This window comes from Plantactinospora sp. ZYX-F-223, assembly GCF_039649625.1.
Lineage (GTDB): Bacteria > Actinomycetota > Actinomycetes > Mycobacteriales > Micromonosporaceae > Plantactinospora.
In genome coordinates, this window is record NZ_JBDJAV010000003.1 from 57672 (window position 1) to 172293 (window position 114622).

Genomic DNA, 114622 nt, shown 5'->3' on the forward strand with positions numbered 1-114622 from the left:
CCGTGGCCCACTTGCCGTCGATCGCCGGGAACTCGTCGGCGAGGGTGCCGGCGAACCACGAGCCCGCGACGTACATCCCGACCTGGCCGTTGGCGAACGCCTGGCGGCCGTCGTACGAGTTGGAGTTGAGGTAGTCCTTGGGCGCGTACTTCGCCAGGTTGACGTAGTACTCGGCGGCCCGCTTCCCCTCGGCCTTGTTGAACAGCACCTCCTTGCCGTCGTCGGAGAGCAGCTTGCCGCCGTTCTGCCACAGCCAGGGGTACCAGTAGTACGCCGCCTCCGGGGAGCTGGCGAACATCGCGTGGCCGTAGGTCCGCTTCGCCGGGTCGGTGAGCGCCTTCGCCGCCGCCTCGTACTGCTCCCATGTGGTGGGCGGGCCGGTCAGGTTGGCGGCGGCGAACAGGTCGGTCCGGTAGAAGAGCGCGGTCGACTCGCCGTCGAAGGGCAGCCCGTACATGCTGCCCTCGTAGGTGGTGAAGGTCTTGAACGCCGGCACGTAGGCGTCGGCCTTCACGATCTCGCTGCGGCGCAGGTAGTTGTCGAGGTTGACCAGGGCCTTGCGCGAGGCGAAGTTGGCCGTGGTGCTGGCGTCGATGAAGGCCACGTCCGGCGGGTTGCCCCCGGCGACCTGCGCGGTCAGCTTCTCGTTCGCCTCCTCGGCGGGTACGTTCTGTAGTTCGATCTTGATGTTGGGATGCTCGGTCTGGAACTGCTGGACCAGCTTCTTCATCTCCGGCTGCTCGCCGACCCAGGAGGCGAACGAGATGGTGACCGGCGCGGTCGGCTCGGGGACGGGTCCCTCACCGGCACCGTGCTCGGTGGAGGACGAGCCGCCGGTGGAACAGCCGACCAGGGCCGAGGCGGCGGTGGTGGCCGCCGCGACCACCGCGAGGAATCTGCGGGGCGAGCGATGCTTCATCGGATCAGCTCCCTATGTCGTTGCCGCCAATGTCGTGGGGTCACGGCTGTACCTAGGTGCAAAACGTTTGGCATGCTGCGGCTAGGGTCATCCGCCCGGCCAGCGATGTCAAGAGATCTTGGGTAACAAACGCAACAGCCTGGTAATCAGCGGTTCACCTGGCCGCGGTCAGCCCGGCCCGGACGCCGCCGGCTCCTCAGGGGACGGATCCGGGGTACGACCGGCGGACGGCGCCGCGCCGAACCGCCGCCGGTACGCGCGCCCGAAGTGCGAGGGGCTGTTGAAGCCCGCCGCGTGGCAGATCTCGGTCACCCCGAGGCTCGTCGAGGCGAGCAGCGACCGGGCGAAGCGCAGCCGCCGGGCCTGGAGATAGCTCTGGAACGACGTGCCGACCACCTGGCCGAACCGCTCGCTGAAGTAGTTCGGGGACAGGTGCACGTACGCCGCCACCTCGGCCAGGGTCAGCGGCTCGCGAAACCGCCGCTCGATGTACTGCACCGCCCGCCGGATGTCGCCGCCGGCCGGATCCGCGCCGCCCCGTGGCCCGGCCGGCGCCTCCGTCCCCGCCGGGACCGGGTCCGCGCAGCGCCGGGCGAGTTCGATCAGGATGCAGCCGAGCACGGCATCGGCCAGCGCCGCCGCGCCGGGGCGCCGGCCGGACGACTCCCGCCAGAGCCGGTCGAAGTCGGGGCCGAAGGACGGGTCGTCGGTGAGCCAGGGCGGGCCGGCGACGCCGGGCGGGGCCGGCACGGCACGATCCAGCCACCGCTCCGCGACATCCGGCTCGACGACGACGTTGTAGCAGGTCAGCGGCGTCTCCGAGGTGACGTGTAGCTCGTGGAAGTCGGTCGGGGTGAGCAGGAAGACGCCGCCCGGCCGGAGTGGCCGGGGCAGCCCGTTGACAACGTGCCGGGCGGTGCCGTCCAGGACGTAGCCGAGCTCGTAGTAGTCGTGCCAGTGCGCCGGTACGTCCCGCAACTCGGGGCGCATCACCCGCACCCCGGAACCGCCCGCCACCAGCCCGTCGGCGACCAGCCCGTCGATCATGTACCGGTCGAGGAGTCGGGTCATCGGGTTCCTCCGTCCGGCCGCGCAGGAAAACGTTTTGCTACCGTACGGACCGACACCGCAGCGGTCAACGACGCGAGAGGGCGAGGTCGATGTCCGAGACACGCCCGCCGGCACCCGGGCCCGACGAGACCCGGGTGACCCTGGTGCAGGTGGCGAAGCTGGCCGGGGTGAGCCCGACCACCGTCTCCCACGTGCTCTCCGGAAAGCGCTGGGTCGCCGAGGCCACCCAGGAGACCGTCCGCGCGGTCATCCGGCAGCTCGGCTACCGCCCCAACAACGTGGCGCGCAGCCTGCGTACCCGGCGGTCCCGGATGGTCGCGGTGGTCGTACCGGACATCACCAACCCGTTCTACGCGGTGCTCACCCGGGGGCTCGCCGACGCGGTCGACGGGGCCGGCTACGGCAGCTACGTCTGCAACACCGACGGCGTACCGGAACGGGAGGACGCCTTCCTGGCCGACGTGCTCGACCGGGGGGTGGACGGGGTGGTGATGGCGGCCGGCGACGTCACCGCCGAGCTGCGGACCGGTCCGGCCGGCCTCGGCATCCCCGCCGTCTGCGTCGGCGGCGCCCTCGACGACGACCCGCACGTCGACCTGGTCACCCCGGACGACGGGGTCGGTTCGCACGCCGCCGTCAGCCACCTGATCCGGCGGGGCGCCCGCCGGATCGGCATGATCGAGGGGCCGGAGGCGACCGGCTCGGCGCGCGACGAGGGATACCGGCGGGCCCTGCGCGAGCACGGGCTCGCGGTCGAGCCGGAGCTGATGGTGCGGGGCGACTGGACCCGGCCGGGTGGCCGGGCCGCGATGCACCGGCTGCTGGCGCTGCCGCCCGAGCGCCGTCCGGACGCGGTGTTCTGCGCCAACGACCTGACCGCGATCGGCGCCATCGATGCCGCACACGAGCGGGACCTGGCGGTGCCGGACGACGTCGCCGTCGTCGGGTTCGACGACGTGGACGCGGCCACCATCGTCAACCCGCCGCTCACCACGGTGCGCAACCCGGCGTACCAGACCGGGCAGAGCGCCGGGGAACTGCTGCTCAGCCGGATGACCGGCGAGTACACCGGGGAGGGCCGCACCATCGTGCTGCCCTGCCCGCTGGTGGTCCGGCGCTCCGCCTGACGGTCAGTCGAAGGTCACCGTCGCCTTCGCGAAGCCCGGCGGCTTGTCCCGGGCGGCCCGGAAGGCGGCGTCCACCTCCGCCAGCGGAAACCGGTGCGTGACCAGGGTGCGCAGCGACACTGCCCCGGAGACCAGCAGCCGCATGCCGACGGTCATGCCGCGCATGATGGTGCCGACGTCCCGGTAGTGCGCGTTGACGATGCCGAAGGCCATCCAGTTCCAGTGCGCCAGGTTGATCTGGCGCGGCCGGCCCTGGTGGAAGCCGACCAGCACGATCCGGCCGCTCATCCGGGTCACCTCGCCGACCGCGTCCAGCGCCGCCTGCCCGCCGGTGCACTCGAACGTCAGGTCGGCGCCCCGCCCGCCGGTCAGTTCGCCGACCACCTCGGCCAGGGACTCGTGCCGGACGTCCACCACCCGGGTCGCGCCGAGCGCCCGGGCCCGGTCCAGCGCGTCCGGCCGGGTGTCGGCTACCACGAGCTGCCGGACCCCGCGCAGCCGGACCAGCGACTGCACCAGGTTGCCCATGAAGCCGGCACCGATCAGCACGACGTCGTCGCCGAGCCGCACGTCGGCCTCCTCCACCGCGTTGACCGCGCAGGCCAGCGGCTCGGCCAGCACCTCGTCCAGCGGTACGTCGCCGGCCGGTCGGCAGTGCGCGGCCTTGGCGGCCACGTACTCGGCGAAGCCGTGCGAGGTGACCCAGACCCCGACCGGGTCACCGACGGCGAACGAGTCGACCTCGGCGCCGACCGCGGCGACGGTGCCGCTCACCTCGTGGCCGAGGTGCCGGGGGTACTCGACCGCCGGGTCGCCGCCCCAGGCGGCGAGTTCCGACGCGCAGACCCCGCTGGCCGCGACCCGCACCAGCAGCTCGTCCGGGCCGATCTCCGGCGGCGGCACCTCGGCGATCTCGAACCGCTCCGGACCGGTCAGCACCGCTATCCGCATCCCCGCACCCCTCTCCTCAACCTGCTGCCCGGCCGGCCGTGAAGACCACGACGGCGTACGGGCCGAGCGCGTCGAGCCGCACCGCATGGAAGCCGCCGTCGACCCGTACGTCCAGCGCGGTGACCGTGCCGTCGCAGCCGTACGCGGTGGCCGCCGGCAGCCGTTCCGGCAGCCGTACCCGCAGGTCGAGGTCGATGACCGGGCGTACCCGGTCGTCGTCGGCCCGGTAGTCGTAGTTCACCAGGTGCACGGCGGCCGACCCGTCCGCCAGCCCGGCGATGTTCGCCGCGACCGTGGCCGTGCCGCCCGGCGCGCGAAGTTCGACCTGCCGGCCGTGCGGCAGCAGCGTCGCCAGGTCCGCCGGCCCGGACCCGGTCAGCCCCGGGTGGCCGAGCAGCGCCGACCGGTCGGCGTCGCCGAGGTTCTCGCCGAGCCCGCCGATCCGGACCAGCCGGCCGCCGCCGTCCAGATAGCCGCGCAGCGCCGCCACCTGGGCCGGGGTCAGGTGGGTGCAGGCCGGTAGCAGCACCGTGGGGTAGCGCCGCAGGTCGTCGGCGGTGATCCGGTCCGGCGCCGTGCGGTCGTCGGGGAAGAGCAGCACGTCGAAGGGTACGGCGGCGCCGGCCAGCGCCGAGGTCACCTCCCGGTACGGCACCCGTACGCTCTCGTCCCGGGCGTTGCGCAGGTTGTCGCCGATGTCCGCCCGGGCGACCAGGTCCCGGTTGCTCTCCACGCTGTAGACCACCGCCACCTCGTTGCGGCTGCGCCGGGCGAAGAGCCGCTCGTGGTCGGCGAGGAACCCCTGGATCTCGGCCGCCACCTCGTGCGGGGCGTAGAAGGAGTCCTCGATGGTGGCACCCATCCAGGAGCCGTACGGTACCGCCATGTTCACCCCGAACGCCGCCGCCTCGTAGCAGGACAGCCGCAGCAGGTCGTGCCCCCGGCCGTTCTTGAGCAGCTCGACCAGCTCGGGCACCACCCCGCCGTACGGGTTCTCCACCACGATGACGTCCTTGTCCCCGGCGAAGCCGGCGACGTAGCGGTACCACTCCGGCTGCCGGTGGGTGGTGTTGCGCATCTCGGTGACGATCACGTCGACGTCGTCGGCGAGTCCGAGGTACTGCGGGTCCATGTTGAAGAAGTTGCCGGAGACCAGCACCTCCCGCCCCTTGCTCGCCGCGTACTGCCGGGCGTGCGCGGCCAGCTCGGCGAAGTGCCGGCGGATCGCGTCGCACTGGTACCGGTAGTACGCCCCGAACAGCGGTGTCGCGTCGTGCCGGTCGGTGAAGTCGTAGCCGCGCTCCAGCAGCCAGTCGCCGTAGTGGAAGGTCGCCAGGTCGACCCCGTCGAGCAGCGGGTCGCGTTCCTCCGGCGGCAGCCCGGAGAGGTACGCCCGGAAGCCCTTCATGCAGTCCTTGCAGAAGCAGCCGCCGTACTGGAGCGAGCCGAGCGGCAGCTCCGTCTCGTCGAGCTGTACGCCGTCCACGCCCGCGTCGATCTGGATCCGGATGACCGCCTTGAGGTACTCCCGCCAGACCGGGTTGTTCCGGTCCATGTAGAAGCACTGGTGCTCGCGGTCCGGGCACTCGACCCAGCGGGCGTGCAGGGCGGTCTGCCGGATGTCCCGGGCGCAGCACTCCTCGATCAGGTCGGTGACCGGCTCGCCGTCGCTGTTGACCAGGCCGCCCGGGAAGTAGTGCTCGACCGGCTTCCAGAGCAACGGGTAGCGGTTCTGGCCGAACTCCCGCAGCCCGAGCCAGTCCCGGTGCCCGACCCCGCGCAGCTCGTTGAGGGCGAGCACCTCGTCCTCCTCGGCGGAGAGTTCGACCGGGAACTCCCAGCCCTGCGCCTCGAAGACGATCCCGAAGACCTTGATGCCCCGGGCCTGGGCGGCGGCGATGAACTCGCTGTCGTTGACGAAGCCGTAGAACCGGGCCCGGGCGTCGACCGGGCCGAACGCCTCCTGTTCCAGGTAGGGCAGCGAGATCGAGCCGCCGCCGAGGGAGGCCCAGACCAGGGTGGTGGCCCGGTAGTCGACCAGGTCGTCGATCATGCGGAGCCGCCGGGGCGGCAGGCTCGGGTGGTAGCAGTGCTGTCGGGGGAACCAGGCGTCGAAGTACACGCCACGTTGCATGCCTCGGGCTCCTTGCGCGGTGGGGGCGGTGGGGTGGGTGGATGGATACGGTCGGCGGGTCAGGCGACGAGCAGCGGGCCGAGGGTGCGTTCGGCGACCACCAGGCCCTGCCGGACCCGCTCCGGCGAGCCGGACCAGACCGGGTCCTCGTGCTCCACCGAGACGAAGCCTGGGTATCCACCCTCGTAGAGGACGTCGACCAGCCGGCGCCAGTCCACCTCGCCGAGGCCGGGGACCCGGTAGCGCCACCAGCCGCTGGTCCACGGCGACGGTTTCCCGACGAGCTGGCCGAAGACCCCGAACCGGTTCCGGGCGGCGGCGTCGACCTGCACGTCCTTCGCCTGTACGTGCCGGACCAGGTCGAGGTGCCCGGTCAGCGCCGCGACCGGGTCGATGCCCAGCCAGACCAGGTGGGACGGGTCGAAGTTGAGGAAGAGGCCGAGCCCGCCCAGCCAGTCCCACAGCTCCGGCGAGTACGCCAGGTTCGCCGGGTAGCCGTCCGGGTGCCAGCCCTCCATCGGGCAGTTCTCCACGACCAGCCGTACGCCCCGGTCCGCCGCGTACGCCACCAGGGGCGGCAGGATCTCCTCGCCGAGCCGCAGGTTCTCGGTCACCGTGCGGGTGACGTCCCGGCCGACGAAGGTGCCGACGTGTTCGCAGCCGAGCAGCGCGGCGGCGTCCACGCAGCGGCGCAGGTGCCGGTGGATCCGGTCCCGGGTGGCCGGGTCGGCGTGCAGGTTGTTCTCGTAGTAGGCCACCGCCGAGACGCTGAGCCGGTGCCCGGCCAGCAGGGCGCGGACCCGCTCCGCCTCGGCGGCGTCGAAGTGGTCGACGTCGAGGTGGCTCGCCTGCCACGGCCGGTCGGGCTCCCGCGGCCAGGCGGCCACCTCCAGCCCCTGGTAGCCGTGCCCGGCCGCCCACCCGGCGATCGCGTCGAGCGGTTCGCCGGGCAGGCAGGCGGTGAGCAGCCCGAGCTTCACCGCGGGTCCGGCTGGTAGCTGTTGCCGGCGCTGTCCCGGCCCCGGGCCAGCCAGATCTGCCAGCCCTCGTTCTCCGGCACCGGCAGCACCTTCACGGAGGCCGGGAAGTACCGCATGGTGTAGCCGGTCCGGCGGACGTCGCTGGTGTTCGGCCGGGCGCCGTGGATGATCCGGCCGTCGTGCAGCGAGCACTGCCCGCGCTCCAGCTCGAAGTAGACCGCCCGGCTCTCGTCCACCCCGGGGATCTCGGCGTGGAAGGTCTGCACCGTCTTGTCGGTCGGCGCGTACTCGGAGAAGCCGCCACCGTCGTGGCTGCCCGGGATGACCCGCATGCAGCCGTTCTCCCGGTTGCTCGGGCCGAGCGCGAGCCAGACGGTGACGATCCGGTCGTACTCGCTGAGCCGGCCGTTCCAGTAGGCGCTGTCCTCGTGCCAGGGCGTGGCCCGGCCGACCAGCGGGTCCTTGGAGATGAAGTGGCTGGTCCAGAGCGCGATGTCCGGCCCGACCAGCGGCTCGACCAGGTCGAGCACCTCGTCGGCGAGCAGGAAGTCCAGCAGTCGGGGGTCGCGGAAGTGTGGGGTGTCCAGCTCGTCGGAGAGCTTGTCGCCCTTGTCGGCGAGGTGCTCGGTGAAGATCTGTTCCAGCGCGTCCAGCTTCTCGGCGGAGAAGAGCTGGTCGCGGTTGAGGTAGTAGCCGTTCGTCCGGTAGAAGTCGACGTCCTGCGGGGTCAGCACCGCACACCTCCTGATAGCCGTGGCCGCCGCCGGCGGTGGCGACCGGTCCGGGGCCGCCGCCGTCGACGGTGATCTCGTCGGATCCGACGCTAGGCGAGCCGCCGGCGCCGGCGCGGCGACTATCCCCGGCGGGACTCGACCTATCTTCGGCTTCGCTTACGTCCGGGTGCCGGGCTGGGTCGCCATCACCCGGATCAGCTCGGCGAACAGCTCCAGATCCTCGACGAAGTCCTCCGGCCCGGTCTTCGGGTCAGCGCCCTTGGTGACGACCTCGTGGAAGTACTCCAGCTCGTGCGTGTAGGGGTCCTTCAGGTGCGGGCGCGACACCGACCGGTGCAGTCCGTCGCCCCGGGTCTCCTCCAGCACCAGGGTGGTGGGGAAATGCCGCACGTACGGGGTGTCGTACTGCACCCGCATACAGGCGTGCTCGCCGTACACCTCGATGTGCGCGTCGAACCGGAGCTGCTCGTCGACGCCGGTCTCGTAGGTGACCAGGAAGTCGTCGTACTCCAGCAGCGCGGCCAGGAACCGGCCGTCCCGCCACTGCCGGGCGGCGGCCACCCCGCGCGGCCGGCCGAGAAGTTCCCGCATCGCCGACAGGTCGTGGCTGCCCAGCCCGCAGAGCAGCCGGTATGCCCCGGCGAGCACGTCGGGCACCTCGCCCAGCGCGTCCGCGACCAGGGCCCGCCCCCTGGCCCAGCGCGCCTCGACGGCCGACCGGGGCACGTCGGTGGGCCGGTCCACCAGCACCGTCTGGTCGATGATCAGTTGGTTGCGCCCGATGATGTCGTGCACCCGGGCGTAGTTGATCGGGCCCAGCTCGCCGATCCGGCGGGTCGCCTCGACGAACGCGGGGGCGAACCGCCGCATGTAGCCCACCATCACCGTGGCGCCGGACCGGTCCCGGGCCGCGATGATCTGCTCGGCCTCGCGCGGGCTGAGGCACATCGGCTTCTCCACCAGCACGTGCACGCCCCGGTCGAGCGCCGCGACCACCGCCTCGGCGTGGTACTCGTCGCTGTTGAGCACGAGTACGCAGTCCAGCTCGTTGCGGTCGAGCATCTCGGTGACGTCGGCGTGCCGGTGCGGTACGCCGTATCCGCCGCCGACCCGGTCGAGCAGGCCGGGGGAGATGTCGCAGACGGCGGTGACGTCGTAGAGCTCGGGGAGCGAGCGCAGGACCGGGAGGTGGACGACCTGGGCCACCTCGCCCAGCCCGATCACCCCCAGGGAAAGCCGACTCACGCGGGACCCCTTCCGTCATGCAAAACGTTTGGCTACGGGCCGCGGGCAGCGTAACCGGTCCGAATCGAGCCGGGCAACAGCTCCGGGGCCGGTCTCTTGCCGCCGGTGCGGGCCGGTCGTAGGCTCCCTGCCACACGGCGAACAAATCGTTTTGCAACTCCCGTAGCACCGTCCCTGCGAGGAGGCAATCCCATGAACGACTCGCGCCTGTCCCGGCGATCCCTGATCCTCGGTGCGGCCGGAGCCGCCGGCCTGGCCAGTGCTGCCCTCGGGGTGGCCGGCCCGGCCACCGCCGGCCACAACCGCGCAGCCCGCCCGCCACTGTGGAAGCTCGCCAAGCCCAACGGCCTCGCCTTCGGCACCTCGCTGGCGACCTGGCACATGCCCGACACCGACTATCTGGATCTGGTCGGCCGGGAGGCGACCCTGCTCTTCACCGAGGACGACCTGCTCTGGTACCGGCTCAAGCCCACCCCGACCGCCGAACTCGACTTCAGCTACGCCGACCAGATCATCGGGTACGCCGAGAGCCAGCGGATGCGGGTCTTCGGCGCACACCTGGTCTGGGACGAGGGTTTCGGCGAGGGATGGACCTCCGACGACCTGTGGGGCATGGCCGAGCAGCAGGCCCGCGAACTGCTCTTCGGTACCGCCGAGGCGGTGGTCCGGCGCTACCGTGGCCGGGTCGACGCCTGGAGCGTGGCCAACGAGGTGACCAGCCCGGAGGGGCAGCGCGGATTCCGCACCGACGTGCCGTGGTGGGAGACGATCGGGCCGTCGTACGTCGCCGAGGCGTTCCAGGTGGCGCACGACGCCGACCCGTCGGCGGTACTGGTGCTCAACGAGTTCGGCTTCGAGACCGTCAACGAGTACGGCGACGAGCCCGGTCCCCGGCGCCGGGCCACGCTCCAGGTCATCGACAGGCTGCTCGCCGACGGCGTGCCGGTGCACGCGCTCGGGGTGCAGGCGCACCTGCTCGCCGACCGGTTCGCCGACCGGTTCGCGGCCAACGCCTACCTGAACTGGTTCTCCGAGGTCGCCGACCGGGGGCTGGAGATCCTGATCACCGAACTGGACGTACTCGACGACGGCCTGCCCGCCGACGTCGCCGTCCGGGACGCGGCCGTCGCCGACGTCTACCGGCGCTACCTCGACGCGGCACTCTCGCACCAGGCGGTGAAGGCGGTGATGGCGTTCGGGCTCACCGACCGGTACACCTGGCTGGAGGAGGACTATCCGCGCGAGGACGGCGCGCCGCGCCGGCCGCTCGCCTACGACGACGAACTCGCGGCCAAGCCGGCGTACCGGGCCATCGCCGACAAGCTGGCAGCCGCGCCCCGCCGCCAACCACTGTGGACGGTGCCGGCGTGACCGTCGACCGCCGCGCCCTGGTCGTCCGCGGCGGATGGGCGCCGGTCGAGGCCACCGACCGGTTCGTGCCGTTCCTGCGCGAGCAGGGCTTCGCCGTCGAGTGCAGCGACGACCTGGACGTCTACGCCGACACCGAACGGATGCGGCGGGTGGACCTCGTCGTGCAGTGCTGGACCATGGGCACCGCCACCGAGGAGCAGATCGCCGGGCTGGTCGCCGCCGTCGAAGCCGGCACCGGGTTCGCCGGCTGGCACGGCGGGATCGTCGACTCGTTCCGCTCCTCGACCCGCTATCGCCAGAACTCAACCGGCGGCGTCGACGACCTCGAAGTAGTGGTCGAGGACCGCCTGCGGGCGTACGTCGATGGCGACCTCGTGCGGGCCGGGCCCGGCAGCCCCGCCGTCCGTGCCGCGGAAGGTGGTGGTCCCGGCCGCCGGGCCGCCGTCGCGGGCGACGGTCACCTGACCCGGTGCGAAGGTGCACAGCGATGGTGCGAAGAGCGTGGCTGCGGCCAGTGGGTCGTGGAAGGTGACCTCCGGCCGCTCCGCGAACCAGGACGCGGCCATGTCGGCCACCGGCCGCAGCAGTGGGTTGGCGCAGCGCTCCAGGAACGCCCCGGCGTCCATCCGTACCCGGGTGGTGACGTCGAGGCCGACCGAGCGGTGCACCGCCACCGGCGTGGCGTAGACCCGGGCGGCGGCGTACGGGTCGCAGTGGATGTTCCACTCCGGGCCGGGTACGGAGGTGAAGGCGCCGCCCATCAGCACCAGCGAGCGCAGCAGCGCGGGGACCTGCGGATCGACCGCGAAGAGCAGGGCCACGTTCGTCAGCGGGCCGATCGCCAGCAGGGTCACCTCACCCGGATGGGCGCGGATCGTCTGCCGGAGGAACTCCACCGCCGCTCCGGTCGGAAACGTCGTCTCGTGCTCCCACCGGGCCAGCGCGGCGGCCTGCGGCGGCGGGCCCTGCACCGGCGGGCTGGCCAGCGGCTCGGCCGCTCCGGGGAGGATCGGCACGGTGCGCCCGGCCGCCCGGCACAGCACACTGGCCAGCGCCGCCCGGGACTCCGGCTCGGCGCTGACCGTGGTGATGCCGAGCAGGTCGCAGCGCGGCTGCGCCAGCAGGTACGCGAGGCAGACGGCATCGTCGATGTCGTTGCCGATGTCGGTGTCCAGCAGGACGAGGCTTCGTTCGGCCATGATCCATTATCCATCCCGTCGGGCCGTTACCGCAGGGTCGAGCCGGTGACGGCTGGGTTGCCCGGCCGGGGCAGCGCCGGGACCGGCGTGGTCGGGGCGGGCGGCGTGGCGGTGGGGTGACCGGGTGGCCGGAGCCGTCGGTGGCGGGGTCGCCGCACCGGTGCCGGCGGCTGCCGGAGCCATCGCGGGGTGGCCGGGCGCTCAGGGGATCCGGGCGACGGCGCCGTACATGCAGATGTCGACCGGCTCGGGTGGGGCGCTGCCGGGTTCCGGTCGCCAGTTCCCGATCGGCACGACCCCCGGGTCGACCAGGTCGAGCCCGCTGAAGAAGCGGGTGAACTCGTCCCGGCTACGCGGCCGGCTCAGACCGCCGGTGGCCGCGTTCGCCTCCTCCAGTTTGGCGACGGTCTCCGCCGGCAGCCCGTCGTAGGTGCCGTGCGACATCACCAGGTAACTGCCGGAGGGCAGCGCGGCGACGAGCCGGGCGACCACGCCGTACGGGTCCTCGAAGTCGCGGACGAAGTGCAGGATCGCCACCAGCGTCAACCCGACCGGCTGGCGCAGGTCGAGGGCGGCGTGCAGTTCCGGGGCGTCCAGGATCGACTCCGGCTCCCGCAGGTCCCGCTCGATGTAGGCGCTGCGGCCCTCCGGCGAGGAGGTCAGCAGGGCGCGGGCGTGCGACATCACCAGCGGGTCGTTGTCCACGTAGACGACCCGGGACTCGGGTGCGATCCGCTGGGCGACCTCGTGGGTGTTGTCGGCGGTCGGCAGCCCGGTGCCGATGTCGAGGAACTGCCGGATGCCGACCTCGCCGGCCAGGAACCCGACCGTGCGTCGCAGGAACCTGCGGTTCTCCTGCGCGGCCCGCTTGACCGTCGGGAAGACGGCGGCGACCTGGTCGCCGGAGATCCGGTCGGCGGCGAAGTTGTCCTTGCCGCCCAGCCAGTAGTTGTACCGGCGGGCGGGGTGCGCCACGTTGGTGTCCACCTTCGCGGCCGGACTGGTGTCGCTCACGGTACCTCCGAGGAGTCGGTTCACCGGTCGGGTCGGTTCGAGTGGCCGAGGCGGCCGACCCGGGGCCGGACGTGGTACCGGGGTACGGCACCGCACCGATTATGAGCCACGGCGCCTGTTCCGTCGATCTTGTCCCCCGTTGGTGTCCCCGGACGACCGGCTGCGGTTCAGGAGCCGACGGGTGCGGAGACCGGTGCCGCCCAACCGTCCGGTACGGGCAGCCCGGCCGCGCGGCGGGCCAGGATGGCGGCGCCGACCTGGGCGGCCTGGACACCGAAGGCGGACGGCACCACCTCGGGCGCGGTCCGCCAGGCCAGCGCCGCGCGCAGCGCCTCGCGTACTGGGTCGAAGAGTTGGGCACCGGCCTCGGCCAGACCACCGCCGAGCACGATCCGGGCCGGGTCCAGGGTCAGGGTCAGGGTGGCCAGCGCGATGCCCAGCGCGTGGGTCGCGGTGTCCCACACCGAGCCGGCCAGCGGATCGGTCGAGGCGGCCGCGGCGATGGCCCGGCTGTCCAGCCCCGGGGTGCCGCCGAGCCGGGCGTAGCGCCGGGCCAGGCCGCCGGCCGAGGCGTACACCTCCAGGCAGCCGCGCTGGCCACAGGGGCACGGCTCCCCGCCGGGGTGCACCGGCATGTGCCCGACCTCCCCGGCCGACCAGGCGGTGCCGGGTACCGGCTCGCCGTGCAGCACCACCGTGGCGGCGATGCCGGTGCCGAGCGGCAGCAGCACGAAGTTGGCCAACCCCCGGCCGGCCCCGGCCACCGCCTCGGCGACGCCGGCCGCCCGGGCGTCGTGCCCGATCGCCACCGGCAGCCCCAGGTCGTCGTGCACGAGCGCGCGCAGCGGTACGTCGCGGAACCGGATGTTCGAGGCGTACCGCACCAGGCCGGCGGCCTCGTCGACGATGCCCGGGGTGACCACTCCGATCCCGGCCGGTGTGGCGCCGCCGGCGAGGGCGGCGTCGCGCAACCGCCGGCAGAGGTCCCGGAGCGCGCCGACCGGGTCGCCGTCGGCCCGGGACGGCACCACGACCGAGTGCCGCAGCTGGCCGTCGGAGTCGAAGACGCCGCCCTTCATGGTCGTCCCGCCGACGTCGACCGCGAGGACGCAGCGACCGGCGGACGGGTCCCCGGGAGGCGAGGCGTCGGACCGGGCGCTGGCGACTGGCGGAATCACCGGGTCGCCACGGTGAGGTCCGCGGCGAAGTCGCGGTCCAGCGGAAACACCGGCCGGAGCAGGCGCTGGTACGGCAGCCGCTCGATGTCCTGGTCGACCCCGCCCGGGGTGAGCGCCAACAGCCAGTCGCCGGCCGCCGCGAAGAGTTCGGGTTCGAGGTAGCCGATCTTCACCACCACCAGGTCGACGTCGTCCACCGTCACGCCCAACCGGGCGTACGAGGCCAGTTGGCGGTACTGCATCCGCCGCGAGGTGACGAAGACGCTGAGGCCACCCACCCGCACGCTGACGCACCGCCCGCCGTCCGGGTCCTCGGCGACCGCCTCCAGCACGCCGTCGAGGCGTACCGGACCGGGGTCGCGGGTGTCGATCCGGCCGCCGACCGGGACGCTGACCGGGGTGCCGAGCGGCTGGTCGGCGACCTGGGCCACGGCGTCCGGGTCGACCAGCGAGGCGTACACCGCGCGGACCGCGCCGTCCCGGATCTGCGGGCGGGCCAGCATCCGGGCCAGCGCGTAGGTGACGTCGTCGGCGCCGCCGGCCCCCGGGTTGTCGCCGGAGTCGCTGACGAAGAAGGGGCGCCGGGTCGGGTCCCCGATCGCGACCAGTGCCGTGTCGAGGCACTCGTCCAGGCTGCCGGTCGGTGCGACGAAGGCGAACTCGTCGCGGGCCGCCCAGAAGTGCTCGCCGAGTTCCCGGGCCGCCCGGCTCGCCGCCTCGGCGTCGGTGCCGGTGACCACCACCGCGCCCCGGCAGCGGGGCTGGTCGGCCCAGGCGAAGCCGATCCAGATCGCGGCGTCGACGATCTCGTCCCGGGCCTCGATCTCGGGGATCCGGGCGTAGAGCCCGCGGGCCGGCTCGACCCGGGTACTGGTCATCTCGCCGGGGAGCAGGATCGGCACGTGCACCAGGGCCTTGTGCGGGCGCTGCCCCCGGCGCAGCGCCTCGACCAGGTTGCGGGCCGCCCGCTCGCGGGTTTCCCAGACGTCGACGTGCGGCGCGGTGCGGTAGCAGGTGAGCAGGTCGCAGCCGGTGAAGAGCACCGGCGAGACGTTGCCGTGCAGATCCATCGCGGCCGAGACGTACGGCTGCGGCCCGATCACCGACCGGATGGCGGTGACCAGGTCGCCCTCGGCGTCGGTCCGGCCGACCACGCTCATCGCGCCGTGGATGTCCAGCAGTACCCCGTCGACCGGGCCGAGCCGGGTGAGCCCGTCGACGATCTCGGCGGCCCAGGCGTCGTAGCTGGCCGCGTCGACCGCACCGCCGGGCAGCGCCCGGGCGTGCACCAGCGGCAGCCACTCGACGTCGGCGGCCCACGGCCGGGCCGGGGAGAGCCAGGCGTAGCGGGCCAGCAGCGCGTCGCCCCGAGTGACCTCGAAGTCGTCGGCGGTGCTCAGGTGCGGCGAGAAGGTGCTGGACTCGATGTGGATGCCGCCGATGGCGATCCGCAGGGGACGGTGCACGGGTGGAGCTCCTCAGGCGGGTCGGGCGTCGGCCACGGCGCGGACCAGATGCCCGAGGCCGACCAGGCCGGCATCCGGGCCGGCGACGCTGGCCTCGATGGACAGGGACTGGGTCATCGACGGCAGGCACCGCTCGTAGAGCATCCCCCGGGCCGCCGCGACGTAGACGTCCAGACTGGACAGGGCTCCGCCGATGACCACGGCGTCGGGGTTGAGGAAGTTGACCAGGCCGGAGAGGGCCACCCCGAGCAGCCCGCCGGCCCGCCGGACCAGCGTCACCGCGGCCGGTTCGGCGTTGACGACCGCGGCGATGACGTCCCGGGTGGTGGTGATCGGCTGGCCCTGCTCGGCGAGTTGGGCGGCGAGGGCGGCACCGCTGGCGACGGTCTCCAGACAGCCTCGGCTGCCGCAGGAGCACTGCCGCTCGCCGCTGTCGGCCACCCGTACGTGGGTGACGTCGCCGCTGAGTCCACGGCCGCCCCGGTAGATCTGGCCGCCGCTGACCAGGCAGCCGCCGATGCCGGTACCCGCTTTCACGTAGACCATGTCGCCGGTGTCCCGGCCCCGGGTGACGTACTCGCCGATCGCCGCCGCCTTGGCGTCGTTGTCGACCACCACCGGCACGCCGAAGCGCGCCCCGAGTTCGGCCTGGGCGTCGACGCCGCTCCAGCCCGGCATCCGGGCGGGCCCGACCAGCCGGCCCCGGGGGAACTCGACCGGGCCGGGCATGGCGGCCCCGATCCCGAGCAGGGCCTGTCCGGGGGCGGTCGCGGCGCGGATCCGGGTGAAGGCGTCCCCGACCACCTCGAAGACCTCGCCGGGGCCGGCGGCGATGTCGATGCCGATCTCCTCGGCCGCGAGTAGCCGGCCGTCCGGGGTGCAGAGGCCGACCCGGGCGTGCCGGGCGCCGAGCTCGGCGACGGCGAGGACCCCCTCGGGCCCTCGCAGCCGCAGGATCCGGGGCCGTCGCCCGCCGGTGGAGCGGCCGACGCCCTCCTCCAGGATGGCGCCCTCGTCGAGCAGCCGGCGCACCACCCCGGTGACGGTCGAGGGCGCCACCCGGAGCGCCTCGACGAGGTCGGCCCGGGAGGTGGCCTCGCCGCTGGCCAGCAGGCTGAGCGTCTGGTCGCGCAGGGTGGCGGAGATCGACGGGTCCGACATACCTCTCCTTCTTCCAGCCGGATCGTCCGGGTTCCCTTGCGGCTACCGGAGGTAGGGGACGGGGGATCACCGCGAAGGGTAGCGGACGGGCTTCGGCGGCTTTGATCCTAGCCTGACGGAAGTCCCCGAAGGAAGTAGATTAATTTCGTTGACGAGAAACTTAATCGCCTATACATTCTCCGCATTGATCGCTCGGGAAGCACCGGCCTGGACGCGACGCCCCTCGCGCCCGGCGACGCGGGGCACGCGCACATCGATCGAGGAGACTCATGAGGAGCAGATTCCACCGGGGCGCACTCCGCGGCACCGTGGCCGTGGCCAGCGCGCTCGCCCTCGGGTTGGGCCTCGCCGCCTGTAGCGGCGACAGCAGTTCGTCGGGGAAGGGCGGAAGTCAGGGCAAGGACACCGCCACCGTCGCGTTCCGGACCCCGAACTGGATCCTGCCCATCTCGGCCCCCGGCTTCACCCAGGGCGAGAACGCCATTTTCGGCAACGCCCAGTACCGCCCGCTCTACCAGTACAAGCTTGACGGCACGGCGAAGTACAACATCGACACCGAGCGGTCGCTGGCCAACCCGCCGGAGGTGAGCGACGGCGGCAAGACCCTGACGATCACGCTGAAGGACAACACCTGGTCCGACGGGAAGCCGATCACCACCCGGGACATCGACTTCTGGTGGAACGTCGTCACGGCGAACAAGGACAAGTGGGCGTCGTACCGCAAGGGCGGCTTCCCGGACAACATCGCCGCCTGGACGATCAAGGACGAGAAGACCTTCTCGGTCACCACCACCCAGGTCTACAACACCGCCTGGTTCGTCGGGAACCAGCTCAACCGGATCACCCCGATGCCGCAGCACGTCTGGGACAAGGATTCCGCCACCGCGAGCGTGAGCGACCTGGACAAGACCCCGGCAGGGGCGAAGAAGGTCTTCGACTTCCTGATGGCGGCGTCGAAGGACCCCAAGACGTACGCGAGCAACGACCTCTGGAAGGTCAACAGCGGCCCGTGGAAGCTGGAGAAGTACGTCCCGAACGGCGAGGTCGTGCTCGCCGCGCAGCCGAGCTACTCCGGTACCGACAAGCCGAAGCTGTCGAAGATCGTGCTGCGGCCGTTCACCAGCGACGACGCCGAGTTCAACGTGCTCCGGGCCGGTGAGATCGACTACGGCTACGTGCCGGCGGCCAACCTGTCCCAGAAGTCGTACCTGGAGTCCAAGGACTACACGATCGCACCCTGGTACGGCTGGTCCATCACCTACCTCCAGCTCAACTTCAACAACCCGAAGACGGGCGTGCTGTTCAAGCAGGACTACCTGCGCCAGGCGATGCAGATGCTGATCGACCAGCCGACCATCAACAAGGTCATCTGGTCCGGCATGGCCGAGCCCACCTGCGGTCCGGTACCGCCCAAGCCGGGCACCGCCGGCTCCGCCGAGAACGGCTGCGTCTACTCCTTCGACCCGAACAAAGCGAAGGAACTACTGGAGACCCACGGTTGGAAGGTGACGCCGGACGGGCAGACCACCTGCCAGAGCGCGGGCGCCGGGGCGAACCAGTGCGGCGCGGGCATCGCCGCCGGCACCCCGCTGGCCTTCACCGTCACCAGCCAGAGCGGGTTCGCCGCCACCACCAAGATGTTCGCCGAAATCAAGTCGCAGATGGCCAAGCTCGGCATCGAGCTGACCATCAAGGAGGTGCCGGACTCGGTCGCGGTCACCCCGGCCTGCAAGCCGACCGAGGCGACCTGCTCGTGGGACATGTCCTTCTTCGGCTCCCAGGGCAGCTGGTACTACCCGGCCTTCGCCAGCGGCGAGCGGCTCTTCGCCACCGACGCGCCGGTCAACCTGGGCAGCTACAGCAACCCCCAGGCCGACCAGCTCATCGAGGCCACCCAGTTCTCCGGCGACGACACCGCGCTGAAGGCGTACAACGAGTTCCTGGCCAAGGACCTGCCGGTGCTCTGGATGCCGAACCCGGTGTTCCAGATCTCGGCGTACAAGTCCGGGTTGCAGGGCGTCGAACCGCAGGACCCGATGAACAACATGTACTTCCAGGACTGGTCCTGGAAGTAGTCGGCAGAAACTGACCGTCCCGGCTCCGGCGGCGCCCTCGCGAGCGCCGCCGGAGCCCCCGATCGGGGAGGATCCGCCCGTGGTCCGGTACCTCGTCACGCGCCTGGGCCAGGCTCTCATCGTCGTCGTACTCGTCACTGTGATCGCGTTCGTTCTGCTGCACCTGCTCCCCGGCGGCGCCGCCCGGGCGACGCTGGGCAAGGAGGCGACGCTGGAGCAGTTGGCGGCCTTCAACCACGAGATGGGCTACGACCGGCCCTGGATCCAGCAGTACGGCATGTACGTACAGCGCCTGCTGCACGGCGACCTCGGCTACTCGTTCCAGCTCAACCAGTCGGTCACCGAGGCGGTCAGCCAGCGGCTGCCCAAGACCATGGTGCTGTCGCTGCTCTCCACCCTGCTGGCGATCGTGCTGGCCATCCCGCTCGGGGTGATCCAGGCGGTACGCCGCAACCGCTGGCCGGACTACACCATCACCTCGCTGTCGCTGCTGGCGTACGCCACCCCGATCTTCTTCATGGGCCTGATGCTGATCATCGGATTCTCGCAGCTCTGGCCGATCCTGCCGCCGGAGGCGCCGCAGGGCTTCACCGTCGGCGAGGTGCTGGCCGACCCGGCCGGGCTGGTGTTGCCCACCGTCACTTTGGCGATCGTCACCATCGCGGTCTACTCGCGCTACGTCCGCTCCTCGATGGTCGACAACCTCAACGAGAACTACGTCCGGACGGCCCGCAGCAAGGGTCTCTCCGAGCGGCGGGTGGTGCTGCGGCACACCCTGCGCAACGGACTCTTCCCGGTCATCACCCTGCTCGGCATGTACCTGCCGGCGCTGTTCAGCGGGGCCCTGGTGGTGGAGTCGCTGTTCAACTTCCCCGGCATGGGGCACCTGTTCTGGCAGGCGGCGCTCAAGCGTGACTTCCCGATCCTGCTCGGGGTCACCCTGATCATCTCGGTGGCGACGGTGCTCGGCGCGCTGATCGCCGACCTGCTCTACGCCGCGGTGGACCCGCGGGTACGACTCCGGGGGAGCACCTCGTGACCACCCTGACCGAGCTGTCCGCCACCGGCCCGGTACGCGCACCGCAACCGGCCGCCCCCGACGACGCCCCGGTACGCGGCCTGTGGCGGCAGGGAGTCGCGGTCTTCTGCGAGAACCGGCTGGCCCTGGTCGGCCTCGGCCTGTTCGTGCTGCTCGCCGGGGTCTGCTTCCTCGGGCCGCTCTTCTACCACACCGACCAGGTGCACACCGACCTCACGCAGGTACACCTGGCGCCCGGCGCCGGGCACCCGCTCGGCACCGACGGGGTCGGCTACGACCAACTCGGCCGGTTGATGCTCGGCGGCCAGACCTCGATCGTGGTCGGGCTGGCGGCGGGGATCCTCGCCACCTTCCTCGGCACGGTCTGGGGTGCGGTCGCCGGTTTCGCCGGCGGCTGGGTGGACGCCGCCATGATGCGGGTGGTCGACGCGATGATGTCGATCCCGTCGCTCTTCCTCTTCATGCTGCTGGCCGCGATCGTCACGCCGAGCGTGCCGATGCTGATCCTCATCATCGGCGCCTTCGCCTGGCTCGGCCCGGCCCGGCTGGTCCGGGGCGAGGCGCTGAGCCTGCGCTCCCGGGAGTACGTCCAGGCGATGCGGGCGATGGGCGGCACCGGCGGCCGTGCGGTACGCCGGCACATCGTGCCGAACGCCATCGGCACGGTGATCGTGAACGCGACCTTCCAGGTTGCCGACGCGATCCTCTACGTCGCCTACCTGTCCTTCCTCGGCCTCGGTGTCCCGCCGCCGGCCGCGAACTGGGGCGGGATGCTCTCCGACGGGCTCGCGGACACCTACAGCGGCCACTGGTGGCTGCTGTATCCGCCCGGAATCGCCATCATCCTCATCGTGCTCGCCTTCAACTTCATGGGCGACGGGCTGAGGGACGCCTTCGAGGTCCGCCTCCGGCGCCGGTAGGGGGAGTTGGGGAAATGAGCGCACCGATCAACTCGACCGCCGGGACCGGGCAGGTGTCCGGCCGGTCCGGATCGCTGCTGGAACTGCGGCACCTGCGTACCGACATCGCGCTGCGACGCGGCACGGTGCACGCCCTGGACGACGTCAGCCTGGAGGTCCGGCCGGGGGAGACCCTCGGCATCGTGGGCGAGTCGGGCAGCGGCAAGACGATGACCGCGCTGTCGGTGATGGGCCTGCTGCCGTCGGGTGGCGAGGTGGTCGGCGGAGAGATCCTCTTCGAGGGCCGCGACCTGCGGTCGCTGCCACCGGAGGAGGTACGCCGGATCCGTGGCGTCCGGATGGGCATGGTCTTCCAGGACCCGTTGACCTCGCTGAACCCGACGATGCGGATCGGCACCCAGGTCGCCGAACCGCTGCGGGTGCACCAGGGGGTCGGCAAGGCGCAGGCCCGGGAGCAGGCGATCGACATCCTCCGCCGGGTCGGGATGCCCCGCCCGGACAAGGTGGTCGACAACTATCCGCACGAACTCTCCGGCGGGATGCGGCAGCGGGTCGCCATCGCGATGGCGCTGGTCTGCTCGCCCCGGCTGCTGATCGCGGACGAGCCGACGACCGCGCTCGACGTGACCACCCAGCGGCAGATCCTCGAACTCATCGACGACCTGCGGGAAGAGTTCGGGATGGCGGTCGTGCTGGTCACCCACGACCTGGGCGTGATCGCCGGCCGGGCCGACCGGGTCGCGGTGATGTACGCCGGCCGGGTGGTCGAGACCGCCAGCACCGGCGAACTGTTCCGGTCGCCCCGGCACCGCTACACCGAGGCGCTGATGGAGGCGCTGCCGGAGTCGGCGACCCGGGAGCCGAACGGCCGGCTCTACAGCATCCCCGGGCTGCCGCCGGACCTGTCCCGGCCGCTGACCGGCTGCCGGTTCGCGCCCCGCTGCCGGTACGCGACCGACGACTGCCGGAGCAGCGAGGTCGCCCTGACCGCCGGGCCGCACCAGTACGCCTGCCTGCACCCGGTGACCGTGTCGTCAGCCCCGGCGCCCGGGTCGCCCGCTGCCGCCACCGCCGGGACGCCGACCGCCGTCAGCCCCGCGACGCCGCCGAACGCCGGCCCTGGCGAGGCGGGTACGTCGGCCGTGGCGGCCGAGCCCCGGACGGGTGCACCGGCACCGGCGCCGCGTCCGGCCGGGCCGGCCGGGACAACGGAGTCCCGGTCGGCAGCACCGGCACCGATCCTGTCGATCCGCGAGCTGGTCAAGGACTACCCGGCGAACGGTGGCGGGCTGTTCCGCCGCGCCGCCGGGCGGGTGAGCGCGGTCGCCGGGGTGTCACTGGACGTCCAGCCGGGCGAGACGTTCGGGCTGGTCGGCGAGTCCGGGTGCGGCAAGTCGACCGTGGGCCGCCTGGTGGTCGGGCTGGAGCGGCCGACCGCCGGGCAGGTCGTGCTGGACGGTACCGACATCGCGAGCCTGGACCGGCGGGAACGCCGCCGGATGCACCGGCAGGTCCAGTTGATGTTCCAGGACAGCTACGCGGCGATGAACCCGCGGATGCGGGTCGACGCCATCCTCGCCGAGCCGCTGGAGATCCAGCAGGTGGGCGACGGGGCGGCCCGGCGGGCCCGGATCGCCACCCTGCTCGACCAGGTGGGGCTCTCCCGACGGGTGCTGGAACGCTATCCGCACGAGTTCTCCGGTGGCCAGTTGCAGCGGATCGGGCTGGCCCGGTCGCTGGCCCTGCAACCCCGGCTGATCGTCGGGGACGAGCCGGTCAGCGCGCTGGACGTGTCGATCCAGGCGCAGGTGCTCAACCTGATGCGGGACCTGCAACGCGAACTCGGCCTGGCGTACGTCTTCATCAGCCATGACCTCTCCGTCGTCGACTACATGTCGGACCGGATCGGGGTGATGTACCTGGGCAAGCTGGTCGAGGTCGGTCCGGCGCACAGCGTGGTCCGGTCCGCCCGGCACCCGTACACCCAGGCGCTGATCGACGCGGTCCCGTCCGCCAGCCCCGATGCCGCCGCGGACCGGGGGAGCATGAGGATCCAGGGTGAGCTGCCGAGCGCGGTCAACCCGCCCACCGGATGCCGGTTCCGCACCCGCTGCCCGATCGCGGCCGAGATCTGCCGGACGGAACCGCCGTTGACCGGCGGCGTTCACCAGGTGGCGTGCCACTTCCCGCTGCGCCCGGAGTCGAGCGCGGCGACCGCCGGGGCGGGCGCGGCCGGATAGCGAGCCACCCCGAGCTGGTCGGCGTGGCCGGGTCGGCGGTGCCCGGACCGCCGGACTCCGACCCGGACCCGGTCACCCGTGGCCGGGTCGGGGCGGCCGGACCGCCCGGCGGTCGGTCAGGCGGTCGGGAAGCCGTACCGGGCGGCGTGCTCGGGGTCGGCGGGGTCGATCTGCCGGATCCCCTCGTCGGCGAGTCGCTTGTTGACCTCGTCGAGGTGGTCCCGCACCAACCGCGCCTCCTCCTCGGTGACCCGGCCCCGGTGCGGCTTGCCGGCGTGCTCCCGGGTGGCGTAGTCGACCCGTTCCCGGCTCGCCTTTGCCGGGCGTACCCGTTCGGCGGTCCGCAGCAGTTGGGCCATTGGCACGTCGGTGGCGAGCGCGTCGAACTCGCTGGCGGTGAGCACGACCCGGCGGGGAGCGTCACCCGGCTGACCGTCGTGGATCTCCACCACCGCGACGTCGAGCGCCGCGTCGTCGATGCTCTCGACCTCGGTCGGCTCGGCTTCCAACTGCACCGGCCCGGCGACCAGGTCGGGGTGGTCCAGCACCACGATCCGGACCACCTCGTCGGCGGACTGGACCACCTTGCCACTCAAGTCGGAGACGTGAACCGTCCGCTTACCCATGCCTGCGATATCTCCTGTCCGGGCGGGGCCGCCTGACGCCAGCTCCTCGGCGGGCGACGGCCAGCAACAGAAATTACCCGACAGGTGTGCGAACCGCCCGGTGGGGGCCAGGGTGTGTCCCGGTACCTACATCTCCTGACTGTCCCGCTTCATCCCCTCCCGTCGCAACCGGCACCACCACCGCCCGCGCTGCCTGCCCAAGGCCGGTGCGGACGGTCCGTCGTCGCCCGCGCCCGGCCTCGCGGGAATATCCGTACTCCGTACGGTGTACAATGTAAGGAGTTAGTTCGACCGTCCGGGAGCCGCTCGTGAAAATCACCTCCTCCGCCGTCTCGCTGAACGTGGCGGACGTCGCCGCCTCCAGCAGTTTCCTCGTCACGCACTTCGGGTTCCGCGAGGCGATGGCCGCTGACGGCTTCGCGTCGCTGACCAGGGACGACGCCGGGATGAACGTCATCTTCCTGCGCCAGGGCCTGCCGTCGCTGCCGGCCGACCAGCGCGACGACCACGCGCGTGGCCTGATCCTGGCCTTCGTCGTCGACGACCTGGAGGGCGAACTCGCCCGCCTCCAGGCCGAGGGCGTGACCATCACCATGCCGCTCACCGTCGAGGAGTGGGGCGAGCGGGCCTTCCAGGTGCGCGACCCCAACGGCGTCATCGTCCAGTTGGTCGACTGGAACGGACCCAGCCAGTAGACCCGAGCCGCCCCGCCGTGGCCCGCCGACAGGTGCCGGCGGGCCACCGCGTCCTCGGCGGCTCGCCCGTCGGATCGACGGTCAGCTTCCGGTTCCGCCTCGGCTGCGGCCGGCGGGGACGAGACGCGAGCTGTACAGGCCGGCACTGGTGACGCCGTAGAACGGAGGCAGGATGATGAAGATCACTAGCCCGGCCAGCGGTGTGACCAGGCCACCGAGGAGACCACCCACGGCGTACAGCAGCACCCCGATCAGCGCCCGAAGTCGTTCGCTGGGGAAGAACCGCTCGTCGACCCCGTCGACCAGTAGGTCCCGGTGCCTGGCCAGGTAGTGGAAGAACGCCAGCCAACTCGCGCAGAGCAGCGCGCCGACCAGCGCGTAGAGGGCGGTGGCGACGCGCTGGTCGGCGACGTCGTGTTCCTGTAGCGCCCGGGAGAGCACGGCGGTCGGAAACGGCAGCAGTGCGGTGCTGAACAGGACGAGCAGGTTCATCCAGTGCAGTCCCCGGTCAGCCTGCCGGATCCGGCTGAACGTGGCCTTGTGGTTCAACCAGACGACGGCGATGTACAGGTACGACGCCACGTACGCCGCATAGCTGGGCCACTGGTCCAGCAGCCCGGACAGCAGTTGGCCCGGCTCGACCTCCGGCACCCGCAGGTCCAGCACCAGCAGGGTGATGACGATCGCGAGGACGGCATCGCTGAAGCCCTCGGCACGGACGGTGTCCGTCCGTGCCACGATGTCGTCGGTTGGCCCACCCACGGCGATCGGCTACCCAGGAGCGGTATCGGTAATCGCCGCCGCAGCACCTCGTCCGTCCCGGCATCCCGGGCCGGCTCGGGTTGAACCGGCGGAGATGGACTTCGGGTGCCCTGCCCGGCGGCCGGTCCGGGCGGGACCGGCCGCCGACCCCGAGGCGCGTCAGTTGAGACCGCGCGGGATCCGCCAGAAGGCGAATCCGGCCAACAGCGCGGCGAGCGCCAGGTACATTCCCAGCTCCAGCCACTGGAAGGTCCAGTACCGGTCGGCGGGTTGGTACGACAGGACCATGTGGAAGTTCTTCGACTCGACGCACGCCATGTGCACCTCCGGCGAGGTGTGCGGGCAGTTCTCGAACTGCTCCTGGCTCGCCGGCTTGCCGGAGGCGTCGAACAGCTGCGGGTTGCCGGTCAGCACCCAGGCGCCCGGTACGGCGTACCCCTCGGTCCGGACAGCGCCCGACGGGTTGAGGCTCAGGCCCCTGGCGCCGGCGGCGGTCCAGGCGACCGTCTCGGTGACGGCCGGTTGCAGGTGCGGGCGGACCAGGGTGGGCATCAGGATCTGCAGCAGGACGAACCCGGCGAGCAGGATGGCCATCGCGGGGAGGGTCCGGCGGATCAGCAACCCGACGGTGATCCCGGCGACGACCGCGAACGCGGCGTAGCCGAGCGGGGCGATGTTGCGGGTGGGGAAGTACAGGGGGTCGAACCGGCCCTCGAACAGCTTGTCGTACGGGCTGGCCGCCCAGGTCAGCAACAGGCTCAGCACGCCGGTGACGACCACTCCGGCCAGGGTGACGAGACCGAGTTTGACGGCCAGCCAGCGGGTGCGGGTGACGCTCTGGTTCCACACCAGCCGGTGGGTGCCGGTCTCGAACTCCCGGGCGAGCAGCGGCGCACCCCAGAATGCCCCGAGGATGCCGGGGATCAGCACGACCAGAAAGCCGGTCAGCAGCAGGGGCGTGAAGTAGGCGTTCTCGAAGAGGTCCTTGGCCGTCTCGGCGTTGCACCCGGCGCAGTCGACGTTCGCCTCGTAGGCGTTGCGGATGCGCAACCCGAGCACGACCAGGTAGGTCGCGAGCGCGGCCAGTACCGCGACGGCGACCACCGCCTGGCCGCGGAACTGACGCCAGGTCAGCCAGATCATCGGGAGACCTCCAGGGGCTGCACGGTGTTGGGGGTGCCGGCGGGTTCGGTGGCCCGGCCCAGGTAGGCGAGGACCATCTCCTCCAGGTCGAGGTGCTCCGCGGCGGGCAGGCGGTCGGGCAAGGTACCGGTGGCGTCGCGGACGATCAGCGTGGTCTGCCGGGCGGTGTGGGTCGCCTGGACGACCTCGACCCCCGGGGGTGGCGGATCGAGGTCGCCGCGCGCCGCGACCAGCCGGTAGTGGGTGGCGAGCAACTCCTCCACGTCGCCGACGAGCTGGACCCGGGAGGCAGCCAGCACGACCAGGTGGTCGCAGACCCGTTCCAGGTCACCGAGCAGGTGTGAGGAGAGCAGGACGCTGACCTCCAGTTCGGCGACGAACTCCATCAGGCTCTGCAGGAACGCCCGCCGGGCGAGCGGGTCGAGGGCGGCCACCGGCTCGTCGAAGATCATCAATTGCGGCCGTTTGGCGGCGGCGAGCGTCAGGGCGAGTTGGGCGCGCTGGCCGCCGGAGAGCCGCCCGGCCTTCTGCGTCGGGTCGAGGCCGACCTGGCTGACCCGCTGCTGTGCCAGCCGGTCGTCCCAGCCCGGGTTCAGCCGGGCGCCCAGCCGCAGGTGGTCACCGACGGTCAGGCCAGGGTAGACGGGGGTGTCCTGGGCGACGAAACCGACCTTGGCCAGTTGCGCCGCGTTCGCGGCGGGCCGGGAGCCGAGCACCTGGATGGTGCCGGCCGTCGGCGCGATCATGCCCGAGGCGAGGTTGAGCAGTGTGGACTTGCCGGCGCCGTTGGGGCCGACCAGGCCGACCACCCGCCCGGCGGGGATGCTCAGGGTCACGTCCGTGAGTGCCTGGCGCCGGCCGTAGCGCTTGCCGAGTGCGTCGGTCCGCAGGACCGGGGTCATGGGGTCACCTCTGTTGCCTTCCGGAATGTGGTCATGAAGAGGGCTTCGATGCTGTCCGCGTCCAGGCCCGCGCGCTGCGCCCTGGACAGCCACGCGACCAGCTCCGCGCGGAGCGATTCGTGCGCGGCGAGGGAGTCGTCGGTCAGCGTCCGGGTCACGAACGTCCCCACCCCCGGGCGGGGTGAGACCAGACCCTGGTGCTCCAGCTCCCGGTAGGCCTTCAGGACCGTGTTCGGGTTGATCGCCAACCGCGCCACGACCTCCTTGACCGTCGGGAGCTGGTCACCGGCGGAGAGCAGGCCGAGCCGCAGCGCCTGCTGGACCTGCTGGACCAGCTGGAGATACGGAGCGAGGCCCGAGCGGGTGTCCAGGTGGAAGTCGATCACTGCTACCTCTATTTATCTAGTCTCCTAGCACTATAGAGGTACAGCACTGACAGTTGTCAAGGACGGTCGACCGGGTCGGCGCGGCGCCGGGCCGGTGGTCGGGCGTACGTCCGGAAACCGCCGTTGGTCCGATAGGCACATCAACCGACGCTGATCTAAGTTCTACGGCAGTTGGCCGCCGCACCCGGATCGTCCTGCGCGCGGCGGCGGTGGACGGACGGCGGGGGGCGCTCGTGCGGATTCAGCTGCTCGGTCCGGTGCGGGCCTGGCGCGACGGCGAACCGCTCGACCTGGGGCCCGCCGCCCGCCGGGTGGTGCTGGGCCTGCTGGCGCTGGCCGGCGGCAAGCCGCTGCTGCGCGGCGAACTCATGAGCGGGCTCTGGTACGACCGGGAACCGCCGACCAGCGCGGCGAACGTCATCCAGACCCACGTCAAGCACCTGCGCCGGCTGCTGGAGCCGGAGCGGCGCCCCCGGGACCAGGGCACCGTGTTGCGGCTGGTCGGCGACGGCTACGCGCTGCACCTGCCCGACGCCGGGCTGGACGTCACGCGGTTCCGGCATCGGATCGACGCGGCCGCGACCGCGCAGCGGCGCGGGCAGCTCGACGCGGCGGCGGAACTGCTCGGCGAGGCACTGGCGCTGTGGCACGGTCCACCGCTGGCTGACATCCCCACCCTGGCGAGCCACCCGAAGGTGGTCGCGCTCGCCGGCGAGCGGCAGGCGGCACTCGGCCGGTACGGCGAGGTGATGATCGCCGCCGGTCGGGCCGCCGAGGGGTTGCCGATCCTGGCGGAGGCGGCGGTGGCCGCGCCGCTGGACGAGGCGGCGCACGCCCGGCTGATCCGGGCGTACCACGCGGCCGGGCGGCGGGGGCAGGCGTTCGCCGCGTACCACGAGGTGCGCCGGCGGCTCGCCGACGACCTCGGCGTGGCCCCCGGGCCGGCGCTGGCGGCCGCACACACCGCGTTGCTGCACGACGAGGAGCCGACCGCCCGCCCGACCGGACCGGAGACCGTGACCGTCGGGGCGGCCCGGGGCGCGCCCAAGCCGGCGCAGCTTCCGGCGGACCTGGCGGAGTTCACCGGCCGGACGGCCGAGCTGTCCCGGCTCGACGGGCTGCTGGACCGGGCGACCCGGCCGCCCGGACCGGCGGCGACCGTGATCGCCGTGGTCTCCGGCACGGCCGGCGTCGGCAAGACCAGCCTGGCGGTGCACTGGGCGCACCAGGTGGCGCACCGGTTTCCCGACGGCCAGCTCTACGTCAACCTGCGCGGCTTCGACCCGGCCGGCCCGGCGGTGGACCCGGCCGAGGCGGTGCGGCAGTTCCTCGACGCGCTCGGAGTGCCCGCCGAGCGGATCCCGACCGACCTCGACGCGCAGGCCGCGCTCTACCGAAGCCAGATGTTCCACCGGCGGATGCTGGTACTGCTGGACAATGCCCGGGACGCCGCCCAGCTTCGCCCGCTGCTGCCCGGCGGCCCCGGCTGCCTGGTCGTGATCACCAGCCGGGCCCGGCTGGCGGACCTGGTGGCGATCGAGGGTGCCGGGCCGGTGCCGGTGGACCCGCTGCCGGCCCGGGAGGCCCGGGAACTGCTGCTGCGGCGGATCGGCGGGCACCGGGCCGGCGACGAGCCGCAGGCGGTGGCCGACATCCTGGCCCGGTGTGCCGGGCTGCCGCTGGCGCTGGCGATCGTGGCCGCCCGGCTCGCCACCAGCCGGGACCTCGCCCTGACCGACCTGGCCGGCCAGCTACGCCGGGGCGCCGACCGGCTCGACGCGTTGAGCACCGGCGACCCGACCACCGACCTGCGGGCGGTCTTCTCCTGGTCGTACCGGTCGCTCAGTCCCGCCGCGGCGCGACTGTTCCGGCTGCTCGGCCTGCATCCCGGGCCGGACCTCTCGGCCGCCGCCGCAGCCAGTCTCGCCGGCCGGCCGCCGGCCGAGACCCGGGAGACGCTGGCCGAGCTGACCCGCGCGAACCTGGTCGGGCAGCGGTCGGCCGGCCGGTACGCCCCGCACGACCTGCTGCGGGCGTACGCGGCAGAAGTGGCCGAGCGGTTCGACTCGGAGCGGCGGCGGTGGGCCGCCGTCGACCGGCTACTCGACCACTACGTGTACAGCGCGGACGCCGCCGACGGGCTGTTGCGGACCGAGCCGAGCCCTCTTCCGCTCGGCCGGTCGCGCCCCGGAGTCACCCCGGAGCGTCCCGCCGACCACCAGCGGGCGCTGGACTGGTTCGCCGCCGAACGCGTCGTGCTGCTGGCCCTCCTCGAACACGCCGCCAGCACCGGACGCGACATGCAGACGTGGCAGCTCGGCTGGGCGCTGGGCACCTACCTGGACCGAAGCAGCCACTGGTACGACCTGGTCGGTACCCAGCGCGCCGCGGTGGCCGCCGCCCGCCGGCTGGCCGAACCGGCAGCCCAGGCGGTCGCGCACCGGTTCCTCGCCCGCGCCTACACCCGGCTGGCCCGTCTCGACGACGCGGACGCCCAGCTCCGCAACGCCCTGGAGCTGTACGGCCGCTCCGGTGACCGGGTAGGGCAGGGCCACACGCACCTGAACCTGTCGCTGATGTGGGAGCGGCGGGGCCAGCTCCCCGAGGCGCTCGACCACGCCCGGCGGGCGCTCGGGCTGTTCCAGGCCGCCGGTAACCGGCACGGGGAGGCGCGGGCGCGCAACGCGGTCGGCTGGTACCACACCCTGCTGGAGGACCACGTCTCGGCGCTGGCCTACTGCGAGCAGGCCCTCGTCCAGCTCCAGGAACTCGACGACCGCAACGGCCAGGCCAACACCTGGGAGAGTCTGGGGCGGGCGCACCACCATCTCGGCCACCGGTCGCGGTCGCTGCGCTGCTACGACCACGCGCTGCGGCTCTACCGGGCGCTCGGCGACCGCCACCTGGAGGGCATCACGCTGTCGCACGTCGGCGACACCCATCACGCCTTCGGAGACCTGCGCGCCGCCGGGGACGTCTGGCGGGAGGCGTTGGAGGTGCTTGGCGAGGTCGACCACATCGAGGCGGGGAAGGTGCGTACCAAGCTCGCCGCGCTCGACCACCCGGGCCAGGTGGTCGGGACCGGGGTCGGCGCCGACGGCTCCGCGTCCCGCCGGTGGTGAGGGAGGGTCGGGTCAGAAGCTGGCCGGCAGCCCGAACGCCGCGAACAGGTGCGCGTCGAACGCGGTGATCTCGGCGATGAGCTGGTCCGGCACCCGCAGCACGAGAGGCCGGAGGGCGGGGCCGACAATCGACCGACCCGGCCCTCGGCCGGTCCCGCTACTCCTCCGGTCAGCGCGGCGCCGGCAGCGTCGTCGTCCATAGTGCACGGCCGTCCTGGTCCCGCAGGTGTACGGTCAGCGCCCCGGTCGGGCCGTCGATCGCCGCCTCGCCGAAGTGCTGGAATCCCTCGGCCGGCGAGGTGTTCGCCCGGGGCGGGGCGTGCACGAAGACCGCCCGGGGCCCGAACGTGCCGTCCAGGGTGTTCGGCCCGAACGCGCCGCGGACCCGGCGGGCCCCGCGCAGGTCGGGACGGCGGCCGACCTCAAGGTGCAGCCGTCCGGCCCGGTCCGCCCGGGTCCACACCACGGCGGAGTGCGCGGTCGCGTCGCCGCTCTGCACCCCGTGGGTCAGCACCGGGCGTCCGCCGGGCCGCCAGCCGGGCGCGCCGGACCGCGCCGCCCGGTCGGGGGCGGCGGTCGCGGCGGCGCCGCCGAGCAGCGCGCCGCTGGCGAGTCCGGCTCCGGCGGTCAGGCCGGCGCGGAGCAGGGTACGCCGATCAAGTGCGGTCATCGGTCCTCCGAATCTGGGTGGAAACTCCGATCGGACCGAGGTCTACCGACCGGATGTTGCCTGACCACCCGGCTTCGGTGACCAGCGCCTCAACCGCACGCGAACGGCTGCCCCGGCGGCCGGACCCGCACGGCGGGGGCGCGGGGGTTTCCGGTGCCGGCGGCCGGGTAGGGAACTGCGGCTCTGCCGCCCGCGCGACCAGCGCCTTCCGGCGGTGGCACAGTGCCCGGCGCACCCGTGGCGGGCAGGATCCGGGCAAGGAGGACCCGTGGCGTCGAAGGAGTACCGCAAGGACCCGGAGGCCGTTTCCCGGCTGTCCCAGCAGCAGTACCACGTCACCCAGGAGAGCGGGACGGAACCGCCGTTCCGGAACGCCTACTGGGACACCAAGGAGCCCGGCATCTACGTCGACGTCGTCTCCGGCGAGCCGCTGTTCGCCTCGATCGACAAGTACGACAGCGGTACCGGGTGGCCGAGCTTCACCGCGCCGATCGAACCGGCGAACGTGGTGGCGATCGACGACACGAGTCTCGGGATGGTCCGTACCGAGGTGCGGTCGGCGCACGGGGACAGCCACCTCGGCCACCTCTTCGACGACGGCCCACGGGAGCGGGGCGGGATGCGGTACTGCATGAACTCCGCCGCGCTGCGCTTCGTCCCGCTGGCCGACCTCGAACGCGAGGGCTACGGCGAGTACCGCCGACTCTTCGAGGGCGCGGACGGAAGCTGACCTGCCGTGGTCAGCGGGTCGTCGGCTGAGCCTGTCGTCGGGAGAGGGCGAGCCTGCGTCGCTCTCGGTCGACTTCGATGACGACGACCGTGACCTCGTCGCCGACCTGGACGACATCCGACGGGGCTTCCACGGGCGTCCACGCGAGTTCCGGGATGGGAACCAGTCCCTCGATTCCGTCGGCGACCTCGACGAAGGCGCCGATCGGGACCAGCTTGGTGACCCGTCCATGCAGTTTCCGGCCCACCACAGTGCCGTCGGCGAATATCTGGAAGGGGTCCGGTTGCGTCGCCCGCAAGGACAGTCTGGCCTCCAGATTCCATGTGTCGAACTGGAGGAACTCACCCGAGACGCGCTGTCCGACCTGCACGACTTCGGAGGCTGACCGGAAGGGCCGCCAGGACAACTCGGCGAACGAGATGAACCCGACGCCGGGGAAGACGGGGTGGTCGGGGCCGTCGTCCAGCGCCACGAACACGCCGAACCGCTCGATCGCTGCGACGGTGCCGGACGGGAGCTCGCCGCGGTGCAGTGATTCCAGGAACGACCAGAGTTCGGGGTTCTCAGCCGGCCCGTCCATACTGCCCAGCCTGTCACGCCAACCCGCGAACCTGTTCGCGGCAGCACTATCGACCTTGGCGGGACGGCCGGCGGCGGGCCCGCCAGATGGCGAATCCGCCGACCGCCACCAGGACCAGCAGCGTCACCGCCACCGCACCGACGAAGGCGCCGGTGACGTCCTGGCTCGATTCCGCTGCCCGGTCCCGATCGAATGGCCTGTTGTCGGGAGTGGCGTGGGTGCTGGGCGAGGGGGAGGGCGTCGGCTCCCGATCCGCGCTCGGATAGCGCAACAGCACCGGGTCGGCGGCGGACTCGCCGTCCGCCTTCTCCGAGAGCGTCAGCAGTGCCGTCCCGTCCGGGGCGTACGTGACCGTCTCACCCTGTGGCTCGTCGGGCAGCGGTACGACCCGGGGCGTCCCCCCGGTGACGGCGCGGACCACGTCGCCGTCGGTGACGTCGAACTCCAGGGCGTCGGCGTAGGTGCGCAGGACCACCCGGCGGCCGTCTGGGGCGACCGCGCCGCCGGTGACGAGTTGCCGCCCGAAGATCGAGAACGGATTGCTGGTGCTGCTCCTCGGCAGGGTGAACTGGCCGGCCTTGCGCAGCGGAGTGGTCTGCCCGGCCCGTAGCGCCCGGGCCGGGGTGTAGAGACCGGGCGTACCGGAGTCCTTGGTGACGATGATCGGGGTGCCGTCGCCGGAGAGCAGCAGCGCCTCCGCGTCGTGTGCGCCGTCCGGATAGCTGACCCGGTGCAGCACCGGCGACTGGGCACCCGGGGCCAGTTTCCAGAGCGCGACGGTCTCGCGTACCCGGTCGTTGTCGCCGATGTCGCCGATCCAGATGGTGCCGTCCGGGGCCCGGGTCAGGTCCTCGGTGTCCCGGGGTGGGGACGGATAGCGGACGGAGCGGGTGACCGCGCAGTCCCGGTCGAGGAAGAAAATCCGCCGCCGGTTCTCCACATCGGAGCTGTCGTTGACCACCACGTAGCCGTCCTCGGTGGCGGCCAGCCCGGAGACCTCGGGTAGCCGCTTGTCGTCGACGGTGCAGACCGGGGTGCCGGCGGCGGCGCGGATGCCGGCCGCCACCTGCCCGGGTGGTGGCCCGGCAGCGGCGGGCCGGCCGGCCGCGCCACCGACCGGAAGGACCAGCACCGCCGCCGCCACGAGGGTCACCAGGCGCCGCATCCGGCAAGTGTGGCACGGGGTTTCACGTTTCGAGCCGGGTACCCGGCGGGGTCAGCCCATCGCGGTACCGTCGCCTGTCATGTCGCCTCCTGCGGTACCGGAGCCGCCCTCTCCGGTGGTACCGGAAGCGGGTCTTCCTGCGATGCCGGACGCACCTCGCCGGTGCCGCGCAGCGGGCGCCCGCCGGCAGGGCCGGTGACTGTCGCGCCGTTCCGGGCCCCACCAGGGGCCGTGGTGATGGCGGTGCCACGGCGGGGCCGGGCGTGCGGCCCGGTCCCGGTCCCGGACTCGCGGACGAAGTCGACCGCCCGGCGTACGACCTCGGGGTCGGCCAGGATGCGTCCGTGCCCGAGCCCGTGGGTGCGGTGCAGCCGGCCCGGCCAGGCGGTGGCCATGGTGGCGCCGTCGGCCGGGTACACCTCCCGGTCGCTGCGGTCCTGCACGACCAGCAGCGGCGGCAGCTCGCCGGCCCGGTCGGCTCGTGTTCCCAGGTCGTAGTCGGTGATCGGCCGGCCGACCAGCGACTCCATCGCCGCGATGAGCCGGTCACCGACCACCGGGCCGATGCCGAGGGTCCGCCGGAACGCCTGGATGTAGGGGAGGGGGTCGGCCATCGGGGCGATCATCACCAGCCGGCGCACCGGCAGCCCGTCGAGGACGGCGAGCCCGGTCGCGCTGGCGCCGAGCGAGTGGGCGATCACGGCGTGCGCCGGGCCGTGGGCCCGGACGACCGCCGTCAGCGCGTCGGCGAACTCGCTGAGCGTGGCGCGGTGCGGGCCGAGCACGCCCGGTCCGGACCGGCCGTGACTGAGCGCGTCCCAGGCGACCACCCGGTAGCCGGCCGCCACCAGCGTGGGGACGAATCCATGCAGTTGGCTGGCGGAGCCGCCCCAGCCGTGCGCCAGGTAGACGAAGGGGCCGCTGCCCCAGGCCCGACCGGTGACCGTACCGCCGTTGACCTCGACGGTGAACGGGGCGCCGTCGTACGGGCCGGTGAAGGTCGTGGCGCCGCTCGGCCCGGCCGGCACGGTGGGTGCGGCGGTGCGCCGGCGGGGCGGGGTGCACCAGAGTCGCAACGCGAGCCGGCCGCCGGCCGCCGGCGCCAGGTGTTCGAGGGTACGGAAGACGACTCGCAACCCGCCGGTCGTGGCGGCGCGGCGAATGGAACGAACGATCGTGCTTTTTTTGCGCCGGACGTGTGGACTGGTCATGACGGCTCCTCGGGTTGTGGTGCGCTCAGTCGGACTTCGGTCGTGCCGCGTCCAGCAGGGCCTCGAAGGCCTGCCGGGTCCAGGTCTCGGTGCGCGGATCGTTCAACAGGCGGCGCGCGTGGAAGGCGCCGAGCATGACGCTGTGCAGGTCGTGGGCGAACCGCTCGGGATCGGCGGCCTCGTCGAACTGGCCCTCGGCGATCCCGGTCCGGAAGATCTGCGCGATGACGTCGGAAAGGTCCCTGTGGTCGGCGACCAGTTGGTCCCGGACCGGGCCCGGCTGGTCGTCGAACTCGGTGGAGGCCGAGACGAAGAGGCAGGCGGCGGCGACGTTGACGCTCTCCACCCAGTTCTCGAAGAGGGCTCGCATCCGGGCCTCGCCCCGGGGGGCGCGCAGTGCCGGGCGTACCACCTCGGCGGTGAAGGCGTCCTTGGCGTAGCCGAGCACCTGGAGGTGCAGCGCCTCCTTGGAACGGAAGTGTGCGAACAGGCCGCTCTTGGACATGTCCAGCCGGGCGGCGAGTGAGCCGATCGTGAGGCCGCCGAGACCGAGCCGGCTGGCGACCTCGGTCGCCTCCGCCAGCACCGCCTGCCGGGTGGCCGCACCCTTGCTCACCCGGCATTGATAGCACGGTCGTTCGCATCCTGCCAAGGGTGCGCGCCGGTACGGTGCACCGGCACCGCGCCGGGGAGTTCGGCGAGGAGGTCACTGTCGTAGTGGGCGGCCACTCCGACGGTGGAGAAGTCGGAGGTCACCAACTGTCGCCGGCCTCTCCGGCCGGCCGGACCGCCGTCGTCCACCGACCTCATATAGCTGAAACCCCATCGACTTAGTGGGTTGTTGTCGAGGCTCCGTCACCGCCGGCATCGCGGATGTGAACTAGCCATTTAGCTGCTGTTACGCGGGAAGATGAACGGCGACGGCCGATGTGTTGTGCCCGCCGTGTGCCTCGTAGGCGGCTCCGTACCGGCTACTTCTCATAGTCTGGAACGGCGTTGACCGGGTCCGAGCGGCCCCGCAGGATGGATCACATGCAGCGGCGATACGTACTCCTCCTCATCAGCCGCCTGCACATCGATCTGGCGCGTCACGCCAGCGCAGGCTGTCCCCGCTGACCTCGACCGTCCCGGCCCTCCGCCGGCCGCGTCGGTTCGCGCTCGGCTACGCCGCGACCTTCGCCCCGCGGGGGCGGGCGCTCGCCGCCCGCTGAACCCGCCACACGTCATCCCGCCGCACACCGTCGTGCGGGCGACCTCGCCTTCCTGATCCATTCCACCGAGACCGGCGCTCCCTCCTCCGTGACGGGCCGCGCCGGCGATGGTCGCTGCCCACCTGCCGTCGAACGGCGGCAGCTTCCGGCCGGTTAGGAGAGACGTCATGACCGTCACCGATGTCACCTCGCTCGACACCCCGATCGACGCGCCGCGGTTCCGGGCGCTGCTGCGCCGGCAGGCCGCTTCGGTGACCGTGGTGACCGCTGCCGGGGAACCGCCGGTCGGCTTCACCGCGACCTCGTTCACCTCGGTCTCGCTGCACCCGCCGCTGGTCTCCTTCTGCCTGGCCCGGACGTCGTCGAGTTGGCCGACCGTGGCCCGCACCGGGCACGTCGCCGTACACCTGCTCGCGCAGGGGCAGCACGAGGTGGCCCGTACGTTCGCGACCAGCGGCATCGACCGGTTCGCCCAGCACCCCGGGTGGCGACCCGGCCCGTACGGGGTGCCACTGCTGGACGGGCCGGTGGCCTGGCTGGTGTGCCGGGTCGTCGAACGCGTCGTCGCCGGTGACCACGCGATCGTGCTGGCCGAGCCGCTCGCCGGTGAACACACCGAGGACGGCGAGGCGCCGCTGCTCTACCACATGGGTCGGTACGCCTCGCTCGCCGCCTGAACACTGAACCTTTTTCAACTTCCCCTTGCGGTCCGTCGGACCGCAGCGTCGGACGCGGTGCGTGCGCGCCGCGCGGTTCAGGTTGAAAAAGGTTCACTCCGTCACTTCCCTCCGATCCAGTCCGCCGGCCCCCTTCGGGGCCCGTCGCGCAGGAGTCCGCCATGTCACCTCCGCCCCATCCCGCCTCTGCCCGCTCCGGGCCGCCGGTGCTCCGTCGGCGTACCCTCCTCGGCGCCGCCCTCGGGGTGGCAGCGGCCGGACTCGCCGGCTGTGCCGGCGACGACGCACCCACGGTCCGGCTGGCCTTCGACGCGCCACTGCCGGCCGAGGTACCAGGCGGCACGGTGCTGCGGGTCGGCGACAAGGAGATCCAGAAGGCGATCGAATTCTCCGGCGAGGCGGAGCGGTTCAGCTTCGAGGTCTCCTGGGCGAACATCAGCGGCGGTCCGGAGACCCTGGAGGCGTTCCGCGCCGGCGCGCTCGACCTCGGCTCGGTCGCCGACATCCCACCGATCCACGCCGCCTGGACCGGTCTGCCCACCCGGATCGTCGCCGCCAAATTCCGGCAGGACCCGGTCAACCACCCGATCTACCAGCTCGGCATCGCCCCCGGTGCCGGCGTCGGCGGCCTCGCCGACCTGCGCGGCAAGCGGATCGCCTACAGCCCCGGGCAGGCGCAGGGTGCGCTGGTGCTGCGGGTGCTGCACCGGGCCGGACTGGCCAAGGACGACGTCAAGCTGGTGGAACTGGCCAGCACCGGTGACGTGTACCCGACCGCGCTGGCCAGCCGCCAGGTCGACGTGGCGCCGATCGGCGGCATCAACATCAAGCGCTACCTGGCCAAGTACGCCCACGACGGCGGCACCACCATCTCGCACGGTCTGCGCGACGACCCCGGCCACCTCTACGCGCCCGACCGGGTCCTCCAGGATCCCGCGAAGGCGGCGGCGATCCGCGAGTACGTGCAGCGCTGGGCGCGGGCCTGGGTGTGGATCGAGCAGAACCCGGACGAGTGGATCGAGCGGTACTACGTCAAGGACCAGGGTCTGTCCCGTGCGGACGGCCGGTGGTTGGTCGACAACGCCGGAGTGCCGGACATCCCGGCCGACTGGTCCGAGGTGATCGCCCGGCACCAGCAGACCATCGACCTGCTCGCCAAGGAGACCGGCAACAAGCCGCTAGACGCGGCCGACCTCTACGACCGGCGGTACGAGCCGCTCGGCGCGGCCGCGTTCCGGGAGGGAGTGAAGTGACGACCCAGGTTGATCCGCTGACCGCCCGGCCGACCCCGGTGCCGGCTCGGGAGCCGGTGACCCCCGCCGTACGGCATCGGGACGCCCGCCGTCGACGCCGGCTCGGCCCGGGCCGGCCGATCCCGTTCGGCGCGGCGGTCGGGCCGCTGCTGCTGCTCGCGGCCTGGACGCTCGGCTCGCTGACCGGCCTGCTCGACGAGCGGACCCTGTCGGCGCCGTGGACGGTGGTGACCACCACCGGCGACCTGATCGTCAGCGGGCGACTCCAGGAGAGCCTGCTGATCTCCACGCAGCGGGCCGGGCTCGGCCTGGCCTTCGGGGTGCTGATCGGCACCGTGCTGGCCCTGGCCGCCGGGCTGAGCCGGTGGGGCGAGGCGGTCATCGACGGGCCGGTGCAGATCAAGCGGGCGATCCCCGCGCTGGCGCTGCTGCCGCTGCTCATCCTCTGGCTCGGCATCGACGAGCGGATGAAGGTCGTCACCATCGTGCTCGGCGTCTTCGTGCCGGTCTACATCCACACCCACAACGGGCTGCGCAGCATCGATCAGCGCTACGTGGAACTGGCCGAGTCGCTGCGGCTGAGTCCCGTCCAGTTCGTCCGCCGGGTGGTGCTGCCGGGCGCGCTGCCCGGCTTCCTGCTCGGCCTGCGGTTCGCGGTGGTCTCCGCCTGGCTCGCCCTGGTGGTGGTCGAGCAGATCAACTCGACCAGCGGGATCGGCTACCTGATGGAGCTGGCCCGGCAGTACGGCCAGACCGATGTCATCATCGTCGGCCTGGTGCTCTACGGCATCCTCGGACTGCTCTCCGACGGCGCCGTCCGGCTCGTGCAGAGGAGGGCACTGTCATGGCGACGCACCCTGGCGGACTGACCGTCGACACCGCCGCCGAGGCCGGCACCGGGCCGGTGGTCCGGGTGCGGGGCCTGACCCGGCGCTTCGGCGGGCGTACCGTGCTCGACGGGCTCGACCTGGAGATCGGCGAGAACGAGTTCGTCGCCCTGCTCGGCCGCAGCGGCTCGGGCAAGAGCACCCTGCTGCGGGCGCTGGCCGGGCTCGACCCGGACGTGGCCGGGGAGGGGCTGGTCGACGTACCGGGGAACTCCTCGGTGATCTTCCAGGACGCCCGGCTGCTGCCCTGGCAGCGGGTACTGGCCAACGTCGTACTCGGGTCGACCGGTGCGGCGGCGTACCGGCGCGGCCAGGAGCGGCTCGCCGAGGTCGGGCTGGCCGGTCGGGAGCGGGCCTGGCCCAACCAGCTCTCCGGCGGCGAGCAGCAGCGGGTCGCGCTGGCCCGGGCACTGGTGGGCGAGCCGAGACTGCTGCTCGCCGACGAGCCGTTCGGCGCGCTGGACGCGCTGACCCGGATCCGGATGCACGGCCTGCTCCGCGAGCTGTGCGAGCGGCACCGGCCGGCGGTACTGCTGGTCACCCACGACGTGGACGAGGCGGTCGCGCTCGCCGACCGGGTGCTGGTGTTGGAGGAGGGCCGGATCACCGTGGACACCCCGATCGAACTGCCGGCGCCGCGCCAGCACCGGCATCCGGGCTTCCTGGAACACCGTGAGCGGCTGCTCGCCGCGCTCGGCGTCAGGCAGACCGAGGAGGCCCCACGATGAGCCGGCGACCGGGCACCCTGCACCTGAACGCGTTCCTGATGGGGGTCGGGCACCACGAGGCGGCCTGGCGGCTGCCGGAGAGTGATCCGTTCGCGCACACCGACGTCCGGCACTTCCAGGAACTGGCCCGGATCGCCGAGCGCGGCACGCTCGACTCGCTCTTCCTGGCCGACAGCCCGGTGCTCTGGAACGACGTCGGCCGCCGGCCGTCCGGGGCGCTGGAGCCGACCGTGCTGCTCACCGCGCTGGCCGGGGTGACCGAGCACATCGGACTGATCGCCACCGCGTCCACGACCTACAACGAGCCGTTCAACCTGGCCCGGCGGTTCGCCTCGGTGGACCACGTCAGCGGCGGCCGGGCCGGCTGGAACATCGTCACCACCGCCGGCGCGGACGCGGCCCGCAACTTCAACCTCGACGAACTACCCGCCCACCGCGAGCGGTACGAGCGGGCCGCCGAGTTCATCGAGGTGTCGCGCAAGCTCTGGGACAGCTGGGCCGACGACGCGGCGCTCGGCGACAAGGCGGCCGGGGTCTGGGGCGACCAGGACCGGATCTTCCCGCCCCGGCACGCCGGGCGCTTCTTCAAGGTGGCCGGGGCGCTCAACGTGCCGCGTCCGCCGCAGGGCTACCCGCTGCTGGTGCAGGCCGGGTCCTCCACCGACGGTAAGGAGCTGGCCGCCCGGTATGCGGAGGCGGTCTTCACCGCCCAGCAGACCCTGACCGAGGCCCAGGCGTTCTACACCGACCTGAAGGCCCGGACCCGGGCGCTGGGCCGGGACCCGGACGGGATCAGGATCCTGCCCGGCATCGTGCCGGTGCTCGGCGGCACCGAGGCGGAGGCGCACGCCCTCGCCGACGAGCTGGACCGGCTGATCGTCCCGGAGTACGCCAAGCGGCAGCTCGGCATCATGCTCGGCATCTCCCCGGACGACCTGCACCTGGACCGGGAGCTGCCGGCCGACCTGCCCGACGAGGAGCAGATCGAGGGGGCGAAGAGCCGGCGTACCCTGATCGTCGCGCTGGCCCGGCGGGAGCGGCTGACCGTACGCCAGCTCATCGGCCGGCTCGGCGGCGGTCGCGGGCACCGCACCTTTGCCGGTACGCCGGAGCAGGTCGCCGAGGCGATCGAGGACTGGTGGGACAACGGGGCCGCCGACGGCTTCAACGTGATGCCGCCGGTGCTCCCCTCCGGGCTGGCCGCCTTCGTCGAGGAGGTGGTGCCGATCCTGCGACGGCGCGGGCTGTTCCGCACCGAGTACACCGGTCGTACTCTGCGGGACAACTACGGCCTGCCCCGCCCGGCCAACCAGTTCCGCGCCGACGCCCTCGCGACGTCCGCCTCCTAGGAGTGACATGGTCGACTACCGGCCCTTCGGCCGCACCGGAGTCCTGGTCAGCCCGCTGACCCTCGGCGCGATGAACTTCGGCAGCCGGGGCAACCCGGACCACGACGACAGCATCCGGATCATCCACCGCGCCCTGGCCGAGGGCATCAACGTGATCGACACCGCCGACGTCTACTCGCAGGGCGAGTCGGAGGAGATCGTCGGCAAGGCGCTCGCCGACGGCCGCCGCGACGAGGTCTTCCTGGCTACCAAGTTCCACGGCCAGATCGGCGCCAGCCCGCACCATCGGGGCAACTCCCGGCGGTGGATCGTCCGGGAGGTGGAGCAGAGCCTGCGCCGGCTGCGTACCGACTGGATAGACCTCTACCAGGTGCACCGGCCGGAGCCGGAGACCGACTTCGACGAGACCCTCGGCGCGCTCAGCGACCTCGTGCACCAGGGCAAGGTGCGTTACCTCGGCACGTCCACCTTCGAGCCGTCGGCGATCGTCGAGGGGCAGTGGATCGCGCAGCGCCGGGGACGGGAGCGGGTGGTCAGCGAGCAGCCGCCGTACTCGATCCTGGCCCGCGGGATCGAGCGTGAGGTGCTGCCGGTGGCCCAGCGGTACGGCCTGGCGGTGATCCCGTGGAGTCCGCTGGCCGGCGGCTGGCTCGCCGGCCGGTACCACCGGGGACTGACCGAGCCGATCTCGCGGCGGGCCGAGAGGTTTCCGGCCCGGTTCGACCCCCGGCTGCCGGCGAACGCGCGCAAGCTCGACGCGGTCGAGGCGCTCGGCACTCTCGCCGCCGAGGCGGGGCTCTCCCTGATCCACCTCGCCATCGCCTTCGTGCTGGAGCATCCGGCGGTCAGCTCCGCGATCATCGGCCCCCGGACGCTGGAGCACCTGGAGTCGCAGCTCGGTGCCGCGAAGGTGACGCTGTCCCGGGACGTGCTCGACCGGATCGACGAGATCGTGCCGCCCGGCACCACGTTGAACCCGGCCGACGCCGGGTACCAGCCGCCCGCGCTGACCGATCCCTCGGCCCGCCGCCGCTCGGCCGGCTGATCCGCCCGCACCGACGATCCGGGCCGCCCCGGACCTCGGGCCGGATGGTCGTCACCGGCCCGCCCGGCCCGCGGTCATACCGGGATGCCGGGAGCCGGCTACGAGCGGCGACCGCGCATCCGGGGGCGGGGCGGCCCGGCCGGCGCGGCGTGGCCGGGTCGGCCGGCCGGGGCGTGCCAGTCCGGCACCACCGCGCCGGCCACGGTGAACGAGCTGAAGTCGGTGGTCCGCCGGAATGCGGGCAGGGTGTAGAGGTCCCGGGCGTACGCCCACAGGTGCGGGTACGCCGCCAGGCCGGGGCAGATCGTCCGGGCGGCGTTGGCGCCAACGTCGAAGCGGACCAGGGTCACCCAGAGTCGGATGTCCGCCTCGGTCAGGGTCGGGCCGATCAGGTAGCGCCGGGTCGCCAGCCGGGCGTCGAGGGCGGCGAAGGCGTCGAGCAGCGCGACCCGGGCGGCGGCACCCTCCGCACCCGGCCGGGCGGCCGCGGGCGCACCGTGGTTGACCGCCGGGCCAAGCCAGGCGTCGAGCTCCTCGATCTCGTCGCGGTGCTCCTGCGGGTACGTGTCGACGACCGGGGTGGCGTGCCGGCGGAACCGGGTGGCGAGGTCGATGCCGATCGTCCGGTAGTCGTTGCTGACCACCGCGGCGGTGGCCCGGTCCCACAGCATCGGCACCGAGACGTGACCGTCGAAGCCCTCCTCGGTCGCCTCGTACGCCTGGCGCAGCAGCGTGAAGCCGTTCACCGGGTCCGGCCCGTACTGCTCGCGGAACGCCCAGCCGCGCCCGTCCCGGGCGTTGTCCACGTAGGAGACGCTGACCACGTCGGCGAGCCCGGCGAGCGCCCGGGTGATGGTGACCCGGTGCGACCAGGGGCAGAACCAGCCGGCGTAGAGGTGGTAGCGGCCGACCCGGGGCGTGAACCCGGCCGGACTCTCCTCGGCGATGCGTCCGGTGAAGCGGTAGCGCGGGCGGGGATCGTCGGGCCGCTGGGCGATCCGGTATTCGCCGTAGGTGACGGTGTCGACCGGGCTGGCCAGCCGACTGAAGCGCGACAGTCTCGGCATCGGAGACCTCCGGAGGACGCTAGCCGGACTAATCCTATCTGTTATATAGGATTTCCGTCCACTCTCGCCGGACGGCCGAGCCGATCCGGCCCGGCGCGGCGGCATAATGCGAAGGGTGCGAGCTGACCTAGACGCGCGACGGATCCGGCCTCCGGCGGGCGTCGGGACGCCGCGCCGACCGCGGCGGTTCCCGGTGCGGCGTACGGCGCCGGTGGTCGCCGCGCTGGTGGCCGGCCTGGTCGCCGCGGCCGGCAGCCCGGCAGCGGCCACCCCGTCGATCCGGTACGCGGCCGCGCGCTGCGGCCCGGCCGTCACCGATCCGCTCTCCGCTGCCCCATGGCCGCTGACCCGGCTCCGCCCCGACCTGGCCTGGCCGTTGAGCACCGGGGTGGGAGTCAGGGTCGCGGTCGTCGACTCCGGCGTCTCCGCCGATCACCCCACCCTGGCCGGCAAGGTGCTCCCCGGCCGGGACCTGCTGTCCTCATCCGACGGTGGCGACGGCCGGTGCGACGAGAACGGGCACGGCACCCTGATCGCCGGGATCATCGCCGGCCGGGAGGCGGTCAGCGCCGGCTTCCGGTTCTACGGCGTCGCGCCCGGAGCCGAGATCGTGCCGGTACGCGTGCTCCGCGACCAGCGCAGATCGGAGGAGGCGGACCTCTCCGGGCGGATCGCCGAGGCGATCCGCTGGGCGGTCGACGAGGCCGACGCCGACGTGGTCAACCTGTCGCTGACCACCCCGCCGACCCGGCAGTTGCAGTCGGCCGTCGCGCACGCCGTCGCGCGGCGGGTCGTGGTGGTCGCCGCCGCCGGCAACACCGGTGAGTCGGGTGTGGAGGCCGGGGAGCCGACCTTTCCGGCGGCCTATCCAGGGGTGATCGCGGTCGCCGGGGTCAACGCCGCCGACGCGCACGTGCAGACGTCGACCAGCGGCGACTTCGTGGACGTGGCGGCACCGGGCGAGCGGATCGCCGGGCCGGCGGCAGCCGGCGGCGGCTACCTGTTCACCGCCGAGGGGGGCACCAGCTTTGCCACCGGGTACGTCTCGGGGCTGGCCGCGCTGGTCCGGTCGTACGACCCGACGCTCTCGCCCGACCAGGTGGCCGACCGGATCACCCAGACCGCCGACCACCCCGACGGGCTGTGGAACTCCCAGGTCGGCCACGGGGTGATCAACCCGGTACGGGCGGTCGGCGCCCTCCGCCCGGCCGGCGTACCGGAACCCGGGGCCGCCGTCAGCGTGCCACGCCCGGCCGCCCGCCCGTCCCCGCTGCGCGCCGTGAGCGCCGCCTCGGGGGTGATCGCCGTGGTCGGCGTCGCCCTGGCACTGCTCCTGCTCGCCTCGGTACCGGTCGTCCGGCGGGGCCGCCGGCGCGGCTGGCGTACGGCACGCAGGTGACGGTCGCCCGCGCGACGACCGTCCACACCCGATCGACGGGCCGCCGGAAGATCCGACCGGCCTCCCCTGTGCACCTCCCCGAGGCACCGTCGCGGTGATAATGTCCCGGCATCGTTGACACGGAGGTTGAGGCGTGGCCAGTGGGTTCAGCCGGGTCACGGTGGTAGCTCCACGCAGTCGTGTCGATCTCGCCCTACCCGCCGACGTACCCCTGGCGGACCTGCTGCCCACGGTGCTCAGCTACGCGGGCGACGCCCTGGCCGACGATCCGGCGGCGCGCAACGGCTGGACGCTGTCCCGGATGGGCGGTGCGGCGCTGGACAGCTCGCGCAGCCCCGCCCAGCTCGAGGTACGCGACGGCGAACTGCTCTACCTGCGACCCCGGGGTGAGGAGGCGCCGCTGCCGGTCTTCGACGACGTGGTGGACGCGGTCGCCACCGCCGCCCGGGAACGCACCGGCCGGTGGAGCCCGGCCGCCACCCGGGTGCTCGGCCTCACGCTCGGGGCGGTGGCCCTGCTCGGTGGCGCGGTGGCGGTGCTGCTCGCCGGCCCGCCGCAGCTGCCCGGCGGCCTGGTCGGGCTCGGCCTCGCCGCCGCACTGCTGCTCGGCGCGGTGGTGCTGGCCCGGGCCGTGGGCGACACGCGGAGCGCCGTCGTCTTCGCGCTGGTGGCGCTCTGCTACGCGGCCGTCGGCGGGCTGCTGGTGCTCGCCGGCGACCGGACCGTCGGCCAGCTCGCCCCGCCGCACGTGCTCGTCGCCGCGACCGCGGTGCTGTTGGTGGCGGCGGCCGCCGCGATCGGCGTCGGCGACGCCGGGCCGGTCTTCCTGTGCGGTGCCGCCTGCGCGGTGGCGCTGCTCGTCGCCGCCGCTGTCCGGGTGCTCTTCGGGGTGGGTACCCCGGCCGCGGCCGCGATCACCGTGACACTGGTGTTCGGCACGCTTCCGCTGCTGCCGATGCTCGCCTACCGGCTCGGTCGGCTGCCCGACCCGTCGGTGCCGACCGACCCGGAGCAGCTTCGGCAGGACACCCACGCGGTCGACGGCCTCCAGACGTTCGCCCGCTCCGACCGGGCCGACGCCTTCCTGGCCGGCATGCTCGGCGCGCTGGCCGTGATCGGTGCGGCGGCCGCCGTCGCGCTGGCCGCCGACGGGATTCCCGGGCTGGCTCTCTGCGTCGTGCTCGGGTTGACGATGATGGCCCGGGCTCGCTGGTTCCTCGGTCGGGCGCAGCGGCTGCCGCTGCTGGGCGCCGGCGCCGTGGCCCTGGCCGCCGCCGTGGTCGCCGCCTACGACGATCTCGGCCTGGCGTGGCGGCTGACGCTGCTGCTCGGGTCGCTGCTGGTGGTCGCCGCGATCAGCGTCGGCTTCGCGCTGGCCGGCGGGCGCCGGCCGAGTTCACCGGTCTGGGGGCGCACCCTGGACATCCTCGAGGTGGTCCTGATCCTCGCCATCTTCCCGCTGGCGGTCTGGGTCAGCGGCCTGCTCGGCTGGATCCGCGCCATCCGCGGCTGATCCTGCCGTCTCCATGCCGACTCGGGGAACCCCGCCACCCCGCCACGCGCCGACGAGGATCAGCCGAAGAGTTGGTGCTCGACCCGGGTCGGGGTGAGCCAGACGTACCGGGCGGAGCCGCCGCCGAAGGCGGCGACCATCTCGTTGCCCATCGTGGTGACCGCCGACCAGACCGGCCGGGGCAGGGCGAGCGCCGAGCCGACCAGCGCCGCCTCCGGCTGCGTCAGCCGCTGCACCAGCACCACGTCGGCGCCGGCCAGCACGGGTACGCCGGCCGGGGTCAGCCGGGGCAGCACGGTCAGCTGCGTCTCCCAGGCCCGGGTCGGTGGCCGCCGTTCCGGCCCGTGCACGCCGACGTCGCGCAGCCGCAACAGGGGTCGGGTCGGGTCGGCCGGCTCGTCGCCGCCGGGATAGGCCGAGCGCCACACCCGGTCACCGGCACCCCCGGCGGCCCGATCCAGCGCGAGCCAGTGCGCCAGCGTGGCGATGGTGCCGGCCGCCGCCGGGACGACCGCGTCCACGGCGTCGACCGCGACCCGCGCGCCGTGGCCGAGACAACGGAACACCAGCACCTGGGCGGTCCACCAGTCGCCGACGAACGCCACGGTGAGCGGTTCGGGGCGGAACAGGCGCAGCAGTACCGGCTGGTTGGTGCCGTCCCGGCCCAGCACCACCCCGATGGCGTCGACATCGAGGGTGAGCCGGCCGAGCAGGTCGCCGGCGAGCCGGCGTTCCGGCGCGGCGGTCTTCGGGTCACCGGTCGGCATCGCTCGCTCCCGTCTGCGCATCGCCGGGCCGGGCCGGTCCGCGGGTCGCGTTCACCGGGCGACCAGTCCCAGGGTGGCGCCGGTCGGCGCGGTCGCGTACACCCCGGTGGCGTGCTCGCCGTTGAGCCGGACCAGTCGCACCCCGGCACCGGCCGCGCTGGCCAGTAGTTGACGTACGCAGGCGTCGACCGCGTCCGGGGTGGTGGCGACCCGGACCAGGGTCCGCGCGGTGGCCCTGCCCCCCGGGGCGCCGGAGCCGTCCCGCCGGCCGAACACCACCGCGACGCTCACGTCGAGCGCGGACGGGACCTGCGTGAGCGCCCGGAGCGGGTCCACGGTGGGCCTCGCCGGCCAGGACCGCACCGCGAAACAGACCTGCACCCGCCACTGGCCCTGCCAGCGTGACCACCGCTCCGGCCCGGGGCCGGGCGCCGCCACCCCGTCGACACCGCACGAGTACGCCAGCGCCTGGCGCAGGCCGTCCCCGTCCAGCACGGTGTGCTCGACGTCGAGGTTGGCCAACCCGGTGCCGACCCGGGTGATCGCCGCGCTGAGCGCCCGGTGTACGCCGGCCAGCCCGCCGCCCCGGTCCGCCGCCACCGTCGCCGCGTCCCGGGCCGAGAGCCGGGCGGCGATCCAGACGTCGTGGTGCACTGGCACCGCCAGCATCCGGCACAGCTCCCGGTACGACTGGGTGGCCGCGGAGCCCGGGTCGACGGCGGCGATCGGCAGCGACGAGTGCCGCAGCACGATCTGCACCGTGCTGGCCGGCAGTGCCGGATCGGCCGCCAGGTCGGCGAGCCAGTCCAGCCGCAGCGCCGTGCCGGAGCCGCCGGAGAGCCCGTCGGGATGCCGCACCGAGATCGCCGCGAACCAGCCCAGCGCGTCCTGTCCGACCCCGATCGTGCCGGAGCGGTCGGTGACGGTGGTCGTACTCGGACCGGGCGAGACCACCGCCAGCAACGGGTCGTACCCGCCGGAGCGGCGCAGCTCGCGCCGGCTGTCCCGATGCCGCCGGGCCAGCCGCAGCCGGGCACCGAGGACCTCGTACCACCAGCGGCCGCCCGAGCGGCCGAACGTGGCGACCAGCAGCACACCGGCGGCGGCTCCGGCCAGCGCACCCGGCACGGGGGAGAGTGCGTAGACGGCGGCACCGGTCGCGAACAGCGCCAGCTCGACGGCGACGAGTTGCACCGTGCCGAACCGCCCGGTGGGTCGGCCGACAGCCATCAACTCCGGCATGGCCCACACCCTACGTGCCGACTGTATGATGTCGCATCGGCCGAAGGCGGGGTGGGGATGCGCAGCCGTCGGGAACAGGTGCAGGCATACCGGTTCCTCATCCGGCGGATCGTCTCCGCGCTGCTGGCCGGCGAGCCCGAGACCAACGAACTGCCGATGCGGAGGTTCGCCCTCGCGATGCTCGGCGGCCTGCTGGCCGCGGTGCTGCTCCTCGCCGGGTTCGGCGTCTACGGGCTGCTGCGGCCGGGCGGGCGCCAGCCGGTGGAGAACGCGATCATCGTGGAGCGGGACACCGGTGCGAAGTTCATCTACACGCAGGGCCGGCTGCACCCGGTACTCAACTGGACGTCGGCGCTGCTCATCCTCGGCCAGCCGGAGCCGGTGGTGCGGACCATGTCGGAGAGTTCGCTGCGGGCCGTGCCGCGCGGACTGCCGATCGGGATCCCCGGCGCGCCCGACTCGCTGCCGTCCCGGTCGGCGCTGCTCGGCCTGCCGATCAGCGTGTGCAGCGCACCCCGCTCGCTGACCTCGGTCGCCCGGGCCACGCACCTGCTGGTCGGCTGGGCCCCGTCCGGCGGTACAACGGTCGGCCGGCAGGGCCTGCTGGTCAGTGTGGACGGTGGCGACCGCTATCTGCTGTGGAGCGAGCACCGGCTGCGGATCCGGGGCAACGCCGTGCTCGCCGCCCTCGGCTGGGCCGGGATTCCGCCGGTCGCGGTCGGCGAGGCGTTCCTCAACTCCGTCCCACCGGGGCCGGACCTGGTGCCGCTGGCCCTGCCCGGCGCCGGCTCACCCGCCGAGCCGACGATCGCCGGCCAGCAGACCCGGATCGGGCAGTTGTTCCGGGCGGCGGGCAAGTCGTACGTGATGCTTCCCGACGGGCTCGCCCCGGTCGGCGCGGTCACCGCCCGGCTGCTTGAGGCGGCCGGGCGTGCGGTCAACGAGATCTCCGCCCAGCAGGCCGGCCGGCTGATCGTGGACAGGGTGGCCGAGCCGCCCGGGTTTCCCGACGCGGTGCCCGAGGTGCGGGGCGCGCAGACCCCCGCTCCGATGGTCTGCGCGAGCTACCGCGACGACGGCGGCGCGGCGGAGCACCCGGTCACCATCGAGACCTTCGGCGTCGTGCCGGGCGAGGTCCCGCCGATCGACGGGGCGCCGGTCGCGGCCCGGGCCGGGGCGGACGGGGTACGGCCGGCGGACCGGGTCGCGCTGCCGGGCGGGCACGCCGCCCTGGTCCGCGCCGCCAACCCGATCGGCGCGAACGCGGCCGGCAACGTCTATCTCGTCACCGATCAGGGGCTGAAGTTTCCGCTGTCCCGGCCGGAGCTGGAGAAGGCGCAGAGTTCGCTCGGCTATGCGGGCGTCCGGCCGGTGCAGGTGCCGGCGAGCATCCTGGCGCTGGTGCCGACCGGGGTGGCGCTCGATCCGGCGGCCGCGTTGCGGCTCTCGCCGCTGCCGACGGTCGCCCCGGTCGGCCCCGCCGGCTCCGGCGGCCAGGCGCGGGAGCCCACCCCCGGCCCGAGCTGACCCGTCCGGGACCAGGTCGGAGGGGCCGGCTACGCCCCTGGTCGCCGGGGTCCCGGGGTACGCCGGAGCAGCCGATCGCACTCGGCCACCTCGGGCGGGGTGAGTTCCCCGGCCGCCTGCTCGTACGCCGCGCGGGCCCGCTGCTGGGTGGCCTGGAGTACCCGGGTGACCACCTCGCCGAGCTTGACGTGGTGGTACTGCTGCAACGCCCCGCCGCGCAGCCGGACCTCGGTGACCGTGCCGGCGCCGGTCACCCGGACGCTGACCCGGCCGTCCCGGCTGTGCCCCTCGACCTGCGCGGCGGCCAGCCGGCCCAGTTCACCGTCCATGTTGTCCAGTGCGGCGAGTGCCCGCCGGGCCAGCTCCTCGTAGCCCGCCTCGTCGTGCGGGGAGTACACCAGCGGCTCGACGTCGTCCGGGTCGTCGCGTCCGGTCACCGGTCATCCCTTCCCAGTACTCCGCCGCTCGGTTCCGGCCCGTCGGCGGGCTCCGTGGCACGCCAGCCGTCCGCGCCGGTACGCTCCCCGACCGCTCCCGGGACCGGCGGCACCACCTCTGCGGCGACCTCCGCGAGCGCGTCGCCGAGACGCTGCTGGGCGGCGGCGACCGAGGCCAGGACCGCCTCCTCGACCACCGACGGGTCGTGCCGGGCGATCGTCTTCGCGAACGTCACCCTGAGTACGACACCCTGGCCGTCGACCACCGAGGTGACGAGCCGGGCCGGGTCGGTGCCCTGGTAGGTGTCGGCCAGCAGCCGCTGCCAGCGCGCCTCCGTCCGGGCGATCGACGCCTCCAGCACGGCCAGGTCGGCCGGGGTGGTGGTCGGGTCGGACAACTCGTCCGTCGGCATCGGCACCTCCGCGGCATTGGGACTCGACCCGGCAGGCACTATATTTTACGAAGACCGACTCGATGTTCCTCCATGCCAGGCAGAAGCGACAAACTGGGAGGATGGCGTTGAGCATTCCGAACGGTTCCACGTCCGCTGGCGCACCGGAGTTCCAGGCGCAACTGCCGGAGATGCGGGCGGCGGCCAACCAGATCGCGAGCCTGGCCGAGGACTACCGCAATTCGTTCACGCCGATCACCGGCGCGGTCGAGGGCACGGTGGCGGGCAACGCGGGTCTGCCCAGCTTCGCCACGATGGCGCAGTTCTTCACCGTCGCCGTCTCGGCGGCGATCAAGACGGTCGCGGACGAGCTCGACACCCAGGCGGTGCAGGTCCGGCAGGCGGCGCAGCACTTCGAGGAGGTCGACCTGCAACAGCGGCAGCGCGCCGCGACGCTGCACTTCGACGACCGGATGCCGCCGGGCACGGGGGTGGCGTGATGGGCACGGTCAGCTTCATGGGCCTGAAACTGTCCGACCCGGCGGTGGTGCAGGCTCTGCTCGGCCCGGTCGTGCAGGCCTTCGTCAACAACATGACGAACACCGGCACCAACTTCGGCGCCGCCGCAACCCTGCCGAACCTGGTCGGCGCGACCGGCACCGCCCAGCAGGATCGGCGGAGCATCGCGCTGAACGCACTGCAACAGGTGACCGGCACGGTCGCGCAGGCGATGTCGACCACCAGCACCGGCAGCACCCAGTTGCAGGCCACCAAGACCCAGCTCGACGCGATCGTCGCCAGCGCCACCGCCGGTGGCTACCAGGTGCTGCCGACCGGGCAGGTGACGCCGAGCGCCGCGCAGCGGGCGTACTGCAAGGCGACCTGGTCACACGGCGGCGCCGCCAGGTGGGCGATGTACGAGATGCGGGCGGCGCAGTACACGGCGCAGATCGCCGCCACCACCACCCAGGCGTCGACGCTGGACGCCCAGCTCACCGCGGCACTGGTGAAACTCGCCACCGACTATCTCAGCAGCCTGTTCACCAAACAGTCCGACGCGGCCACCACCTCGCTGCCCGACCTCCCGGAGGTGCCGCCGCCGCCACCGCTGCCGACACCGGGCATCCCGACGCCGGTCGACGGCGCCCCGATCGGCCCGACTCCCACACCATTGCCCGTGGGCAGCGGGCCGGATCTCGGTGCTGGGCTCGACGACCTGCCGGGCGGGACCGCCCTGGCCGGCGCGGGCGGTGCCGGAGGTCCGCTCGGCGGTGCGGGCGCCCTCGGAGTCGGCGGCGCCGGGCTGGGCCTGAGCGGAGTGCCGGCCGGCAACGCCCCGGCCACCCTGCAGGGCGGCGTCGCCGGTGTCGGCATGGCCGGGATCGGTACTGCCGCCGGCGCGGGTTCGGCGGCCGGAGCCGGCCGGGCGGTAGCCGGCACGTCCATGCTGGGCGTCGGTGGCTTCGCCGGCCATGGCGGTGCGGCGGGCGACTCCGGCGAGCACGAGGCCGCGAACTGGCTGGTCGAGGAGGGCGAGGCGTGGACCTCCGGCGACGCGCCGGACGGGGTGATCGGCTGACGGTGGCCGACCGGCCCCGAGGCGGCGACGCGTCAGCGGCCGGGATCGCCGTCCACAGGGAAGTAGCCGGGAGGTGACGTGCTCCCGGCTACTTCCGTCGAACAGTCGGCCGGATCGCCGAGTCGGTTGCGCGGCCGGCTCTCAGCGGCCGCTCTGGCCCATCACCGCCGCCGCCCGGCGGTCGGCCTCCTTGAGGGACTCGCTCGCGTCCGCGACGACCGTGCCGGCCTTCAATACCACCTGGTGGAACTCGTTCCACAGCTGTTCCATCTGGCCCTTCCAGACCTCGAACTCGGCCCGGGCGTCGCTGTCCCACGGAATCTTCGCGATGTCGGCGACAAAGTTCTTGGTGGTGACCTCGATGTTGATGCCGTGCTTCTTGAGCTTCGCGGCCGCGGCCTCTGCCTCGCCGTGGACCATCCGGATCTGGTTGCTCATGGGTTCCTCCGCGTGGACCGGTCGGTCAGGGCTAGCGGGTGATGTTGTAGACGTTGATCGTGTTCACCGAGGAGGACATCGTCTCGTTCACGTCGGTGTAGGTCCGGTCCACGTCCTCCAGGCCGACCCGCATCTCGTCCATCTTGGCCTGCAGGCGGCGGGCTCCGTCGACCATCTCGGTGGCGACGGCGTAGAACTTGGTCGCCGCCTCACCCTCCCAGCCCCGTGACCTGAGCTGGTGCACCGCGAGTTCGATGTTCTTGATCTGGAAGTTGATGACGCCACGGGCATGATCGACGAGCTGCGCAGCGCGCTGGGCGTTACCCTCTTCGTGGGTGAATGTCTGTGCCACGCTACCCTCCGGAGACTAGGCAGAGGCGGGACGCCAGACTCATCGGCGTCTCTATCCGGCCAGGGTAGCCGATGGTCGCCTCCCACCACACCGCTCGCGGGTCGGCTGCCGGACCGGTGGCACTTCGGCCCTCCGTCCGGCCACGCCGCCCGGACCGCCCCTGTTCACTGAACCTTTTCAACCTCCCCTCGCGGTCCGGCGGACCGCAAGGTCGGACGCGGTGCGTGAGCGCCGCGCGGTCCAGGTGGGAAAAGGTTCACTGTGGATCGAGCCACGCCGTCTGCACCAGGTTCACCCCGTCGCTGCGCCGGATCAGGGTGCCCCGGCCGGGCGGCTGCGGGCTGGGCCGGACGTGCCCGAGTACCGCGCCCTCGTCGGGGTTGCCGGACATCAGCAGCCCCGGCGTGTTCAGGTCGGTGAGCTGTTGCAGCACCGGCTCGTACAGCGCCCGCCCGACACCGCCGCACCGGCGGGCCAGGACCAGGTGCAGCCCGATGTCCCGGGCCGGCGACAGCAGATCCACCAGCCCGTCCAGCGGGTTTCCGCTGCTGGTCGCGACCATGTCGTAGTCGTCGACCAGGAGGTAGATCTCCGGCCCCTGCCACCAGGAACGGTTGCGGAGCTGATCGGTCGTCACGTCCGGGCCGGGCAACCGGGCCGTCATCGCCTGCGCGATCCCGCCGACCATCGCCGTCGCGGTCTGTGCGGACGGCGTGTAGTCGAGCAGGTGCTCGCCCTCGACCGCGCCGAGCAGGGTACGCCGGTAGTCGACGATGACCAGTTTCGCCTCGCCCGGCGGGTGTCGCGCCACGATGGTCTGGGCGATCAGCCGGAGCAGGTTCGTCTTGCCACACTGCGCGTCGCCCAGGACGATCAGGTGTGGCTCGGTGTCGAAGGCCAGGTGCACCGGGGCCAGGTAGGTCTCGTTCAGGCCGATCGGGATGCCCGGCCCCGCGACGTCGCGCAGTTGGGCCGCAGGCAGCATCCGGGGCAGCAGCCGTACCTTCGGCGCCGGCTCGTGCCGCCAGCCGGCCCGGACCCGCGCCACCAGTTCGGCGGCGCCGGTCTGCAGCTCGTCGGCGCCGGCGCGCCCGTCGATCCGGGGCACCGCGGCCAGGAACTGGAGCTTGTCGCGGGTGACACCCCGACCGGGGGTGTTCTCGGGTACGTTCGCGGCGGCCCGCCGGTCGATCTCGGAGTCGCTCGGGTCACCCAGCCGCAGTTCGAGCCGGGTGCCGAAGAGTTCCCGGACGTTGTAGCGGATCTCCGACCAGCGGGTGGCGGTGAGCACCACGTGGATGCCGAACCCGAGACAGCGGGCGGCGAGCCGGGTGATGATCTCCTCCTGCTGCTCGAACTCCTCCCGTACGGTGCCCCAGCCGTCGACGACCAGGAAGACGTCCCCGAACGGGTCGTCGGTGATCTCACCGCTGGCCCGCAACGCCCGGTACGCGTCGATCGACTCGACGCCGAGCTCGGCGAAGCGCGCCTCCCGCTCGTCCAGCAGGACGCTCACCTCGGCCACGGTGCGGCGGATCGCCTCGTGGTTGCGGCGTACCGCCACCCCGGACAGGTGCGGCAGCCCCTCCAGGGAGCGCAGCGTGCCGCCGCCGAAGTCGAGGCAGAGGAACTGCACCTCGCGCGGGCTGTGCGTGAGCGCCAGCGCGCAGAGCATCGAGCGCAGCAGGGTGCTCTTGCCGGTCCGTGGCCCGCCGACGATCACCACATTGCCGCCGGCCCCGGCGAGATCCACCAGGAACGGGTCGCGGCGCTGCTCGTACGGGCGGTCCTCGATGCCGACCGGCACGACCAGCCGCCCGACGCCGGGCCAGGTGGCGGTGACCAGGCCACGGTGCTCGTCCACGACCGGTTCGCCGAGCAGCGCGTCCAGGCTCGGCGCCACGTCCAGCGGGGGCAGCCACACCTGGTGCGCCGGTGGGCCCTGGCGCAGCCGGTCCACGATCACGTCGAGCATGGTGGTCTGCCGGCCGGCGTCGGCCGGGCTCCCGGCCGGCTCGGCCGGCTCGTCGGGCACCGCCGGCAGCTCGGGCGGGACGGGCACGTGCACGGTGCCGTACGGCATGATCCGGCGGCGTACCAGGGCCTGGGGCACCGGGCCGGTCGCGGTCGCCGTCCGGTACGGCCCGGAGACGTACGCGGCCCGGAAGCGCAGCATGGTCAACGTGCCGGCCTTCAGGTAGCCGTGCCCGGGCGCGTTCGGCAGCTCGTACGCGTCCGGCACGCCGAGCACCACCCGGCTCTCCATCGCCGAGAAGGTGCGCAGCCCGATCCGGTACGACAGGTGGGTGTCCAGCCCGCGCAGCCGCCCCTCCTCCAGCCGCTGGCTGGCGAGCAGCAGGTGCACGCCGAGCGAGCGGCCGAGCCGGCCGATCGTCACGAAGAGGTCGATGAAGTCCGGCTTGGCGGCCAGCAGCTCGCTGAACTCGTCGCAGATGATCAGCAGGCTGGGCAGCGGGGCGAGCGGTTCGCCGGCCCGGCGCGCCTTCTCGTACTCGTACCGGGAGACGTAGTTGCCGGCGGCCCGCAGCAGCTCCTGCCGGCGGACCAGCTCGCCCGCGACGGCGTCCTCCATCCGGTCCACCATGGACAGCTCGTCGGCCAGGTTGGTGATCACCGCACTGGTGTGCGGCAGCACGTCCAGCGAGGCGAAGGTGGCGCCGCCCTTGAAGTCCACCAGGACGAGGTTGAGCTCCTCGGAGGAGTGCGTGACGGCGAGCGAGACCACGATGGTGCGCAGCAGCTCGCTCTTGCCCGAGCCGGTGGCACCGATGATCAGTCCATGCGGGCCCATGCCGTCCTGTGCGGCCTCCTTGAAGTCCAGCTCCACCACCGAGCCGTCCGCGCCGATCCCGAGCGGGATCCGCAGCCGGTCCCGGTCCGGGCGGGGCCGCCAGCTCCGCGCCGGGTCGACCGCGCCGGCGTCGCCGAAGCCGAGCAGTTCGGGCAGCTCGGTGACCCGGGCCGTCGCCTCCTCGGTCTCGACGTGCTGGGAGAGCCGGTGCGGGGCGAGCTGCCGGGCCAGCCCGGTGGCCTGCTCGACGCTGAGCCGGTCCGGTACGCCCAGTGTCATGCTCCGGTCGCCCCGGTCGGCCGAGAGCGTGTCGGGGGTGACGTCGAGGCAGAGCAGCCAGCGGCCGGCGTCCCGGGGCACCATGCCGGACAGGTCCAGCACGGTGCTGCCGAGTACGCCGGCACCGTGTAGCTGGGAGGTCGCCGGCACCTCGCCGCCGTCGAGTACGACCAGCAGGTGCGCGGCCGTGGTCAGCGGCCGGGCGTCCGGCGAGTGTCGCGGCCGGACGGTGAACTCGTCGCGGAACGCCTCCTCCAGCGCGGTCGCCGACTCGAAGACCAGCCTGGTCGCACCGGCGCCGTCGGTGACCCGGTCGTCCTGGGCGTGCGGCAGCCACTTGACCCAGTCCCAGTCCGGCCGCCGTTCCGGCGCGATCACCACGGCGATCCGGACGTCGTCCGGCGAGTGGAAGGTGGCGAGCTGGCAGAGCAGCGCCCGGGCCAGGCCGAGCACCGGATCGCGGTCGCCGCGCAGCACCAGCCGGCTGAACGAGCGGAGCTGGATCGCCAGTGGCAGGTCCGGGACGACGGACTGGGCCCGGACGAAGCGGCGCAGTGCGATCGCGGTCAGCGGTTCCAGGTCCTCGACCGGCCTGGTGTCGGGCGGCTTGATCGTCACCGACAGCTTCTGGGTCCCGGTCGCCACCCGTATCTCGGCGAAGTCGTCGTCGGTGCTGCGCCGCTCCCACATCCGCCGGGAGGCGCAGACCGACCAGAGCGCGCTCGGGGCCGGATGCCGCCACAGCAGCGCGGTCCGCTGCTGCGCGGCCGCGTTGCGCGCCTTGCGCCGGGCCTGGGTCAGGTAGCGCAGGTAGTCGCGGCGCTGCGCGTCCACCTCGGCCCGGCTGTTGCCGTGTCCGCCGCCCATCGAGGTGGCCGCCATGCCCAGCATGGAGAGTCCGAACAGGCCGCCGACGACGTAGGTGAGCACCCCGCCGCCGCGTCCGGAGTAGAGGATGGCCATCGCGGCGACCCCGGCCACCATGGGGACCAGCATCATCACCTGGAGGAGGCTGCGGGGCAGCGGCTCCGACAGCTCCGGCGGCGACTCCAGGGCGAGTTCCCCCCGGGGCAGCGGCGGTGACGGCTGGCGGGGCGGTCGGCGGAACAGGACGGTGCCGGCGACGCCCTCGCGGGCGCGCGGAAGGCGAGACTGGGCCTCGGTGACCTCCACGAACCGGGATACTATCCGTCAGAGCTGCCCGGCACCCTACGCATCGTTGGCTACACTTGCCGTCACCCCGTCTCGGCGCTTGGAAGGTTGCGATGGCCGCCGATGAGTTCGCCGTCAATCTCCTGTCGCTGCAAGACTTCCAGCGCAGCCTCCAGCCTCGTATCGAGGCGGCGTTCGCCGCGCTGACCGCGCTCACCACCGCGCCGGGCAGTGACCGGCCGGCGCTGGGCGGGTTCCACGACGCACAGAAGACCGCCGACCGGCACCAGGACCTGCACGACGAGTACGTCGACCGGCTGCGCCGCCTGGTCACCGCGTTGACGGTGGCGCAGGCGGCCACCGCCCGGATCATCGAGAGCTACCGGACCGTCGACGAGCTCAGCGGCACGAACGCCCGACAGATCGCAGGCGCCCTCGGCGCGGTGAGTGAGGCTCTGCATGGTGGCCGACGCGATGGTTGACGAGTACCACGAGCGCTACCGGCAGCAGACCCACGAGGAGCTCTACCGGCTGCTGATGGCCGGCCTGCCGGCGCAGGTGGACAGCATCGCCGACACCTGGCACACCGTCGAGGGGACGGTCGGGTCGATCGCGACCGGGCTGCACGAGGACCTCACCCGGATGCTGCCCACCTGGACGGGGCCGGGCAGTCGGGAGTTCCAGTACCGGTTGGGCCTGATCATCAGTTTCGCCGGGAAGTTGGCCGAGGAGGCGGCGGCGATGCGCAGCGGGCTCACCGTGATGTCCGGCTCGCTCGCCGAGGCGCAGCGCCAGGCGGAGGCGGATCGGCCAGAGCTGGCCCAGGCGCGCTACGACGGGTTCGCCCCGGTGCTCGGCCACACGCTCTCCGAGGAGGAGCGCGCCAAAGCCCGGGAACGGGTCTCGGCCCAGGTGGCCCGGCTGGCCGCCGAGTATGCGGTCACCGATCACCGGAGCTGGCCGGCGACGATCCCGGTCGAACCGAGCGACCTGCCGGTGGTCGGCGGACTCGTCGGCGACCTCGACCTGCCGGCGGCGATCACGATCCCCGAACCGCCGCCGCTCGCGCCGGAGCCGCCGGCCACCACCGGGCTCGCCGGTGCCGGTGCGTTCGGTGACGCGACAGGGATGGGCGCGCTGGCCGCCGCGCCGCCGTCGGCGCCGTCCCCGGCCCAGCCGACCAGTTCGCTGAGCGGGGCCGGGCCGGCCCTGGCAGGGCTCGGCAACCATCTGATCAGTCGGGCGGCCGGTGTCGAGGGGCGTCCCGGCTCGGGCGGCGCGAGCCCGGCCGCGGCCACCAGCGCGGCGGCGGGGGCGGGAGCGGTGCCGATGATGGGTGCGGCCGGTGCCGGCGGCCTCGCCGGGCGGCCCGCCGACGGCTACCCGATCACGGATCCGCGGCTGGCCGGCGACGGCACCGCGTGGTCCGCCGACGGAACGCTGGACTGGAGCGACGAGGCCGACGCACCGCCGTCCATCCTCGGCCAGGACGACTGAGGCGGGTGCGGCTCCACGGGCCGCCGGTTGCTCAGCTCACCGCCTTCTGCACGAGTACGCCGATCCGCGCCTCCTCGGCGGCGGTCAACCCGGTCAGCGCGAAGGCGGCCGGCCACCTGACGCCGTCGTCGAGGTTCGCCTCCTCGTGGAAGCCGAACGTCGCGTACCGCCGCCGCTCCTTCGTCACTCGGGGTGAAGCGACGGTAGCGGCGGGACCGGAGTGCTGGGCGGATTGCCCGCTTCCCGGCTCCGGCGCAGGTCGCGGCGGTGAGATCCGTCATCCCGGTTAGGTGCGGCGAATGACGGATCGTAAGGTTAGCCGAACCTAATCCGAGGAGTACGGGAAAGATCGTGACGACGGTAGCGGCCGGGGTGACCGGGCCCGGCACCCGGCCGAGCCGCCGGGGCGGCCGGCGCGTCGCGGTGACCGCCGCGGTGGCGGTACTGCTGGTGCTGACGGTGCTGGCCAGTCTCGCACTCGGCAGCAAGCCGCTCGCGCCCACCCAGGTCTGGCACGCGCTGGTCGCGCCGGACGGTGCCGAGGCGAGCACCATCGTCCGGGAACTGCGGGTGCCGCGTACCCTGCTCGGGCTCGTTGTCGGGCCGGCGCTGGCGCTGGCCGGGGTACTGCTCCAGGCGCTGACCCGCAACCCGCTGGCCGAGCCCCGGATCCTCGGGGTCAGCGCCGGTGCCTCCCTGGGCGTGGTCCTCGCGATCGCGGTCTTCGGGATCGGCACGCTGGCCGGGTACGTCTGGTTCGGCGTCGTCGGCGCCCTCCTCGCCGGCCTGCTCGTCTTCGGCATCGCCAACCGGGCCCGCGAGGGCGCCAGTCCGGTGACCCTGGCACTGGTCGGCGTCGCCCTGGACGCGAGCCTCGGCGCGACGGTCATCGCCCTGCTCACCATCGACACCCGCACCTTCGAGGAGTACCGGTTCTGGGTGGTCGGCGGCCTGACCGGCCGGGACGCCGCGGTCGCCGCCCAGGTCGCGCCCTTCGTGCTGGCCGGCCTCCTGCTGGCCGGCTTCGCCGCCCGCGGCCTGGACGCGCTCGCCCTCGGCGACGACGTAGCGCGCGGCCTGGGCCACCGGATCGGGCTGGTCCGGCTCGCCGGGGGAGCGGGCGCGGTGCTGCTCATCGGGGCGGCGGTCGCGGCGGCCGGGCCGATCGCGTTCATCGGGCTCGCCGTGCCGCACCTGGCCCGCGCCCTGGTCGGCGCCGACCACCGCTGGACCCTCGCGGTGGCGGCGCTGCTCGGCCCGGCGCTGCTGCTCGCCGCCGACATCATCGGCCGGCTGGTGGCGCCGCCCGGCGAGGTGCCGGCCGGCATCGTCACCGCGCTGCTCGGGGCGCCGCTGCTGGTCCTGCTGATCCGTCGCGCCCGGGTGGTGACCGCGTGACCGGCCGGAGCGAGGTGATGGCGGCGGTGCCGGCGGGCCGCAGCGTGGTCCGGCTCGGCCCCACCCGGCTGGTGGTGCGGCACCGGCCGCTGCTGGTCGGCGGGGTACTGGTCGTGCTGCTCGCCGCCGCCGTGGTGCTGGCCCTGTCGCTGGGCACCCCGTACGTCGCCCCGCAGGACGTGCTCGCGTCGCTGCTCGGCGCCGGCACCCGGTACGACCTCGTCGTACTCGAACTGCGGCTGCCCCGGGTGGTGCTGGCGGTGGCGGTCGGGGCGGTCTTCGGCATCGCCGGCACCCTGATCCAGAGCGTCGCCCGCAACCCGCTGGCCAGTCCCGACGTGGTCGGCGTCAGCCAGGGGGCGGGACTCGCCGCCACGGTGGCGCTGACCAGCGGGGCGAGCGCCGTGCTGATCGCCCCGGCCGCGCTCGCCGGTGGCCTGCTCGCGGCGGTCGCGGTGCTGCTGCTCGGCCTGCGGCACGGCCTGGCCGCACAGCGGTTCGTGCTGGCCGGGGTCGCCGTCGCGGTGGCGCTGCGGGCGCTGACCGAGGTGGTGATGCTGTCGGCGGACCCGATCGACGGGATCCGGGCGCAGCTCTGGCTGGTCGGCACGCTGGCCGGCAAGGGCTGGCGGGAGACGGCGTACCTCGGGGTGACCCTGCTGGTGCTGCTGCCGGTGCTGCTCTGGGCCGGCTGGGCGCTGAACGGCAGCGCGCTGGACGACGACACCGCACGGGGGGTCGGGCTGCGTCCGGTCGCCCGCCGGGTCGGCCTGGCCACCACCGGGGTACTGGCCGCCGCGATGGTCACCGCGCAGGTCGGTGCGGTGGACTTCGTCGCCCTCGCCGCCCCGCAGATGGCCCGGCGGCTGGTCCGGGCCGAACGGCCACCGCTGTTCTGCGCCGCCCTGGTCGGGGCCCTGCTGGTGGTCCTCGCCGACCTCGCCGGCCGCCGGCTGTTCGCACCCACCCAGCTTCCGGCCGGGGTACTGACCGCCGCCCTCGGCGGGCCGTACCTGATCTATCTGCTGCTCCGCGGCCGACGGAAGGTCTCCTAGATGCTCTCCACGCGCGATCTCGCGGTCGGGTACGAGGACCGGACGGTCATCGACGGTCTCGACCTGGAACTGCCGTCCGACGCGTTCACGGTCATCGTCGGGCCGAACGCCTGCGGCAAGTCGACCCTGCTGCGGACCATGGCCCGGCTGCTCACCCCGCGCCGGGGCACCGTGCTGCTCGACGGGGAGGCGATCCGGGACCTGCCGACCCGCGCGGTCGCCCGCCGGCTGGGCGTACTGCCGCAGAGTCCGCTGGTGCCCGAGGGGGTGACCGTGGCCGACCTGGTCGGTCGGGGGCGGCAGCCGTACCAGCGGTGGTGGCGGCAGTGGTCGCCGGAGGACGAGGAGGCGGTCCGCGAGGCGATGCTGCTGGCCGACGTCGCGGCGCTGGCCGAGCGGCCCGTCGACACCCTCTCCGGCGGGCAGCGGCAGCGGGTCTGGATCGCCATGACGCTGGCCCAGGACACCGAGGCGCTGCTGCTCGACGAGCCGACCACCTTCCTCGACCTGGCCCACCAGGTGGAGGTGCTCGACCTGCTGCACCGGCTGCGTACCGAACGCGGCCGTACCGTCGTCGCCGTCCTGCACGACCTCAACCAGGCCGCCCGGTACGCCGACCACCTGATCGCGATGCGGGACGGCGCGGTGGTCGCGGCCGGACCGCCCCGACAGATTCTCACCGCGGACCTGGTCCGCGACGTGTTCGGGCTCGATTGCGTCGTCGTGCCCTGCCCGGTGACCGGGGCGCCACTGGTCGTCCCGGCCCTCGGCACGCTGTCCCTGCAGAAAGGTTCCTCATGCGCCGCACAGTCATAACCCTGCTCGCCGTCGCCGCCCTCGGCACCGGCCTGGCCGGCTGCACCAGCAGCGATCCGGTGGTCGGGGAGGAGGCCGGGGGAGGCACCCGGACCATCACCCACGCGATGGGCAGCACCGAGGTGCCGGCGCAGCCGAAGCGGGTGGTCGTACTCGACTCCGACAAGATCGACACCGCCCTCTCGCTCGGTGTGGTGCCCATCGGCGCCGCGCAGGCCGGCGAGGTGGCTGGCTGGCCGTCGTACTTCGGCGCGGAGAAGGTCGCCGGGATCAAGCAGGTCGGCCTGCTCACCGAGCCGGACCTGGAGGCGATCACCGCGTTGCAGCCGGACCTGATCCTGGGCAGCAAGTTCCGCCAGGAGAAGTTCTACGACGAGCTGTCCGCCATCGCCCCGACCGTCTTCACCGAGCGGGTCGGCATCACCTGGAAGGAGAACTTCCTCCTCGACGGGCAGGCGCTCGGCAAGGAGCAGGAGGCCAAGGACCTGCTGGCCGCGTACGAGAAGCGGGCCAAGGACCTTGGCGTCAAACTCGGCGACGCCGCCGCCCGGAAGATCTCGATCGTCCGCTTCCGGCCCACCGAGATCCGGGTGTACGGTCCGGAGTCCTTCTCCGGCCTGGTGCTCGGCGACGTCGGGCTGGGCCGGCCGGAGCGCCAACTGCTGGCGAACAAGGAGGACAAGCGGTTCGACAAGGTGAGCCCGGAGCGGATCTCCGAGGTCGACGGTGACATCATCTTCGTCACCGCGTTCGGCGAGAAGGCCGCCGCCGAGCAGGCCAGGGTGACCGGCGGCAGCCTCTGGAAGAACCTCACCGCGGTCAAGGCCGGCAAGGCGTACGTGGTCGCCGACGAGACCTGGATGACCGGGATCGGTGTCACCGCGGCCGGCAAGATCCTCGACGACCTGGAGAAGTACGTGCCGGCCGCCTGACCCGTCCGGCCCGGCCGGCAGCGGCTCCGCTGCCCAGGCGCGCTCGCGATCGGCGGGTCGCCTGGGCAGCCCGCTGCCCCGGGGCTCGGCGGGTTCAGCAGTTGCGCAGCGGCAGGTTGCTGAGCATGTCGTTGCGGACCCAGCCGAGCTTGCCGGTGGTGTGGTCGAAGATGTGCGACCAGCCGGCCTTCTGGCAGTCCAGCCGCACCAGGTGGTTGGGGTAGCCGAGCCCGACCGAGGTGCAGTCGGTACTGGGGCCGGTGCGGATGTTGACCCCGGAGGCGGCGAAGAGATAGCCGGTGCCGCCGTCCCGGATGCTCCAACCGTTGTCGGGGCAGGTCGCGGCGGGGGCCGCCAGCGCGGGCGTACCCGGGACGACGGCCGCGACCAGCGACGCGGCGCCGAGGGCGAGTGCGGCGACGGTGGACTCGATGCGCATGCGGTTTCCTCTCGTCGACGATCCGTTCCGGAGCGGCTGCCACACCGAACCACTCCGCTGCTTCAGCACGGCTTCATCCGACCCACGGCGGCGAACGCCGGGCGTCCCGACCCGGGTCCGGGAGGTGGACCACACCGGCGTCACCCGCGCCGACCTGGTCCACGTCGCCCGGCGACAACCGGACTAGCCTGGTCACCGCACGGCTCGCAATCAGGAGGCGCGGGGGGTAGATGAGCGAGGTCGATCCGCACATCCACGTCGATCGGCGGGTGGTGCAGGCGAGCGCCGGAGCCCGCGACGTGCTGGCGTCGGCGTTCGGTCTGATCACCGACGCACCCGCTGTCGTCAGCACCGGTTGCGGGCTCGAGGTGCCGTACGCGATGACCTCTCCTCGTCCGGAGAGTGTCACCTGCCTCCCCTGCCGCGAACATGCCCACCGGGAGCACCTGCGCTTCGCCGACCAGATCGAGCGGCTGGGCCGGATGGCCGGCAGCACCATCACCGGCGACCAGGCGAGCCAGGTCGCGCAGCGGCACCGGGGCCTGGCGGAGCGGTTCTCGACTGAGGCATGACGGGGGCAGCACCGATTCGGGTGGGGCGCTGCGCGTGTGGCCAGCCGGCCGCCCCGGGCCGGATGATGGCTCATGGCCGTGCCCGACCCGATCCCGATCAGCCGCCGTCCCGCCGACCCGGTAACCGGCCTCGACCCGGTCTGGTACGCCGCGTACGGGTCGAATCTGGATGCCGACCGGTTCGGCTGCTATCTGGGTGGCGGCCGGCCGGTGGGCGGGCACCGAGACCATCCCGGTTGCCGGGACAGCAGCCCGCCCCGGGACGACCGTCCGGTCCTGCTCTCCGGCGGTCTCTACTTCGCGCTCGAATCACGGACCTGGTCCGGCGGGATGGCGTTCTACGACCCGGGGCTGCCCGGTGTGGTCGCGGCGCGGGCGTACCTCCTCTCCGCCGAGCAGTTCGCGGACGTCGCCGCGCAGGAGATGCACCGTTCGCCGAGCGGTCCGCTGGACCTGATCGCCGCCGCGGTCGCCGCCGGCCGGGCGAGTACCGGCCCGGGCCGGTACGAGACGGTGGTCTGCGCCGGGATCCTCGACGGGTATCCGGTGCTCACCCTCACCGCACCCTGGCGGGCCGGGGATGTGCGACCGAACCCGCCAGCACCGGCGTACCTCGCCACCATCGCCCGTGGCCTGCGGGCTAGCCACGGCTGGACCGACGAGCAGATCGCCGCCTACCTGGCCGGCTGGACCCTGGCGGCGCGGCAGTGAACCTGGTACGACCTGGACAGCGCGCGGAACGCGCCACCGATCGCCCGTGGCCACGACGGTCTGCAGTGGGAGGTCGAGCAGGGATCGGTGCGCACCGGGACGTCAGCCTGGGTCGGGGCCAGCGGCCACCGGCGGCCGTCGTGACCGCTGGTTGTGCCAACGTACCCGGCCTCGCCCGTGACCGGCCCGTCCGCCGCTCGCCGGCGACCGGCTCAGCCAGGGGCCGACGTAGGTTCAGCGGTGCCACCAGCTCACCCGTACCGGGACGCCGGGGGATGCGTGCACCAGGGGATCATCGGTCTGCGCCGGCAGTCCGGCTCCGGTGAGCAGGTTCTGGTCCAGCCGCCGCAGCTCGGCCCGGTGCAGCGGCCACGGTGGATGTTCGACCTCGGCGGTGACGAGTCGGCCGGCGACGACTGTGAACAACCGGTAGCGGGCGGTCAGGAACTGGGCCACCTCGTCGTCGGGACGGTCCAGCGGCGGGCCCAACCGGACCTCCGCGTCGGCGCGCAGTCCGGCCGGACCTGGCCAGCGGCGCCGGCACCGGTAGCTGACGAGGGCGTCGTCGACCTGTACCCGCATGTCGGACCAGTAGTAGGGCAGCGCGTAACCGGCCCTGGCGGCCAGCACGGCCGGCAGCCTTGCGGCGTCGAGCGAGAAGAACCAGATTCCCTCGCGTCCGCGCCGGTCTTGGACGTAGGTGCGGACGTTGGTCTCGGGGAACTCGGAGAGCCAGGGCACCGCCGGGACTCCGGGCGCCCGGACACCCTGCATGAGGAACGGGGTCAGTCCGACCCACGCCGCCCCGTCCCGGGTCTGCACGCTGAGCCCGGCCGGAAGTTTCGGCTGGATGACCTCCGGGGAGTACCGCCAGTGGATGAAGGTGATCCAGTTCCACCGGTGGTACATCACCGGCCGGGACACCCGGGGCGGCGGTGGGATCGTCATCGTCGGCTCCCTCCGCCTCCGGCGCCCGCATGCCCGGCGGGAACGGTCGTTCGCCGACCTCACCGCCGGCCTCGACGCGGGGGCGACCTCCGTGAACGTAGCCCTGTCCCTTCCCCGCCCCGTCGCTCCGAAACCTCTGGTTCGGCGTCGGAGTGAAGCCTCGCCGGTTGCGGCCGGAAAGCGCCCGGAAGGTCCGTCCAAGTGGTTTCCGCCGCTCCCGCTCACCGAGGGCGTGCGCGGCTACCAGATGTTCGAGAAGAAGCAGGACGGCTGCCTCCGATCCGTGTTGCACCCGCCCTGACCGACCCACCCGCTCACCGACGGTCATGCCGGTTCGGCGGCGCGCGGGCCGGCGGTGGCGGCGAGGTACCGCCGGTCAGCGCCCGCGCTCCGCCCGGCCGGAGCGCCGGGTGCACCGGGACAGGCGGACCGCCGGACGGGTGCCGGGGCAGACTGGTCGGTGGTGACCGGTGGGCCGGGAGGAGTTTCGGCATGTGGAACAACGAGGCGGAACTCGACGCGGCGCAGCGCCGGGTGGACGCCTGGCAGGCCGCCTTCGCCGACCGTGCGGAGCGGGTCGCCGCGCTGTCCCGCCGGCTGGCCGGGATGCGGGTGACGACGCGTGCCGGCGACGGACTGGTGGAGGTGACGCTGGACACCTCCGGGATGCTCGTCGACCTCTGGTTGGACGAGCGGACCCGGCAGCAGCCGGCCGCCCAGGTAGCCGTGGAGATCCTGGCCACCGTCCGGACGGCCCGGACAGAACTGCTGCACCGGATGACCGAGGCGGCGGTGGAGTCGCTGGGCGCCGACGACCCGGCCGGTCAGGCGCTGGTCGACTCGTACGCCAGCCGGCTGGCGGCGCCGGAGACCGAAGCGACCGGCCGGCTGGCGGCGCCGGAGACCGAAGCGACCGGCCGGGCGGCGGCGTTGGAGACCGAAGCGTCCGGCCGGGCGGCGGGCTCGGCCGACGCCGCCGGGTGATGGCGTCGGGGTGCGACCTGCCAGGGCGGCGATCGGCGGTGACCGGCCCGCGCCACCAGCGCCGGGTCAGGGAGCCAGGTCCGGCCGGGCCCGGGCCGCCGCGACCAGGATGGCCCGGCGTTGCTCGGCGGTGTGCCGGCCGGCCGCCAGCCACTCGTCCGAGACGTCCCGGACGGTACGGAGGAAGTCGCCGTGCCGGGGGAACGGTGCCGACGCCCAGACCCGGTCGAGGAAGGTCTCGCCGTCAGCGTCGCGCAGCGCGTCGTTGGGTACGCCGGTCCGGACCGACCCGAACACCACCTCCGGCTCGACCCGCCGGAGGTACGGGTGGTAGGCGTTGAACTCCCCGGGCACCGGGTCGGAGATGTAGTACGGGGCCAGCAGGTAGCCGTGGGTGGTGAAGTGCATCGGCGTCCCGGTGGGCTGGATGGCCCTGCCGAGGTCGCCGTCCAGCTTGACGGCGGGGAAGAAGGTGAACTCGCGGTAGCTGGGGGTGGCGTCCCGGACGACCATCAGGGTCGGGCCGTACATGATCGACTGCACCGACCTGTCGTCGAGAGCCTTCTCCACCCGGAAGCGCAGCGGCATCGAGATGTCGATCCGGTCACCCTCCCGCCACCGCCGGTCCAGGATCAGGTAGCTGCCGGGCGCTGCCTTGACCCGCTGCCGGACCCCGTTGACCCGTACCGTGTAGTCGGGGCCGGCCCAGGACGGCACCCGCAGCTTGACCCGCAGCCGGCCGTGTCCACGATCGAACCGGAGCGTGCTGGCGCCCTCGGCCGGATAGGCCGTCTCCTGGCTGATCACGAAGCCCCGCTCCGACCAGGTCAGCACCGAGGCGATGAAGAGGTTGACGTAGAGGGTCGAGTCGTCGGCCGAACGGAAGTAGATCGACTCCTGGTATTTGGTGTGGCTCTCCAGGCCGGTGCCGTTGCAGCAACTCCCGTTGCCGCCGTACCGGCTGTATTCCACGACGTTGCCGATCCGGCGAGATCGGCCGGGCCACATGTTCTGGTGGTACGTCACCTCGGTGCTGGTGACGCTGTCCACGTCCCGCCGGGAGCTGAGGATCTGGTTGTGCAGCGCCTTCTCGTAGTAGTCCAGGTACGCCGGGTCGGGGTCGTGGAAGAAGAGGTTCCGGGTCAGCCGGAGCATGTTGTACGCGCAGCAGGTCTCGGCGTGCCGGGGGTCGTTGGCGGAGCTGAACCCGGAGGTGATGATGCCGCGGGCCCGGAAGTGCTCACTCTGCCCGGCGCCGCCGTTGCTGAAGATGCGGTGCGGCACCACCATCGCCCAGAAGTTCCGGGCCGCCCGGTGGTAGTCCCGCTCGCCGGTCCGTTCGAAGATCCGCAGATAGCCGATGTTCGGCGCCATGTACTGGTTGGCGTGCCGGCCGCTGAGTTCGTCCCGTTCGGCCAGTGACGCGGCGAAGAGGGTACTGAAGGTGAATGCCTTCGCCGTGTCGAGGTACCGCCTGCGCCGGTCGCGGTCGGGGGCGAGGGCGGAGAGTTCGGCCATCACCTCGTTCATCGAGCCGGTCTCACCGGCACTGTAGATGTCCCACATCCGGTCCAGGTCGGCCCGGCTGAGCCGGCTGAGCCGGCTGTGCGCCCAGTCGCCCATCCGGAAGACGATCTCCAGCGCCTCCTCGTTGCCGGCCAGGTGGTACGCGTTGAGCAGGCCGCGCATGATCTTGTGACAGGTGTACCAGACCGCCCAGACGGCGTTCGGCCCGCTGTTCGGCTGGAAGGTCGGCGGTTCGAGGCGGCTGAACTGGCCCTCCGGAAACGCGGCCAGGAAACCGGGGTGGGCGGTGCCGACGATGGTGGCGGCGTGCCCGTTGCCGGAGTGGTCGACCGCGGTCTCGCCGTCCTCCTCGAACCGGTACCAGGCCAGTGGGGTGGGCGCGGCCGAGGTGGCCGGCGACCGGTCCGGGGCGGCGAGCGCGCGGACCTCCTCGGCGCTCAGCGCCCGGTCGTAGATCTGTAGGTCGTCCACAGTGGCGCCCAGCAGCGGGTCGTTGTTGGCGGGGGAGCGGCCGATCCAGTTGGCTGTGGTCCGGCCGAGACTGGCCGGGCCGAGCGTCACGGTGCCGGCCCCGGCCTCGATGCCGTCGAGGTAGATCCGGGCGGTGGCATCGCCGGTGGAGAGGGTGACCGCCAGGTGCGTCCACTCGCCGACCGGGACGGGCACCCCGGCGTCGACCCGCTGCTCACCGCCGCTGCCGCCGGTCGTGATCGCGAACCTCGGACCGGCGCCGGCCGCGATCCGGGCGGTCAGCGACAGGTAGGACTGCCCTCCGGAGCCGAAACTGAAGATCCGGGCGCCGGTCTGGGCGCTCGCCAGGTTCACCCAGGTGGCGACCGTGAGGTCCGTGACGCCGTCGAGGATGCCGGCCGGCATCAGCACGTACTGGTTGGGGTGCGGGTCGCCGAGCCGGACGGCCCGCCCGGACCGGCCGGTGACCCGGCCGGGGTTGCGCCGGTCCAGTTCGCGCTGGCACGTGCCCAGCTCGGTCACCAGGTAGTCGAGCTTCTGCCGGAAGATCTCCTCGCCGGTGTCGGCGTAGCACTGCGCCAGCATCGTCAGGTAGTGCCCGGTGAAGTGGCCCCGGAGCAGGTGGTTCGGGGTGTCCCAGCCGCCGGGCCAGGTGCCGGGGGCGGGCAGCCCGGCGTTGGCCCGGAACAGGTGGAGCATCCGGTCGGGGCCGTCCAGGACACCGCCGGTGCCCGGGTAGTTCCGCGCGTAGTTGAGCATCCGGTCCCGCTTCTGCTGGAAGATCCCGTCGCGCAGTGCCACCTGGTTGAGCGCGAACGGCTTGACCAGCCAGTTGTCCGCGACCCAGCCGGGCCGGGGGACCGGGCCGGGGCGACCGGTACCGCTGCCGGCCGGCGACGCCGCCGCGGCCCCGGCCGGGACGACCGCCGTAGCGGCGGGTGCGGTGGCCGCCAGCGCGCCGAGGCGCAGGGCGTCCCGTCGGGAGAGGTGGTTGCTCACGGTGGCCTCCTCTTTGCTGCCGATCGTCACGGTCGCGCCCGGGGGCGGGTGGCCGGGCACTTCTAATCCCTTGCGGACGGTGGGGCCGGGCGGACTCCGCCGCGATCCGACCGATCGGGTACGCCTGGTCAGGGGACGGGCGCCGCCGTGCGTCGAGCGGCGGCGCGTCGGATCGAGCTGCCGTAGCGGAACGCCGGAAGATCCGGCGATGCCGAGCATGTTAGCGCTCACAGACCGCGTCGGGTCAAGAGCCGGAAGCGGGACGGGGGTTCAGTTCGCCGGTCGGTAGTGGCCGGTGAGCCGGCCGAGTTTCAAGGCCAGGTGCAGGCAGAGCCGTTCGTTGCCGTCCTTCAGGTCGGTCTCGGCGAGTTGCTCCACCCGGTGCAGCCGGTAGTAGAGCGTGGTCCGGTGCAGCCGTAGCTGCTCGGCCGTGGCGTGCGCGTTCCCGGCCAGGTCGAGGTACGCCTCCAGCGTCTCCAGCAGCACCTGGTGGGAGTCGTCGCGCAGCAGCCGTTCCAGCCCCGGGTGCACGCCCGCGACGTCGAGGTGCTGGCCGTTCATCCGGGACAGCATCCGGTAGATGCCCAGGTTCGACCAGGCGATGATCGGGCCGAGCGCGGAGAGCTGCCCGCCCACCCGGGCCGACTGGAGCGCCTCGTCGTAGGCGTGCACCACGTCCGTGAGCCGGGGGCGGGGCTCGCCGATCCCGACCACCACCCGGGCCACCGTGGGGAGGCTCCGGGTCGCCTTGTGCAGCGCCTCACTCAGGTGCTTGGCGGTCGCCTCGGCGGTCGGCCGGCCGGCGCCCTGACCGCCACAGATCAGCAGTACGCCCTGGTCGTGCCGGATCAGGTGCAGTGCCTCGCGTACCCCGACCCAGCGGCGGGTCGCCACCAGCACCTGTTCCAGGGCGATCCGGGCCACCTCGTCGAGTACCTGCCCCCGGGCCGGTACGAGCTGCGCCACCACCGCGTTGGCCGGCCCGTCGGCGGCGACCACACCCTCGGCGAGCAGCGAACGGACCGCCTCGGTGCGGATCTCCGGACTGTCCACCAGCAGCGCCCGGGCCGCCTCCGCCTCCCGCTGCGAGGCCAGCTCGCCGAGCAGGTTCTCCCGGTAGAGCGCGAGGGAGAGGTCGGACATCGCCCGGGTCACGGTCTCGATGTCGGCATCGGTCATGCCGCCGTCGGCGTCGATGAACCAGACGAAGCCGAGCAGCAGGTCGTGGTGGGTGATCGGCACGCAGAGTCGGGGCAGCAGGTCCAGCTCCGGGCAGGCGGGCGTGCGGACCGGGGTACGGGCCTTCATGATGCCGACGTCGTGGAACCAGGAGATGACCTCGGGCGTGGTGTGCCGGCGCAGGATGGAGGTCCGGCGTACGTCGTCCATCAGCCCGGTGTGCTCGCTGTAGACGACCACCCGCTGCCGGCGGTCCTCGATCAGCGCCGGCCGGCCCACCCGGGCCGCCACCGCGTCGACGATGCGTTGCAGCTCCGTGTGCATGCCTTCGCTGATCCTCCTCGTGGCCGGCGGGCGGCCCGCCCCGCCGGTGCACCGACGTGGACCGCCGGTCCTTACCCTCCGACGGCACCGGCCCGGTACGCAAGTGCTTCGGGGCGTACGGCACAAGTCCCGACAGAAGTCCTGATCCGCCCAGCGGGCTTCCTGCATCTGTCCGAAGACCCGGAAACGTCGATGTCCTTACCGTGCTTGCGACATCCGGGGCTTGCGACATCCGGGGCTTGCGACATCCCGGTACCGTCGCGCGACATCCCGCGCCCCGACCCGACCGACCACCAGCCGGAGCACCGAGCCGAGTACCCCGACCCGAAGGAGATGCGTTGCGCCGCGCTACCCGCACAGACCAACTCCGCAGGGCGTTCACCGCGGTCGTCGCGGTCGTCGCCGCGACCGCCCTGCTGCCCGGACCCGGGATCGGACCGGCCCAGGCCGGGCCGGGCACCAGAGCCGCGCCACTGGATCCGGTCGACCCGCAGACCTGGCAGGACCAGGAGACGATGACCTGGGACGACTACCGGCCGGTGCCCGGCGCCAACTGGGCCGATCCGAGCCGGCAGCCGAGCCAGCGCAAGCTCCGGATCGCCCTGGTCGCCGCCGACTATCCCGACCAGTCGTTTGTGATCACTCAGAACCGGGGGTCGGACCCGTTCCGCAACCCGCAGGTCGCCCCGGTCGCCCGGGCCGACGTGGCCCGGTTCTACGCCGACTTCTGGGGCACCCCGAGCGCACTCAACCACGGCCACACGGTGCACGAGTACTGGATGGAGCAGACCAACGGGCGGATCGGGGTGGAGTTCACCCCGTTCGGCCCCTACCGGCTGCCCCGCAAGCAGTTCGAGTACGGGCTCAACGACATCGGGCAGAACGGTGCCGGCTGCCCGGCCGGGTCCACCTGCAACGGCAACCTGGACGCGGACGTGGACGCGCTCTGGCGGGCCGCCGAGGGCTCCGACGTGCGCGACCGGTTCGACCTGGTGCTGCGGGTCTACGCCGGCTACGACGAGACGTCGGTCTGGCAGGAGTTCGGCGAGATGATGTTCCAGACCAGGGAGGACGTGCCGGATGCCTGGGGCCCACCGGACCCGAACCTGCCGAACTGGGTGCGGTCCCGCTACGTCGACTGGACCTCCTGGAAGGCCGGCTCCCAGCTCTGGGGCTCGTCCAGCATGCGGCAGGGCGAGAGCTCCGGCACCATCACGCACGAGATCGTGCACACCTTCGGGATCGCCGACAACAACAACAATCCGTACGTGTCGCCGTACCGGCGGGTCGGGTCGGGGACCTGGGACGTGATGGACCGCGGCTCGTTCAACGGGCCCGGCGGCCCGCACAACCGGTGGGTGGTGCCGGCGGCCCAGGGCGCGGCGATGCCGGCCGGGCAGACGCTGCGGAGCAAGCTCAAGCTCGGGCACATCGACGAGGCGCAGGTGCTGCGGCTCTCCCGGGAGGCGCTGCGCACCACCGGCGTCGCGGTGGTCACCGTGAAGGCGCGCACGGCGGTGCCGGCGGCCCGGGACATCCAGGGGGTCCGGATCGGCATGGACCGGGACCTGACCCCGGCTTGTGACATCAACGCCGACCCGCTCTGCCCGGGCAGCCCGGTCTACAACTGGTACAGCCTGGAGACGGTGCAGCGGATCGGGGCGGACTCGTTCACCCCGGACAACGGGGTACTGCTGGCCAAGAACAAGGACGCCGAGACGAACACCTGCGGCTACACCTGCTTCACCTGGGTGGTCGACGCGAACCCGCAGGACATCGACATGGTCGACTACTACAAGCCGGACGGCACCCCGGTGAAGCGGACGGTCGCCGACTACCGGCAGCTCAACGACGCGCTCTTCCACGCCGGCACCCGCTCCGGCAGCGAGTACGAGTACGTCGACACCGCCAACCGGCTGCACTTCTACGTCCTCGACCGGTCGGTCGGCGCGGACGGGGTGCTGTCGTACACCCTGGGGGTCCGGCACCTGGACGGGGCCGGCAACTCGGTGCGCGGTGTCGGGGTCGCCGCCGCGGGCAGCCCCACCGGCAGCCCGACCGGAGGCGGCGCGACCTGCACCTTCGCCGTCACCAACACCGGCCGGTACGTCGCCGGCGGGCAGGCGCACCCGGAGGACGCCTCGGCGTACCTGCGCGCCGACGTCTACCGGCTCTCCGCCACGGTCAACGGGGCGGGTTGGACGGTCACCCTGCCCAACGCCTTGACCACGGCCGGGTTCGGCCGGACCGTGAACGTCAAGGTGGTGGCCACCGCGACCGCCGGCGCGACCCAGGTCGGCCGGGTCACCCTGACCGCCCGCTCGGAGAGCGATCCGAGCCGGACGGCGACGGCCACCTGCCGGGTGAACCGGTAGCGGAACGGACCGCTGGACCGCCTCCCGCGCCCCGACCGGTGCGCGGAGGCGGTCCGGCCGGCTACGGAGGGAAGGGCATGGCGGGCAGCTTCGACGTGGTGGTGGTCGGCGCCGGTATCGTCGGCGCGGCCTGCGCGTACGCCTGTGCCCGGCGGGGGCTGACGGTCGCCGTACTGGAGCGGGCCGGCCTGGTCGCCGGGGCCACCGGTTCGGGCGAGGGCAACCTGCTGGTCTCGGACAAGCTGCCCGGCCCCGAGCTGGAGTTGGCGCTGTTCAGCAACGGTCTCTGGCGGCGCTGGGCGGCCGAACTCGGCGACCGGTACGGCGACATCGAGCTGGAGGCCAAGGGCGGCCTGGTGGTCACCGGGGTCGGCCCGGGCGCCGACGGCGCGGCCGGGCTGGCCGGGCTGCGGGAGACGGCCCGGGCGCAGGCGGCGGCGGGCGTGCTGGTCGAGTTGCTGGATCCGGCCGGGGTGCGCGAGCGCGAGCCGGCGATCACCCCGGAACTGGCCGGTGGCCTGTGCTACCCGCAGGACATGCAGGTCATGCCGGCGAAGGCCGCCGCCGCGCTGCTGGCCGCCGCCCGCGACCGCGGCGCCGAGGTACGGCTGCGTGCCGAGGTCACCGAGATGCTCCGGGACGCCGCCGGTCGGGTGGTCGGGGTGCGGACCGGCACCGGTCCGGTGGCCGCCGGACACGTGGTGAACGCGGCCGGGGCCTGGGCCGGCCGGCTCGCCGGGCTGGCCGGCGCGGACGCCCCGGTCGCGCCGCGCCGGGGCTTCATCCTGGTCACCGAGCCGGTCCCGCCGCTGGTGCGGCACAAGGTCTACTCGGCCGACTACCTGGCGAACGTGGCCAGCGGCGACGCCGGGTTGCAGACCTCGACGGTCGTCGAGGGCACCCCGGCCGGCACCATCCTGATCGGCGCCAGCCGGGAACTGGTCGGCTTCGACCGCCGCTACAACGCCGAGGCGGTCCGCCGGCTGGCACAGGGCGCCGTACGGCTGTTCCCGCCGCTGGCGGCGGTCCGGGTGATGCGGGTCTACCACGGTTTCCGGCCGTTCTCCCCGGACCACCTGCCGGTGATCGGCGCCGACCCGCGCATCCCCGGCCTGGTGCACGCGCACGGGCACGAGGGTGCCGGCATCGGGCTGGCGCCGGCCACCGCGCACCTGGTCGCCCAGGTGGTGACCGGTGAGCGGCCCGACCTGGCGCTGGACCCGTTCGACCCGGCCCGGTTCTCGTCCGAAGTGGAGACCGCAGGTGCGACCACCTGAGCCGGTTGACGGCCGAGCCGGCGTACCGGCCGGGTTCACCATCGTCGTCGACGGCGAACCCGTACCGGTGCGCGCCGGCCAGACGCTGGCGGCGGCGCTGCTGGCCGCCGGCCGCCGGACGACCCGGCGGACCCGGTTCGCCGGCCGGCCGCGCGGCGTCTTCTGCGGCATCGGGATCTGCTTCGACTGCCTGGTCGTCTGCAACGGCGAGCCGGGTGTGCGGGCCTGCCTGCGCCCGGCCGCGCCCGGCGACGTCGTGGGGACCGGTGGCGGGCCCGGCCCGGAGCCGGGGGACGTGCTCGGGCCCGGCGCCGGGGAGGACGCCCGATGAGCGGCGGCGGAAGCGGTCGGCTGGCCGTGGTCGGCGCCGGGCCGGCCGGACTCGCCGCCGCGCTCGCGGCGGCGGACGCCGGTGCCGAGGTCACCGTGCTCGACCTGGGCCAGCGGCCCGGCGGGCAGTACCTGCGCCAACCCACCGTGGCCGGCGTCCGGCCGGCGCCGCACCCCGCCCGCTTCGCCGACCTGCTGCGGCAGGCGGACACCCACCCCCGGATCACCGTCCACTCCGGACAGCAGGTCTGGTCGGCCGAACCCGCCGACGGTGCCGCCGGTGGGGCGACGCTGCGGCTGTCCGGCCCGGCCGGTCCGACCACGCTGACGGCCCCCGTCGTGCTGCTGGCCCCCGGCGGGTACGACCGGGTGGTGCCGTTCCCCGGCTGGGACCTGCCCGGCGTGGTGACCGCCGGGGCGGCACAAGCGCTCGCCAAGGGGCAGGGCGTGCTGGTGGGCCGGCGGGTGCTGGTCGCCGGTACCGGCCCGTTCCTGCTCGTCGCCGCCACCGGGCTGGCCTCGGCCGGTGCCGAGGTCGCCGGGGTGGTCGAGGCGGCGCCGCTGCGCCGCTGGTGCCGGCACCCGCTGGCGGTCGCCGGGGCACCGGGCAAGCTCGCCGAGGCGGCCCGGCACTTCACCGCGCTGCGCCGGCACCGGATACCGCTCTGGCGCGGCCAGGCGGTGACCGAGGTGGTCGAGGACGGCGCCGGGCTGCGCGCCACCGTGCGGCGGGTGGACGGCGGCTGGCGGCCCGGCGAGGTGACCCGGAGCGTGCCGGTCGACGCGGTCTGCGTCGGATACGGCTTCACGCCGTCGGTCGACCTCGCCGTCGCGCTCGGCTGCGCCACCCGGACCGACCCGGCCGACGGCAGCCTGGTGGTCACCGTGGACGAGTGGGGCCGCAGCAGCGTACCGGGGGTGCTGGTGGCCGGCGAGGCGACCGGGGTCGGGGGTGCGGACCTGGCCGTCGCGGAGGGCCGGCTGGCCGGGCTCGCCGCCGCACACCGGCTGGGCCTGCTCGACGACGCCGGGCTGGCCCGGACTACCGCGCCGGTCGTACGCCGCACCGCCCGGCAGCGCCGCTTCGCCGCCGCCATGCACCGGGTGCACCGGGTGCCGGACGGCTGGACGGACTGGCTGCGCGACGAGACCGTGGTCTGCCGGTGCGAGGAGGTCACCGCCGGGCGGCTCCGCGCCGACGTGGCCAGGTACGGCCTCGACGACATCCGTGCGCTGAAACTCGTCACCCGGGTCGGGATGGGGCTGTGCCAGGGTCGGGTGTGCGGCCGGGCCGCCGCCTGCCTGCTCGCCGCCGCCTCCGGCCGGGACCAGCCGCTGGAAGACTTCGCCAAGCGTCAGATCGTCATGCCGGTACCGCTGGGTGCCGTTGCCGAGGAAGGACCAGTTCAGTGAACCCTTTTCAACCTGAACCGCGCGGCGCAAGCGCCCCGACTTCCACCCGCGGCCACGACGGACCGCAAGGGGAGGTTGAGAAGGGTTCAGTGACAGCTCGCGAACCCTGGCAGGGTGTCGTCGTCGCCATCCCCACGCCGTTCCGGGACGACCTCTCCGTCGACGTCGACCGGCTCCAGGAGCATGTCCGGTGGCTGGCCGACGAGGGCTGCCACGGCGTGACCCCGTGCGGTTCGCTGGGGGAGTACCAGAACCTCTCCGACGCCGAACGGGCCGACGTGGTACGGGCGACCGTCGAAGCGGCCCCGGACGGGTTCTCGGTGGTCCCCGGCGTCGGCGGGTACGGCAGCCGGCAGTCCCGGCACTGGGCCGAGCAGGCACAGGCGGCCGGCGCGCACGCCGTACTGGCGCTGCCGCCGAACACCTACGCGGCCCGGGACGTCGACGTGCTCGCGCACTACCGGGAGGTGGCCGCGGTCGGGCTGCCGGTGGTGGCGTACAACAACCCGTTCGACACCAAGGTGGACCTCACCCCGGAACTGCTGGCGGCGGTCGCCGAGACCGACGGGGTGGTGGCGGTGAAGGAGTTCAGCGGGGACGTACGCCGGCTGCACCGCATCCGCGACCTCGCCCCGCACCTCGACGTGCTGGCCGGTGCCGACGACGTACTGCTGGAGCTGGTGGTCTGCGGGGCCACCGGCTGGATCGCCGGCTTCCCGAACGCGCTGCCCCGGCTCTCCGTACGCCTCTACGAGCTGTGCCGGGCCGGCGACCTGGCGGCGGCACTGCCGCTCTACACCGAGCTGCACCCGATCTTCGGCTGGGATTCCAAGCCGGAGTTCGTCCAGGCCATCAAGCTCGGCATGGAGCTGGCCGGCCGGTACGGCGGCCCGTGCCGGCCGCCCCGGGGCGCCCTCGCGGAGCCGGCCCGGATCCAGGTGACCAAGGACATGGAGCGGGCGTTGAAGGCCGACGCCGATGCGTAGCCGGTTGGTGCTTTCCGCCGTCGACTCGCACACCGAGGGGATGCCGACCCGGGTGATCACCGGTGGCGTCGGGGTGCTGCCCGGCGACACCATGCTGGAGCGCAAGCGGCTCTTCGAGCGGGACCGGGACGGGCTGCGCCGGCTGCTGATGTTCGAGCCGCGCGGCCACTCCGCGATGTCCGGGGCGATCCTCCAGCCGCCGACCCGGCCGGACGCCGACGTCGGGGTGCTGTTCATCGAGGTCTCCGGCTGCCTGCCGATGTGCGGGCACGGCACCATCGGGGTGGCCACGGTGCTGGTCGAGACCGGGATGGTGCCGGTGGTCGAGCCGGTCACCACCATCCGGCTGGACACCCCGGCCGGGCTGGTCAGCGTGGACGTCGCGGTCCGGGACGGCCGGGCGACCGGGGTGACGCTGCGCAACGTGCCGTCGTTCCTGCTCGCCGCCGACCGCAAGGTGGAGGTGGGTGGGGAGATCGGCACCATTCGCTACGACATGGCGTTCGGCGGCAACTTCTACACCATTGTGGAGGCGGCGGACCTGGGGCTGCCGGTCGAGCCGGCGGCGGTGCCGGAGCTGATCCGGCGCGGGCTGCGCGTGATGGACGCGATCAACGAGCAGGCGCCGCCCCGGCACCCGACGATCCCGGCGATCGACGACTGCCGGCACGTCCAGGTGGTGCAGGACGGCACCGACGGCGCGGATGCCCGCAACGCGGTGGTGATCCACCCCGGCTGGGTGGACCGGTCGCCGTGCGGCACCGGCACGTCGGCCCGGATGGCCCAGCGGCACGCCCGGGGCCTGCTCGACCTGGACACGCCGTTCGTCAACGAGTCGGTTATCGGGACCCGGTTCACCGGCCGGCTGGTCGGGACCACCATGGTCGGCGAGCTGCCGGCGGTGGTGCCGACGGTGACCGGCCGGGCCTGGATCACCGGGACCGCGCAGTACCTGCTCGACCCCGAGGATCCGTTCCCCGAGGGCTTCCAGATCTGACGGTTCGGGCCGGACCGTCCGATCCGGGCGGTCGATGGCTCGTCCGGTTCGGCCGGGCCGGTCCGGGCGGCTTCGGCAGGTGTCGGAACCGGTCGGGGCACCCGGCGACATCTGTAGGGTGACGCCGCCGGTCGGGCCGCATAGATTCGCGTCGGCGTGATCATGATGACGGGCCGGAGGTGTCGGGACGGGGCCGCCGACTGGCCGGACGGTCACGGAGCGTCCCGCACGCCGCAGTGGAGCGCCGCCGGCGCCCCCGAGGGAGAACGAGAGGTGACTGGATGCACCTACTGTCCAGCAGAGGCATGGCGTGGCGGTCGGCGCTGGCCGCGACGCTCGCGGCGGCACTCGTCGTCGGCGTCGCCACGACGCCGGCCTCCGGCGCTCCGGGCAACCCGGCCGGCGGCACCGGCCCGTTCGACGTACTCGACCCGCAGTCCTGGGAGAACCCGGACGGGATGACCTGGGACGACTACGTCACGCCGCCGAACACCAACTGGGCCGACCCGACGGTGGCCGGCTCGGTCCGCAACTTCAAGATCGCTCTGGTCACCCTCGACTACCCGGACCAGCCGTTCGTGGTCACCCAGCGGGCCCGGTCGACGGTCTTCGGCAACCCCCAGTCGACGGCGGCGAACATCCCGCGCGACCAGGTGGCGGCCTTCTACACCGATTTCCTCAACAAGCCCAACGAGCTGAACAAGGGCCACACCCTGCACGAGTACTGGATGCAGGACTCGGGCGGCCGGTACGGGGTGGACCTGACCGGCTTCGGCCCGTACGAACTGCCGGCGAAGTCCTACCAGTACGGCATCGACAACGGGACGATGAACCCGGGCGCCTGCCCGAGCGGCGAGCAGTGTGCCAAGAACATCCGGACCGACGGGCTGGGCGCCTGGCGGGCGGCGGTCGGTGACGAGGTGGCCGACTCGTTCGAGCTGGTCTTCATCCTCTCCGCCGGCCAGGACGAGTCGTCCACCTGGCAGGAGTTCGGCCAGATGATGTTCCAGACCAAGGAGGACGTGCCGGACGCCTGGGGCCCGCCGGACGCCAACCTGCCGAACTACGCGCGTACCCGGTACGTCGAGTGGACCTCCTGGAAGGCGGCGTCGACCATCTGGCCCAACGCCGGTGGCGGCTCCTCCACCCAGGCCGAGAGCTCCGGCATGGGCGTGTACGCGCACGAACTGAGCCACCTGCTCAGCATCGGCGACAACTACAACAACCCGTACGGCACGCCGTTGCGGCGGGCGTACACCGGCATCTGGAGCATGATGTCGCGCGGCTCGTTCAACGGGCCCGGCGGTCCGCACACCCGGTGGCAGATCCCACCGGTCAACGGCGGCTCGATGGGTTCGCTGCACACCGTCCGGGACAAGATCAAGATCGGTCTGCTCGGTGAGGAACACCTGCTGCGGCTGAGCCGGGAGGCGCTGGCCACCTCCGGCATGGTGGTGGCGACGGTGACCGCCCGGGCGGTGGACGCCGGTCCGAAGGGGCTCACCGGGATCAACATCGCGATGAACCGGGACCGGTCGCCGGACTGTGACCCCAACACGGATCCGCTCTGCGACGACGGCAACTTCAACAACTACACCGTCGAGGTCGTGGACCGGATGGGTGCGGACTCGTTCACCCCGGACAGCGGCGTGCTGCTGTCCAAGACGAAGAACGCCGACAACGCCCCCTTCGTCTGGGTGATCGACGCCAACCCGCAGGACATCGACATGATCGACTTCTACCGGCCGGACGGTACCCCGCAGAAGATCACCATGGGGGACTACCGGCAGCTCTCCGACGCGCTGTTCCACGCCGGCACCCGGTCGGGCAGCGAGTACGAGTACGTGGACGAGGCCAACCGGCTGCACTTCTACGTACTCGACCTGAAGCGCGACGCCGACGGCGTGCTGTCGTACACGGTAGCGGTGCGCTCGCTCGACGGCGCCGGACCGAGCAGTCACGGCGTGGCCCTGTCAGGCGGCGAGGTGACCACCGCGACCCGGCCGTCCAACCGGGGCGTGACCTGCTCGTTCACCCTGACCAACACCGGCGCGTACGCGGCCGGCGGCCAGGCGCACCCGGAGAACGCGACGGCCTACCTCACGTCGGACGTCTACCGGCTCTCCGCCTCGGTGGGCGGCAAGGGCTGGCGGGTGGAGCTGCCGAACGCACTCGCCGCCGCCGGGTTCGGCAAGTCCAGTACGGTCCGGGTCTCGGTCGGGGCGACCCCGTCGGCCACCCAGACCGGCGTCGTCAGGCTCACCGCCACCTCGGAGAGCGACCCGACGAAGACCGTGACCAAGCAGTGCCGCGTCCAGAAGTCCTGACCCGCCCGGCGGGACGCCCGGGAGGTGGCGCGCACGGCGCCGCCTCCCGGGCACCTCGCTCCGACCATGCCGGAGGGAAGATGCGGCGGGTCCGCTACCGCCACCTGCTGGCGGCACTGCCACTGCTGCTGCTCGCCCCGCTGGCCGGCTGCGGCGACGACGAGGAGCCGCGCGCCGCGATGACCGTCCGGGTGCTGGTCCGGGACATCAACCTCCGGCCCGAGGGCGTCGAGTGCGCCGGTACCGGGCCGTACACCCACTTCCACAACCGGGCGGCGTACCGGGTGGTGGACGGCGACGGCGAGACGCTGGCCGAGGGCGAACTGCCGCCCGGCAAGTCGGTCCGGACCTTCGCCGAGGACCTGGAGGTGCCGCGCGTCCCGACGTTCTGCGAGTTCGCCGTCCCGGTCTCGGTGGCCGACCGGGACGCGTACCGGCTGGTCGTGGACGACCGCCGGCCGATCGCGCTGACCAGGGACGACAGCGAGGGGCCCGCGCTGGTCGCGGTGGTGCCCTCGTGACCGGGCCGGTCCCGCCCACCCTGCCGGGGCACGGACGGACGCGGTGGTTCGGTGCGATGCGCCGGCCCCGCCTCGCCGCCCTGCTCGGGGTCGCCGCGACGGTCGGGGTGCTCGCGGCCGGCTGCACCGGAGACGGCGGCGCGGACCCCGAACCGGCCCCGCCGGTGGCCGGCGGCGCCGCCGCACTGCCCGGCCCGGTGCCGGGTGACCTGGCGCTGCGACCGGCGCCGACCGACCTGCCGGCCGCACCGAAGGTCACCGGTACGCTGACCGACGGCAGCCCGCTGGCGGTGCCGGACCTGTGGGCCGACCGTCCGGTGGTGCTGACCTTCTTCAGCTCCTGGTGCAACACCTGTGCGTCTCGGCAGGACGCCCTCAGCGAGCTGGCCCGTGCCCACCGTGACAGGGTGGTCTTCGTCGGGGTGGCCGGCGCGGACGAGCCGGACGCCCTACAGGAATACCTGCGCCGGCACCGGGTGGAATATCCGGTACTGGTGGACGGAGACCAGCGCATCGGTCGGGCGTACGCGGTCCGGGAACCACCGGCGGTGGTCGTCGTCGCCAAGGGCGGCACGCTGCTGCGCGGCTGGCCCGGCGGAGTGGACGCGCCCACCCTGGACAGTATGTTGCGGAAACTGGTATTCGCCCCGTGAACCCGACTGGACCGACGGAGACTGGCATGGACCTGGACCAGCCGATGAACCCCTACACCGGCGCACCGACCGGTCATCCGGTGCCACACACCGGTACCGACGGACTGGACGCGGTCTGCCGGCTGGCGGCCGCCGCCGCCCCGGCGTACGCGGCACTGCCGCTGACCACCCGCGCGGACCTGCTCCGCCGGATCGGTGCCGCGCTGGAGGGGGCCCGGGACGAGATCGTCGCGCTCGGCGACGCCGAGACCGGCCTCGGTACGGCCCGGCTGCACACCGAGCTGACCCGGACCCGGGTGCAGTTGGAGATGTTCGCCGACGCCGTGGCAGAAGGGTCGTTTCTGGAGGCGGTGATCGACCTGCCCGACCCCGACGCGCTGCCGGCGCCCCGACCGGACCTGCGCCGGATGCTGCTCCCGGTCGGTCCGGTCGCGGTCTACGCGGCGTCGAACTTCCCGCTCGCCTTCTCGGTGCCCGGCGGCGACACGGCCAGCGCGCTGGCCGCCGGCTGCCCGGTGGTGGTGAAGGCGCATCCCGGTCACCCCGGACTCTCCGACCTGTGCGGCGCGCTGGTCGCCAACGCGCTCGCCGAGGGCGGCGCCCCGGTCGGCACGTTCGCCGTGGTTCGGGGCATGGAGGCCGGCCGGGCCCTGATCACCCATCCGGCGATCACGGCCGGCGCCTTCACCGGCTCCGCCACCGGTGGGCGGGCGCTCGCCGACCTCGCCGCCGGCCGACCCGACCCGATCCCGTTCTATGGCGAACTCGGCTCGCTGAACCCGACCGTGGTCACCCCGACGGCGCTGGCCGCCCGGGGCAACGCCATCGCCGAGGCGTTCGTCGGCTCGGTCACCCTCGGCGCGGGCCAGTTCTGCACCAAGCCCGGCCTGCTCTTCCTGCCCGCCGGGCACGGGCTGGACGGGGTACTCGGCAAGGCGGTCGGCGCGGCCTCGTTCGGACCGCTGCTGGGCGCCCGGATCCGCGACGCGTACCAGGAGGGGGCCGCCGCCCTGGCCGCGGTGCCCGGGGTACGCACGGTGGTCGCGCCCGCCCCGGTCGACCAGCCGGGCTACCGGGCCGGTGCGCAACTGCTGGCGGTCTCGGCCGGTGACCTCGTCCGGCACGCCGACCGGCTGCTGGAGGAGTGCTTCGGCCCGGCCGCCCTGCTGGTCGAGTACGCCGACGAGACGGAACTGCTGGCTGCGCTGGCCGTGGTCCCCGGCGCGTTGACCGCCACCGTGCACGGCGAGGGGGCCGGTGACCCGGTGGCGGCCCGGGTGGTCGACCTGGCCGCCCGGCGGGCCGGCCGGGTGATCTGGAACGGCTGGCCGACCGGGGTGGCGGTGACCTGGGCGATGCAGCACGGCGGACCGTGGCCGGCGACCACCGGCTCGCTGCACACCTCGGTCGGGGTCACCGCGCTGCGCCGCTTCCTGCGCCCCGTCGCCTACCAGGGCATGCCCGACGAGTTGCTGCCGGCGGCGTTGCGCGCGGCCAACCCGCTGGGCATTCCGCGCCGGGTCAACGGGAAACTCCTGACCTGACCTGCCCGGCCGGTCGCGCCGGGGAGCGTCTCGATGTCCGGGTGGCTCATCGACGTCACCGTCAGGGATCGACGTCACCGTCAGGGATCGACGTCACCGTCAGGGATCGACGGCGGGCTTGTCGGGTCACCCGGACCCGGCAGCCCGCCGCTCGGCCGTCCGCCGTCAGCCGACGGGGGAGGCCGAGACCACCATCGACGGCGGGACGGCCTGAAGGGCGGCCCGGAGGTTCGGCAGCGGCCCGATCCGCTGGCCGATGTCGCCGCCCTGCGGGGTGCCGGTGCTCTTCAACAGGTTGCTCACCGCGGTGGCGGTCATCACCGGTCGACCGGTCGCCTTGAGGTAGGACTGGATCGCGACCACCGCGCCGGTGACGATCGGGCCGGCGCCGGAGGTGCCGCCGAACGACCGGGTGTAGCGGATGTTGCGGTTGGCCGGGGTCGTGCCGCCCTGGAGGTTGCCGTTGCTGCCGGTGGTGGTGATGTTCTGCCCCCAGCCCTGTAGGTCGAGGCGGGAGCCGTAGACCGAGAAGTTCAGCCGGGACCGGTTCGTACTGGAGCCGGCGCCGACCATGATCGCGCCGGAGTCCCGGACCGACCGGTCGAACCGTCCCCGGAACTCGGGAGCGTCGAGGTTCTCGCCCCCGTTGCCGCCGGTGGCCACCACGACCGCCCCGAGCTGGGTGAGCAGGACCGTCGCGTCGAACACCGACTGCACCCACTCGGCCGGGACGTACCGGGTACCGCCGTTCGGGCCGACCGTCTGCTGCTCGATCAGCACCGCGTCGCCGGGCCGGAGGAACTGGGCGAGGTGCGACAGCGCGGCCGCCGGGCGGTAGCTGGCCTGGCCGCTGCTGAGCCGCTGCATCGGCGAAATTCCGAACATGTCGGCGTCCGGCACGCCGCCGGTCACCCCGTAGCCGTTCGGCTGGGCCACCAGTTCGCCGAAGACCGCCGTACCGTGCTCGTCGGCGAAGCTGGTGTTGCGGGGGAACTGGGTGCCGCCGAGGTCGCTGGACCAGTCGAGCTGGAGGTCCTCGTGGAACGGGTTCCAGTCGTACTCCAGATCGACGATCCGGATCCCCGCTCCCCGGGCGCGTGGGTCCTGGTGCGCGTAGTCGGCGTCGACCCCCTGCGGCGCCGGCCGCTGGTAGCCCTGCATCGAGGTGAAGTCGGGGGTGGCGGGCGGCGGTGCCGCCTCGGGCGCCGGATAGGCGTACGCCACGTCGGGCAGGGCCCGCAGGTCGCGCAGCGCCGCCGACACGTCCGCCCGGGCGGGCAGGGTCAGGTGATACCACGAGGCCATGTCGGGGATGGCCCGGCCGGACCAGGCCTGCGCCGTCGCGGCCAGCCCGGCGAGCCCGGCCAGCGTCGGCTCCGGCAGCAGCGGGCTGAGTTCCACGGCGCGGTGCCGGTCCAGTACGGTCCGGACCGGGCCGAGGTCCCGGCCACGCTCGCTGCGCAGGGCGCGGTCCGTGCCGCGTACCGCCGACGCCTCCGCGAACTTGACCTCGAGTACCACGCCGGGCGACACGGCGTCCGAGCCGCGTACCAGCCGGCCGTCGGGCAGTTGGCCGGAGACGGTCAGCGTGGTGGTGGCGGCGCTGAGCTGCCCGGTGGCGCGCAGCGCCTCCTTGTCGAAGTAGAGCCGCAGGTCGGACCGACCGTCGGAGTTCACGTCGGTGACGGTGCTGAGAAATCCGCCGCCGACCCACCGGGCGACCGCGGCGCCGCTGCGGGCGTCGACCGGGGCGTCCGGGCCGAGCCGGACGGTGCCGGGGTCGATCCGGCTGACGTCCACTGCGGCGGTGCCGAACAGGGTCACCGCCAGTTGCCCCTGGCCGGCGAGATTGGGGGCCTCGGGCGCGTCCAACGGGATGTCGACGGTGCCGACCAGGGGATCGTCGGCGCGTGCGGCGCCGGTGCCGGCCACCTGACCTGCCACGACGAGGGCGCCCAGTGCGAGTAGGGCGGTCAACCGCCTGGACATGCCGAACCTCCAAGGTAGACCGATAGTGGGCAGCAGGTGAAAAGCTACTGATCACAGTGAAGTCGGTCTATCTACAGGTGTCGTGACATCGACGATCCGGGGTCGGACTCCTGTTGCACGCGGGACATCCCGGTCAGGGGTGGCGCAGACGGCCGACCGTCGGGCCGGCTACCGCCACAGTGCGGCGCGGGTCCCGACAGATGCCCCAGGCCCGCCCGAGGCCGTCAGTAACCGGTCGTGACCCCGATGCGTTGAGTGGGGTAGAGACTGCGGCCAGCGGCAGTGAGGTCTGTGGCGTGACCGATTTCCCCTTCATTCGGTCCGCAAATGCCGGGCATGGAGGGTGGCGCTATGGCCGAGATCAGGGTTGTGGCTGTAATTGACTTCGGCACCCATGGCTGCGGCTTTGCCTGGACATTCCTGAGCCCCTTGCACGACGATCCCTGCCAGCGGCAGATTTTCACCTGCGACGAGTGGCCGGGGCAGCCATCACCGTACCCGAAGACTCTCACGGCACTGATCATCGATCGTCATGGCGACGTCTTGTCCTGGGGGTGGGAGGCGCATCGGATGTGGCGCACCCATGGTCTCGAGCTGTACCATGCGGGCCACCGGTACAAGAAGCATTTCAAATTGTCCCTGGCACGTTTCGGAGACGAGCGGCCGCCGTTTCGGGGAGTCTCCCTCAATGATTGCGAGGACAGCCCGGAGCGGCTCGTCGTGGCATTCCTGAAGAGGATCTACCAGCGGGCGTTGACCGAGATCTCCGGGAGTGGTTACCGTGCGGACGAGATCCGCTGGTGTCTGACGGTCCCGGCGATCTGGGACGACTACCAGAAGCAGCTCATGCGTGAGGCGGCCTACGAGGCGGGAATGCCGACCGAGGACGGACGACTCATCCTCGCCCTTGAGCCCGAGGCCGCCGCCTATCACGCGCGAGTATCGGGAGTCAGCGTCAACGGTGCCGAGGACGGTAGGGACCTCAACCAGCCCGGTACCAGATTCATGGTGGTCGACTGTGGAGGCGGGACGATCGACATCACCGCGTACCGCAACGACGAGAACGGGCTGATGGTCGAGATCGGTCGCGCCTACGGGGACAAGAGCGGATCGGCGTACCTGAACAAGGTGTTCGAGGAGACGGTACTCACCAAGCGCCTGGGTGGTGTGGAGGAGATGCAGCGCCTCGCCAATCAGTGTCCCGCGGCGCTGGAGGACCTGCTCGACGCCTGGGAACGGGTCAAGGTGCACGCGACGGTCGATCTCGCGCAATCGCTGTACCTGCCGATCGGAAAGGCACTCGACCGCTGCCTGAGTGAGTCGGCGAGGTACGCGCTACCAGATCTGCAGGGCGGAGAAGACGAGTACATCGTCGTCTCCCCGGACGAGGTTCGCGACGTCTTCGAGGAGGTCGTTCCTCGTATTCTGGACATGATCGACCGACAACTCGACGAAATGCGTTCGGCCGCCGGCCCGGCACAGTCGCCGGAGGTGGTCCTGCTCGTCGGAGGGTTCGCCGCGTCGCCCTACCTTCAGCAGCGCGTACGAGGCCACCTCCGCGGGCGGGCCGAGGTCCGTGTCGTACCCAGATCGGCCATGGCGGTACTGGCGGGAGCGGTTCACTTCGCCTACGACCCGCAGACCCGTGCGCGCCGATCCAAGTACACCTACGGCATCGATGTGGTCACGTCGTTTGAGGAAGGCGTCGATCTGCCGGCCAAACGGCGTGTCAACTCGCGGGGAGAGGTCACCTGCGTCGATAGGTTCGCCGTGTTCGTCCGTGCCGGTGAGACTGTCCGGAGCGGACACGAGGCCGTCCAGGGATGCATCCCGGTCGAAGGCGACCAGACGGAGGTCGACGTCGACTTCTATGCGACCCGGGAGCCCGAACCGCGGTACGTCGATGAGGTGGGCTGCTACCGGGTTGGCCGACTGACAGTGGACCTGGCCGAGGTGATGCACCTGGACCTGACGCAACGAAGCATCCGTGTCGCCATGCAGTTCGGCGAGACCGAGGTCAAGGCGCGCGTCACCCTCGGCGGCAGCGATCTCCAACTGAACGCGGTGCTCGATTTCGTCGCTCGCTAGTTGGACGGCGAGGAGCGCTAAGCCAATCGCGGTCACGGCTTGGGTGTGCCGGTGGTCACCCGGGCTCCGTAGGGCCCGTCATGCTCTGGACCGAGCGGCCAGGTCGGAACTCGTGCTGACGGGACGCTCGGGCTGGCGGCGACGTCCGGTGAGGCCGGAGCGGGTGAGGTGGGCACGCCGGACCCGGTGGCCGAGGCGGGGCCGCGCACAGCGGAGCGCCGGCCGCCTTCCAATTCGGTGATCACGCGCACCAGGACGTACGAGCCGGCGAGGACCACGGTGTCGACAAAGGCTGTCGTCTCCAGTTTCAGGAGTCTCGACATGCCAGCAACCCTCCTCGCCGTCCACATCTGACTGTCGCCGGGTGCGGTGGTGGAACTGTGCGGCGCGTGCCGGTGGTGCCGTCGCCGATCTGGTCGCAGGTGTTGTCTCCCCGCGCGTAGCGCTGCCCCGTCGAGGTCAACGCCACGTTGCACAGGTTGTCGCGGCGATCGCGGTGAGCGGGGCGCCGGGCCCGCTGCGCCGGATCGCCGCCACCCGCGCCGATCCGATCGGGGTGGGTGGCCGGAGCGGTCCCGGCTACCGATGACGGGGGCGGACCAAACGGATCAGTACTCCTGATTTGGACATACGACCCTATAACAGAACTTATAGTGCGATACGCTGAGCAACGAGAGATTCGCTGTCAACTACGTGTGGAACCCGCATGGGCGGGACTGGAGGAGTCGTGCCGTATTCGCGTTCGTCCCTCATTCCCGCTCGTCGGTCGGTCCGCCTTGTCGACCACCCGCTCCCCGACCGGGACGGCGAAGGTGGTCGTGCCGGCCAGGCACGGACGGGTCAGTCGGTCCGGCCTCCGTTCCCGCCGCCTTGCCGCATGCGGACACGCCGCATCGGAGGCCACATTGCCGGGTCGATCGAACTAACGGCAGAGGCGGCACGTCGCCGCCTGATCGAAGGGAGCGTCGTGCGGTGGTTCACGACCGTATGAGGGTACTGATGACATGCAGGGTCTTCGAACCCGGCTTTCGTGGTGGCGGTATTGTGCGGGCGATCGTCCAGACCGTCGACACGGTTTCTGATGATGTCGATCTGACGGTTGTCACACGGGACTGCGACGTCGGTTCCACGGAGGTCTATCGAGACCTGTCCGGAAAATGGTGGGGCCGGCGACGCTCCCGCATCTTCTATCTGGACGTCCGTCGTCCTCTGCAGTGGCTCGGGTTGTGGCGCGAGCTGCGGAAGACCAGATTCGACCTACTGCACGTCAACAGTCTGTGGGAACCACTCTTCACCGTGCTACCGATCGTCGCCGTACGGCTCCGGCTCGTCAACGCCCGCCGGGTCCTTCTCTCTCCGCACGGGGAGTTGTCGCCGGGAGCGTTGATGCTCAAGGGCAGGAAAAAGCGTCTGTTCCTGACCGTGTGGGCGCCTCTGCTGCAGCATGCCGACGTGACGTGGCATGCGGTGACGAACCGGGAGGCAGCGGAGATCAGGGCGGTGTTCCCGTGGGCCAAGATCCTCGTCAACCACTACCAGGTGCCGCTGCCCGACGAGCCTCTGCCGCCGCAGGCCCCGAGCGACGGGCCGGTGCGACTGGTCTTCCTCGGGCGGATCTCGCCGAAGAAGAACCTGGACATGGTGCTCGACGCTTTGAGTCGGGTGTCGTCGCCGGTCGAGCTCGACATTTACGGCCCGCTGGAGGATGTCGCGTACTGGTCACGCTGCGAGCAACTCATCTCCCGGCTTCCCCGGAATGTGACGGTGCGCTACCAGGGCGAGGTCGCACCTTCGGCGGTCCGGCAAATCTTCTCCCGCTACGATGCCTTCGTCTTTCCCACGCTGGGAGAGAACTTCGGATTCGTTATCGCCGAAAGCCTGTCCGCCTCCTGTCCGGTGATCTGCTCGGATGAAACGCCGTGGACTGATGTTCTCAACGACGGAGGAGGACTTGTCCTCGACGACCTCGCTCCCGCCGACCTGGCAAAGGAACTCGATCGCTTCGCGGCCATGACACCGAGCGAGCGCCTTGACGCACGCGAGCGAGCTGGAGACGCCTACCGGGCGTGGCGGCGGGCTGTCGGCAACGACAACCTGCTGGACCGGGTACGGACACACGGACTGATTCCGTCGGGTGCGGGTGTGTGACCCACCGGCCGCACCGGGTCGGGGGAGAGGATCCCCCGTGACGTAGGACGGGGAGTGGGCGGGATTCCAGCGATCGGCAAGGCCGCCCCTGAACAGGTGTGCGTACGATTCGAACCGCCAGGCCAGCGCAGCCAGGTGCCACCGCGACAACGGTCGCTACCAGGCGCCCGTGACGCCGGGTTGCGAGACCTACGGTATGCCCCTCCACGCCGTCCTCTGACCAACAGAAGCGGCAAGTCAGGGTGAAATTCGCATTTCCCGATCAGTGGTTTCTGGAAAAAGCCGCATATCGGCCATAATGCCACCTAAGCTGTCAGAGCGCATCCGCCAGGCACGCGAGGCAGGGGCAGGCGCTGCGGCCACGGCCGCCCCTGGTCCAGGTCCACCGCAGCGCGGCCGGTTGCGCCGCTGCTCGGATCCAGAACCCGGGCACTGGCTCTGTTCTCGCTGAACCATCTGTCGGAGGGCTGCCGCCGAGGCGGCAGCACACGTCGTAAAGGACCAGGCTTTGAAGATCACCGTTATCGGCTCCGGGCATCTCGGAGCCCCCCACGCTGCCGGCATGGCAGACATCGGCCACGACGTCGTCGGTGTCGACATCGACCTGGCGAAAGTCGCTGCCCTCAATGCCGGGCGAGGCTGGTTTCACGAACCCGAACTCGACGACCTGCTGTCCCGCAACATCGGCACCGGAAGACTTCGGTTCACCACCGACCTCACCGACGCCGCGGCGCACGGCGAGGTGCACTTCCTGGCTGTCGGTACCCCGTCCGGTCCCGACGGCTCCTACGACCTGTCCCAACTCACCGCAGCCGTCAGCGCGCTCGCTCCGCATCTGCACCGTCCATGCCTGATCGTCGGCAAGTCCACCGTGTCACCCGGCACCGCCCGCGCCGTGGAGGCCCTGGTCCGCCGGCTCGCTCCGGCCGGCGACGCGGTCGAGGTGGCCTGGAACCCCGAGTTCCTCCGCGAAGGCACCGCCGTCGCCGACACCCTTACGCCCGACCGGATCGTCATCGGCGTCAGCTCCGCGGAAGCCGAAAAGTCCCTCCGGGCGCTCTACGCGCCGATCATCAAGAGCCACGGATGCCCCCTTGTCGTCACCGACCTCGCCACCGCGGAAATGGTCAAGGCCACCGCCAACGCCTACCTCGCCACCCGGATCAGCTTCATCAACGCTGTCGCCGAGATGAGCGCCGCCATCGGCGCCAACGTCACCGACCTCGTCGAAGCCATCGGCTACGACACCCGCATCGGGCATCACTACCTTCAGCCCGGCCTCGGCTTCGGCGGTGGCTGCCTCCCCAAAGACCTGCACGCCTTCACCCACCAGGCCGACAACACCGGCAGCACCGAAGCCGCCGCGCTGCTGCGCGCCGTCGACACCGTCAACCGGCACCGGCGCCACCGGGCCGTCGAACTCGCCCGCGCGGTCCTCGACGGAAAACTTGCCGGCCGCCGCGTCGCCGTCTGGGGTGCCGCGTTCAAAGCCGGCGTCGATGACGTACGCGATTCACCCGGCCTGGACGTCGCCGTACGACTCCACCAGGCCGGCGCCCACGTCGCCGTCTACGACCCCCAAGGCATGGCCCAAGCCCGCCACACCGCCCCGGCACTCAGCTACGCGCCCACCGCCGCCGATGCCGCGCAAGACGCCGACCTCGTCCTCGTCACCACCGGTTGGCCCGAGTTCCGCAGCCTCGACCCGTATGCCATCGGCGACAGGACCGCCGTCCGCCGGATCATCGACACTCAGGGGGTGATCGTCGCGGCGCGATGGCGCGCCGCCGGTTGGACCGTCACCGACATCAGCTTCCGACCCGCCTCTCAACAGGCGCAGCGAAGCCCGGCCTGCCAGCTCGTCTGAAGGAACGGCGGCCCGAAGCCTCCGCCGTCGACGTCCCTCGTTCGCACGCGTCAGGCGGTGTCGACGTCGGCGGCGAGCCCGATTCACCTGCGGCCACAACGGACCGTGCGACGCACGCCCGGCGCATACCAGGGGTTGCGCACCGACCGCATCAAGATTGAACCTTTTTCAACCTGGACCGCGCGGCGCTCACGCACTGCGTCCGACCTTGCGGTCCGCCGGACCGCAAGGGGAGGTTGAAAAAGGTTCATTGACCGAGTTGTTGGTCCAAATATGGCATAGCAGGCTAATCACCTCATTATAGTTTCTATACATCGGTCGGCATGAGGTCTGCCGTCCGTTCTGTTTCGCGCCGCGCCCAGGGCAGGAGTCGTGTGATCTTCGCGTTCCAGTCTGGTTCACTGCCGATCCCGGCTGCCGTCCGCCAGACCGTCGCCCGGTACGACGCCTTCGTTCCTCCCGTCCTCGGTGAGGGCCTCGGACCCGCCACCGCGGAGAACAGCGCGCGGGCTGGCTGCTCTCTGCCGATGTGGAGCGAGCCATGACCACACTCACCCGGGGCGCGCGACGGGCGAAGACGTCCAACGGAGTGCGACTTGCCGTTGTCGCCACGTCGACGTTCAACGTCGTCTCGACCGGGACTGCCGGTATAGCGGGCATCGTCATCGCGCGGTCGTTGGGGCCGAGCGTCAGGGGCGAGTACGCGGCCATCATGGCCTGGTTCGTGCTCCTGCTGGTGGTCGGCGGGCTCGGCCAGTCAGCGGCGACGACGTTCTTTGTCGCCCGCGATCCCGGTCGGGCTCCCGAGTACGTGGCCGTGTCCCGGAGCATTGTGGTCGTTTCCGGGGCGGTGACACTCGCCGTCGGGATGATCGCCGCCCCGCTGCTCGGTTCGGACAGCGGGACCGTGGTGTGGGCCTACCGGCTGATGTTCGCCACCTGCCTGGCCGCGTTCGTGGGTCTCAGTTACACGTTCGCGCTCCAGGGGTCGAGCATCGGTCGGTGGAATCTGGCGCGGATCTCCCAGCCGGTCGGGTACCTGGTAGTGGTCGTCGCGCTACACGCCACCGGCCAGCTCACCCTGATCACCGTGTTGGCCGCATTCTCCGCCACGACGGTGGCCCAGACGGTGCTGGCCTACGGGTTGTGCGCACGCGGCCGGCTCACCGGGGGTCGGCCGAGTCTCGTCCTGGTCCGTCCGATGGCGCGTTACGGTGTCGGGCAGCTCGCGGCCACGATACCGCTGGTGGTGATCGCCCGGCTCGACCAGTTGGCCCTTTCGGTCACCGACGACCCGTCCGCGCTCGGCAACTACGCGGTGGCTGCCTCGCTGACCGCACTCGCCGTCCCGGTCGCGGCGGGGCTGGGCTATGTCGCGTTCCCCCGAATCGCCGCGCAGCGAGGTCCGCGGTCGGCGACGACGCGGCTGCAGTGGCGGGCCGTGGCCGTGAGCGGTGCCATCGCCGTCGCGCTGATGCTCCCGCTGGCCGCGCTCGCGCCCTGGCTGGTCCCGACGGTGTTCGGTCCGGGTTTCGACAACGCCGTCGTGCTGGTGGTCCTGCTGGCCCCGGGCGGCGTCTTCATGGCTTGCCAGCAGGTGTGCGCGGACCTCCTTCGTGGACACGGCCGGCCGCTCGCCGCCGGGCGGGCCCAGGCGGTCGCCGCCGGGGTGATGGTCGTACTGCTCGGCACGCTGATGCCGGTCCTGGGTCCGCCGGGCGCTGCCCTGGCCTCCAGCATCTCGACGGGCGTGGCGTTCCTGCTGCTTCTCCGCGCGCTGAGCCGCGCCCTGGCTGCGGACGAACCGAAAGAGTCGGTGCCATGATTGTCTTCGTTGTCGGGTGTCCGAGCCCGTACACACTCCCGTGCTCAACCGGCTGCACGACGAACTCGGTGGAGAGCTGTCAGTCTGCTACCTCTGCGGTACCGACACCTCGCACGGCTGGGGCGAGATTGCCGCGACGCACCGCTACGTCGCGCTCGACCGCCCCGGCGGACGGGCCGCGTTCGCGCGCACTGCTGTCGTCGAGGCTGCGAGCCGTCTGCGTGTACGGGTACCGGGCGGGGGCCCGGGTGGTGGCGGCGAACGTCGCCCGGCTCCGTGGCGTCCCGCTGGTGTTGCGGGGAGCGGCCGATGTCCGTACCGAGCGGTCGCGGCCGGCGTTTCTCCGGCTCGTCAAACGCTGGTATCTGCGGGCGCTCCTGGGACAACCGGAGCTGTGGACCAACGGGTCGGCGAACACCGCGTACTGGAATCTGCTCGGCCTGCAACGCCACCACACCATTCCATACGCGCTACAGCGCCTGCCGGGGGGCGAGTCCGGCGCGGCGGCGCTGCGCGCCGAGTTGGGGTCGCGGATCGTCTCGTCTTCACCTTCGTGGGCAGGCTCGAACCGGTCGAGGCAGTCACCGACCTGCTGCGGGCATATGACATCGTGCGCGAGGCGACACCCCGCGGGGCGACCAGCATCGCCATCGTCGGGCGCGGTTCGCTCGAGCCGAGGTGCGCCGGTACGCCGAGGCGCACGACGACTGCCGTTACCTGGGGGCCATTCCCAGGATTGCCTGGGTGCCGTGCACGCCGCGGCGGACGTCCTCGTCGTCCCGTCGCACAGCGAGACGTGGTGCTGGGTGGTCAACGAAGCTCTGGGATTCGGCCCGCGGGTGATCGCCACGCATGAGGTGGCGGCGGCAGACGATCTGTGTACCGAGGCAACGGGCCGCCGATGCCCCGCGGCCGATCCACCGGCGCTCGCCGCCGCCATGCTCGCCGAGTACCGTCAGGGACCGCGCCGGCCCCGCGCCTGCGGTGTGCGGACACCGCCCGGGACATGGCGGAACGGCTACGCGAACTCGCCCGACGCAACGTCGAGACGGTCAGGGCTTGATGAAGATCGCCGTGTCCCAGACGCCGGAACAGGTCCAGATGTGCCTGCACTGCCCGACGGCGCGGGCCACCTCCGCCCACACCTGACTCGCCGGCCCCTGTGACGGCCTTCTCGCCCCCGGAGAGCGGGAGAGCGACGGGAGGAACCTCTCGACGTTGTCGACGATGAGTAGACCACCCGGGCGGAGCTTGCCGAGAGAGAGCTGGGCGCAGGCGTCGCGGTAGATTCCGTCGACGAGCGCGAAGTCGAGGCTGCTGTCGTCGAAGCGCAGCAGCGTTCGGACGTACTCGCTCTCGGCACCCCGGTCGAACGGCACGTCCGGTGCCGCGAACAGATGGTCGACGTTGTGGACGCCCTGCGCCTTCAACCTCGCGGAGACCGTGCCGTGCCACACGTCGTCGTGCTCCACGCTGGTCAGGTGCCGCACCCGTTGCGACAGCCACAGGGTACTGCGGCCAGAACCGAACTCCACGCCCTGGTCGCTCGGGCGCAGCATGGTGGAGAGGATCTGCGTGGCCTGCGGGGTGAGCCATGGCGCATCGGGATGGCTGCGGCTGTAGCGCAGCTCGCGCGTGCGGTCGAGGAAATAGCGGGGGGTCCAGTGGCCAAAGCTGCGCATCTGTCCTCCGGTCACCGGTACTCGGGCAGGACGGCGAACATGTCCCGCGAACTGACGCCCGACACCTCCGTGTCCCGGAGCACGCCGAGGTGGTCCGGACGGGCGAACTGATAGCCGTACCCGGCGAGGATGGCGGCGACGGGGCCGCGGTCCTCACCCAACACGGACCTGCTCCTGGCGTTCCATTCGATCTGCAGCACGCCGATGCGCCGTTGCTCCAGTGCCCGACGGGCGCCGTCGAGAACCAGCCGCTCGGCGCCCTCGACGTCGATCTTCACCCCGACCGCGAACCGGCTGCCGAGAATGTTGTCCAGGGTGTCGACCTCGATCGTGTCGCCCACCGCCCCCGGTTCGAGTCGGAGGTGGTTGGTGGTGTCTTCCCCGGTACTCAGCGTGCATTGGCCCGGGTGGTCCGCCAGCCCACACTCCCGCACCGTGATGGCGAATTCGTTGAGCCTGACGTTGGCGTGGAGCCGCCGTACCGCCTCCGGAGAGGGTTCGATCGCGATGACCTCGGCGCCGCAGTCGCCGGCCCACAGGGCGTAGGCGCCGACGTTGCTGCCGACGTCGACGAACAGGTCGCCGGGCCGGAGGATGCGTCGCCACGCCTGCATTTCGTTCCAGTCCGGAGGGTTGGCGTACACCACCTTCGACGCCGCCGCGCAGTGCAGCTCGGCCCACATCCGGCCGCTGCGACCGACGGTTGTCAGTGTCCGCAGGCCGATCCGCCCGCGGAGCTGGAAGCGGGCCGCTCGAGTGATGCTGCTGAGCTGCCGGCCACGGTTGGCCGGATGCGTCCAGGCGTAGGTGAGCACCTGCCGGATCTGCCGAACGGCAGTGTCGGGCCGGACCATTCAATTCTCCTGTCGGTAATCAGGAACCACACAACGATGAGCACCGCGAGCCGCATGCCGGCACGTACGGTGAAGGTGAAGGTGCCCCAGACCAGGTCGGGCAGGCCCGCGGCGATGATGACCGCGGTGGCGTACGCCAGAAGCGCGTGCCGGCCCATGAGCGGGCGGGCTGAGGCCCGGGCCAGGAAATGGTCGGCCGCCCGCACGACGAACCCCACGACGGGCACCATGAGCACCAAGCCGATGAGGCCGAAGTTGTAGAGCCACTCGCCCTGGAACAGCGCCGCGTCGGAGTGGCCGCTGTTCGCTAGCTCGGGGTGCAGGATCGGCACCAACTCCGCACCGAAGCCCGACGGCTTGGTCGGCCAGACGGCGCGCGGGACGAGCGAGACCGCCGCTGCCCAGAAGGTGTGGCCCCAGGCGTGGGCAAGGAAACCGGCATCATTGTGACTCAGCAGGTCGCCGAAGCTGCCCAACGGACTCGCCACGGACTCGAGCCCGGTGCCGGTGATCTGTGCACCTGGATGATTCGCCCGCACCGCGTCCATGCGCATGTTGGCCATCATCAACAGGATCGGTACCGAGCCGGGGATGACCAGGGCCTTCACCAGTCGGGTCCGCGTTCGCCGTGCTATCACGATCAGCAGGGCGAAGCCCAGCGAACCGAGCATCAGCCGACCGTAGCTGTTGGAGGTGACCACCGAGAGCGCGAACCCTCCCGCCGCCAGCAGACAGCCGAGCAGCGGCGGCCGGCGCTCGTCGCCCAGAAGGCCGATCGCGACCAGCAGCGCGCCGACGAAAACGGCGGCCTGGCTCAGGTGGCGCAGCGACCCGAGAAACTCGAGCGAGGCGACGGCGGCACCACAGGCGACAAGGATTCCGATCCAGGTGAGCCGGTGCAGGAACGCCGGATCGACAGGACGTGGCCCGGACGGCTCCGGCGGCGGCTCCTTTGTCCAGAACAGCAGCCAGGTGGTCACATGGCCGAAGTAGCACAGCACCAGCGCACGCAGCAGGGACTCCTCGTCGGTGCTGCCGGAGAGCAGGTACAGCCCGGCGAACCCGACGAAGAGAGCGAACGCGAAGTTGTAGATGCCGACCGCGCTGACGGTGGTTCCACCGTGGCGCCAGTAGACCCACAGCCCGAAGAGCAGGGCGGCACTGGAGAGTACGAAGATCGCGCGGGTGTGGCCGACCGCCGGTACGTCCGAGTCGAGCAACACGCCGAGAAGCCCGAAAAGGTACCATCCGGCCCCCGCTGCCGCGACCCGGAATACCGTGCGCTTCCGGTCCGGGCTCTCCACTGGAGGGGGTGTGCCGGCCGTCGCGATGGCGAGGGCAGGCTGGGACCCGGGACGGCGGAGCCCGATGTGGACGGTCACCCGGCCAGTACTCCGTGTCGGACGACCGGCAGCGCACCGTCGGCGTGTGCCGCGACCACGACGGCGTCGGTGACCGCCGCCGGCACGAGCGGCCTGGCCTTGATGATCACGTCGAGCATGCTGCGAATCCCTCCAACCCGGATAACGAACCAGCGAAGCACCGAGTCAGCATAGAGCGTGCTTTCCGAACGATAAGGAGATATACGAAAAACCGCCTGTGAGTGGCTATGCCGGAGCTGAGCCGACAAAGCGCCCGGTGGGAGCGGGGCGAATGCGCGCCGGATCCGTGACCGTCTCACCTTCACCAGAACGTGACACTGTATGGTTTGCGATCTGGCCGGCGATCCGGTGCTGGCGTGCCGAGATGTCGAGGGTGGTATGGAGTTCTTGGGTAGTCCCGAGCTGTGGGTCGCGTTCGCGACGCTGCTGCTGCTGGAGGTCGTGCTGGGCATCGACAACGTGGTGTTCATCTCGATCCTGGCCGGTCGGCTGCCCGAGCACCAGCAGGCGCGCGCCCGCACCATCGGCCTGTCGCTGGCCCTGGTGACCCGGCTGCTGCTGCTGGCGTCACTGTCCTGGGTGATCGGGCTGACCGCGCCGCTCTTCACGGTCTTCGGGCAGGAAATCTCCGGCCGTGACCTGATCCTGTTGCTGGGCGGGTTGTTCCTGCTCGGCAAGGCCACCTACGAGATACACGAGCATCTAGAGGGCGCCGAACACGGTCGCTCAGCCCGGGGCACGTCGTCGTTCGCGGCGGTGATCGTCCAGATCCTCATCCTCGACATCGTCTTCTCCCTCGACTCCGTGATCACCGCAGTCGGCATGGTGGACCAGTTGTTCATCATGGTGGCGGCCGTCGTGGTCGCAATGGTGATCATGTTGGTCTCGGCCGGCACCGTCAGCCGATTCGTCAACACGCATCCGACGGTCAAGATGCTGGCCCTGTCGTTCCTGCTGCTCATCGGCGCCAGCCTGATCGCCGAGGGCTTCGACCAGCACATCCCCAAGGGATACGTGTACGGCCCGATCGCGTTCTCCATCTTCGTCGAGTTCCTCAACCTGCGGGTACGGGCCCGTCAGCAGCGGAGCGCGGCGCAGCCCGTGCACCTGCACCCCACCTACGTCAAGTCCCCCGAGACCGAGAACTCGACCGCCTCGGGCGACTGAGGCTGGGCCCCGTAGTCGCCCGTCGACCATCTGACCGGCGGTGGCCCCCCGACCGGAGGCAGGGACAGCCGTGGACGCGTCGCCTGGTCGGCGGGGCCTGAGACCGGCCGTCGGGTCGGCCGCGCGGATGTCGTCGGGCCGTGACACCTGCCGCTGTACAGTTTCCGCAGGATCCGGACGAGGCAGGGAGGTGGACCGTCGACGCGACCTTGTTGCGGATCGGGGAGGTCGCCGCTCAAGCCGGCGTCTCGCCGCGCACCGTCGACTTCTACACCAGTCTCGACCTCATCGCCCCGGCTGCCCGTTCCGGCGGGAACTACCGGCTCTACGACCCTGAGGTGATCGAGCGGATCACCACGATCCGTGCTCTGGAGGCTCACGGTGTGCCGTTGCAGGAGATCGCGGCGGCGTTGCGTCAGCCGGTAGCCGACGACCTCGACGCCAGGCTGGACCAACTCGACAACGCCCTGCATGCCCTGCAGGCCGCCGCGCGACACAGTGACGAACACGCCCACGGCCTGCTCACCGCGATTACGACCCGCGCCCATGCCCTCATCGCGACCGCCCTCGACCTCACCGCCGGGCTACCCCCGCCGGCCTGACCGTCCCGTCGACCGCACGGCGGAGCAGTCGGCGGTTCATCGGGCCGGCGGCGGTCGTGGCGGCGCGAGCGGTGTGGCGGCGGCCCACGACGAACCCTGGTCGCTCGGCCCGACAGGCAGAGATCCGGAACGCCCACCGGAAACCCGGTGAAACCTTGGTGGACACCCCACTAGCGTGGGGCGATGAACCTCGATCCGGTGATGCACAACCGGGCCGCGTGGGACCGGCAGGTCGACAAGGGCAACGAATGGTCGCGTCCGGTCTCCGCCGAGACGATCGCCAGGGCGCGGGCCGGCGACTGGTCGGTCGTACTCATCGGCTATCAGCCCGTCGACCGGGCCTGGTTTCCGGCTGACCTCACCGGCGCGGACGTGCTGTGCCTGGCGTCCGGTGGCGGTCAGCAGGGTCCGACGCTCGCCGCCGCCGGTGCCCGGGTCACCGTCTTCGACAACTCGCCCCGCCAGCTCGAACAGGACGAGATGGTGGCCCACCGGGACGGCCTGGAGTTGCGGACGGTCCTTGGCGACATGCGCGACCTGTCGGTCTTCGCCGACTCCGCCTTCGATCTCGTCTTCAACCCCGTCTCGAACCTGTTCGTGCCCGAACTCGCCCCGGTATGGCGGGAGTGCTTTCGGGTGTTGCGCCCGGGCGGTGCGCTGCTCTGCGGTTTCGTCAATCCTGACGTCTTCCTCTTCGACCACGAGGCGCTGGACGAGCGCGGCGAACTGGTGGTCCGCCACCGGCTCCCGTACAGCGACCTCACACACGTCCCGGCGGAGGAACGCGCGCGGTTGTGGGGTGCCGACGCACCGCTGGAGTACAGCCACACGTTGGCCGGGCAGATCGGAGGCCAGCTCGCCGCCGGCTTCGCCGTCGTCGGGTTCGCGGAAGCGCCGCACCACTCCGACGCCACCGCCGGCTGGCTGCCCGGCTACTTCGCGACCCGGGCGGTCAAGCCACCCCGATAGTTCCCCCTTCGACGTGCGGGCCGCCGGCCGGACCTGCGGTGCCGGCCCGGCGCTGGCCGGGTGACTTCGAGGCGTGCGAGACTGGCGGCGCAGGCCGCCGGGGGGATGGGATGCCGCTGGAGAACGAGGACCGGCCGTCGGACTCGCCGTACGTCCATCGCGTGTGGCGCAGTCAGGCGTCCGGGGTCGCGCGGATGACCTCGATCGCCACCTCTAACTGGGAGCTGGTGTTCTGGGAGCAGCACGGCAATGTCCACGCCGCCGTACGCGGACCGGAGACCACGGTTTCGAGCGTCGAGGTGCCGGACGGGTCGGCGTCCTTCGGGATCACGTTCGCGCACGGCAGTTCGATGCCGCACCTGCCCGCGGCGCGGCTGGTCGACTCCGCCCTGGAGAGCCCGCACGCGACCGCGACCACGTTCCGGCTGCGCGGCGAGGAGTGGCCCATCCCCGACTTCGAGAGTGCGGAGCAGTTCGTCGCCCGGCTGGTGCGGGAGGGCGTGGTCGTGCGGGATCCGCTCGTCGACGAGGTCGTGGCCGGCGGGATGCCGGAGCTCGGCACGAGGTCGGTGCAGCGCCGCGTCGCGGCGGCCACCGGGCTCACCCAGGGCGGCATCCGGCAGATCGAGCGCGCCCGGCAGGCCGCGATCCTGCTCGGCGAGGGCGTCGTACCGCTCGAGGTCGTCAACCGGCTCGGCTACTACGACCAGCCGCACCTCGCCCGCTCGCTCCAGCGTTTCATCGGCCGTACCGCGACCGAACTGCGCCGGCCGGACGCGGTTGCGCAGCCCCTGTCGCTTCTGTACAAGATCGGCGACCCCGCCGGTTCCTAGCCTGGATGCGACGCGGCACCGCGCCGCCGCGGGGGACATCCCCGCACCGCTACCAGGAAGGCGATCCAGATGACCGAGAACGCCCGCGCGGCCGTGGTGTCCGCCGACGGCACCGTGATCGCGTTCAGCGCGTGGGGCCGGGGCGAGCCGCTGATCATCATCGACGGCGCGACCGCCTACCCCGCGATCAACCCGCTCAACGAGGAGATCGGCCGGCTGCTCGGCGACGAGTTCCGGACCTATGCCTACGACCGTCGCGGCCGGGGCGAGAGCACGGACACCGCGCCGTACGCGGTGTCGCGCGAGATCGAGGACCTCGCCGCGCTCATCACGGTCGCGGGGGCACCGGCGACCGTGTTCGGCTGGTCGTCCGGTGCGGTCCTCGCGCTCGACGCGGCGGCGGCCGGACTGCCGATCAGCCGGCTCGTGCTCTTCGAGCCGCCGTTCGTGGTCGACGACAGCCGCCCGCCGCTGCCGGCGGACTACGTGCGGCGCCTCGATGACGCCGTCGCCGACGGCCGGCCCGGCGACGCCGCCGAGCTGTTCCTGACCGCCGCGGCAGGGATGCCCGCCGAGGCCGTCGAGGGGATCCGGCAGAGCGACTTCTGGCCAATCATGGAGGCGGTGGCGCCGACGATCGCCTACGACGGCCGGATCATCGGAACCACCATGTCGGGGGCGCCGCTGCCCCGCGACCGCTGGGCCGCGGTCAGCGCGCCCACGCTCGTGCTGCACGGCACCGGGACGTTCCCGTTTATCGTCGCCGCCGCCCACGCGCTCGCCGAACTGCTGCCGACCGCGACCCTGCGGGCCGTCGAGGGCGAGCAGCACAGCGCGCCCGCCGATGTACTCGCCGCCGCGCTGCGCGACTTCGCCCACGCCCGCTGACCGACCGCAGAAAGGACCAGACATGGGAAGGATCGTGGTCACCGAGTTCATCTCGCTCGACGGCGTCGTGGAGGCGCCCGGCGGGGAGGACTTCAAGTACCCGAACTGGAGCTTCGAGTTCGACCGCGGCGAGGAGGGCGAGCGGTTCAAGGTCGCCGAGGCGCTCGGTGCCGAGGCGTTGCTGCTCGGCCGGCGTACCTACCAGGGGTTCGCCTCGGCCTGGCCCCAGTACGAGGGCGAACTCGCCGACAAGTACAACGGCATGCCCAAGTACCTCGTCTCGCGCACCCTCACCGACCCCACCTGGAACAACACCCGGGTCCTCTCGGGCGGGCTGGTCGACGAGGTGACCCGGCTCAGGGACGAGGTGACCGGCGACATCTCGGTCGCCGGCAGCATCCAACTCGTCCAGGGGCTGCTCGAACACGACCTCGTCGACGAACTCCACCTGATGATGTTCCCGGTCCTCCTCGGCACCGGGCGGCGACTGTTCGGAGAGACCTCGGACAGGTCGACGTGGAAGCTGACTGACTCGATCACGGTCGGCGAGGGCGTACTCATCACGACCCTCCAGCGGGCTCGGTGACCGTCCGGCGCGCTCGCTCGTTCGCCATGACGGGGTGGTCACCGCGTTTGGCCGGTCGCGCAACGGGTAGCCCGGCGGCGCCGCGTGGCGATCCCGCTATCGTCAGCACGCGTTCCCCACGCTGCCGGGAGGCCGAGATGACCGTCGCGATGCCCGCGATCACGTTGCCGTCGGGCCGGACGATGCCGGTGCTCGGTCAGGGGACGTGGTATCTGGGGGAGAGCCCGGGGAAGCGGCGGGACGAGATCGCGGCGCTGCGTACCGGGCTGGATCTCGGGATGACGATGATCGACACCGCCGAGATGTACGGCAGCGGCTCCTCGGAGGAACTGGTCGGTGCGGCCATCGCCGGGCGCCGCCACGAGATCTTCCTGGTCGACAAGGTGCTGCCGGCGAACGCCACCCGGCAGGGCACGGTACAGGCGTGCCGCCGCAGCCTGCGCCGGCTCGGTACCGACCACATCGACCTCTACCTGCTGCACTGGCGCGGCAGCCATCCGCTGGCCGAGACGGTCGAGGCGTTCGCCGAGCTGGTGGAGGCGGGTGACATCGGGCAGTGGGGAGTGAGCAACTTCGACCTGTCGGACATGGTCGACCTGATGGACGCCGGCGGGGACTCCTGCGCGGCCAACCAGATCCTCTACAACCTGACCCGGCGCGGCCCGGAGTACGACCTGCTGCCGTGGCTGCGCGAGCGCGGGATCCCGGTGATGGCGTACTCGCCGATCGAGCAGGGCCGGTTGTTGGGTGATGCCCAGCTCTCCGAGGTCGCGGCCCGGCACCAGGGCACGCCGGCGCAGGTGGCGCTGGCCTGGGTGTTGCGGCAGGACGCGGTGGCCGCCATTCCCCGGTCGTCGGATCCGGGGCACACCCGGGAGAACGCCGGGGCCCTGGAACTGCGCCTCGGCGAGGAGGACCTGGCCGTACTCGACACGGTCTTCCCACCGCCGGGCGGCCCGCAGCCACTGGAGATGCTCTAGCCTTCCCCGGCGTCCGGTCCGGCCGGGCAGGGGCCGGACCGGGGCGGAGCCGCCGTGCTCAGTGCTTCCACTGGGCCGAGCCGGCGTCCCATTCGGTGTACGTGTAGGGGTTGTCCCGCACCTTCGTCTCCGGGACGTCCGGGTTCATGCCCTTCGCCCAGGCGTCCTGACCCATCGACTCGACCAGGTACTCGACGGTCCGCTCCACCTCGCGCCGCGCCCGGCCGAGGTCGACGCCGACCAGCCGGTGCTGGTGCTTGACGAGCCGGCCGTCGACCAGGACGGTGTGCACGTCGCCGCGCTGCGCCTGGAAGGCCACGTGGCCGTACGGGTTGAGGATCGGGAACATCACCGGCGAGTCGTCGTTCTTGATCAGTACGATGTCCGCCTTCTTGCCCGGTGCCAGGCTGCCCACCCTGTCGTCCAGGCCGAGGGCGCGGCTGCCGCCCCGGGTGGCCCACTCGACCACCTGCTCGGCGCGCAGGTGGCAGTGCGTGACGGTGTCCTGCCGACCGTGCGCCTCCAGGTGTTCCCGGGAGCGGTCCGCGCCCAGCGTGGCGCGCATGGCGGTGAACAGGTCACCGCTCCACCAGACGCTGGTGTCCATGGAGAGCGAGACCGGGATGTCGTGGTGGCGCAGTTGCCAGGTGGGCGGGTAGCCCTGGCCGGCGCTCTGCTCGCTCTCGGTGGAGACCGAGACCGAGCCGCCGGTGGCGGCGATCCGGTTGTACGAGTCCCGGGTCAGCGTGGCCGCGTGCACGTAGACGGTGGCCGGGGTCATGAAGCCGTTCTCGTGCATCAGCCGGATGCCGTCGTCGTTGGTGGCACCCCAGACCCCGGCGTGGGTGGTGACCGGTACGCCGAGATCGCGGGCGACCTCGAAGGCGGCCCGCTCCGGGAAGGCGGGGTCGCCGGTGACGTCGAAGGCCATCTGGAAGCCGAGCATGTCGCCCTTGCCGGCGATCCGGCGCTCGACGAAGTCGCGGAACTCCGGGCTGGTCGCCCACTCCCACGGCCCCTGCTGGATGTTCCCGTACGCCAGGACGAAGCGGCCGGGGACCGCCTCCAGGGCGTCGACCGCGGCGTCCGCGTGCTGCGGGGTCTGCAACCCGTGCGACCAGTCGACGGTGGTGGTGACCCCGGCGTCGATCGCCTCGATGGCGGCGAGCAGGTTGCCGGCGTAGATGTCCTCGGGCCGGAAGAGCTTGCCGGATTCCAGGTAGTACCAGACGAAGTACTGGGTCAGCGTCCAGTCGGCGCCGTAGCCGCGCATCGCGGTCTGCCACATGTGCCGGTGGGTGTCGATCATCCCGGGCATCACGATGCCGCCGCTGGCGTCGATCTCCAGTGCGCCCTCGGGGGCGGTCAGCCCGACACCCACCTCGGCGATGCGGTCGCCGACCACCAGCACGTCGCCGCCGGCCAGCACGGTGTGCGCGTCGTCCATGGTCAGCACCAGCCCGTTGCGCAGCAGCACCGGGCGGTCGGACTCGGTCGTGGCCATCGCCAACTCCTATCGGCGGAGTGATCTACGCGGACGATCGTCCGTATAGCGGGCGCAAACAAGTGGCGCAATTATTGTCCCGGTGTTTCGTACCTGTCAACGAGCAGCAGTCCGGCTCCGCAGGGCCGGGCTGAGCGGCGCTGACGATGTGCTCGGCGTAGGGTCGGAATACCGGGCGGGTTGCCCTGTTCGGTCGCCCGGCGGGCGGTTGACAGCGATGGCGGGCGCGAACAGACTGTCGGCGACGGACAAACGTCCGCGAGACGGACGGAGGCAGGAGCATGGCGGATCAGCCGGGTACCGGTGACACGCCGGGACCGCTGGCCGGACTGGTGGTGGCGGACTTCTCCCGAATCCTCGCCGGGCCGTACGCCACGATGCTGTTGGCGGACCTCGGCGCCGACGTGATCAAGGTGGAGGGGCCGGCCGGGGACGACACCCGGACCTGGATGCCACCGGTCCGGGACGGGGTGGCCACCTACTACCTCGGGATCAACCGGAACAAGCGGTCGATCGCGCTCGACCTGCGGTCACCGGGGGACCTCGCCGTGGCACACGCCCTCGCTGCCCGCGCCGACGTGATGATCGAGAACTTCAAGCCCGGTGGCATGCGGCGGTTCGGTCTCGACTACGAGTCGGTGGTGGCGGAGAATCCCGGCGTCGTCTACGCCTCGATCAGCGGCTTCGGCACCGGTGCCGGCGCCTCGCTGCCCGGCTACGACCTGATGGTGCAGGCGATCTCCGGGCTGATGAGCCTCACCGGCGACCCGGAGGGCTCGCCGTACCGGGCCGGCATCTCGGTCTTCGACGTGATGGCCGGGATGCACGCCAACATCGGCATCCTGGCCGCGCTGCACCACCGGGCGGCCAGCGGCCGGGGCCAGCACGTCGAGGTCAACCTGCTCTCCTCGGCGCTGTCCGGGCTGGTCAACCACAGCAGCGGCTACGTCGCCGGCGGGGTGGTGCCGTACCGGATGGGCAACGCGCACCCCAGCCTCTTCCCGTACGAGCCGTTGCCCACCGCCGACGGCGAGCTGATCGTCATCGCCGGCAACGACGGGCAGTTCCACAAGCTCTGCGAGGTACTCGGCCTGCCGGAACTGGTCGACGACCCCCGGTTTGGGCGCAACCAGGACCGCACCGCCAACCGCGAGGAACTGCGCCCGCTGCTGGTCGAACGGCTGCGTACCCGGACCCGGGACGAGTGGTTCGCCGAACTGATCGCCGCCGGGGTGGCGTGCGCGCCGATCAACACCATCGACCGGGGGGTCGCGTTCGCCGAACAGCTCGGGCTCGACCCGGTGGTGACGGTGGGGGAGGGCGCCGACGCGGTGCCGATGGTCCGCAACCCGATCACCTTCTCCGCGACCCGTCCCCGGTACGACCTGCCCCCACCAGGGCTCGACGAGCACGGCGAGGAGATCCGCGCGTGGCTGACCAAGAACTGAGCTTCCCCACCTCGATCGGCACCTCCGACGCCGACACCATCCGGCTGCTCGGCCACGACCTGGCCGGCGAGCTGATCGGCAAGGTGGGCTTCGGCGAACTCGCCTTCTGGCTGGTGGCCGGGCGCCGCCCCAGCCCGGCCCAGGTACGCGTCTTCGAGGCGGTGCTCGTCGCGCTCGCCGACCACGGCTTCACCCCGACCGCGATCGCCGCCCGGGTCACGTACCAGAGCGCACCCGAGGCGTTGCAGGGGGCGCTCGCCGCCGGCCTGCTCGGCGGCGGCTCCCGGTTCCTCGGCGTCACCGAGGACAGCGGCCGGTTCCTCGCCGACACCCTGGCCGAGCTGACCGAGGCGCCGACCGACGACGCCGGCTGGGACGACCTCGCCCTGGCCGCCGTCACCCGGGCCCGCGCCGAGCGCCGGCTGGTGCCCGGACTCGGGCACCCGGTGCACAAGGTGCGCGACCCGCGTACCCCGGTGCTGATCGCACTCGCCGAGCGGGAGGGGCTGCATGGCCCGCACCTGCGGCTGTTCGAGGCGATCGGCCGGGTCCATCCGCGGGTGCTCGGCCGTACCCTGCCGTTGAACGGTGCCGGGGTCTGCGGCGCCGCCCTGGCCGACCTCGGGCTGCCGCCGGAGCTGCTGCGCGGCTTCGCACTGCTGGCCCGGGCCGCCGGGCTCCTGGGCCACCTGGCCGAGGAGCGCCGCACCGGCATCGGGATGGAGATCTACCGCACCGTCGACCGCAACGCCCGCTACACACCCCCCGACCCCGCCTGAGAGGAGCCGCGATGGCCACCATCGCCGCGGTGATCGCCTCCACCCACCATCCGTTCTACTACCGGGCCAGCACCGCACAGGGCGAGGACCGGCCGCCGTTCGCGGACGAGTGGGTACGCAAGATCCTGGCCTTCCGGGAGACGCTCACCCGGGCCAACCCCGACGTGCTGGTGATGGTCGGCTCCGACCACTTCCACCAGCTCTGGCTGGACAACATGCCGCAGTTCCTGGTCGGCAAGGCCCCGTTCTACGACGCGAACTGGTACAACGAGGAACGCGAGTTCGGCCTGCCCCGGATGCTGCTGCGGGGTCAGGAGGAGCTGTCGGCACACCTGCTGCGCGAGGGCCTGGACGCCGGCTTCGACCTGGCGTTCAGCAACGAGCTGCGGATCGACCACAGCATCACCTGCCCGATCATCACGCTGCGCCCCGAGGCGGACCTGCCGATCGTGCCGATCTACACCAACATCTTCGCGCCGCCACTGCCGCAGCCGAAGCGGTTCGTGCAGCTCGGCCAGACGATCCGGGAACTGGTCGAGTCGTGGCCGAGCCACCTGCGGGTGGCGATCATCGGCACCGGCCACCTGTCGCTGGAACTCGGCGGCCCCCGCCAGTTCGGCCCGCACGGCCCCGATCCGGAATTCGACCGGAAGGCGGTGGAGTGGATCGCCACCGGCGACCTGGAGCGCTGCCTCGCCGAGGTGACCCTGGAGAGCCTGCACTCGCCGGGCAACGCCACCCACGGCTTCATGGACTTCATGCTGATGATGGGGGTGGCCGGGGCGGGCGCCAAGGCGGACCACGTCGACACCCTCGACCTGTTCCACACCATGGAGGCGTACTTCACCTGGTATCCGAACGGCGTACCGGGCGGGGCGGGGGTGGCGGCGTGAGCAAGTATCTGCTGAACAAGTTCCTCTACACCGTGGACCGGGATCCCGAGCTGGTCGAGCGGTACCGCGACGACCCGCGGGGCATGGTCGCCTGGTGGGAGGCGGAACGGGCCAACGCGGTGCTGAACTGCCACACCGGCGAGGCGAGCACCTGGTTGCGCTTCGACGACGCCGAGCGGGAGGCGCTGGCCAGCCACGACTACGTCAAACTCTTCGAGCTGGGCGCGCACCCGTTCCTGACCCTGACCCTGTTCATCGCGATGTTCGAGCGGGACCACGCCGAACCGCTCGGCTTCCAGAAGCAGTACGCGGCCCGGCTGGCGCACTTCGCGCTGCCGTACCCGGACATCGCCACCTGAGCCGCGGTGCCGCCACCGCCGCCGGTCGGGTCAGTGCCGGACGGCGGTGGCGGCGTCGGCCGTCCCGGCCACCTCGACCTGCGGCCGGGACTGCCAGCGGGCCCAGTCCGCGCTGATCGCGCTGGCCGCCCTGATCAGTTGAGGCAGGTGCTGCTCGACCAGGACCTTGACGCTGGTCTCGGCCGAGTTGACGGTGACGTTCATCGCGGCCCGCACCGCGCCCTGGCCGTCCCGGATCGGCACGGCCACCGAGCGGATGCCCGGGGCGAGTTCGTCGTCGGCGAGTGCCCAGCCCCGGGCCCGGACCTCCCGCAGCATGGCATCCAGCGCGGTCCGGCTGTGCCGGACCTTCGGCTGGACCCCGGAACGGCTGGGCTGGGCCAGTGCCGTGCCGAGCGCGTCCGGGTCGAGCGCGGCGAGCAGCACCTTGCCCTGCGAGGTCACGCTCGCCGGAAACCGGGTGCCGATCTGCACCCGGAGCGCGATGATCTTCGGTACCGCGACCCGGGCCATGTAGACGATGTCCGAGCCGTCGAGCTGGGCCATCGAGCTGGACTCCCCGGTGGCGGCGACCAGGTCCTGCATGTGCGGGCGGGCGATGTCCCACAGCGAGAGCGCTCCGACGTACGCCATGCCGAGCTCCAGCACCCGTGGTGTGAGTTCGTAGCTGCCGGCGTCGGCGCGGACGTAGCCGAGTTCCTCCAGGGTGAGCAGGAAGCGTCGGGCGGTGGGCCGGGCCAGTCCGGCCGCGGTGGCGACCTCGCTGAGGGTCAGTCGGGGATGGTCGGCATGGAAGACGGTGATCACCTTCAGCCCCCGGGCCAGGGCCTCGATGAAGTCCGGTCCTTCGCCACGCTGTGCCATCGTCCGCCTCTATCCGTCGTCGCCGTCTCGGTCCCGTCGCCCGGGTCGCCGTACTGGTCGGCGGGCGAGCGCCCACCAGTTCACCATGTGCCGAACCGGGTCGCCGGACGGTGCCCCCGGCCGCGTCCAGGGCGGACCGGGGCCGTCCCGGGTGCCGTCGGGGTCCGGGCCACCGGTCGATTCCGGACCTCGGCTTGGCCAGCCTGGTGCGACCCCTGGTGGTGTGGCGGCCGGGCTCGTCCAATCGGACGACCGTCGGTGGCTGGCTGCCCGCACCATCTGACCGTCAAGCGAACACCAGTCCGGGCTCAGGCGCAAATGTTTCCTGCTTGAGTCTTGACATCTTCCAGGCACGGGCGGAGATTGTGATGTGCGCCGCGTCCGTGTAGCGGACGGTCGTCCGCAAAAGTGGATGCTAAGGGCTCAGTCCTCGGAGGAGAGAGTTATGGCGCCGTCGGCCGCAGCTACAGATCCCGCACCCACCGGTCCCGCCCCGATCCGGCGGCCCGCCGCCCGCGCCGCCCGGTCGGCTCCCATCGCCCGGACCGCCCGGTCGCCCTTCGTCGCCCGTACCGTCCGGCCGTTCGGGCCGGGTTCGGCAGGTGCGGCGTGAACCTCGGACTGCTCCTGCTCCGCCTGCTCCTCGCGGCGCTGCTCTTCGGGCACGCCAGCCAGAAGCTCTTCGGCTGGTTCCGTGGCCAGGGCCCCACCGGCACCGGCGCCACCTTCCACACCTGGGGCTTCCGGCCCGGCCGGCAGATGGCCCTGCTCGCCGGCCTGGCCGAGCTGGCCGGCGCGGCGCTGATCGCGCTGGGCCTGGCCACCCCGCTCGGCGCGGCGATCGTGCTCGGCACGATGGTGGTGGCCGCCTCGGTCAACCTGCCGAACGGGCTCTGGGCGCACCTTGGCGGCTACGAGGTCGCCTTCGTCTACGGCGCGCTGGCCGTCGTGCTGGCGTACACCGGGCCGGGCGCCTGGTCCCTCGACCACCTGGTCGGGCTGGACGGGTTCGCCGGCTACGGCTGGGGCACTCTCGCCCTGGCCGTCGGGCTGCTCGGCAGCGTACCGCCGTTGCTGCGGCGGCGACGTGCCCTCGCCGCCGGCGACTGACCCGCCGCCCGCGAACGCCGGCCCGCACCACCGGCACAGGGCGGGACTCGCGGCCCTGCCGCCCTCCGCATCCTCCACCGGACCCGCCGGTCCCCCCACCGGCCCGTCCGCCGACACCGATACCGCCGCCGTGCCGCTGGCCGCCCCGGCCGTGGGCCACCGGCGCCGCATCCGAGAGGTGACCCCCGCTGATGAGCGACGAGGAACGACGAGGAGTGTCCCGGCGTTCGGTGCTGCGGGGCGGTGCCGCCGCCGGCACCGCCACGGCGGTCGGCGCCGGCATCGCGGCGGCACCGGCCGGTGCCACCGGACCCGACCGGGACCAGACGATCCGGGCCGACCTGGTGCTGCACAACGGCCGCATCCACACCATGGACCGGCGCGACCGGGTGGTCAGCGTACTGGCCATCCGGGACGGCCGGATCGTCTATGCCGGCAACGACGCCCGGGCCGCCCGGCACGGCTTCGAGGGCCGGCCCCGCACCATCGACCTGCGCTGCCGCACGGCGGTGCCCGGCCTGATCGACTGTCACAACCACATCGTGCTGATGGGCAACCGGCCGGGGCACCACACGCCGCTGGAGAACGCCTACTCCATCGCCGATGTGCGGTCCAGCTACCGGGACCGGGCCCGCCGGGTGCCGCGCGGCGAGTTCATCACCACCATCGGCGGCTTCCATCCCCACCAGTTCACCGAGGTACGGCTGCCGACCCTGGCCGAGCTGGACGAGGCGCTGCCGCACCACCCGGCGTACCTGTCGGTCGGCTTCGCCGGACCCTCGGTGACCAACAGCCTCGGCCGGCGGTTCTTCGAGGCGGCCGAGATCCCGGTGACGGTCGGGGCGGACGGCGCGATCGCCGGCGGTACCGAGACCGGTAAGGCGACCCTGGCGCTGCGGCGTACCCTCACCGCCGCGCAGCGCGAGCGCGGGGTGCTCGACGCGATGGCGTACGCGGCCAGCCTCGGCGTCACCACCCACCTCGACCAGGGCGCGTTCCAGGCCACCGGCACCCCGGCCGACGGTGCGGCGCACGAGGACAACCACTCGATGCACCTGCCGTTCCTCGACGTCTACGCCCAGGGCCGGGGCATCGTCCGGCTGCGCATCAACTACCTGCACCAGGACACCGACCCCGCCGTACCGGAGTTGACGGCGCGGCTGCGCCACACGTACCCGTTCTTCGGCGACGACATGGTCCGGACCGGCGCCATCGGCGAGTTCATCGCGGCCAGCTACTCCGGCGGCCCGGTCTTCCTGGAGGCCGCCCGGCGCAGCGCCCGGGCCGGCTGGCGGATCGAGGTGCACTCGCTGACCGGTACCGACTTCCAGACCCAGATCCAGGCGTTCGAGACGGTGCACGCCGAGACCCCGATCTCCGACCTGCGCTGGGTCGTCGCGCACGTCCCCCGGATCACCCCGGACTACCTCCAGCGGCTGCGGGCGGTCGGCGGCGGGGTCAACCTGACCGGCTGGCAGTACCTGGCCGGTACCGGCCCGGCGGCCGGCCCGCCGTTCCGGACGATCCTGGACAGCGGCATCCCGGCCGGGATGAGTTCGGACGGCATGCAGATCGCGCCGATGAACCCGTGGATCCACGCCTACTACGCGGTGACCGGGAAGAACGCCCGCGGGCAGGTGATCAACGCCGGACAGCAGATCAGCCGGCAGGAACTGCTCACCCTCTACACCAGGGCCAACCAGTGGTTCCTCGGCGGGCCGGACGAACACCTGCTCGGCTCGCTGGAGGTGGGCCGGCTCGGTGACGTCGTGGTGCTCGACGACGACTACTTCACCGTCCCGGTCGAGCGACTGCGGCGGCTGCGCGCGGACCTCACCGTCGTCGGGGGCGCGGTGGTGCACGACGCCGACGACCCGCACTGACCCGCAGCGTGCGCCCCGAAGACCAATCCGACAGCGACGAAAGGTACCCGACAATGCGCAGGCGCTCCCTCGCCGCCGTCGCCACCGTCCTGGCGCTCGGCGTGGCGGCCACCGGATGCGGCAACGGCTCCGGTTCCGGCTCCGCCGACGACCCGATCGTGGTCGGCTCCACCCTCTCCCTGACCGGCGCCTTCGCCGCGACCGGGCAGATCCACAAGATCGCCGGTGAGGCGTACGTCGCGCGGCTGAACGCCGCCGGTGGACTGCTCGGTCGCAAGGTCGAGTGGAAGGTGGTCGACGACCAGTCCGACCAGTCCAAGGTCAGCCAGCTCTACGAGCGGCTGATCAGCCAGGACCGGGTCGACCTGATCATCGGCCCGTACGCCACCCCGAACATCCTCTCCGCGATGGCGGTCGCCCAGCGGCACGGGTACGTGATGCCGCAGCACACCGCCGTGCTGGCGCCCCAGCTCAGCTACGAGTGCCAGTTCCCGGCCTGGTCGATCGGCCCCACCCCGAACCGGTTCATCCCGACCCAGCTCTTCGACGCGCTGGCCGGTCAACCTGGGCCGCCGAAGACCGTCGCCGTGCTGACCAGCCAGAGCGGATCGGCCGCCTTCGTCTCCGACGGTTACGGCGCGGACAAGTCCGGCGCGCTGAGCATCGCCCGGGAGCGTGGTCTGGACGTGGTGGTCGACGTGCACTACCCGCCGACGACCACCGACTGGGCGCCGATCGCCGCCCAGGTCCGGGACGCCGATCCCGACCTGGTGATCAACAACGGGCTCGGCGTGGACGCGGTGAACATCCTCCAGGCGATGGCGCAGCTCAACTACCGGCCGAAGCGGATGTTCAGCCTCTTCCCGGCGCCCGGACCGCTGCTCGACCTCGGCGAGGTTTCCGAGGGGGTGCTGTCGGTGTCGATGTTCGAGCCGAACAAGCCGACCCTGGACCGGCTCGGCCCGGCGGCCACCGAGATCGTGAACGACTTCACCTCGCGGGCCAAGGCGGCCGGGCTGCCGTACACGGTCTTCGAGACCCAGGCCGCCGCCTCGTGGAACGCGTGGGAGATCCTGGCTGCCGCGGTCAGGGACACCGGCGGGACCGACCACAAGAAGATGTGCGACTCGCTGCACGGCAAGGGTGCCGACACCACGTTCAGCGGGCACCTCGCCTTCGACCCGAAGGCGCAGAACTTCTGGCCGACCACCCAGGCCATCAAGCAGATCCAGCAGGGTGACTGGGTCACGGTGTGGCCGGCCGATCGTGCCGCCGCACCGCTCGCCCCCGCCCGCCGCTGACCGCGCGTCCGGGCCCCGGCGCCCCCGTCCGGGCCCGGACGCGCCACCCCTGACCGTCCACCCCTGAGCGTCCATCCCGGACCGTCCATCCCAGACCGTCCATCCCTGACCGCCCGTCGCGCCGCTCGGCCTCGCCGCCCGGTGGCCCCGCCGACCCGACCAGACCCGAGGCGATGTCCCGTATGAACGTCCTCCAGGCCGCCCTCACCGGAGCGCTGATCGGTGGCCTCTACGCCCTGATGGCCACCGGCCTCTCCGTCACCTGGGGGGTGCTGCGCGTCATCAACCTGGCCCACTTCGGCCTGATCCTGATCGGTGCGTACCTCACCTTCCAGATCGCCACCTCGTGGCGGCTCGACCCGATCCTGACGCTGGTGGTGACGGTGCCGCTGATGTTCGTGGCCGGCGCCGCGATCCAGTGGCTCTTCGACCGGCTCCGGCTGAGCGAGTTCAACTCGCTGCTGGTCAGCTTCGGGCTGCTGAGCATCACCATCCAGGTGGTCAGCAACGTCTGGAGCGCCGACTTCCAGCGGATGCCGGCAGAGGTCAACCCGTACGCCACCGGCTCGGTCTCCCTCGGCCGGCTGGTCTTCCCGGTCACCACCCTGCTGGCGTTCGGCCTCGCCCTGCTGGTGGTGGTCGGCGCGCACCTGGTGCTGCGGCGTACCTTCGCCGGCCGGGCGATGCGGGCGATCGCCCAGGACCGGGCGGTCGCCGGTGCCTTCGGGGTCGACCACCGCCGGCTCAGCGTCCTGCTCGGCGGGGTGGTCGGCGCCACGGCCGCGCTGGCCGGCATGGTCTTCGCACTCTCCAACGCGCTCACCCCGGAGACCGCGTACGAGTGGTTCGGCACCGTCTTCGCGGTGGTGATCCTCGGCGGGATCGGCGAGGTGGTCGGTACCTTCGCCTCCGGCATCCTCGTCGGAGTGCTCTCCGGCGTCGTCTCCGCGGTCTGGTCCCCGGCCACCGCGCCGTTCGTACTCTTCTCGGCGATCATCCTGGCCCTGCTGCTGCGCCCGCAGGGACTCTTCGTGGCCGGGGGTGTCCGGTGATCCGCCGTGGTGGGGTCGGGCTGCTGGTGGCGTTCCTGGTGCTGGCCGCCGTCGGCGCCTCCGCCGACCAACTCGGGATCGCGTCGTTCTATCTGGTGCTGCTCGGCTCGATCTGCTTCTGGATCGCCCAGGCGACCAGTTGGAACCTACTCAGTGGATACAGCGGCTACTTCAGTTTCGGCCAGGCCGCGTACGTCGGGGTCGGCGCCTACACCGCCGCCGTGCTCAGCGGGCGGCACGGCGTCGACTTCTTCCTCACCCTGCCGCTCGCGGCGGTGCTCTCCGGACTGCTCGCCCTCGGGGTCGGCGCGGTGGCGTTCCGGCTGGGCTCGCTGCGGGGCGAGATCTTCGCGCTGCTGACCCTCGCCGTGC

Annotated in this window: 102 protein-coding genes and 1 pseudogene (2 of these 103 only partly in view); 60 read left to right on the forward strand and 43 right to left on the reverse strand. The window is 72.3% G+C overall.

Going from position 1 to position 114622, the window contains the following annotated elements; all coding sequences use genetic code 11:
* A protein-coding gene (locus tag AAH979_RS04015; protein ID WP_346256630.1) for an ABC transporter substrate-binding protein crosses the window boundary here: on the reverse strand, positions 1–919 show its 5' portion. Its footprint begins 401 nt before the window's first position; only the first 919 of its 1320 coding nucleotides appear in the window; it begins with the start codon at positions 917–919; its stop codon lies beyond the left edge, outside the window.
* A gap of 168 nt (positions 920–1087) precedes the next feature.
* The gene (locus AAH979_RS04020; protein WP_346256631.1) at positions 1088–1990 is read right to left on the reverse strand and encodes an AraC family transcriptional regulator; all 903 of its coding nucleotides are present in this window, start codon (positions 1988–1990) and stop codon (positions 1088–1090) included.
* 89 nt (positions 1991–2079) lie between these two features.
* Here AAH979_RS04020 and AAH979_RS04025 point away from each other — a divergent pair, with 89 nt between their 5' ends.
* Positions 2080–3117, forward strand: coding sequence for a LacI family DNA-binding transcriptional regulator (locus tag AAH979_RS04025; RefSeq protein ID WP_346256632.1), 1038 nt, complete (start codon positions 2080–2082; stop codon positions 3115–3117).
* Positions 3118–3120: 3 nt separating this feature from the next.
* Here the strand turns inward: AAH979_RS04025 and AAH979_RS04030 are convergent, their stop codons facing one another.
* The 5 genes from AAH979_RS04030 to AAH979_RS04050 all read right to left on the reverse strand — a co-directional run bounded on the left by AAH979_RS04030 (position 3121) and on the right by AAH979_RS04050 (position 9161).
* Positions 3121–4068, reverse strand: coding sequence for a zinc-binding dehydrogenase (locus AAH979_RS04030; RefSeq protein WP_346256633.1), 948 nt, complete (start codon positions 4066–4068; stop codon positions 3121–3123).
* A 16-nt stretch (positions 4069–4084) separates the two neighbouring features.
* Positions 4085–6202, reverse strand: a complete 2118-nt coding sequence (locus tag AAH979_RS04035; protein WP_346256634.1) for a hypothetical protein — start codon at positions 6200–6202, stop codon at positions 4085–4087.
* A 59-nt stretch (positions 6203–6261) separates the two neighbouring features.
* Positions 6262–7182 carry a sugar phosphate isomerase/epimerase gene (locus AAH979_RS04040; RefSeq protein ID WP_346256635.1) on the reverse strand — a complete coding sequence of 307 codons (921 nt, stop codon included), beginning with the start codon at positions 7180–7182 and terminating at the stop codon, positions 6262–6264.
* The gene (locus AAH979_RS04045; RefSeq protein ID WP_346256636.1) at positions 7179–7916 is read right to left on the reverse strand and encodes a phytanoyl-CoA dioxygenase family protein; all 738 of its coding nucleotides are present in this window, start codon (positions 7914–7916) and stop codon (positions 7179–7181) included. Before AAH979_RS04045 ends, AAH979_RS04040 begins: the two co-directional genes overlap by 4 nt.
* A 156-nt stretch (positions 7917–8072) precedes the next feature.
* On the reverse strand, positions 8073–9161 hold the full coding sequence (locus AAH979_RS04050; RefSeq protein ID WP_346256637.1) for a Gfo/Idh/MocA family oxidoreductase: 1089 nt from the start codon (positions 9159–9161) through the stop codon (positions 8073–8075).
* A 192-nt stretch (positions 9162–9353) separates the two neighbouring features.
* Between AAH979_RS04050 and AAH979_RS04055 the strand changes: the two genes are divergently transcribed.
* A complete protein-coding gene (locus AAH979_RS04055) occupies positions 9354–10532 on the forward strand; it encodes an endo-1,4-beta-xylanase (RefSeq protein ID WP_346256638.1) in 1179 nt (392 codons plus the stop codon).
* A 65-nt stretch (positions 10533–10597) separates the two neighbouring features.
* Positions 10598–10795, forward strand: a pseudogene (locus tag AAH979_RS04060) (ThuA domain-containing protein); the annotation flags it as partial.
* Between the two features lie 39 nt (positions 10796–10834).
* On the opposite strand, the gene AAH979_RS04065 reads toward AAH979_RS04060, so the two are convergent.
* From AAH979_RS04065 to AAH979_RS04085, 5 genes are all read right to left on the reverse strand, one after another.
* Positions 10835–11731 (reverse strand): nucleoside hydrolase, encoded by an 897-nt coding sequence (locus tag AAH979_RS04065; RefSeq protein WP_346256639.1) that lies wholly within the window; start codon positions 11729–11731, stop codon positions 10835–10837.
* Positions 11732–11932: 201 nt separating this feature from the next.
* Positions 11933–12745, reverse strand: a complete 813-nt coding sequence (locus AAH979_RS04070) for an SAM-dependent methyltransferase (protein WP_346256640.1) — start codon at positions 12743–12745, stop codon at positions 11933–11935.
* Between the two features lie 167 nt (positions 12746–12912).
* Positions 12913–13920 carry an ROK family protein gene (locus AAH979_RS04075; protein WP_346256851.1) on the reverse strand — a complete coding sequence of 336 codons (1008 nt, stop codon included), beginning with the start codon at positions 13918–13920 and terminating at the stop codon, positions 12913–12915.
* Positions 13920–15389 (reverse strand): M81 family metallopeptidase, encoded by a 1470-nt coding sequence (locus AAH979_RS04080; RefSeq protein WP_346256641.1) that lies wholly within the window; start codon positions 15387–15389, stop codon positions 13920–13922. Before AAH979_RS04080 ends, AAH979_RS04075 begins: the two co-directional genes overlap by 1 nt.
* A gap of 12 nt (positions 15390–15401) precedes the next feature.
* Entirely contained in the window at positions 15402–16550 is a 1149-nt protein-coding gene (locus AAH979_RS04085) for an ROK family transcriptional regulator (protein WP_346256642.1), read from the reverse strand.
* Positions 16551–16819: 269 nt separating this feature from the next.
* On the opposite strand from AAH979_RS04085, the gene AAH979_RS04090 reads away from it, so the two are divergent.
* The 4 genes from AAH979_RS04090 (at position 16820) to AAH979_RS04105 (ending at position 22824) form a co-directional block, all read left to right on the forward strand.
* Entirely contained in the window at positions 16820–18625 is a 1806-nt protein-coding gene (locus AAH979_RS04090) for a peptide ABC transporter substrate-binding protein (RefSeq protein ID WP_346256643.1), read from the forward strand.
* 79 nt (positions 18626–18704) lie between these two features.
* The gene (locus tag AAH979_RS04095) at positions 18705–19664 is read left to right on the forward strand and encodes an ABC transporter permease (protein WP_346256644.1); all 960 of its coding nucleotides are present in this window, start codon (positions 18705–18707) and stop codon (positions 19662–19664) included.
* 5 nt (positions 19665–19669) lie between these two features.
* The gene (locus tag AAH979_RS04100) at positions 19670–20584 is read left to right on the forward strand and encodes an ABC transporter permease (RefSeq protein WP_346256852.1); all 915 of its coding nucleotides are present in this window, start codon (positions 19670–19672) and stop codon (positions 20582–20584) included.
* A 14-nt stretch (positions 20585–20598) separates the two neighbouring features.
* Positions 20599–22824 carry an ABC transporter ATP-binding protein gene (locus AAH979_RS04105; RefSeq protein WP_346256645.1) on the forward strand — a complete coding sequence of 742 codons (2226 nt, stop codon included), beginning with the start codon at positions 20599–20601 and terminating at the stop codon, positions 22822–22824.
* A 116-nt stretch (positions 22825–22940) separates the two neighbouring features.
* Here the strand turns inward: AAH979_RS04105 and AAH979_RS04110 are convergent, their stop codons facing one another.
* On the reverse strand, positions 22941–23450 hold the full coding sequence (locus AAH979_RS04110; protein ID WP_346256646.1) for a hypothetical protein: 510 nt from the start codon (positions 23448–23450) through the stop codon (positions 22941–22943).
* Positions 23451–23758: 308 nt separating this feature from the next.
* On the opposite strand from AAH979_RS04110, the gene AAH979_RS04115 reads away from it, so the two are divergent.
* Entirely contained in the window at positions 23759–24145 is a 387-nt protein-coding gene (locus AAH979_RS04115) for a VOC family protein (protein WP_346256647.1), read from the forward strand.
* Between the two features lie 81 nt (positions 24146–24226).
* Here the strand turns inward: AAH979_RS04115 and AAH979_RS04120 are convergent, their stop codons facing one another.
* The 4 genes from AAH979_RS04120 to AAH979_RS04135 form a co-directional block, all read right to left on the reverse strand.
* Complete coding sequence (locus tag AAH979_RS04120) at positions 24227–24907, reverse strand: TMEM175 family protein (RefSeq protein WP_346256648.1); 681 nt, start codon at positions 24905–24907, stop codon at positions 24227–24229.
* Positions 24908–25066: 159 nt separating this feature from the next.
* A complete protein-coding gene (locus AAH979_RS04125; protein ID WP_346256649.1) occupies positions 25067–26050 on the reverse strand; it encodes a hypothetical protein in 984 nt (327 codons plus the stop codon).
* On the reverse strand, positions 26047–26952 hold the full coding sequence (locus AAH979_RS04130) for an ABC transporter ATP-binding protein (protein WP_346256650.1): 906 nt from the start codon (positions 26950–26952) through the stop codon (positions 26047–26049). The genes AAH979_RS04125 and AAH979_RS04130 overlap by 4 nt, the downstream gene beginning before the upstream one ends.
* A complete protein-coding gene (locus tag AAH979_RS04135) occupies positions 26949–27338 on the reverse strand; it encodes a GntR family transcriptional regulator (RefSeq protein ID WP_346256651.1) in 390 nt (129 codons plus the stop codon). The genes AAH979_RS04130 and AAH979_RS04135 overlap by 4 nt, the downstream gene beginning before the upstream one ends.
* Positions 27339–27571: 233 nt before the next feature.
* Here AAH979_RS04135 and AAH979_RS04140 point away from each other — a divergent pair, with 233 nt between their 5' ends.
* On the forward strand, positions 27572–30460 hold the full coding sequence (locus AAH979_RS04140; protein WP_346256652.1) for a BTAD domain-containing putative transcriptional regulator: 2889 nt from the start codon (positions 27572–27574) through the stop codon (positions 30458–30460).
* Positions 30461–30629: 169 nt separating this feature from the next.
* Here the strand turns inward: AAH979_RS04140 and AAH979_RS04145 are convergent, their stop codons facing one another.
* Entirely contained in the window at positions 30630–31130 is a 501-nt protein-coding gene (locus tag AAH979_RS04145; RefSeq protein WP_346256653.1) for a PhoD-like phosphatase N-terminal domain-containing protein, read from the reverse strand.
* A 268-nt stretch (positions 31131–31398) separates the two neighbouring features.
* Here AAH979_RS04145 and msrB point away from each other — a divergent pair, with 268 nt between their 5' ends.
* Positions 31399–31860, forward strand: coding sequence for a peptide-methionine (R)-S-oxide reductase MsrB (msrB, locus tag AAH979_RS04150; protein ID WP_346256654.1), 462 nt, complete (start codon positions 31399–31401; stop codon positions 31858–31860).
* Positions 31861–31870: 10 nt separating this feature from the next.
* Here the strand turns inward: msrB and AAH979_RS04155 are convergent, their stop codons facing one another.
* The 5 genes from AAH979_RS04155 to AAH979_RS04175 form a co-directional block, all read right to left on the reverse strand.
* Entirely contained in the window at positions 31871–32440 is a 570-nt protein-coding gene (locus AAH979_RS04155; RefSeq protein WP_346256655.1) for a S1 RNA-binding domain-containing protein, read from the reverse strand.
* Positions 32441–32486: 46 nt separating this feature from the next.
* Positions 32487–33605: a hypothetical protein gene (locus AAH979_RS04160; protein WP_346256656.1), complete on the reverse strand. Its 1119-nt coding sequence runs from the start codon at positions 33603–33605 to the stop codon at positions 32487–32489.
* A 77-nt stretch (positions 33606–33682) separates the two neighbouring features.
* The gene (locus tag AAH979_RS04165; protein ID WP_346256657.1) at positions 33683–34816 is read right to left on the reverse strand and encodes an alpha/beta fold hydrolase; all 1134 of its coding nucleotides are present in this window, start codon (positions 34814–34816) and stop codon (positions 33683–33685) included.
* Positions 34817–34841: 25 nt separating this feature from the next.
* A complete protein-coding gene (locus tag AAH979_RS04170; protein ID WP_346256658.1) occupies positions 34842–35432 on the reverse strand; it encodes a TetR/AcrR family transcriptional regulator in 591 nt (196 codons plus the stop codon).
* Positions 35429–35626 (reverse strand): hypothetical protein, encoded by a 198-nt coding sequence (locus AAH979_RS04175; RefSeq protein ID WP_346256659.1) that lies wholly within the window; start codon positions 35624–35626, stop codon positions 35429–35431. Before AAH979_RS04175 ends, AAH979_RS04170 begins: the two co-directional genes overlap by 4 nt.
* Positions 35627–36194: 568 nt before the next feature.
* Between AAH979_RS04175 and AAH979_RS04180 the strand changes: the two genes are divergently transcribed.
* From AAH979_RS04180 to AAH979_RS04205, 6 genes are all read left to right on the forward strand, one after another.
* Complete coding sequence (locus tag AAH979_RS04180) at positions 36195–36704, forward strand: flavin reductase family protein (protein ID WP_346256660.1); 510 nt, start codon at positions 36195–36197, stop codon at positions 36702–36704.
* A gap of 161 nt (positions 36705–36865) precedes the next feature.
* Complete coding sequence (locus AAH979_RS04185) at positions 36866–37957, forward strand: ABC transporter substrate-binding protein (RefSeq protein WP_346256661.1); 1092 nt, start codon at positions 36866–36868, stop codon at positions 37955–37957.
* The gene (locus AAH979_RS04190; RefSeq protein WP_346256662.1) at positions 37954–38826 is read left to right on the forward strand and encodes an ABC transporter permease; all 873 of its coding nucleotides are present in this window, start codon (positions 37954–37956) and stop codon (positions 38824–38826) included. The genes AAH979_RS04185 and AAH979_RS04190 overlap by 4 nt, the downstream gene beginning before the upstream one ends.
* Positions 38802–39572: an ABC transporter ATP-binding protein gene (locus AAH979_RS04195; RefSeq protein WP_346256663.1), complete on the forward strand. Its 771-nt coding sequence runs from the start codon at positions 38802–38804 to the stop codon at positions 39570–39572. Before AAH979_RS04190 ends, AAH979_RS04195 begins: the two co-directional genes overlap by 25 nt.
* Entirely contained in the window at positions 39569–40921 is a 1353-nt protein-coding gene (locus AAH979_RS04200) for an LLM class flavin-dependent oxidoreductase (protein ID WP_346256664.1), read from the forward strand. The genes AAH979_RS04195 and AAH979_RS04200 overlap by 4 nt, the downstream gene beginning before the upstream one ends.
* Positions 40922–40928: 7 nt before the next feature.
* Positions 40929–41966 (forward strand): aldo/keto reductase, encoded by a 1038-nt coding sequence (locus AAH979_RS04205; RefSeq protein WP_346256665.1) that lies wholly within the window; start codon positions 40929–40931, stop codon positions 41964–41966.
* 98 nt (positions 41967–42064) lie between these two features.
* Here AAH979_RS04205 and AAH979_RS04210 read toward each other — a convergent pair whose 3' ends face one another.
* The gene (locus AAH979_RS04210; RefSeq protein ID WP_346256666.1) at positions 42065–43033 is read right to left on the reverse strand and encodes a glutathione S-transferase C-terminal domain-containing protein; all 969 of its coding nucleotides are present in this window, start codon (positions 43031–43033) and stop codon (positions 42065–42067) included.
* A gap of 115 nt (positions 43034–43148) precedes the next feature.
* On the opposite strand from AAH979_RS04210, the gene mycP reads away from it, so the two are divergent.
* Positions 43149–44432, forward strand: a complete 1284-nt coding sequence (gene mycP / locus AAH979_RS04215) for a type VII secretion-associated serine protease mycosin (RefSeq protein ID WP_346256667.1) — start codon at positions 43149–43151, stop codon at positions 44430–44432.
* 133 nt (positions 44433–44565) lie between these two features.
* Positions 44566–45945 carry a type VII secretion integral membrane protein EccD gene (gene eccD, locus AAH979_RS04220; RefSeq protein WP_346256668.1) on the forward strand — a complete coding sequence of 460 codons (1380 nt, stop codon included), beginning with the start codon at positions 44566–44568 and terminating at the stop codon, positions 45943–45945.
* A 59-nt stretch (positions 45946–46004) separates the two neighbouring features.
* On the opposite strand, the gene AAH979_RS04225 is transcribed toward eccD, so the two are convergent.
* A complete protein-coding gene (locus AAH979_RS04225; RefSeq protein ID WP_346256669.1) occupies positions 46005–46712 on the reverse strand; it encodes a hypothetical protein in 708 nt (235 codons plus the stop codon).
* 51 nt (positions 46713–46763) lie between these two features.
* Positions 46764–47954 (reverse strand): type VII secretion protein EccE, encoded by a 1191-nt coding sequence (locus AAH979_RS04230; RefSeq protein WP_346256670.1) that lies wholly within the window; start codon positions 47952–47954, stop codon positions 46764–46766.
* A gap of 57 nt (positions 47955–48011) precedes the next feature.
* Between AAH979_RS04230 and eccB the strand changes: the two genes are divergently transcribed.
* Positions 48012–49481: a type VII secretion protein EccB gene (eccB, locus tag AAH979_RS04235; protein WP_346256671.1), complete on the forward strand. Its 1470-nt coding sequence runs from the start codon at positions 48012–48014 to the stop codon at positions 49479–49481.
* Between the two features lie 29 nt (positions 49482–49510).
* On the opposite strand, the gene AAH979_RS04240 is transcribed toward eccB, so the two are convergent.
* Entirely contained in the window at positions 49511–49918 is a 408-nt protein-coding gene (locus AAH979_RS04240; protein WP_346256672.1) for a YbaB/EbfC family nucleoid-associated protein, read from the reverse strand.
* Positions 49915–50331: a YbaB/EbfC family nucleoid-associated protein gene (locus AAH979_RS04245; protein WP_346256673.1), complete on the reverse strand. Its 417-nt coding sequence runs from the start codon at positions 50329–50331 to the stop codon at positions 49915–49917. The genes AAH979_RS04240 and AAH979_RS04245 overlap by 4 nt, the downstream gene beginning before the upstream one ends.
* 101 nt (positions 50332–50432) lie before the next feature.
* On the opposite strand from AAH979_RS04245, the gene AAH979_RS04250 reads away from it, so the two are divergent.
* On the forward strand, positions 50433–50810 hold the full coding sequence (locus AAH979_RS04250) for a hypothetical protein (RefSeq protein WP_346256674.1): 378 nt from the start codon (positions 50433–50435) through the stop codon (positions 50808–50810).
* A complete protein-coding gene (locus AAH979_RS04255) occupies positions 50810–51889 on the forward strand; it encodes a hypothetical protein (RefSeq protein ID WP_346256675.1) in 1080 nt (359 codons plus the stop codon). Before AAH979_RS04250 ends, AAH979_RS04255 begins: the two co-directional genes overlap by 1 nt.
* 141 nt (positions 51890–52030) lie before the next feature.
* Here AAH979_RS04255 and AAH979_RS04260 read toward each other — a convergent pair whose 3' ends face one another.
* From AAH979_RS04260 to eccCa, 3 genes are all read right to left on the reverse strand, one after another.
* Positions 52031–52327, reverse strand: a complete 297-nt coding sequence (locus AAH979_RS04260; RefSeq protein ID WP_346256676.1) for a hypothetical protein — start codon at positions 52325–52327, stop codon at positions 52031–52033.
* Between the two features lie 31 nt (positions 52328–52358).
* Complete coding sequence (locus AAH979_RS04265) at positions 52359–52679, reverse strand: WXG100 family type VII secretion target (protein ID WP_346256677.1); 321 nt, start codon at positions 52677–52679, stop codon at positions 52359–52361.
* Between the two features lie 256 nt (positions 52680–52935).
* On the reverse strand, positions 52936–56943 hold the full coding sequence (eccCa, locus tag AAH979_RS04270; protein WP_346256678.1) for a type VII secretion protein EccCa: 4008 nt from the start codon (positions 56941–56943) through the stop codon (positions 52936–52938).
* Between the two features lie 92 nt (positions 56944–57035).
* Here eccCa and AAH979_RS04275 point away from each other — a divergent pair, with 92 nt between their 5' ends.
* Positions 57036–57404, forward strand: coding sequence for a hypothetical protein (locus AAH979_RS04275; RefSeq protein WP_346256679.1), 369 nt, complete (start codon positions 57036–57038; stop codon positions 57402–57404).
* Positions 57397–58419 carry a hypothetical protein gene (locus AAH979_RS04280; protein ID WP_346256680.1) on the forward strand — a complete coding sequence of 341 codons (1023 nt, stop codon included), beginning with the start codon at positions 57397–57399 and terminating at the stop codon, positions 58417–58419. The genes AAH979_RS04275 and AAH979_RS04280 overlap by 8 nt, the downstream gene beginning before the upstream one ends.
* Positions 58420–58450: 31 nt before the next feature.
* Here the strand turns inward: AAH979_RS04280 and AAH979_RS04285 are convergent, their stop codons facing one another.
* Entirely contained in the window at positions 58451–58606 is a 156-nt protein-coding gene (locus AAH979_RS04285) for a hypothetical protein (protein WP_346256681.1), read from the reverse strand.
* 164 nt (positions 58607–58770) lie between these two features.
* On the opposite strand from AAH979_RS04285, the gene AAH979_RS04290 reads away from it, so the two are divergent.
* Genes AAH979_RS04290 through AAH979_RS04305 form a run of 4 tightly spaced genes read left to right on the forward strand, consistent with a single transcriptional unit; the run spans position 58771 to position 62620 of the window.
* On the forward strand, positions 58771–59817 hold the full coding sequence (locus AAH979_RS04290; RefSeq protein ID WP_346256682.1) for an iron ABC transporter permease: 1047 nt from the start codon (positions 58771–58773) through the stop codon (positions 59815–59817).
* Complete coding sequence (locus AAH979_RS04295; RefSeq protein WP_346256683.1) at positions 59814–60872, forward strand: iron ABC transporter permease; 1059 nt, start codon at positions 59814–59816, stop codon at positions 60870–60872. The genes AAH979_RS04290 and AAH979_RS04295 overlap by 4 nt, the downstream gene beginning before the upstream one ends.
* Entirely contained in the window at positions 60873–61688 is an 816-nt protein-coding gene (locus AAH979_RS04300) for an ABC transporter ATP-binding protein (RefSeq protein ID WP_346256684.1), read from the forward strand.
* Complete coding sequence (locus tag AAH979_RS04305) at positions 61670–62620, forward strand: iron-siderophore ABC transporter substrate-binding protein (RefSeq protein WP_346256685.1); 951 nt, start codon at positions 61670–61672, stop codon at positions 62618–62620. Before AAH979_RS04300 ends, AAH979_RS04305 begins: the two co-directional genes overlap by 19 nt.
* 94 nt (positions 62621–62714) lie before the next feature.
* On the opposite strand, the gene AAH979_RS04310 is transcribed toward AAH979_RS04305, so the two are convergent.
* On the reverse strand, positions 62715–63059 hold the full coding sequence (locus tag AAH979_RS04310; protein ID WP_346256686.1) for an SH3 domain-containing protein: 345 nt from the start codon (positions 63057–63059) through the stop codon (positions 62715–62717).
* A 230-nt stretch (positions 63060–63289) separates the two neighbouring features.
* Here AAH979_RS04310 and AAH979_RS04315 point away from each other — a divergent pair, with 230 nt between their 5' ends.
* Together AAH979_RS04315 and AAH979_RS04320 are read left to right on the forward strand one after the other, a co-directional pair.
* Entirely contained in the window at positions 63290–63631 is a 342-nt protein-coding gene (locus AAH979_RS04315) for a hypothetical protein (protein WP_346256687.1), read from the forward strand.
* A gap of 72 nt (positions 63632–63703) precedes the next feature.
* Entirely contained in the window at positions 63704–64342 is a 639-nt protein-coding gene (locus tag AAH979_RS04320; RefSeq protein WP_346256688.1) for a histone deacetylase, read from the forward strand.
* A 234-nt stretch (positions 64343–64576) separates the two neighbouring features.
* Here AAH979_RS04320 and AAH979_RS04325 read toward each other — a convergent pair whose 3' ends face one another.
* On the reverse strand, positions 64577–65290 hold the full coding sequence (locus tag AAH979_RS04325; RefSeq protein ID WP_346256689.1) for a DUF2071 domain-containing protein: 714 nt from the start codon (positions 65288–65290) through the stop codon (positions 64577–64579).
* A gap of 492 nt (positions 65291–65782) precedes the next feature.
* Here AAH979_RS04325 and AAH979_RS04330 point away from each other — a divergent pair, with 492 nt between their 5' ends.
* A complete protein-coding gene (locus AAH979_RS04330) occupies positions 65783–66274 on the forward strand; it encodes a YbaB/EbfC family nucleoid-associated protein (RefSeq protein WP_346256690.1) in 492 nt (163 codons plus the stop codon).
* 66 nt (positions 66275–66340) lie between these two features.
* Here AAH979_RS04330 and AAH979_RS04335 read toward each other — a convergent pair whose 3' ends face one another.
* A complete protein-coding gene (locus tag AAH979_RS04335; protein ID WP_346256691.1) occupies positions 66341–69271 on the reverse strand; it encodes a beta-L-arabinofuranosidase domain-containing protein in 2931 nt (976 codons plus the stop codon).
* 270 nt (positions 69272–69541) lie between these two features.
* A complete protein-coding gene (locus tag AAH979_RS04340; protein WP_346256692.1) occupies positions 69542–70774 on the reverse strand; it encodes a helix-turn-helix domain-containing protein in 1233 nt (410 codons plus the stop codon).
* A 338-nt stretch (positions 70775–71112) separates the two neighbouring features.
* Between AAH979_RS04340 and AAH979_RS04345 the strand changes: the two genes are divergently transcribed.
* From AAH979_RS04345 to AAH979_RS04390, 10 genes are all read left to right on the forward strand, one after another.
* The gene (locus AAH979_RS04345) at positions 71113–73149 is read left to right on the forward strand and encodes a peptidase M6 (RefSeq protein ID WP_346256693.1); all 2037 of its coding nucleotides are present in this window, start codon (positions 71113–71115) and stop codon (positions 73147–73149) included.
* 77 nt (positions 73150–73226) lie between these two features.
* Positions 73227–74426: an FAD-dependent oxidoreductase gene (locus tag AAH979_RS04350; protein ID WP_346256694.1), complete on the forward strand. Its 1200-nt coding sequence runs from the start codon at positions 73227–73229 to the stop codon at positions 74424–74426.
* Complete coding sequence (locus tag AAH979_RS04355; protein ID WP_346256695.1) at positions 74413–74757, forward strand: 2Fe-2S iron-sulfur cluster-binding protein; 345 nt, start codon at positions 74413–74415, stop codon at positions 74755–74757. The genes AAH979_RS04350 and AAH979_RS04355 overlap by 14 nt, the downstream gene beginning before the upstream one ends.
* The gene (locus AAH979_RS04360; RefSeq protein ID WP_346256696.1) at positions 74754–76169 is read left to right on the forward strand and encodes an NAD(P)/FAD-dependent oxidoreductase; all 1416 of its coding nucleotides are present in this window, start codon (positions 74754–74756) and stop codon (positions 76167–76169) included. The genes AAH979_RS04355 and AAH979_RS04360 overlap by 4 nt, the downstream gene beginning before the upstream one ends.
* Before the next feature lie 89 nt (positions 76170–76258).
* The gene (locus AAH979_RS04365; RefSeq protein ID WP_346256697.1) at positions 76259–77155 is read left to right on the forward strand and encodes a dihydrodipicolinate synthase family protein; all 897 of its coding nucleotides are present in this window, start codon (positions 76259–76261) and stop codon (positions 77153–77155) included.
* The gene (locus AAH979_RS04370; RefSeq protein ID WP_346256698.1) at positions 77148–78152 is read left to right on the forward strand and encodes a proline racemase family protein; all 1005 of its coding nucleotides are present in this window, start codon (positions 77148–77150) and stop codon (positions 78150–78152) included. The genes AAH979_RS04365 and AAH979_RS04370 overlap by 8 nt, the downstream gene beginning before the upstream one ends.
* A gap of 281 nt (positions 78153–78433) precedes the next feature.
* Entirely contained in the window at positions 78434–80479 is a 2046-nt protein-coding gene (locus AAH979_RS04375; RefSeq protein WP_346256699.1) for a M6 family metalloprotease domain-containing protein, read from the forward strand.
* A gap of 80 nt (positions 80480–80559) precedes the next feature.
* The gene (locus AAH979_RS04380) at positions 80560–81000 is read left to right on the forward strand and encodes a hypothetical protein (RefSeq protein WP_346256700.1); all 441 of its coding nucleotides are present in this window, start codon (positions 80560–80562) and stop codon (positions 80998–81000) included.
* Positions 80997–81653 (forward strand): TlpA disulfide reductase family protein, encoded by a 657-nt coding sequence (locus AAH979_RS04385; protein WP_346256701.1) that lies wholly within the window; start codon positions 80997–80999, stop codon positions 81651–81653. The genes AAH979_RS04380 and AAH979_RS04385 overlap by 4 nt, the downstream gene beginning before the upstream one ends.
* A gap of 26 nt (positions 81654–81679) precedes the next feature.
* On the forward strand, positions 81680–83197 hold the full coding sequence (locus AAH979_RS04390; RefSeq protein WP_346256702.1) for an aldehyde dehydrogenase (NADP(+)): 1518 nt from the start codon (positions 81680–81682) through the stop codon (positions 83195–83197).
* Positions 83198–83362: 165 nt separating this feature from the next.
* On the opposite strand, the gene AAH979_RS04395 is transcribed toward AAH979_RS04390, so the two are convergent.
* Positions 83363–85186: a S8 family serine peptidase gene (locus AAH979_RS04395; protein ID WP_346256703.1), complete on the reverse strand. Its 1824-nt coding sequence runs from the start codon at positions 85184–85186 to the stop codon at positions 83363–83365.
* Between the two features lie 351 nt (positions 85187–85537).
* Between AAH979_RS04395 and AAH979_RS04400 the strand changes: the two genes are divergently transcribed.
* The 4 genes from AAH979_RS04400 (at position 85538) to AAH979_RS04415 (ending at position 93114) form a co-directional block, all read left to right on the forward strand.
* Positions 85538–87274 carry a hypothetical protein gene (locus AAH979_RS04400; protein ID WP_346256704.1) on the forward strand — a complete coding sequence of 579 codons (1737 nt, stop codon included), beginning with the start codon at positions 85538–85540 and terminating at the stop codon, positions 87272–87274.
* Between the two features lie 987 nt (positions 87275–88261).
* Positions 88262–89422 carry a glycosyltransferase family 4 protein gene (locus AAH979_RS04405; RefSeq protein ID WP_346256705.1) on the forward strand — a complete coding sequence of 387 codons (1161 nt, stop codon included), beginning with the start codon at positions 88262–88264 and terminating at the stop codon, positions 89420–89422.
* Positions 89423–89930: 508 nt separating this feature from the next.
* Positions 89931–91289: a UDP-glucose/GDP-mannose dehydrogenase family protein gene (locus tag AAH979_RS04410; RefSeq protein ID WP_346256706.1), complete on the forward strand. Its 1359-nt coding sequence runs from the start codon at positions 89931–89933 to the stop codon at positions 91287–91289.
* 541 nt (positions 91290–91830) lie between these two features.
* Positions 91831–93114, forward strand: coding sequence for an oligosaccharide flippase family protein (locus AAH979_RS04415; RefSeq protein ID WP_346256707.1), 1284 nt, complete (start codon positions 91831–91833; stop codon positions 93112–93114).
* Between the two features lie 1052 nt (positions 93115–94166).
* On the opposite strand, the gene AAH979_RS04420 is transcribed toward AAH979_RS04415, so the two are convergent.
* From AAH979_RS04420 to AAH979_RS04435, 4 genes are all read right to left on the reverse strand, one after another.
* Positions 94167–94796: a class I SAM-dependent methyltransferase gene (locus tag AAH979_RS04420; protein WP_346256708.1), complete on the reverse strand. Its 630-nt coding sequence runs from the start codon at positions 94794–94796 to the stop codon at positions 94167–94169.
* An 11-nt stretch (positions 94797–94807) separates the two neighbouring features.
* On the reverse strand, positions 94808–95479 hold the full coding sequence (locus AAH979_RS04425; RefSeq protein ID WP_346256709.1) for an FkbM family methyltransferase: 672 nt from the start codon (positions 95477–95479) through the stop codon (positions 94808–94810).
* Between the two features lie 23 nt (positions 95480–95502).
* A complete protein-coding gene (locus tag AAH979_RS04430; RefSeq protein WP_346256710.1) occupies positions 95503–96954 on the reverse strand; it encodes a hypothetical protein in 1452 nt (483 codons plus the stop codon).
* A 74-nt stretch (positions 96955–97028) separates the two neighbouring features.
* Positions 97029–97151 carry a hypothetical protein gene (locus AAH979_RS04435; RefSeq protein WP_346256711.1) on the reverse strand — a complete coding sequence of 41 codons (123 nt, stop codon included), beginning with the start codon at positions 97149–97151 and terminating at the stop codon, positions 97029–97031.
* A 259-nt stretch (positions 97152–97410) separates the two neighbouring features.
* On the opposite strand from AAH979_RS04435, the gene AAH979_RS04440 reads away from it, so the two are divergent.
* The 7 genes from AAH979_RS04440 (at position 97411) to AAH979_RS04470 (ending at position 103057) form a co-directional block, all read left to right on the forward strand.
* Positions 97411–98199, forward strand: a complete 789-nt coding sequence (locus AAH979_RS04440; protein WP_346256712.1) for a TerC family protein — start codon at positions 97411–97413, stop codon at positions 98197–98199.
* Between the two features lie 140 nt (positions 98200–98339).
* Positions 98340–98801, forward strand: coding sequence for a MerR family transcriptional regulator (locus AAH979_RS04445; RefSeq protein ID WP_346256713.1), 462 nt, complete (start codon positions 98340–98342; stop codon positions 98799–98801).
* 183 nt (positions 98802–98984) lie between these two features.
* Entirely contained in the window at positions 98985–99770 is a 786-nt protein-coding gene (locus tag AAH979_RS04450; protein WP_346256714.1) for a methyltransferase domain-containing protein, read from the forward strand.
* A gap of 110 nt (positions 99771–99880) precedes the next feature.
* Complete coding sequence (locus AAH979_RS04455) at positions 99881–100603, forward strand: AraC family transcriptional regulator (RefSeq protein WP_346256715.1); 723 nt, start codon at positions 99881–99883, stop codon at positions 100601–100603.
* Positions 100604–100672: 69 nt separating this feature from the next.
* Complete coding sequence (locus AAH979_RS04460) at positions 100673–101491, forward strand: alpha/beta hydrolase (protein WP_346256716.1); 819 nt, start codon at positions 100673–100675, stop codon at positions 101489–101491.
* A 22-nt stretch (positions 101492–101513) separates the two neighbouring features.
* Positions 101514–102077 (forward strand): dihydrofolate reductase family protein, encoded by a 564-nt coding sequence (locus AAH979_RS04465; RefSeq protein ID WP_346256717.1) that lies wholly within the window; start codon positions 101514–101516, stop codon positions 102075–102077.
* 137 nt (positions 102078–102214) lie between these two features.
* A complete protein-coding gene (locus AAH979_RS04470) occupies positions 102215–103057 on the forward strand; it encodes an aldo/keto reductase (RefSeq protein WP_346256718.1) in 843 nt (280 codons plus the stop codon).
* Positions 103058–103115: 58 nt separating this feature from the next.
* Here AAH979_RS04470 and AAH979_RS04475 read toward each other — a convergent pair whose 3' ends face one another.
* Complete coding sequence (locus tag AAH979_RS04475; RefSeq protein ID WP_346256719.1) at positions 103116–104561, reverse strand: amidohydrolase family protein; 1446 nt, start codon at positions 104559–104561, stop codon at positions 103116–103118.
* 281 nt (positions 104562–104842) lie between these two features.
* Between AAH979_RS04475 and AAH979_RS04480 the strand changes: the two genes are divergently transcribed.
* The 4 genes from AAH979_RS04480 to AAH979_RS04495 are packed head-to-tail and all read left to right on the forward strand — an operon-like array spanning position 104843 to position 108040.
* Positions 104843–106009: a CaiB/BaiF CoA-transferase family protein gene (locus tag AAH979_RS04480; RefSeq protein WP_346256720.1), complete on the forward strand. Its 1167-nt coding sequence runs from the start codon at positions 104843–104845 to the stop codon at positions 106007–106009.
* Positions 105991–106788 (forward strand): citryl-CoA lyase, encoded by a 798-nt coding sequence (locus AAH979_RS04485; protein ID WP_346256721.1) that lies wholly within the window; start codon positions 105991–105993, stop codon positions 106786–106788. The genes AAH979_RS04480 and AAH979_RS04485 overlap by 19 nt, the downstream gene beginning before the upstream one ends.
* Before the next feature lie 11 nt (positions 106789–106799).
* Positions 106800–107681 carry an extradiol ring-cleavage dioxygenase gene (locus tag AAH979_RS04490; RefSeq protein ID WP_346256722.1) on the forward strand — a complete coding sequence of 294 codons (882 nt, stop codon included), beginning with the start codon at positions 106800–106802 and terminating at the stop codon, positions 107679–107681.
* Complete coding sequence (locus tag AAH979_RS04495) at positions 107678–108040, forward strand: hypothetical protein (RefSeq protein WP_346256723.1); 363 nt, start codon at positions 107678–107680, stop codon at positions 108038–108040. The genes AAH979_RS04490 and AAH979_RS04495 overlap by 4 nt, the downstream gene beginning before the upstream one ends.
* A gap of 30 nt (positions 108041–108070) precedes the next feature.
* Here AAH979_RS04495 and AAH979_RS04500 read toward each other — a convergent pair whose 3' ends face one another.
* Positions 108071–108904, reverse strand: coding sequence for an IclR family transcriptional regulator C-terminal domain-containing protein (locus AAH979_RS04500; RefSeq protein WP_346256724.1), 834 nt, complete (start codon positions 108902–108904; stop codon positions 108071–108073).
* Between the two features lie 609 nt (positions 108905–109513).
* On the opposite strand from AAH979_RS04500, the gene AAH979_RS04505 reads away from it, so the two are divergent.
* From AAH979_RS04505 to AAH979_RS04525, 5 genes are all read left to right on the forward strand, one after another.
* The gene (locus AAH979_RS04505) at positions 109514–110014 is read left to right on the forward strand and encodes a DoxX family membrane protein (protein ID WP_346256725.1); all 501 of its coding nucleotides are present in this window, start codon (positions 109514–109516) and stop codon (positions 110012–110014) included.
* 191 nt (positions 110015–110205) lie between these two features.
* Positions 110206–111897: an amidohydrolase family protein gene (locus tag AAH979_RS04510; protein WP_346256726.1), complete on the forward strand. Its 1692-nt coding sequence runs from the start codon at positions 110206–110208 to the stop codon at positions 111895–111897.
* Between the two features lie 53 nt (positions 111898–111950).
* Positions 111951–113198, forward strand: coding sequence for an amino acid ABC transporter substrate-binding protein (locus tag AAH979_RS04515; protein ID WP_346256727.1), 1248 nt, complete (start codon positions 111951–111953; stop codon positions 113196–113198).
* Positions 113199–113371: 173 nt separating this feature from the next.
* The gene (locus AAH979_RS04520) at positions 113372–114250 is read left to right on the forward strand and encodes a branched-chain amino acid ABC transporter permease (RefSeq protein ID WP_346256728.1); all 879 of its coding nucleotides are present in this window, start codon (positions 113372–113374) and stop codon (positions 114248–114250) included.
* Positions 114247–114622: the beginning of an ATP-binding cassette domain-containing protein gene (locus AAH979_RS04525; RefSeq protein WP_346256729.1), read on the forward strand. Its footprint extends 1835 nt past the window's final position; 376 of the gene's 2211 nt are visible here — the first part of the coding sequence; its start codon is at positions 114247–114249; its stop codon lies off the right edge, out of view. Before AAH979_RS04520 ends, AAH979_RS04525 begins: the two co-directional genes overlap by 4 nt.

Excerpts from the sequence above, each read along its gene's own strand:
- AAH979_RS04500 (WP_346256724.1), bottom strand. The coding sequence starts at position 108,904 with ATGGCACAGCGTGGCGAAGGACCGGACTTCATCGAGGCCCTGGCCCGG.
- AAH979_RS04520 (WP_346256728.1), top strand. The coding sequence starts at position 113,372 with ATGTCCCGTATGAACGTCCTCCAGGCCGCCCTCACCGGAGCGCTGATC.
- AAH979_RS04260 (WP_346256676.1), bottom strand. The coding sequence starts at position 52,327 with ATGAGCAACCAGATCCGGATGGTCCACGGCGAGGCAGAGGCCGCGGCC.
- AAH979_RS04515 (WP_346256727.1), top strand. The coding sequence starts at position 111,951 with ATGCGCAGGCGCTCCCTCGCCGCCGTCGCCACCGTCCTGGCGCTCGGC.
- AAH979_RS04020 (WP_346256631.1), bottom strand. The coding sequence starts at position 1,990 with ATGACCCGACTCCTCGACCGGTACATGATCGACGGGCTGGTCGCCGAC.
- AAH979_RS04105 (WP_346256645.1), top strand. The coding sequence starts at position 20,599 with ATGAGCGCACCGATCAACTCGACCGCCGGGACCGGGCAGGTGTCCGGC.
- AAH979_RS04250 (WP_346256674.1), top strand. The coding sequence starts at position 50,433 with ATGGCGTTGAGCATTCCGAACGGTTCCACGTCCGCTGGCGCACCGGAG.
- AAH979_RS04280 (WP_346256680.1), top strand. The coding sequence starts at position 57,397 with ATGGTTGACGAGTACCACGAGCGCTACCGGCAGCAGACCCACGAGGAG.
- AAH979_RS04460 (WP_346256716.1), top strand. The coding sequence starts at position 100,673 with ATGACCGAGAACGCCCGCGCGGCCGTGGTGTCCGCCGACGGCACCGTG.
- AAH979_RS04030 (WP_346256633.1), bottom strand. The coding sequence starts at position 4,068 with ATGCGGATAGCGGTGCTGACCGGTCCGGAGCGGTTCGAGATCGCCGAG.
- AAH979_RS04160 (WP_346256656.1), bottom strand. The coding sequence starts at position 33,605 with ATGCGGCGCCTGGTGACCCTCGTGGCGGCGGCGGTGCTGGTCCTTCCG.
- AAH979_RS04330 (WP_346256690.1), top strand. The coding sequence starts at position 65,783 with ATGTGGAACAACGAGGCGGAACTCGACGCGGCGCAGCGCCGGGTGGAC.
- AAH979_RS04300 (WP_346256684.1), top strand. The coding sequence starts at position 60,873 with ATGCTCTCCACGCGCGATCTCGCGGTCGGGTACGAGGACCGGACGGTC.
- AAH979_RS04090 (WP_346256643.1), top strand. The coding sequence starts at position 16,820 with ATGAGGAGCAGATTCCACCGGGGCGCACTCCGCGGCACCGTGGCCGTG.
- AAH979_RS04110 (WP_346256646.1), bottom strand. The coding sequence starts at position 23,450 with ATGGGTAAGCGGACGGTTCACGTCTCCGACTTGAGTGGCAAGGTGGTC.
- AAH979_RS04130 (WP_346256650.1), bottom strand. The coding sequence starts at position 26,952 with ATGACCCCGGTCCTGCGGACCGACGCACTCGGCAAGCGCTACGGCCGG.
- AAH979_RS04225 (WP_346256669.1), bottom strand. The coding sequence starts at position 46,712 with ATGCCGACCGGTGACCCGAAGACCGCCGCGCCGGAACGCCGGCTCGCC.
- AAH979_RS04205 (WP_346256665.1), top strand. The coding sequence starts at position 40,929 with ATGGTCGACTACCGGCCCTTCGGCCGCACCGGAGTCCTGGTCAGCCCG.
- AAH979_RS04480 (WP_346256720.1), top strand. The coding sequence starts at position 104,843 with ATGGCGGATCAGCCGGGTACCGGTGACACGCCGGGACCGCTGGCCGGA.
- AAH979_RS04395 (WP_346256703.1), bottom strand. The coding sequence starts at position 85,186 with ATGTCCAGGCGGTTGACCGCCCTACTCGCACTGGGCGCCCTCGTCGTG.
- AAH979_RS04275 (WP_346256679.1), top strand. The coding sequence starts at position 57,036 with ATGGCCGCCGATGAGTTCGCCGTCAATCTCCTGTCGCTGCAAGACTTC.
- AAH979_RS04325 (WP_346256689.1), bottom strand. The coding sequence starts at position 65,290 with ATGACGATCCCACCGCCGCCCCGGGTGTCCCGGCCGGTGATGTACCAC.
- AAH979_RS04035 (WP_346256634.1), bottom strand. The coding sequence starts at position 6,202 with ATGCAACGTGGCGTGTACTTCGACGCCTGGTTCCCCCGACAGCACTGC.
- AAH979_RS04310 (WP_346256686.1), bottom strand. The coding sequence starts at position 63,059 with ATGCGCATCGAGTCCACCGTCGCCGCACTCGCCCTCGGCGCCGCGTCG.
- AAH979_RS04490 (WP_346256722.1), top strand. The coding sequence starts at position 106,800 with ATGGCCACCATCGCCGCGGTGATCGCCTCCACCCACCATCCGTTCTAC.
- AAH979_RS04370 (WP_346256698.1), top strand. The coding sequence starts at position 77,148 with ATGCGTAGCCGGTTGGTGCTTTCCGCCGTCGACTCGCACACCGAGGGG.
- AAH979_RS04315 (WP_346256687.1), top strand. The coding sequence starts at position 63,290 with ATGAGCGAGGTCGATCCGCACATCCACGTCGATCGGCGGGTGGTGCAG.
- AAH979_RS04305 (WP_346256685.1), top strand. The coding sequence starts at position 61,670 with ATGCGCCGCACAGTCATAACCCTGCTCGCCGTCGCCGCCCTCGGCACC.
- AAH979_RS04175 (WP_346256659.1), bottom strand. The coding sequence starts at position 35,626 with ATGAGGTCGGTGGACGACGGCGGTCCGGCCGGCCGGAGAGGCCGGCGA.
- AAH979_RS04375 (WP_346256699.1), top strand. The coding sequence starts at position 78,434 with ATGCACCTACTGTCCAGCAGAGGCATGGCGTGGCGGTCGGCGCTGGCC.
- AAH979_RS04155 (WP_346256655.1), bottom strand. The coding sequence starts at position 32,440 with ATGGACGGGCCGGCTGAGAACCCCGAACTCTGGTCGTTCCTGGAATCA.
- AAH979_RS04415 (WP_346256707.1), top strand. The coding sequence starts at position 91,831 with ATGACCACACTCACCCGGGGCGCGCGACGGGCGAAGACGTCCAACGGA.
- AAH979_RS04475 (WP_346256719.1), bottom strand. The coding sequence starts at position 104,561 with ATGGCCACGACCGAGTCCGACCGCCCGGTGCTGCTGCGCAACGGGCTG.
- AAH979_RS04200 (WP_346256664.1), top strand. The coding sequence starts at position 39,569 with ATGAGCCGGCGACCGGGCACCCTGCACCTGAACGCGTTCCTGATGGGG.
- AAH979_RS04455 (WP_346256715.1), top strand. The coding sequence starts at position 99,881 with ATGCCGCTGGAGAACGAGGACCGGCCGTCGGACTCGCCGTACGTCCAT.
- AAH979_RS04340 (WP_346256692.1), bottom strand. The coding sequence starts at position 70,774 with ATGCACACGGAGCTGCAACGCATCGTCGACGCGGTGGCGGCCCGGGTG.
- AAH979_RS04425 (WP_346256709.1), bottom strand. The coding sequence starts at position 95,479 with ATGTGGGCCGAGCTGCACTGCGCGGCGGCGTCGAAGGTGGTGTACGCC.
- AAH979_RS04025 (WP_346256632.1), top strand. The coding sequence starts at position 2,080 with ATGTCCGAGACACGCCCGCCGGCACCCGGGCCCGACGAGACCCGGGTG.
- AAH979_RS04400 (WP_346256704.1), top strand. The coding sequence starts at position 85,538 with ATGGCCGAGATCAGGGTTGTGGCTGTAATTGACTTCGGCACCCATGGC.
- AAH979_RS04450 (WP_346256714.1), top strand. The coding sequence starts at position 98,985 with ATGAACCTCGATCCGGTGATGCACAACCGGGCCGCGTGGGACCGGCAG.
- AAH979_RS04405 (WP_346256705.1), top strand. The coding sequence starts at position 88,262 with ATGAGGGTACTGATGACATGCAGGGTCTTCGAACCCGGCTTTCGTGGT.
- AAH979_RS04350 (WP_346256694.1), top strand. The coding sequence starts at position 73,227 with ATGGCGGGCAGCTTCGACGTGGTGGTGGTCGGCGCCGGTATCGTCGGC.
- AAH979_RS04435 (WP_346256711.1), bottom strand. The coding sequence starts at position 97,151 with ATGCTCGACGTGATCATCAAGGCCAGGCCGCTCGTGCCGGCGGCGGTC.
- AAH979_RS04185 (WP_346256661.1), top strand. The coding sequence starts at position 36,866 with ATGTCACCTCCGCCCCATCCCGCCTCTGCCCGCTCCGGGCCGCCGGTG.
- AAH979_RS04255 (WP_346256675.1), top strand. The coding sequence starts at position 50,810 with ATGGGCACGGTCAGCTTCATGGGCCTGAAACTGTCCGACCCGGCGGTG.
- AAH979_RS04420 (WP_346256708.1), bottom strand. The coding sequence starts at position 94,796 with ATGCGCAGCTTTGGCCACTGGACCCCCCGCTATTTCCTCGACCGCACG.
- AAH979_RS04145 (WP_346256653.1), bottom strand. The coding sequence starts at position 31,130 with ATGACCGCACTTGATCGGCGTACCCTGCTCCGCGCCGGCCTGACCGCC.
- AAH979_RS04165 (WP_346256657.1), bottom strand. The coding sequence starts at position 34,816 with ATGACCAGTCCACACGTCCGGCGCAAAAAAAGCACGATCGTTCGTTCC.
- AAH979_RS04360 (WP_346256696.1), top strand. The coding sequence starts at position 74,754 with ATGAGCGGCGGCGGAAGCGGTCGGCTGGCCGTGGTCGGCGCCGGGCCG.
- AAH979_RS04055 (WP_346256638.1), top strand. The coding sequence starts at position 9,354 with ATGAACGACTCGCGCCTGTCCCGGCGATCCCTGATCCTCGGTGCGGCC.
- AAH979_RS04465 (WP_346256717.1), top strand. The coding sequence starts at position 101,514 with ATGGGAAGGATCGTGGTCACCGAGTTCATCTCGCTCGACGGCGTCGTG.
- AAH979_RS04390 (WP_346256702.1), top strand. The coding sequence starts at position 81,680 with ATGGACCTGGACCAGCCGATGAACCCCTACACCGGCGCACCGACCGGT.
- AAH979_RS04320 (WP_346256688.1), top strand. The coding sequence starts at position 63,704 with ATGGCCGTGCCCGACCCGATCCCGATCAGCCGCCGTCCCGCCGACCCG.
- AAH979_RS04245 (WP_346256673.1), bottom strand. The coding sequence starts at position 50,331 with ATGCCGACGGACGAGTTGTCCGACCCGACCACCACCCCGGCCGACCTG.
- AAH979_RS04510 (WP_346256726.1), top strand. The coding sequence starts at position 110,206 with ATGAGCGACGAGGAACGACGAGGAGTGTCCCGGCGTTCGGTGCTGCGG.
- AAH979_RS04380 (WP_346256700.1), top strand. The coding sequence starts at position 80,560 with ATGCGGCGGGTCCGCTACCGCCACCTGCTGGCGGCACTGCCACTGCTG.
- AAH979_RS04230 (WP_346256670.1), bottom strand. The coding sequence starts at position 47,954 with ATGCCGGAGTTGATGGCTGTCGGCCGACCCACCGGGCGGTTCGGCACG.
- AAH979_RS04065 (WP_346256639.1), bottom strand. The coding sequence starts at position 11,731 with ATGGCCGAACGAAGCCTCGTCCTGCTGGACACCGACATCGGCAACGAC.
- AAH979_RS04125 (WP_346256649.1), bottom strand. The coding sequence starts at position 26,050 with ATGATCTGGCTGACCTGGCGTCAGTTCCGCGGCCAGGCGGTGGTCGCC.
- AAH979_RS04195 (WP_346256663.1), top strand. The coding sequence starts at position 38,802 with ATGGCGACGCACCCTGGCGGACTGACCGTCGACACCGCCGCCGAGGCC.
- AAH979_RS04440 (WP_346256712.1), top strand. The coding sequence starts at position 97,411 with ATGGAGTTCTTGGGTAGTCCCGAGCTGTGGGTCGCGTTCGCGACGCTG.
- AAH979_RS04470 (WP_346256718.1), top strand. The coding sequence starts at position 102,215 with ATGACCGTCGCGATGCCCGCGATCACGTTGCCGTCGGGCCGGACGATG.
- AAH979_RS04210 (WP_346256666.1), bottom strand. The coding sequence starts at position 43,033 with ATGCCGAGACTGTCGCGCTTCAGTCGGCTGGCCAGCCCGGTCGACACC.
- AAH979_RS04085 (WP_346256642.1), bottom strand. The coding sequence starts at position 16,550 with ATGTCGGACCCGTCGATCTCCGCCACCCTGCGCGACCAGACGCTCAGC.
- eccB (WP_346256671.1), top strand. The coding sequence starts at position 48,012 with ATGCGCAGCCGTCGGGAACAGGTGCAGGCATACCGGTTCCTCATCCGG.
- AAH979_RS04180 (WP_346256660.1), top strand. The coding sequence starts at position 36,195 with ATGACCGTCACCGATGTCACCTCGCTCGACACCCCGATCGACGCGCCG.